The following is a 111,226-nucleotide window of genomic DNA, read 5'->3' on the forward strand; positions in this document are numbered from 1 at the left end:
GGCCCGCGCGGGCCCGCTCCGCCTCCGTGTGCAGCTTTCGGTAGCCGTCGACCGCCTGGGCGTGCCGGACGGACAGCGCCTCCAGCAACTGCTCCGGGGACTCGTGCGGATAACCGCGCTCGACCGCCAGCGTGGCGAGCAGCCGGTCGGCCTCCCGCACCGCGATCGCGGGCGACTCGACGAACCGCTCCTGCAGCCCCGACCAGCGGGCCGCGTACTGCTCCCGGGACTCCGGCGTCAGCGCCCGTATCGACAGTTCGCCGTAGCGTCGCAGCCGCTCGCTGAGCTCCCACTGCGCCGCCTTCGCGTCGCCGTCGTGACGTGCGACGGCCCGGTCGTACTCGGGGCCGAACCGGTTCATGAGGCCGTGCGGGCTGCTCTGCCGCACCGGCCGCGCGAACACCAGCGCCACCATGGCCACCAGCGCCGCTACCAGGATGATGAGCGTGACTGACATCGGATTGCCTTCCGCAGAGATGTTCCTCGCTCGAGGCTTGCCATCACCGAGTGTTACCGCCGTGGCCAGAGCCAAACGCAACGAACTCGCCGACCCACCCACTCAATTTACTTGCGGTGCGCAGGTAATGGCGAGGTCCCCGGCCTTGCTGAGGTAGGGCCGGACACCGTGGGTGACCGGGTGGAGGTCGGTCCTGTGCCGGTCGAGGATGTCCCCGATGACCCGGCCGATGCGGATCGCGGTGGTGGACTCCGGCGTCTTACGGAGGGTCAGATCCCAGTCGGCGGTGGACTTCTGGGCGCCGCGCGCCGCGTGTACCCGCTCGTACGGAACGGTGAAGCGGAACCGGGTCGCGTCCAGCGCGGTGACGCCCACGGTGAACGGGAGGGCCGTCCCGCGCGGGGTGGCGACCAGGCTCGGGGCGGCGTCGGCGGGGAAGCGGGCGCCGTGCAGGGTGCCCTCGACGGTGAGCCCGTCGGCCTCGGCGCGGATCACCCGGGCCTCGGCGTGCGCCGGGCGGCGCCAGGCGCGCAGCGCGAGATAGCCGTCGACGGTGGGGTACGGGATCCACCAGGAGAACGGGGAGCCGGGCAGCGGCTCGAGGCCGACCAGCCCGCGCCCCTCGGCGAACCGGCACCTCACCCGGCGGCGCGCCCCGTCCAGGGGGCGCACCACATGCATGTCCCAGCGGCCCTCGGCGAGGTCGATCGCGCCGCGGTCCAGCGTCGCGGTCCAGGGCGCGCCCGGGGCGACCGGCGGCCGCAGCGGCACCCGGACCGGGGCACCCCGGCCGCGACGGTGGGTGAGGGTCAGCGCGAGGCCGGTGCCGTGGACGTCCGCGGGCTCGACCAGCACGGTCATGGTGCCCTCGGCGTCGACGCGGCACGAGGCGACCGGCTGCAGCGTCCTGCGGATCAGCTGCTTGACCGTGGTCTTGAAGGACTTCCGGGGCATGGCCGGGCCCGCGGCGAGGGAGCCGAACGCGCGCACCGCGGCCGCGGGCCGGGCGCCGGTCCGGGGCGCTCGGCCGCGCCGGGCGAAGAGTTCGGCGAACAGCTCCTCGTACGCGGTGGCCATCCGCGGCGGCGCATACCGCTGCGCCGCGACCCGCGCCGCCTCGCCCATGGAGCGGCGCAGCGGGTCGTCCTCGATCAGGGTGAGCAGTCCTTTGGCGATGGCGTCGGCGTCGCCGACGGGGACCAGCAGCCCGTCCCGGCCGCTGGTGATGATCTCGCCGGGCCCGTGGGGGCAGTCGGTGGCGACGACGGGTACGCCGCAGTGCATCGCCTCGACGATCGTCATGCCGAACGACTCCTCGCGGGAGGTGACGGCGGCGATCGCGCCCTTGGCCCATTCGGTCTCGATGGGGGAGTGGGCGCCCATCATCGAGATGTGTCCGGCGAGCCCGAGTTCGTCGATCTGGCGGCGGAGGGCGGGCGCCTGGGGGCCGCGGCCGTAGATCCGCAGGTGCCAGTCGGGGTGTTTGGCGGCGACCGTGGCCCAGGCGCCGACCAGCAGATCGTAGCGCTTGACCGGGATGAGCCGGCCGGCGGCCACGACCAGCTTGGCGTTGCCGTCGGAGGGCTCGATGCCGGTGGCGGGCACGCAGTTGGGCAGCCCGGTCAGCAGGGTGGGGATGCCGGGCAGCCGGTCGCGGTGGGTCCGTGCGTCGGCCTCGGAGACCGAGGTGTTGGCGTCGAGCCGGGCGAGGGCGGCGTCGCAGGCGGTGCGGATCTCGGCGCGGTGGGTCTCGTACAGCCGGTGCTCCTGGCCGATTCGCAGATAGCGGCCCTCCTGCCCGAGCGCGGCGAGGCAGATCACCAGCCCGGGGCGGGTGGCGATGACGACATCGGCGTCGGTGTCGGCCAGATAGGCGGCGAGCCGCTGGTCGGTGAGCGCGTTGAAGTTGACGGTGCCTTTGGACTCCGCGTCCGGAACGTGGGCGCTGGGCTGCTTCAGCAGCGGGTTGCCGAGGTCGCTGGACTCGCGCGGGGCGCCCGGGCGTTGGTCGATCAGCGGTCTGATCCGCACGGCTCGGGGGAGGGGCAGGCCCGGGGTGTCGATGGTGCGTATCAGGGAGACGATCTCCACGCGGTGGCGGGCGGCCAGCGCCCCGGCCAGGTTGAACGTCGACCGGATGGTGCCGCCGATCCCATAGGCGTTGTGCAGCAGAAAAGCGATCTTCATGGTGATGTACGCGCGGCGCCCTCGACCGCCGCGACGCGCCCTCCCCTCCGGATGTGCGTTCCGCTCGCATTCCGACCGAGCCTGCGGTCGGCAGGTGTGCCGCCGGTGTGATGCCGGTATGGAGCGAGTAAGGAACGATCGGTCGGTAAGACAGACTGAGCGCCGAAAAGTTGCTTATGCATGGGGTGTTATGGGATGCACCACAATTCAGTGTGAGTTGTGCAACCTTCGGTCCGCTGGAGAGTCCGCGCCCGCAGAGCTTGTTCACGACCCCTTGGGTTCCGGCGGCCCCCGTTGTTGGATGGCCGGAAGGTATCCGCGGGGGCGTCAACAAAGGGCGGGCAGAGGTGTGATGACATCCGAGGCGCGGGGCGTGCTCACCGCGGCGGCGGTCCTGGCGGCACTGGGGCTGGTGACCGGATGCGGCGGCGCGGACCAGGGTGGGGAGAAGGCCGACCAGGACGAGGGCTCGGCGACGAAGCCGCTGTCGGCGTCCGCCCTGGAGCGGGCCGCGCTGGCCAAGACCGACCTCAAGGGCTACGGGATAGACAAGCTGACGGAGCGGGAGTTCAACGGCGGCAAGGACGCCAAGGCGCTGAGGCCCGAATGCCGGCCGCTGGCCGCGCTGATGGGCACCGGCGTCGACCCGGCGCCCCGGGCGTCCGTCTACCGGAGCTACGGCGCGGCCTCGGGGCGGGACGCGGGCGTCTCCGGCGTGGTCCGGCTCTCCTCGTACGGTCCCGGCGACGCCGAGCGGACGGTCGGGGACCTGCGGAAGGCGGTATCCGCCTGCGGGGGCGGATTCGCGGTCACCGACGGCTCGGGAAAGCGGGCGGACGTCGCCAAGGTGACCTCGCTCGCCGCGCCCGCGGCGGGCGACGAGGCGCTGGCGTACACCATGGTCGACGGCGGGAAGGGCAAGGCCGTCATCGCCTTCACCGTGGTGCGCTCCGGGCCCCGGCTCACCGTGGCCTTCGGCGTGAACCTCACGAATCCCACCCGGTCCGCGGTGCCCGAGGCGGTCGTGGACCGTCAGGTCCGAAAGATGGAGGCCGCGGACGGGTAGCCCCGGGCCCCTCAGCCGTCCTCGCCCTCATCCTCCATGGCGGCGTGATCGGGGTCGCGCTCCCAGGCCATCTTGATCTTGAGGTGGCCCTCCACCCCGGTTCGTCAGCCCGTGGAGCCGGCGGCCGCCGACGCCTGCGCGTTGCCGCGGGCCAGGATGCGGAGGAAGGTGTAGTCGGCCATGTCGCGCCCGGCCTGGAGCGCCTCGGTGTCCGACGTCGTCACCTTCTTCCCCGAGGTGTAGCCGGAGATCGTGAAGTACGCGTACCGCCCGATCGCGTTCGCCGAGGTGCGGCACGCGGTCTGGCGGCAGAACGACGGAACCCCGCTGCCCGGCAGCGACGCCACGTTCGGCTTGTATCCGTCCTTCGCCTTCTCCGCGTCCGCGCGCCCGTCGAAGACGGCGACGCCGACGGTGACCGCCACGCCGTCCCGGGAGAAGGTGGCGCGCAGCAGCTTGCGGCACCCGTTGCCGTTGAGCACCGACCCGAGGCCACCCTGCGTGCCCGCGGCGCAACTCGCCGTGGAGGCGGTGGCCCCCTTCGCGTACGAGCGGCCCTCCTTGGCGGCCTCCTCGTCCGGGAAGAGCGTCCTGGCGCTCAGCGGCGCCTTGTCCCGCTTCGCGTCGGAGATGATGTCCAGCGGCTTGGGCGGCGCCGGCGGCGCGACATTGGAGAACGACGGCTCGGGCGTCTCCGACTCGCGCGGCAGCGTCGGCTGCGAGGGCAGGTGGTTCGCCGAGTCGTCCGAGGACTTGCCCTTGTCGTTGCTGCTGACCACCGCGGTGGCCACCATCGCCCCGACGGCCGCCGTCGCGAGCACCGCGCCCCCGACGAAGAGCCATCGGCGGCGACGGCCGCGCGCGGCGGTGTGATCTGCCATGGCGGCCCAGTCCGGCGTCGACTGCCGAGATCCCCCGGGCCCGTACGGCCCCCCTTGCCCAAAGCTCATGGCGCGCATCCTAATAGGGGCAGGTGACACCGGGGACCCGTCAACCGCCGGGGAGGCGTTTTGACCCCCGTGGGGGCGGGCCGGTATTCTGCATGTTCGTTATGCGTATTGGCTTGCTCGTTCTCACGTGAGTGGCCGTTACGCCGGTTCACCGGGCCGATGACCAGCGGCAGGCACTCGGAATGCGTCACCGAGGTGCGGCCAGGGCTGTCGTGATCGTCCGGGTGGCCTTGTCAGGACACACTCACTGAAGAAGCGAAGGCTACGACCGTGCGTACGTACAGCCCCAAGCCCGGCGACGTGCAGCGTCAGTGGCACGTCATCGACGCCACCGATGTTGTCCTCGGCCGTCTGGCTACCCAGGCCGCCACCCTTCTGCGGGGTAAGCACAAGCCGGTGTACGCGCCGCATGTCGACGCGGGTGACTTCGTCATCATCATCAACGCCGACAAGGTGCACCTCTCCGGCAACAAGCGGACCCAGAAGATGGCGTACCGCCACTCGGGCTACCCCGGTGGTCTGCGCTCCGTCCGCTACGACGAGCTGCTGGAGAAGAACCCGGAGAAGGCCGTCGAAAAGGCCATCAAGGGCATGATCCCCAAGAACACCCTGGGCCGTCAGATGCTCTCGAAGCTGAAGGTGTACTCGGGTGACCAGCACCCGCACGCCGCTCAGCAGCCGGTCCCGTTCGAGATCACCCAGGTCGCGCAGTAAGTCCGGCCACCCCCTAAGACGAAGAGAAGCTGAGGAGCATCGTGGCCGAGACCACCGCCGAGACCCCCCTCGATGTCGAGGAGTACACCACCGAGAGCGTGGAGACGATCGAGTCGGAGTACACCTCCGAGTCGATGGCCTCCCGTTTCGGTGACCCGCAGCCGGCCGCCGGCACCGGGCGCCGCAAGAACGCGATCGCCCGCGTCCGCATCGTGCCGGGCAGCGGCCAGTGGAAGATCAACGGTCGCACCCTGGAGGGGTACTTCCCCAACAAGGTGCACCAGCAGGAGGTCAACGAGCCCTTCAAGGTGCTCGAGCTGGACGACCGCTACGACGTCATCGCCCGCATCTCGGGTGGCGGCGTCTCCGGGCAGGCCGGTGCGCTGCGCCTGGGCATCGCCCGCGCGCTGAACGAGGCGGACGTGGACAACAACCGCGGCCCGCTCAAGAAGGCCGGCTTCCTGACCCGTGACGACCGCGCCACCGAGCGTAAGAAGGCCGGTCTGAAGAAGGCCCGCAAGGCGCCGCAGTACAGCAAGCGCTAATCCGCTTCATCTCGCGGTTCGGCGGCTTCCGCCGCTCGCTCGAACGCCCCGGCGGCACCACTCGTGCCTCCGGGGCGTTCGGCTATCGCCACCAGGGGGCGTATACCTACAGGCAAGCGTCTATCAATCTCCACGCAAGCTTCTGCCCCCACAGCTCGTAATCTCGGAGGACACCAGTGGGACGACTCTTCGGTACAGATGGTGTGCGCGGCGTCGCGAACGCCGATCTGACGGCTGAGATGGCGCTCGGCCTGTCGGTCGCGGCGGCGCATGTGCTCGCCGAGGTGGGGACCTTCGAGGGCCATCGGCCGGTGGCGGTGGTCGGGCGGGACCCACGCGCGTCCGGAGAGTTCCTGGAGGCCGCCGTGGTGGCGGGGCTCGCCAGCGCGGGCGTGGACGTGCTGCGGGTGGGCGTGCTGCCGACGCCGGCGGTCGCCCATCTGACCGGGTCGCTGGGCGCGGACCTCGGCGTGATGCTCTCCGCCAGCCACAACCCGATGCCCGACAACGGCGTCAAGTTCTTCGCCCGCGGCGGGCACAAACTCGCCGACGAGCTGGAGGACCGCATCGAGACCACCTACCGCGCGCACGCCTCCGGCGAGCCGTGGGACCGGCCCACCGGCGCCGGGGTGGGCCGGGTGCGCGACTACGCGGAGGGCTTCGACAACTACGTCGCCCACCTCGTCGGCGTCCTCCCCAACCGCCTCGACGGCCTCAAGGTCGTCATCGACGGCGCGCACGGCGCCGCCTCCCGGGTGTCCCCGGAGGCGTTCGCCCGCGCCGGGGCCGAGGTCGTGACGATCGGTGCCGAGCCGGACGGCCTCAACATCAACGCCGGCTGCGGCTCCACCCACCTGGCGAAGCTCCAGGCCGCCGTCGTCGAGCACGGCGCCGCCCTCGGCGTCGCCCACGACGGCGACGCCGACCGCTGCCTGGCCGTGGACTCCGTGGGCCGCGAGGTCGACGGCGACCAGATCCTCGCCGTCCTCGCCCTCGCGATGCGCGAGGCGGGCACGCTGCGCGGGAACACGGTGGTCGGCACCGTGATGTCGAACCTCGGCTTCAAGCTCGCCATGCAGCGGGAGGGCGTCGAGCTGGTCCAGACGGCGGTCGGCGACCGCTATGTGCTGGAGGAGATGAAGGAGCACGGCTACGCCCTCGGCGGCGAGCAGTCCGGCCACGTCATCGTCCTCGACCACGCCACGACGGGTGACGGCACCCTCACCGGCCTCCTCCTCGCCGCCCGCGTCGCCGCCACCGGCCGCACCCTGACCGACCTCGCCGGGGCCATGGAGCGCCTGCCGCAGGTGCTGATCAACGTCCCCGACGTCGACAAGTCCCGCGTCGCCAGCAGCGCCGACGTGGCCGCGGCCGTGACCGAGGCCGAGCGCGAGCTGGGCGAGACGGGCCGCGTCCTGCTCCGCCCCTCGGGCACGGAGCCCCTGGTCCGCGTGATGGTGGAGGCCGCCGACATCGACCAGGCCCGCTCGGTGGCCGGCCGCCTGGCCGACGCCGTGAAGTCGGCCCTGGGCTGACCTTTCCCGCTGCGCCGGAGGGGCTGGAAATCCAGCCCCCCAGGGGGCACCTCCCAGCGGTAGCTGGGGGAGTTTGAGGAGCGGGGGTCCGGGGGCGGAGTCCCCGAACGGGGTCCGGGGTGGAGCCCCGGTTGGGGGGCTTACCCCCGGCGCGCCCACAGCCACCGCTGCGCCAGCAGCGTCACCGACCCCGCCACCACGATCCCGGCCAGATTCAGCAGCAGCTGCTCACTCGACCCCACCATCTGCTCGACCTCCCCGTACCCGAGCGCCACCGCCGCATTGGCCGCCGCCGGCACCGTCGTCACCGAGATCGCCACCCCCACCAGCGCGCCCGACTTCGCCGAGGTCAGCGACAGCGTCCCGGCGATGCCCGCCAGCACGGCGACCACGAACGAGAACATGTCCGGCTTCCAGATGAAGTCCGTGTTCGGGCGGTCCGCGTCCAGCATGTCCTTCGTGAACAGCCCGAACGCGTCCATCAGCACGCTGAAGCCCATCGTCAGCACCATCGCCACCGCGAACCCGACGATCAGCGCGAGCGCCGAGCGGGCGGCCAGCCGCGGGGCGCGCCGGACCAGGGCGGTGCACAGCCCGGCCAGCGGGCCGAACTCCGGGCCGACGGCCATCGCGCCGACGATCAGGACCGCGTTGTCCAGCACCACACCGCACGCCGCGATCATCGTCGCGATGGCGAGGAAGGCGAGGAAGGTCACCGACAGGGTGGACTCCTCGTGGGTGGCGTCCGTCAGGTGCTCCCACAGCACCGCGTCCGCACCTTCCCCAGGGGCGTCCGCCTCCGCCCGGTCGGCCCGCTTCGACAGCGACAGGTCGATGTCGTCGACCGCGATCGAACCGGTCTCGGCAAGACCGAGCGCCCGCAGCTCGCCCAGCAGACCGTCACCGGCCTCGCGTGCCACGTCGCACAGCACCACGTCCCCGGACGGGTTCCGCGCGGCGCCGGGCAGCACGATGAGGTGGGCGGTGCCCACGGTGTCCTCCAGGAGGCGTACCACCGCGTCCGTCCGGTCGGCCGGGACGATCAGCCGCAGATGCAGCACGAGGGGAACTCCTCAGAGCTTGCGCAGGGAGAGCCGCTGCACCTTGTGGTCAGGGCCCTTGCGGAGCACGAGCGTCGCCCGGCCCCGCGTGGGCTGCACATTCTGCCGGAGGTTCGGCTTGTTGATGGTCCGCCAGATCATGCGGCCGTAGTCCAGCGCCTCCTCCTCGGACACCTGGGTGTACTTGCGGAAGTACGAGGAGGGGTCCTGGAACGCCGTCTGGCGCAGCTTCCGGAAGCGGTCGAGGTACCAGCGCTCGATGTCCGCCGTACGGGCGTCCACGTACACGCTGAAGTCGAAGAAGTCCGCGAGCCCGACCCGGGTCAGCCCGTCCTTGCCGGGCAGGGCGGGCTGGAGGACGTTCAGCCCCTCGACGATGAGGATGTCGGGCCGGTGCACGGTCAGCCGCTCGCCCGGCACGATGTCGTAGATCAGGTGCGAGTAGACCGGGGCCGAGACCTCCGCCCGGCCCGCCTTCACATCGGCGACGAACCGGGTCAGGGCGCGGCGGTCGTACGACTCGGGGAACCCCTTGCGGGACATCAGCCCGCGCCGGTGCAGCTCGGCGTTGGGGTGGAGGAAGCCGTCGGTGGTGACCAGCTCCACCCGCGGATGCTCCGGCCAGCGGGCCAGCAGCGCCTGGAGCAGCCGGGCCGTGGTCGACTTGCCGACCGCGACGCTGCCCGCCACGCCGATGACGAACGGGGTGCCGGTCTGGGGGCCCTGGCCGTTCTTGGCGTCGCCGAGGAAGGTGTTCAGCGCGCCGCGCAGGCTGCCGGTGGCGGCCACGTACAGGTTGAGCAGCCGCGACAGCGGCAGGTAGACGTCCCGTACCTCGTCCAGGTCGATGACGTCGCCGAGACCGCGCAGCCGCTCGACCTCGTCGGCGCTCAGCGGCAGCGGGGTCTTCTCCCGCAGTGCACTCCACTCGGCGCGGGACAGGTCCACATACGGGGTCGCCTCGCCGCCCCGCCGCTGCGGAGCGCGCACGGGCCCGGTGCGCGCCTCGCGCGCGGTAGGCGTGATCATCCCCTTATTGTCGTGGCTGGGCCCGCCGGAGGGGCGGGCAGGGGGCGTGGGCTCTGTCACCCCCTGCCAGGTACGGCCCTGCGACAACCGGGCCGTTATGTCCGTAAATGCGGGGACCGGCGCGCGGCCGGTGGTCGGCCCCCGGACCGGTGGGTCGTACGCTGCACTCCATGTGCGGAATCGTTGGTTACGTGGGAGGGCAGTCCGCCCTCGATGTCGTCCTCGCCGGGCTCAAGCGGCTGGAGTACCGCGGCTATGACTCGGCCGGGGTCGCCGTCCTGGCCGACGGCGGGCTCGCCGCCGCCAAGAAGGCGGGCAAGCTCGCCAACCTGGAGAAGGAGCTGTCCGACCGGCCGCTGCCCAGCGGCGGCACCGGCATCGGCCACACCCGCTGGGCCACCCACGGCGGGCCGACCGACGCCAACGCCCATCCGCACCTGGACAACGCGGGCCGGGTGTCCGTCGTCCACAACGGCATCATCGAGAACTTCGCCGCCTTGCGCGCCGAGCTGGCCGACCGCGGCCACGAGCTGGCCTCCGAGACGGACACCGAGGTCGTCGCCCACCTGCTCGCCGAGTCCTTCTCCTCCTGCGGCGACCTCGCCGAGTCCATGCGCCAGGTGTGCCGCCGGCTGGAGGGCGCCTTCACCCTCGTCGCCGTGCACGCCGACGCGCCCGACGTGGTGGTCGGCGCGCGCCGCAACTCGCCGCTGGTCGTCGGCGTCGGTGAGGACGAGTCCTTCCTCGCCTCCGACGTGGCCGCGTTCATCGCCCACACCCGCGAGGCCATCGAACTGGGCCAGGACCAGGTCGTCGAGGCCCGCCGCGACGGCGTCGTCGTCACCGACTTCGACGGGGCCCCCGCCGAGGTCCGCCCGTACCACGTGGACTGGGACGCCTCCGCCGCCGAGAAGGGCGGCTACGACTACTTCATGCTCAAGGAGATCGCCGAGCAGCCGAAGGCGGTCGCCGACACCCTCCTCGGCCGCATCGACCTGGCCGGGAACCTCTGTCTGGACGAGGTCCGCATCCCCGCCACCGTGCTGCGCGAGGTCAGCAAGGTCGTCATCGTGGCGTGCGGTACGGCGTACCACGCCGGGATGATCGCCAAGTACGCCATCGAGCACTGGACCCGCATCCCCTGCGAAACGGAGCTGGCCAGCGAGTTCCGCTACCGGGACCCCATCCTCGACCAGCGCACCCTCGTCATCGCGATCTCGCAGTCCGGCGAGACCATGGACACCCTCATGGCGCTGCGGCACGCCCGCGAGCAGGGCGCCAAGGTGCTCGCCATCTGCAACACCAACGGCTCCACCATCCCGCGCGAGTCCGACGCCGTCCTCTACACCCACGCCGGGCCCGAGGTCGCCGTCGCCTCCACCAAGGCGTTCCTCACCCAGCTCGTCGCCTGCTACCTGGTCGCGCTGTACCTGGGCCAGGTGCGCGGCACCAAGTGGGGCGACGAGATCCTCTCCGTGATCCGCGAGCTGTCCGAGATCGCCACCCAGGTGGACGAGGTCCTGGAGACCATGGAGCCCGTGCGGGAGCTGGCCCGCACCCTCGCCTCCAAGAACACGGTCCTCTTCCTCGGCCGCCACGTCGGCTTCCCCGTGGCCCTGGAGGGCGCGCTCAAGCTCAAGGAACTGGCGTACATGCACGCCGAGGGCTTCGCGGCGGGCGAGCTGAAGCACGGCCCGATCGCGCTGATCGAGCAGGACGTACCGGTCGTGGTGGTCGTCCCGTCGCCGCGCGGGCGGTCGGTGTTGCACGACAAGATCGTCTCCAACATCCAGGAGATCCGGGCCCGTGGCGCCCGTACGATCGTGATCGCCGAGCGGGGCGACGAGGCGGTCGCCCCGTACGCCGACCACCTCATCGAGATCCCCGTCACCCCCACGCTGCTCCAGCCCCTGGTGGCCACCGTGCCGCTCCAGGTCTTCGCGTGCGAGCTGGCCACGGCCCGGGGCAACGAGGTCGACCAGCCGCGCAACCTGGCCAAGTCGGTGACCGTCGAGTGACCGCGTGATCGTCGGGGTCGGGATCGACGTCGCGGAGATCGACCGCTTCGCCGCCGCGTTGGACCGTACGCCGGGGATGGCCGACCGGCTGTTCGTGGCGGCCGAGCTGTGGTTGCCGGGCGGCGAGCGACGCGGCGTCGCGTCCCTCGCCGCCCGGTTCGCCGCCAAGGAGGCGGTCGCCAAGGCCCTGGGCACCCCGGGCGGCCTGCGCTGGACGGACGCCGAGGTGTGGACGGAACCCTCCGGCCGCCCCCGTCTGTCGGTCCACGGCACGGTCGCGGCACGCGCCGCCGAGCTGGGCGTACGGGCGTGGCACGTCTCGCTGAGCCACGACGCGGGGGTGGCGTCCGCTGTGGTGATCGCGGAGGCGTGAGGCCGGGAACGCGTGTCAGCCGAGCGTCACTTCTGACCTCTGCCTGCTCAACGGTCCGCACTGCCGGGCGGTACGACCCATTCGGTGGGTTGGCCGGTGAGGGAGGCGATCATGTCGAAGTCGCCGTCGTAGTGGAGGACTGTCCGCTGGTGCAGTTCTGCCGTGGCGGCGATCAGCAGGTCGGGGAGGGACAGCGCGCGGTGGAAGCCTGCGTTGAGTGCGTGGCGCTGGACTTCCAGGGCATGGCCGAAGGTGTGGTCGTCGGTGTGGAGGTAGTCGAAGGCGTGGAGCCAGGTACTGATCCGGGTCGCCTCTGAGCTGTCCCGTGCGGAGTGGATCATCTCGTACTCGGTGGGCTGGCACACGGCGAGGAGGTAGCGCTCGTGCAGGGGCTTGAGAACCTCCTTGACGCTTGGCTTCGCCCAGCGGGCCAGGGCGGACTTGTCGACCAGGTAGCGGTCCTGCATCAGGCGGCCCGGCCTCCGCCGTGGTCGCCGTTGTGCTTGAGGGAGCCGTCCGCGTTGCGGGGTCCGGTGTTCTCGACGATCTCACTGAAGTCGAGTTCACCGGCCTCGATGGCGTCGAAGCCTTCCTGGCGAAGGTGTCTCTTGACGGCATCCTCCATGGCGAGGCGGACAGCCTTGGCCTTGGTCTTGGTGCCGAAGATGCGCATGGCCTCGGCGACCATGTGTTCGTCGAGGTCGATGACGGTTCTTGCCATGCGGATGGTCCCTTCGCGAAGGCTTCTGCCATGAAAACGATAGCATCGAATCACGGAAGTAGATATCGTTTTGGTCGCCGGGTGGCACGGCGAGGGGTGAGTCCGGTGGTGGGGGCTCCGCCCCCACACCCCCGCCGGGGCTCCGCCCCGGGCCCTGCGTGATCGGGCGCACGGTTGGTGCGGGATGGGGATGCCGCTTTGTGGGTGGTGCGCGCTGCGCCGGTGGTGGGTGCGGGTGCGGCGCCTCCGGGGCAGGGCCCTGGACCGTATATTTACGGCGCCGCCACCCGGAAGCGTGAAGTGACCCTCGAACGATCGGCGCCACAAATACACGTCAGCGTCCAGGACCCCACCCCTGCGACCCCGCCCCCTCCGGCCGGCATGGCGGCTCCCCGCCGGTGGCTTCGGCTCAGCCGGCGTCCTTCTCGATCGCCTCGAAGATGTCCGCGTCCGTCTCCTGCTGCCAGCCGGGAAGCTCCGGCCAGTCGGCGACGTACCCGGGCTTCGGGTCCTCGAAGTGCCGGTACATCTGCGCCGTCCAGCACGTGGCGACGAAGCGACCCTTCTGCTCCCGCGTGAGCCGCCCCGCATGCCCCGCGCTCAGCTCAAGGAACTGCCGCACCTGCTCGTACACCGCCCCGGCCGCCGCCCGCTCCCACTCCGGGGTGTCCTCCCAGGGGGTCACATAACCCGGCTTGGGCTCCCCGGGAAAGTGCCGACGCACCCCCGCGATCCACGCCTCCCGGAACAGCCGGGCACCCTCGGTCTGCGACATTCCTGCCCCTTTCATCAGTTCACGCTCAGTGCCTTGATCTCGGCGTCCAGTTGGGCCTGGAGTCTACGAGCGACATACCCGACACCGTGCGTCGCGGACTCGTCTGTCGATCGGTTTTCGCTCATCAGGCGAGACCCTCGTCTTCGCTGGAAGCGGCAAGCCGTCCGCCTCTGCTCTCCGCCACCCGAAGCACGTCGCGTAGCGCCTCGCACAGCAGAGCCTCGATCTGGTCCGCGCGCCGGTTCAGGGGGCTGTTGCCGTTGTCTGACGACAGATAGCAGGGTCTGCCCTCGAGGTCGGACCACGACGTCGAGGAGGCGTGCGCCGAGATGGGAAGCGTGCTGGACGCCTACGAGGAGATCGACTCGGACCGTCTCGCGCAGCGCATCCACGCCTTCCACAACGCGGTCACCGGCGTTGACACCGCAGTGGCACGTGACACTTCCGTTCGCATCCGCGAGACCATACGAGGAGGCTGCTCATGACCGCGTCGGAGACGATCGCTGTCGAGCGCATGGATGGCCCGGCTGCCGCACAGGCGGAGGCGGAGTTCCGGTGCGTGTACGCGGAGGCATTCGCGGAGGAACCGTACGGGGAGACTCCGGACTCGGTCGAGGCGAACTTCCGGCGGTTCCGCTCGCAGGTCCGCAAGAAGACCTTCCGGGGAGCCCTCGCCCGGACGGGCGACGGTGAGCCGGTCGGCATCGCGTACGGCTATCCGCTCAGCCCCCGGACCGGCTGGTGGGACCGGCTCATCACACCGGTGAGTGACGAGCTGCGCCGCGAGGACGGGGGCCGGACGTTCGGGCTGATGGAGCTGGCCGTGCGCGCCCCCTGGCGTCGCCTGGGCGTGGCACGGCGGCTGCACGAGGCGGTTGTTGCGGGCGGCGCCGAGGAGCGCGTGCTGCTCAACGCCCGGCCGGATGTCGAGGCCGCGCAGGCCGCCTACCGGTCGTGGGGATACCGCAAGGTGGGCGAGGCGCACCCGTGGGACGGCGCCGACCTGCATGACGTGATGCTCCTCGATCGGGGCGGGCGTGCTCCCGCTGCCACCAGTCGCTGTTGACGTCACCCCGTCGCCGGTCCGGGCCAGATGGCCGAGGCGTCGTCGCGGCCGGGGTCGGGGAGGTGGAGCGGGCGGACGGGGATGGTGCGGGTGCGGCCTTCCGAGACCGCCGTCCATGGGGCGGGGAGGCCCGAGTAGCACAGGTTCGTCAGGACGAAGACGCCGTCGGCGTAGACCTCGACGTACTCGCCGACGGTGAGGATGCGCAGGGCCGAGGCGAGTTCGGTCAGCACGGTCTCGCCGATGCGGCTGCCGCCGGGGCCGGTGATCCAGAGGTTCTTGCCGTCGCATCCGACGGCGAGGGCGGGGCCGTCGTCGCCGGTGCGCAGAGTGACCTCGACGCGCCCGGAGACATCGAGATCACCTACCGCGTGCAGCGCCGGCTCCGTCGTCTCCTCCCGCAGCCAGGCGTCCAGGCCGGGCCACCACTCCAGGCGCGGTGCCGAACCCTCCCGTATGACGAGGGACTTGGGCTGGGCCAGCATGCCTCGGCAGCGATCACCGGAGTCCGTGAGGCCGACCCGGCGGGGGGCGGTGTGCAGGACGACGCGGGAGCCGTCGGGCGCGGCGATGACGCGAGGGGCGTACGAGCCGCTCGGGCCCAGCGGACCGCGCCGGGTCCACGGCCCCCGCAGCCGGGGCGCGGTCCACGCCTCGAACCCGCGCGTCGCGCCGATCGAGCCCATCAGCAGCCAGCTGCCGTCGTCGAGGCGTTCGAGGACCGGGCATTCCAGCTCGTCCACGTCACCGGGTGAGATGAGTGGCGGCTGGACCGTCCAGTGCTCCAAGTCGTCCGAGGTCGCCCATGCCACGCAGCCGCTGACCTCGACGGGCAGGGAGGCGTCGGCCGCGCAGACGACCATGACCCAGCCGTCCGACTCGTCGTCGCGCACGACGAACGGGTCGCGCCAGCCCATGCGTTCACCGGTGCGGTACCAGCGGGGGTCCGCCTCGGCGACGGGCCCGGTGCCGTGGCGGCGCCAGCCCGTGCCGTCGGTGCGGTCGGAGTACGCGAGGCCCACCGCCTGGAGCGGCGTGCCGTCCGGGGTGAGCCCGCTGACGCCGGTGTAGAACATCGCCATTCCGTCGCCGTGCGGGATGGGGTGCATGGTCCACACCGCCTGCTGGTCGAAGCGGCCGGGCAGCCCGTTGCCGAAGACGGGGCCCTCGGGCCGCCAGGACACCAGGTCGGTGGAGGTGGCCCTGCCGTACGAGGTCTCCATCCTCAGGTGATCGAACTCGCTCGTCCACGGGCCCTGCAGGTGCAGCACCGTATAGGTGCCGTCGCCGTCGCGGAGCAGGGCGAAGTCGTTCACGCAGAGGCCGGGCGGGGCGTATCGCATGCACAGTTCCTGTCGGCTCGCAGCGCTCAAACGCATGCGCTGACCAATGACCTCGAAGGTCTCGCTTGAGAATCGGGCCAAGTAAAACTGAACGCAAACGCTTGCGCAATAGCGAGGCCGGGCTTACGGTCTCGTCACCCCCAGATCACACCGATGTGAAATCGACGGGAGAAATGCGCTGTGACCGTCAGCATCACCGATGTCGCCCGCGCCGCCGGAGTCTCGGCGTCCACCGTGTCCCGCGCCCTGCGCGGTCGGCCGGGCGTGTCCGACGAGGTGCGGGAGCAGATCACGGCCGTCGCCGTGCGGCTCGGCTACACGGCGTCCCGTTCGGCGTCCAGCCTGGCCAGCGGGCGCACCTTCACCATCGGGGTCGTGGTCCCGCACGTGGGCCGCTGGTTCTTCGGCACCGTGCTGGACGCCGCCGAGCACGTGTTCAGCGCCGCCGGTTACGACGTCCTGCTCTACAACCTGGGCTCGCCGGAGACACGCAAGCGCTTCTTCACCAAGATGCCGGTCCGCAAGCGGGTGGACGCCGTGCTGTCGCTGCTCATCCCCGACGAGGAGGAGTCGGCCGCACTGCGTTCGCTCGGCGTACCGCTGGCGAGCACGGTCGGCGGCGCCCGTCCCGGCTTCACCGTCGTCGGCATCGACGACCGGGCCGGCGCGGAGAGCGCCGTACGGCATCTGGTGAACCTCGGCCACCGTCGGATCGGCATGATCAGCGGGTCGAGCGGGCCACAGCACTGGACCACGCCCATCGCGCGCCGCCAGGCGTACCTGGATGTGCTGGCCGAAGCCGGGATCGCGCACGATCCGGCGCTGGAGGCCGACGGCGACTACACCGTCGATGGCGGCGAGCGGGCCATGACCGAACTGCTGGCCGCCTCCCGGCCGCCGACCGCGGTGTTCGCCCAGTCCGACGAGATGGCGATGGGCGCGCTGCGCGCCCTGCGACGGCACCGGCTGAGGGTGCCGGACGACGTGTCGGTCGTCGGGTTCGACGACCACGAGCTGTCCGACGTCATCGGGCTGACCACCGTCGCCCAGCCGGTGGCCGGCCAAGGCGCCGAGGCCGCCCGGCTGCTGCTGAGCCGGCTGGACGAACCCGGCACCGAACCGCCGGGGAAGGTGCACATGCCCATCCGCCTCGTCCTGCGCGAGACCACCGCACCGCCGCGCCCGCGCGGACCCCAGTAACCCGCCCCCCCGACGCCGGAAAGCACCACCACCTCGCACCGCACGGAGGCACGACACCATGAGCCCGACCAGCAGAAGGTACCGCCGCACGGCCTGTACGGGCCTGTCCCTCGCCCTGCCCCTCGCCGCCCTGGCCGCCTGCGGCGGCGGCAGCGGTGGCGACACCTCCGCCTCGGCCGGCAGCGGCAAGGGCACCATCAGCGTCTGGGCCCACCAGGGCCAGAAGAGCGAGGACACGGCTCTGCAGAAGACCGTGAAGACCTTCAACTCCTCCCAGAGCAAGATCAAGGTCAAGCTGAAGCTGATACCCGGCAACGACTACACCAAGACCATCACCGCCACCGACGCCTCCAAGCTGCCGGACGTGATGGAGTTCGACGGCCCCACGATGGCGAACTTCGTCTACAACAAGAAGCTCGCCGCGATCGACTCCTACGTCTCGGCCAAGACCCTGGCCAACGCCACCGCCGCGAGCAAGGCGCAGGGCGCGATCGGCGGCAAGCACTACGGCCTGGGCATGTACGACTCCGGACTCGGCCTCTTCGGCAACAAGAAGCTGCTGGACGCGGCCGGGGTGAAGTACCCGACCAGCCTGTCCGACGCCGACGGCTGGACCGCGGACCGGTTCACCGCCGCGCTCAAGGTGCTCAAGGCCAAGGACGCGGGCGGCAAGGTGCTCGACCTCCAGGAGAGCACCGGATACGCCAACGAATGGGGCACCTACGGCTTCGCCCCGATCGTCTGGTCGGCCGGCGGCTCCCTGCTGAAGGACGGCAAGGCCGAGGGCGCGCTCGACAAGCCGGCCGTGGTGTCGGCGATGAAGACCTTCCAGTCCTGGAAGCCGTACGTCGACCCCAACACCGACGGCAACGCCTTCGCCAAGGGCCGCGTCGCGCTGAGCTGGGTCGGCCACTGGATGTACCCCGCCTACAGCAAGGCCCTCGGCAGCGACCTGGCCGTGCTGCCGCTGCCCGACTTCGGCAACGGCCCCAAGACCGGCCAGGGCTCCTGGGCCTGGGGCATCGGCGCGAACTCCAAGAACGGCAAGGCCGCCGGCGCCTTCCTCGACTACCTCCTGAACGACACCAACGTCACCGCGATGACGAAGGCCAACGGCGCCCCGCCCGCGACGAAGACCGCGCTCGCCGCGAGCCCCCTCTACAAGCGGGGCGGCCCGCTCCAGCTCTACGCCGACCAGCTCGCCAAGCCCTGCGGCGACAAGGACATCACCAAGTCCTGCGTCGCCGTGACCCGCCCGGTCACCGCCGGGTACCCCACGATCACCGCCAAGTTCAGCGACGCCCTCAGTTCCGTCTACGGCGGCGCCGACCCCAAGAGCGCCCTGGCCAAGGCCGCCCGCGCCATCGACCGGGACTTCTCCGACAACGCCGGCTACAAGATCCCGTAGGACGCATCGGCCGGGGCGGGCCCCCTACGGCGGCGCGCCCGCCCCGGCCGGGAACAGGACCTCTCCGTGAAGACCGTGGAATCCGCGCACACCGCGCCCCCAGGCGGGTCGGACGCCCCGCCCGTGACCTCCGCGCAGTCCGCGCGGTCGAAGCGGCCCGCGCGTTCAGGGCCCAGGAACCGCGACTGGCTGCACGGACTGCTCATGTCCACGCCCGCCGTCGCCGGCCTCATCGCCTTCGTCGGCATCCCCTTCGGCTACGCCCTCGTCCTCTCCTTCTACAACGTGCGCCTCGGCTCTCCGCTGCCGCCCACGTTCTTCGGCCTGGAGCAGTACCGGCGGCTGTTCACCGACCCCGACCTGTCCGGCCCGTTCCTGCGGGCCCTGCTGAACAACCTCACCTTCGCCGCCGTCGTCGTCCCCCTCCAGACGGCCCTGGCGCTCGCCCTCGCGATCCTCCTCAACCGCAAGCTGAAGGCGATCGGTCTGTTCCGGTCCCTGTTCTTCATGCCGGTCGTCTTTCCCATGACGCTGGTCGCCGTCATCTGGCGGCTCATCCTCGCCCGCAGCGACGAGGGCCTGCTCAACTCCGCGCTGCACGCGGTGAGTTTCGGCAACTGGGGCGCCTTCGACTGGCTCGGCGACAGCGCCACCGCCATGGCCTCGCTCATCGTGCTGTCCGTCTGGCAGGGCGTCGGCTTCCAGATGGTCATCCTGCTCGCCGGCCTCCAGCAGATCCCCGGAGAGCTCTACGAGGCGGCCGAACTGGACCGTGCCTCCCGATGGCAGCAGTTCCGAAACGTCACCCTGCCCGGCATCCGCGGCACCCTCGTCTTCGTCGCCATGCTCACCTCGGTGCTGTGCTTCCGCGTCTTCGACCAGGTCTACGTCCTCACCCATGGCGGCGGCCTCGACGAGGACGCCACCCGCACCGTGATGTACCAGGCCGTCACCACCGCCTTCGACCAGAACAACATCGGCCAGGCGTCCGCGATCACCGTCGTCTTCTTCCTGATCGTCGTCGTCCTGACCCTCATCCAGCGCCGCGTCGTCCGGCCCGACAACGAGGACTGAGAGCCATGGCCACGACCCACGCGCCGCGCCGCCGTCCGCGCCGACTGCGCCACCTCGCCGACTACGCCGTCCTCAGCGTCCTGGCGTTCGTCTTCATCCTGCCCGTCCTGTACCTGCTCCTGGGCAGCCTCAAGCCCTCCGACGAGGTACTGAACGGCCTGACCGGCTTCCTCCCCACCCACCTGACCCTCGACAACTACGCCCACGTGCTGACCGCCCTGAACTCCGACAGCACCGGCTACTTCTGGCGCTTCATGGGCATCTCGCTGCTCGTGTCGTTCGTGGTCGTGACCGGCGGCCTCTTCGTCAACTCGATGGCGGCGTACGGCATGTCACGGCTGAAGTGGCGCGGCCGGCAAGCCGTCTTCACCCTCGTCCTGCTGCTGATGCTGGTGCCGTTCGAGTCGGTGGCCGTGCCGCTCTTCTACATGTTCAACGACCAGCGCGACACCATCTACATCCAGGCGATCCCGTTCATCGCCAACGCCTTCTCGATCTACCAGTTCCACACGTTCTTCCGGAAGATCCCGCTCAGCATCGAAGAAGCCGCCCGACTGGACGGCGCGGGCCCCTGGCGCACCTTCTTCGCGATCATCATTCCGATGTCGAAGCCGGTGTTCGCCTCGGTCGCGATCCTCACCTTCCTCATGCAGTGGGGCTCGTTCCTGTGGCCGGTGCTGATGGTCTCCGACCCTTCCGTCCGCCCCCTGCCCCTGGAGATGAGCGTCTTCCAGGGCCAGCAGCCCCCGGACTGGGGCCAGATCCTCGCCTTCGGCGTCCTCCTCGTCCTGCCCGTCCTGATCGTCTTCGCCTTCTTCCAGCGCTGGTTCGTCCAGGGCGTCGCCAGCTCCGCGGTCAAGGGGTGAACCGGTCCGCCGTCATTGAAGCCAGAACGCCGCCCGCCTCCGCCACAGGCCGAGCAGCGCCGTGTCACCCACGGCCTCGACGCCGGGGGCGGGGCGCCCGTAGAGCAGGAGGAGCAGGTCCGTCAGGGTGCCGCTGACCTCGACGGCGGCCTGCCCACCGGTTTCGCGCAGGACGGGGGCGTCGCCGGTGAGGTCGACCAGCCACGCGGCGTCCGCGTCGGTGGCCTGGAGGCGAAACGTGCGGCCGGGGCCGAGGAGGGCGGGTTCGCCCTCGTACGCCTCGGGCAGCGTGCTGTACGTCAGCCACTCGTCGAGGGCGTCGCGGGCCACGTCCTCGTCCAAGTGGAACGCGGCACCGACCGTGAGCGCCGCGTCCGCCCGGTGCACCGCCGTCTCGTGCGTCATCCGGCGCGCCCAGAACATCGGGGTGCCGCCCGGCCCCGGGGTCCACACCGGCCGGTCGGGCCCGGTCTTGCGCAGAGCGTCGGCCAGGAGCCCGGCGCCGTCGCCGAGTCGGGCGCTCAGGGTGGCAAGGTCCTCGCCGGTGCGGCGGGGGATCTCGTTGACCGGGTCGTCCGGGACGGGCTCGGTCGACCGGGTCCGTACGACCATCTCGGCCCACCCGTGGGCACCGCCGAGGTGGCGCACGAGCTGGCCCAGGTTCCAGCCCGGGCAGGACGGCACCGGGGCCGTCGGGTCGGCGTCCCCCAGATAGGCCCTCAACAGGTCGGTCTGCTTGACGATTTCGGCTCGGTAGCGGTCGAAGGTCAGGAGGGTCATGGCCACAGCGTAGGCCGGGTGGGGAAGGGGCGCAGCGGTTGCCGTGCGGCGGCTTCGACCAGCTGGGGCGAGGATGGGCGGCGCTGGATGCGGGTCGCTCTCCAACTCGGTCAGCTTGGCCAGAATGTGAAGGGTCATGTCGCGCGGAACCTTGCGGAGCTCGGCCCGAGCCTCGGGCCGGAAGCCGGCGCGGTACTCACTCACTGCGCGCCAGCGTCTCCCTCATGATGTACTCGATCGGGGTGCCGGGCGAGGGATTGGCCATGCGCGCGTCGATGATCCGGTTGATCTCGCGCTCTTCCCACTCCTGGTACTTGCGCAGCACCTCGATGGACACGACGGCGGCGACCTGCTTGCCGCGCCGGGTAATGACGGTGGGTACGTCGTCCTTGTCGGCTCGCTCCACGACCTCGGCCAGGTGTGCCCGGACATTGCGGATGGACTCTGCGGGCAGTGGCTGCATCATGCGCCCAAGGGTGCCGAATGTCTCATGTGTACACAACGGCTCATGGTCTCTCGGGGGTGCTGGGGTGAACTGCGACCGTGCTGGATCAGTGCTGGACGCGAGACGAGGCAAGGCCTACGTCATCACCTGACCAGGCGCCTCGGTGAGCGGCCCACGCCTGTGCGGCTGTGGCCATGTCTTCGAGCCATGCCGCCTCGGGATACCGATCGGCCCGCGAGCGGTGCATGCGGCGGGTGGCGGCGGCGAACGCGTCGATCGCTGCGGGGTCCGCGTCCACCCACGCCCTGCACTCGGCCGCCCACCCCTCAGCCGCCTCGGGGGTGTGCCCGGCTGCGATGAGCTGGACGACAAGGCACGCGGGGTCGATGAAACCGGCGCCTCGGGTCGGCCACGCCCAGTCCACGATCCACCGGCCGCGCTCCCCGAGGATCACGTTGCTGGGGTTGATGTCCGTATGGAGCAGCGAGTCCCCCCGGAACAGTTCAGCTTCGACCTCGTCAACCGTGAACCGGTCCCAACGGCTCTCCGGCCAGTTCCGGGCAACCTCGGGCAGGTGTAGGTCGCCCAGTCGGTCAACGAGGCCGACCACGGCACGCAGATCGGGCGAGGCGGGTGTGAAGTCCGACCGACGAGCGTCCACGACGTCGAATCCCAGGGCCAGCCACTCGTCGTCTTCCGTATGCCAGAGCAGAGCCGGAGAAACCGATTGCACGGCCGGATTGATCAGTCTCTCTCGCATGAGTGAGGCCCGGCGTCCCCCGGGACGGTTGCGCATGACCTTGACGAAGAAGGGGCCCTTCTCGCACTCGATCACGGCTGTCAGGTCAGAGCCGTAACCCCGTGCGGTGGGCTGCGCCTCGGCCAGGACACCCGTGTGCGGGTGGATCAGTGCCCAGAACTCGGGTCCTGGCAGTTCACGCTTCATCGCCTTCAGTTCCTTGGTGCGCATTCGCTTCCCGGATATCCGGGCGAGCACTCGGCGTTGGGGTCGCAGGACGGGTCACAGGAGTCTTCGTCCTCGTCATTTCCGCCGCCCCTGACGACGACGCTCCGAATGGATGCGCGGGCTTCGGCCATGACGGGACTGCCGAGGATAGTGGCCAGTGGGGCGCTTCGAACGTTCCCGGCGCTCAGCAGGGCGGCGGAGAACACGCACGGGAACACGCTCCCGTCCGGGCCGACGGCTGCCCGGCCGGTGCCGCACCGGCCGCACAATCCTGAGACATCCGGGGCTCGCCCTTGCGCTCCCCGCCCGAAGGGACGGACGTGATCTACGTTGATGCGCTTCACCCCTAGCGCCTCAAGCTCCCGCCGCGCTTGAGCGACGCGCTGCGTCCCGGAGGTGGCGACAATCCCGACGCGCAGCGGGATACGGAGTTGCGCCGCCTTTTTGATGTTCGCCAGGGTGCGGGCGTGGCTGGGCCGGCCGGTGACTTTATTGTGCTCGTCCGGGGCATCGGAGTAGTACGACGTTGCCAGCGACATGCCTTCGCGTTGGAGGAGCGCCCACCAGGCTTCGGTGACGCGCACCAGATTGCTGTAGATCTCCACGCCGAAGCCGAGGGACAGCGCGCTGTCGGCCAGTACCAGGCTGTCCGGGTGCAGCGTCGGCTCGCCCCCGATGAGCTGGACGCGGCGCACACCACAGCCCGCGGCCTGATCGAGGACGCGTAACCAGTCCTCGCGCGTCATCGTGTCGTGGGTCCCCTCCGGCCCCGAGGCGTTGAAGCATGGAGTGCAGGAGAGCTGGCACTTCCGGGTCAGGTCCAGCCACAGGAATCGGGTGTCCTTGGCGTGCGTGGCAGCAACGATGGTCGTCACAGTCATGTCCCTTCTTGTTCGGTCGGTTTCACTTCGGGAGGTCGATGACCGTCACGTTGCGCAGCTCACGGATCATCCGGGAGGCGAGGACGGCGTTGAGGCCGACGTGGCCGTACGGGACCATTGCGTTCGACTCCCGCGCACGCCATCCGCGTGTCGTGAGCTGGTAGTTGGTCCCGGAGATGCCCCACAGCCGTGGAGTGCGGACCCTGAGCACCGCGTAGTCACCTCGGCCCAGGTGGGGGCACTGCTCGACGGATGTGCGGGCATGTGGCTCGCACAAGGGCGGCTGCTCCGTCAGCGAGCCCTCGGGCCATGTGGGTGGGTCCCAGGGTCTGCGCCAGTTGATGAACAGCCAGCCGTGCTTGTCGTGGCTCGCCGGGTGCCCGCAGATCTGGCATTTCATGGAGTACATGCAGATCCGCTGCCGAGCGACGTGCATGCTGTCGTAGATCGGCCTGCCCATGCCAGGGGAGTGGGCCATTCGAGCCCAGAGGGTTCCTGCGGAATCGCGATCCGTCGTGCGGGGCGCCTTGTAGCCGAGCCGCGGCTCGGGCGTTAGCAGGACGGCCAGGTCGGATTCCGGGCCGAGGTGTTCGCTGCTCCACGCGGTGACGAACGGAACGACGGTCGGGTGGGCGATGAGCGGGGGCATCAGGAGGTGCCCTTGGCGCGAAGCTCGGCCCAGACGATCTTTCCCCACGTGCGGTGCTCGGTGCCCCAGCGGTCCGCCATCGCTTCGACCAGTACCAGCCCGCGGCCGGACTCGTCGTCGCAGCACGGCTCCTGGGCGGTGGGCGCCTGGGTGCATTTGTCCGTGACGGCGAGACGTAAACGATCCCGATCGGGCAGCCGGACGCTGACGCGCAGGAGCCGGCACCCACTGTGGCGGGCGGCATTGCCGACCAGTTCGGAGATGATCAGCGTCCCGTCATCGATCATGTGGGTGAGGGCCCAGGTGTTCAGCGCTGCGCGCACCAGTCGGCGAGCGCGGCTCGCTGACGCCGGTTCGCACGGCATCGTTTCGCTGTAGCCCGGGACGCCGGTGGCGTTGGGACTCGTCATGGTCATGGACGGGGTCTTTCTTCCGGGGCGGTGGACCGCATCCTGTGATGGCTCGCGCCGGTTCTTGATGCTGACAACGTCAAGGGAACCGCTCCGAGCAGGTGCGCTCCACTGCATCCATGCGGCAGAGGTGATGCACAAGCGTGCAGGGGTTGCACACGTCGAGTGGCGGTCCGCGGAGCGGGGAAGGGGAGCCCCATGGGGTTAGCTGAGCGACGGAAAGCGCTGGGGTACAGCCAGGAGGGGCTCGCTCACGTCGTCGGTGTCGACCGCACAACGATCAGCCGTTGGGAGAGCAGGAAAACTGAGATCCAGCCCCAGCTGCGTCAACAGTACGCAGCGGCGCTGCAACTCGACCTAGTCGAACTGGATGCGTGGATTACCACGTCACAAGTCACCTTCCAGGAGCCCGTACTGTCGTCTTCACGCGACCACTACGGCTCGGGGGATACCGACGACATGATTCGACGTGAATTCCTACGCGTACTTGCCGTTGCCGGAGCGCTGACCGGTTTGTCGACCGAGGAGTCGGAGGCCCTCGCGGAAGGGGTGCACCGCCGAGCGCCCGGCGACTTCATGCGGATGAACAACCACCTGTGGCAGGTGTATCAACTCGCACGCGCCAAAGGGGCTGTCTACCCCATCGTCTCCGACCAGCTCGCTACCCTCGCCAAGGCTCTGGACGGAGGCTCCCGCAAGGACGGGCAAGCTCTGTGTGGTGCTGCGGCGGACCTCTTTCAGCTTGCCGGTGAGCTGGCCTTCGACGGCAACCGGTACTCCGACGCGGCGGCTTCGTACACGCTCGCCGCGTCAGCCGGTAAGGAGGCAGGCTCGTTCGATCTCTGGGCTTGCGCTCTTGTTCGGCATGCGTACGTCGACGTGTACGAGCGTCGCTACAGGGAGGCCGCTGACATCCTGTCGATCGCTGAGCGGATTGCTCGACGAGGGGATAGTTCCCTCTCGACACGTCACTGGGTCGCTGCGGTACAAGCCGAGGCGTTCGCGGGACTTGGCGATCTGACGGCGTGCGAACACGCACTTGAGCAGGCCGAGAAGGTCGCATTTATGACCGAGACGGCGCAGAATGGGGGCTGGCTCCGCTTCGACGGCTCCCGGCTCGCGGAAGAGCGAGGCGCGCGGTATGTCCAGCTGGGTCGGCTCGACCTTGCCGAGCAGGTGCTTCGGAGCGCCCTTCGGCAAGGTGCCCTGGCAGAGGGCCAGTCCTTTCGGCGTCGAGGTGCCGTGCTCGCGAATCTGGCCGCCATCGGCATCAAGCGCAAGGATCCGGAGCAGGTTGTCGATTACGCCCGCAAGGCGCTTCACCTGGCGCGAGAGTCCTCCTCCGGGTACGTCGCTCGTAGAGTCCAGGACCTGCGTACGGGCTTCGGCCCTCTCGCCCGCGATGTGCGCGTTGCCGAGTTGGACGCCGAGATCAAGGCACTGAGCGTGAACTGATGAAAGGGGCAGGAATGTCGCAGACCGAGGGTGCCCGGCTGTTCCGGGAGGCGTGGATCGCTGGGGTGCGTCGGCACTTTCCCGGGGAGCCCAAGCCGGGTTATGTGACCCCCTGGGAGGACACCCCGGAGTGGGAGCGGGCGGCGGCCGGGGCGGTGTATGAGCAGGTGCGGCAGTTCCTTGAGCTGAGCGCGGGGCATGCGGGGCGGCTCACGCGGGAGCAGAAGGGTCGCTTCGTCGCCACGTGCTGGACGGCGCAGATGTACCGGCACTTCGAGGACCCGAAGCCCGGGTACGTCGCCGACTGGCCGGAGCTTCCCGACTGGCAGCAGGAGACGGACGCGGACATCTTCGAGGCGATCGAGAAGGACGTCAGCTGAGCCGGAGCCATCGGCGGGTGGCCGCCTGCGAGGCGGGCGGGGGCGGGGTCGCATCCCACCCCCGCCCGGCGCCCGGCCGCCGGGGCCGGGGCCACCGGCGGGGGGCCGCCGTACCGGCGGGAGGGGGCGGGGTCGGAGGGGTGGGGTCCTGGACGCTGTCGTGTATTTGTGGCGCCGATCGGTCGACGTTCACGACACGTTCTACGTCAGCGGCGCCGTAAATATACGGTCCAGGGCCCTGCCCCGGAGGCGCCGCACCCGCACCCCGCACCCCAGCGACCGCGCACCCCGCGTCAGCCCAGCACGTCCCGCCACGCGTCCGGCACGGCCGTCGCCACGTCGTACGCCGCGATCGGGGCGCCCGATGGGGCGGTGGTGCGGCGGGCGGCCAGGCCGTGGAGGTAGGCACCGGCGGAGGCCGCGTCGCGGGCCGGGAGGCCGGTGGCGAGGAGGGAGCCGGTGAGGCCGGAGAGGACGTCGCCGCTGCCCGCGGTGGCGAGCCAGCCGGTGCCGGTGGGGTTGACGCGCACCGGGTGGCCGGAGGAGGCGGGGGAGGCGATCAGGGTGGTGGAGCCCTTGAGCAGCACAGTGGCGCCGTACTTGTCGGCCAGGGCCCGTACGGCGGCGAGCCGGCCGGACTCGACCTCCTCGCGGCTCGCCCCGAGCAGGGCGGCGGCCTCGCCCGCGTGCGGGGTGAGGAGGGTGGCGGCGGTGCGGCCGTGGAGGCCGCCGGAGGGGAGGAGGTGGAGGCCGTCGGCGTCGACGAGGACGGGGATGTCGGAGCCGAGGACGTCGTCCAGGGAGTGCCGGGCGGCGGCGCCGTCGCCGAGGCCGGGGCCGACGACCCAGGACTGGACGCGGCCCGCCTTGGCCGGGGGCCCGGTGTGGACGAGGGTTTCGGGGAAGCGGGCGATGACGGTGTCGGCGCCGGGGCCGACGTACCGTACGGCGCCGGCGCCGCCGCGCAGGGCGCCCGCGACGGCGAGGACGGCGGCGCCCGGGTAGCGGGCGGAGCCCGCGACGACGCCGACGACGCCGCGCCGGTACTTGTCGCTCTCGGCGCTGGGACGGGGGAGGAGGGCCGCTACATCGTCGTGCTGGAGGGCTTCCGCGTCGGGGACGGAGGGGAGATGGGCTCCGAGGCCGATGTCGACCAGGCGGAGGGCACCCGCGTGCCCGTGGGCGGGGTCGATGAGCAGCCCGGGCTTGTATGTACCGAAGGTGACGGTGGCGTCGGCGCGCACCGCCGCGCCGTGCACCTCGCCTGTGTCGGCGTCGACGCCACTGGGGAGGTCGACGGCGACGACGGTGCCGCGCACCAGCCCGATCAGCCGCTTGGCCTCCTCCCGCAGGCCGCCCTTGCCGCCGATGCCGACGATGCCGTCGAGGACGAGGTCGGCGTCGGCGAGGGCGGTCTCGGCGAGAGAGCGTTCGGCGCCGTCGGCGGACACCACGCGGCCGCCCGCCGCGCGCAGGGCGCGCAGGCCGTCGGGGTGGGCGCGGTCGGGGGCGAGCAGGACGGCGGTGACGCCGGCGCCGCGCCGGGCGAGCCGGGCCCCGGCGTAGAGCGCGTCGCCGCCGTTGTCGCCGCTGCCGGTCAGCAGGGCGACGCGGGCCCCGTAGACCCGGTGGAGCAGGTCGGCGCAGGCGGCGGCGAGCCCGGCTGCCGCGCGCTGCATGAGTGTTCCTTCGGGCAGCCGCGCCATCAGGTCCTGTTCAGCGGCTCGTACGGTCTCGACGCTGTAGGCGATCCTCATGGCCATAGTCTCCCGAACGGAGGGCACTTCGCGCTTGGCGGCGCATATTCCGGACGTACACCTTCCGGAAGTGCGCGTTCCGGAAACGCATCTTCCGGAAGCATGCATTCCGGTACCTCCTCCGGTGCACCTGTCGGCCTGAGACACTGACGGAGATGGACGAGACACCGATGCGCGCCCGCGCCGTGGTCGATCTGACCGCCCTGCGGGACAACGTTCGGGCGCTGCGTGCAGCAGCGCCCACCGCCGAGCTGATGGCCGTCGTGAAATCCGACGGCTACGGCCACGGCGCGGTCCCGTGCGCGCGCGCCGCCCGCGCGGCGGGCGCGGGCTGGCTGGGCGCGGCCACGCCCGAGGAGGCGCTGGCGCTGCGGGCGGCGGGCGACCAGGGCCGGCTGATGTGCTGGCTGTGGACGCCGGGCGGGCCGTGGCGGCAGGCGATCGAGGCCGACATCGACGTATCGGCCAGCGGGACGTGGGCGCTGCGCGAGGCCGTGGCCGCCGCCCGGACGGCAGGGCGCACCGCGCGCGTCCAGCTCAAGGCCGACACCGGGCTCGGCCGCAACGGCTGCCCGCCGGCCGACTGGCCCGAACTGGTCGCCGAGGCCCGGTCCGCGGAGGCGGAGGGCACGGTCCGGGTGACCGGGCTGTGGTCGCACTTCGCGTGCGCGGACGAGCCGGGCCACCCGTCGATCGCCGCCCAGCTGACCGTCTTCCGCGAGATGGTAGACCAGGCGGAGCGGGCGGGGCTGCGGCCGGAGGTACGGCACATCGCGAACTCTCCGGCGACCCTGACCCTGCCCGAGTCGCACTTCGACCTCGTACGCACCGGGATCGCCCTGTACGGCATCTCGCCCAGCCCGGAGGTGGGCGTGCCCGCCGACTTCGGGCTGCGCCCGGCGATGACGCTGAAGGCCGCGCTGGCCGCGGTGAAGCGGGTGCCGGGCGGGCACGGGGTCTCGTACGGGCACCGTTACGTCACCCCGGGGGAGACCACCCTCGCGCTGGTGCCGCTCGGCTATGGTGACGGGATTCCGCGGCACGCCTCGGGCACAGGACCGGTGCTGGTCGCGGGCAAGTGGCGGACCATCGCGGGCACCGTGGCCATGGACCAGTTCGTGGTCGACCTCGGTGGCGACAGCGCGCAGCCGGGGGACGAGGCGGTGCTGTTCGGCCCCGGCGACAATGGGGAGCCGACCGCGGAGGACTGGGCGCGTGCCGTGGGGTCGATCGCGTATGAGATCGTCACCCGGATCAGCGCGCGGGTCCCCCGCGTTTATGTAGGTGACCTCGGGGGCACAGGGATCTGACCATGGGCGAGGACAGCACGGTGGAGACGGCGGCGAAGGTCGCGGCGGGGGCCACGGCCGTGGGCTGGCGCCGGGGCGCCGGCTTCGCCGGAGCCGCGATCGGCGTGGTCGCGGCGGGCGCCGCGATGGGCGTCGCCCTGGAGCGGCTGACGGTCGGCCGCGGCGTACGGCGCAAGGCGCGGCTGGCGCTGGACGCGGAGGGCCCGTACGGCACCCTGCGCGGCACCCCGGGGCGGGCGATCGCCGATGACGGCACGGAGCTGTACTACGAGGTCGAGGAGATACGCGAACCGGCCGCACCCACCCGCCGCAAGCGCCGGTTCTCCCGCCGGGCGGCCCCCGCCCCGGTGACCGTGATCTTCAGCCATGGCTACTGCCTCGGCCAGGACTCCTGGCACTTCCAGCGGGCCGCGCTGCGCGATGTGGTCCGCACCGTCTACTGGGACCAGCGCTGCCACGGCCGCTCCGCGCGTGGCTGCTCCCAGACGGACGGCACCCAGGTCACGATCGACCAGCTGGGCCGCGATCTGAAGGCCGTGATCGACGCGGCGGCGCCCGAGGGCCCGCTGGTGCTGGTCGGGCATTCGATGGGCGGCATGACGATGATGGCGCTGGCCGCCCAGTTCCCGGAGCTGATCCGCGAGCGGGTGGTCGGCGCGGCCTTCGTCGGCACCTCGGCGGGGCGGCTCGGCGAGGTCAGCTTCGGCCTCCCGGTGGTCGGCATGAACGCGGTGCGGCGGGTGCTGCCCGGGCTGCTCAAGGCGCTCGGCTGGCAGGTGGAGCTGGTGGAGCGGGGCCGCCGGGCGACCGCGGACCTCTTCGCGGGGCTGATCAAGCGCTATTCGTTCGGGACGAAGGACGTGGACCCGGGGGTGGCCCGGTTCGCCGAGCGGCTGATCGAGGCGACGCCGATCGATGTGGTCGCCGAGTTCTACCCGGCGTTCATCGCCCACGACAAGGCGGAGGCGCTGCCGTTCTTCGACGGGGTGCCGGTGCTGGTGCTGGCCGGGGACAAGGACCTGATCACTCCGATGGAACACAGCGAGGCCATCGCGGAGCTGCTGCCCGGCGCGGAGCTGGTGATCGTGGAGGACGGCGGCCATCTGGTGATCCTGGAGCACCCCGAGGTGGTCAACGGGCATCTGGCCGAGCTGCTGACCCAGGTGGTGAGCGGAGCCGGGGGCGTCAACGGGGACGGCGCGGGCCGCCGCTCGGCCAGGGGGTAGCGAGGGGGTGGCGCCCGTTCGGCCGGGGGACCGAGGCGCACGTAGCGCGTTCCCGGGGCCCGTACCATCGCCGGTATGGACGTAGGCACGCGCATGACCGTCACCTCGCCCGAGCAGATGCGGGACCTGGGCCGCCGGCTCGCCAAGCTGCTGCGCCCCGGCGACCTGGTGCTCCTCACCGGGGAACTGGGCGCGGGCAAGACCACGCTGACCCGGGGCCTGGGCGAGGGCCTGGGCGTACGGGGCGCGGTCACCTCGCCCACGTTCGTGATCGCCCGCGTCCACCCCTCCCTGTCCGACGGCCCGCCGCTGGTCCACGTCGACGCCTACCGGCTGGGCGGGGGCCTGGAGGAGATGGAGGACCTGGACCTGGACGTCTCGCTGCCGGAGTCGGTGATCGCGGTGGAGTGGGGCGAGGGCAAGGTCGAGGGGCTGTCCGAGGATCGGCTGCATGTGGTGATCGAGCGGACCGTGGGGGCCGACGCGCAGGAGAGCGATGTCCGCGGCGTCGCGGTGACCGGTGTGGGGCCGCGCTGGGCGGACGAGGACCTGGCGTCGCTGGCGGGCTGAGTCCGGGCCGAGTCCGGGCCGAGTCCGGGCCGAGCCGTGGGGAGATTCGGGAAGAGTTTCCGACAGGCCGTCGGCATGATGTTGCGCTCTGGGCATCGGGCGTGGTCACATGGTAGAGGAAGCGCGGTTAGGCGTACCTAACCTCCTGCCCACCAGGACCCTCAGGAGGCATCCATGTCGGGTCAAGAGCCCACCGCCCTGGACGACCCCCGGCGCGATGGCCGGTCTCCGTCGATGAGGGACCTGCTGGCGGCCTGTGCGGCGGCGAACGCCGTCTCCACCCCACCGGCGGAGGCGCCGACGGAGGCACCCGCTACGGCGGAGATGCACCAGGACAAGCCGGAGCGCGACGCGGCGTAAGCCACGGCTCGTCCGCGGTCGGAAGGCGGCCTTACGCGATCACGACGACCTTCGTGCCCGGCTGCGCGAACTCCCACAGCGCCGTGCCGTCCGCCCGGGACTCCCGCACCGCACCCGTCTTCTTCTTCGCCCGCGGGTCCGGCATGGCCCCGTCCATGGCCGCACTGAAACCGAACGTCACTCCCCCGTCCTGGTGAAACACCACGACGTGCTCCACCTGAACCCCGTCCGAGCCGACGCCGCTCGGGTTGCGGGAGGTGACCTGGTACGTGCCCGGGTCGGGGCTCGCCGAACTGGCGCCCACCGGGAAGGTGCGGGTGGCCTTGCCGTCGGCGCCGACCAGCCACACCCGGCTGTCGCCGAGGGCGTAGACGACGCGCATGCCGGTGCCGGAGCCGCCGGGCAGCGCGGTGGACTTCTTCCGCGCCTTGTCCTTCGTCTTGCCCTTGGCGTCGCCTGCCTGTGAGCTGCGCCGCTCCTGGGTGCGGTGGTCGGGTGCGGTGGCCTTGGCCTGGTAGCCGAGATAGCCGACGACGCCCAGCGCGGCCGCGGTCAGAACGGCCACGGCGGGCCCGGTGCTGCTCTTCGGCACGGTGGCCACCCTCTCCTGCGGTCAGTACGTGCTTACCGCCCGTACGCACTTGTTCCGACGGTAGCACCGGTGGACGGCCGCAACCGGTCCACCGCGACCGCCTCCCGCGGCGCCGTAGGCTGTCCTCGTGCTGTTGCTCGCGCTTGATACCGCCACCCCCGCCGTCACCGTCGCTCTCCACGACGGCGCCGAAGTCCTCGCCGAGACCGCCGAGGTCGACGCCCGGCGCCACGGCGAGCTGCTGCTGCCCGCCGTCCACCGGACGCTGACGGCGGCCGGCGTGGAGCTGGGGGACGTGACGGAGATCGTCGTCGGCGTCGGCCCGGGCCCGTACACCGGGCTGAGGGTCGGCCTGGTGACGGCGGCCACCTTCGGGGCCGCGCTGGACGTGCCCGTCCACGGGCTGTGCACGCTGGACGGGATCGCGTACGCCGCCGGGCGGGCCGGGCTCACCGGCCCCTTCGTGGTGGCCACCGACGCCCGCCGTAAAGAGGTGTACTGGGCGCGGTACGACGATCCGACGACCCGCGTCACCGACCCCGCCGTCGACCACCCCGCCGACCTCACCGAGCGGGCCGACCTGGCCGGGCTCCCGGCCGTCGGCGCGGGCGCCCTGCTCTACCCCGCCGCCTTCGCGGACGTCCCGGCGGGCATGCCCGAGCACCAGTCGGCGGGCGCGCTGGCCTCCGTCGCCGCCGGGAAGCTGGCGCGCGGCGAGGAGCTGCTGCCCGACCGGCCGCTCTATCTGCGCCGCCCCGACGCCCAGGTGCCCGCCAACTACAAGGTGGTCACCCCCAAGTGACGGCGACGACGGATACCACCGGCCGGGCCCCCGCGCTGCGCGAGATGCGCTGGTGGGACATCGACCGGGTGCTGGCGCTGGAGGAGGACCTGTTCCCCGAGGACGCGTGGTCGCAGGGGATGTTCTGGTCCGAGCTGGCGCACGCCCGCGGCGGCGCCGCGACCCGCCACTACACGGTCGCCGAGGACGGCGAGGCCATAGTCGGCTACGCCGGGCTGGCCGTCTTCGACCGCACCGGCGACGTCCAGACCATCGCCACCGCCCGCGACCACTGGGGCACCGGCCTCGGCGCCCGCCTCCTCACCGATCTGCTGGGCGCCGCCACCGCCTTCGAATGCCGCGAAGTGCTCCTCGAAGTGCGCGTCGACAACACCCGCGCCCAGCGCCTCTACGAGCGCTTCGGCTTCGAGCCCATCGGCATCCGCAAGGGCTACTACCAGCCCGGCAACGTCGACGCGCTGGTCATGCGCCTCTCCGGCCCGGCGACGTCCCTCGCGACCCCCTCATCCGTACCAGGCGTACAAGGAACGAACACCCATGGCTGACGAACCGCTCGTCCTCGGCATCGAGACCTCCTGCGACGAGACCGGCGTCGGGATCGTCCGCGGCCACACCCTGCTCGCCGACGCGATCGCCTCCAGCGTCGACGAGCACGCCCGCTTCGGCGGCGTCGTCCCCGAGGTCGCCAGCCGCGCCCACCTGGAGGCGATGGTCCCGACCATCCAGCGCGCCCTGAAGGAGGCCGGAGTCGCCGCCTCCGACCTCGACGGCATCGCCGTCACCGCCGGCCCCGGCCTCGCGGGCGCCCTGCTCGTCGGCGTCTCGGCCGCCAAGGCGTACGCGTACGCCCTCGGCAAGCCGCTGTACGGCGTCAACCACCTCGCCTCCCACATCTGCGTCGACCAGCTCGAACACGGCGCGCTGCCCGAGCCGACCATGGCGCTGCTGGTCAGCGGCGGCCACTCGTCGCTGCTGCTGGCGCCCGACATCACCACGGACGTACGGCCGCTGGGCTCGACGATCGACGACGCGGCGGGCGAGGCGTTCGACAAGATCGCCCGGGTGCTGAACCTCGGCTTCCCCGGCGGCCCCGTCATCGACCGCATCGCGCGCGACGGCGACCCGGACGCGATCGCCTTCCCGCGCGGGCTGACCGGCCCGCGCGACGCCGCGTACGACTTCTCCTTCTCGGGCCTCAAGACGGCCGTCGCCCGCTGGATCGAGGCCAAGCGGGCCGCGGGCGAGGAGGTTCCGGTCGCCGACGTCTCCGCCTCCTTCCAGGAGGCGGTGGCCGACGTCCTGACCCGCAAGGCCGTCCGCGCCTGCAAGGACGAGGGCGTCGACCACCTGATGATCGGCGGAGGCGTCGCCGCCAACTCCCGGCTGCGCGCCATGGCCGAGCGCCGCTGCGAGGACGCGGGCATCACGCTGCGCGTGCCGCGCCCCAAGCTGTGCACGGACAACGGCGCGATGGTCGCCGCCCTCGGCGCGGAGATGGTCGCGCGCGGCCGGTCCGCGTCGGCCTGGGACCTGTCGGCGGACTCGTCCCTGCCCGTGACGGACCCCCACGTCCCGGCGCCCGCGTCCCACACTCACGACCACGTCCACGAGTTGAGCCGGAAGAACCTGTACGCATGACCGTCGCCCTGATGTGGGAAGCCCGGGCCGTCGAGGGCCGGGGCGCGGACCTGCTCGCCTGGGCCGCCGACCAGCCCCTCGACCCGGCCCCGCTGCGCCGCGAGACCTTCCGCGCGCCCGAGGACCGGGTGCTCGTGATCACGTGGTGGGACGGTACGTACGACGCCCCGGGCTTGCCCGAACTCCCGGAGCCGGGGCCGGAACTGGTGCGCCGGGCCGTCCACCGGTGGCGCTTCGAGTCGGTCGGATAGCTGGTTTCGCGACGACAGAGGGCATGTACCGGCCGGGTTCCTGTAAGCCACGGAGGAATGAAGGTCAAGCCTCCGGGAGAACTGAGAGACTGCGTTCCATGACCCCGCCCGACGCCCTGCCCCCGCCTCCGCCCGCCCCGGACCTGCGCCCGTGGCCCGATCACGCCGGGCTGCTCGCCGACCGGGCGCGCGCGATGGGGACGCTGGCTCGGTGGTACATGGCGCCGCACCGGGCGTTGCTGCTGTGGCTGCTGACGCTGGTGTTCGCGCTGGGGTGGACGCTGGCGGTCTCCGGGTTCCAGTTCCTGGTGACCGGCCAGATCGTCGAGCACATCCTCGGTGTGATCTTCCTCGGGCTGGCGCTGGGCGCCACCGTCCCGTCCGGCCTGGGCCTGGTCTCGGGCATCCGGCGGGACGTGTTCCTCGGCGCGCGGCTGCGCGACTGGGCGGAGCTGGGGCGGGACCCGCAGACGCTGCCGCACTGGCGGGTGTCGGGCAGCGCGCTGCTGTGGCTGCTGCCGTCGCTGGTGCTGTGCTGCCTCGGGCTGGTGCTGGGGGCGTCCACGGCGATGTCGGACCTCGGCGCGGAGACGTTCGGGGTGGCGATGGGGATCGCCGTCGTCTTCGCGGCGGCGGGGGGCCTGGGCCTGCTCAAGGCGATCGGCTACTACCGTCTGGTCAACCGCGAACTCAGCCCCGACGACGCCGAGGACTGAACCGGCGGGGACTGATCAGTCGGACGACCGCTGGAGCGACTGGAAGCGGTGCAGCAGCTCCAGATACCGCTCGCCCAGGCTCTCGCCGCGCCGCTTCGTCGCGTCCTCGACGTGCACCAGCATCTGCCGGACGCGCACCGCGTCCCGGTAGGCGTCCCGCTGGAGCTTCTTGTGCGCCGTCGCCGCGGGGCCCTTCCAGTCGTCGTCGACGGCCTTCGCCAACTGGTCGAGCCCTTCGACCGTTTCCTCCAGGTAACGAAGCATCTCCTCCAGATCCTGAAGGAGATCGGACAGCTCCTGATCCGATACCGGCTGCTTCTCGTCACTCATGTTCCATACCCCTGCCACCTTCCGGTCCGGCCCCTCAGCGGGATGATCGTGCCATGGCCCGAGCCGGTCCGCAGGGGCTACCCCGCAAGGTGGTCGAACTCGCCCGCTTTGATGGCGTGGAGAAGGGGCCGCAGCTTCGCGGGGGTGGTGGTCATCACGGTGCCGGGCTCGTCGCTCTCGCGCAGCGCTATGGCGTCGGGTCCTATGGAGGCGAGTTCTATGCAGGAATTGCCGTCCCCTGCGCTGGAATAGGAGGATTTCTGCCAGTGGACCTCGTGCATCTCCATGCCTTCACGTCAGTTGGGCGATGCCACGAATGAAATCACGTGACTCCTCCGGAGAGAGGGCCGCCTCGGTCGTACGGTCCAGGACTCCACGGTGGTTGGCGAGCTGGGACTGTGCGTCCAGGAAGACGGGACCGTGGGCGGCGTCGAGTTGCGCGGTGTCCAGCTGGGGCACCGCCCCCAGGGCGTAGGTGACCGACAGTCCGGGTACGTGGAACCCTCCGGCCTCGAAGGTGAGCACGCGCACGGTGACGTTCTTCCGCTCCGAAGACTCCAGCAGGCTGTCCAGTTGGGCGCGCAGGACACGGTTCGATCCGAACCGCATGCGCAGGGCGGCCTCGTGGATGACGAAGGTGCACTCCGGCGGGTCATCCCGGTCCAGGATGTCGCGACGCTTCATGCGGTGCGAGAGCCTGCGTCGCAGGTCGGTGTCGGACCACTGCGGGACGGTCGAATCGAGCACCGCCCGTGCGTACTCCTCCGTTTGCAGCAGGCCCGGAATATGCATGATTTCCAGTACGCGCAGGCTCGTGGCGTAGTACTCCAACTCTGCGAGGTCGAGCCCGCCGGTGGCGATATGGCCCCGGTACTCCTCCCACCAACCGCCCTTGCGCTCCCGGGTCATGGCGACGAGCGCGTCGACGTAGTCACTGTCAGGGCAGGTGTAGATGGCGGCGAGCGCTCGCACCCGCTCCTCGCTCACCCCGAAGCGGGCCAGCTCCAGGTTGGTGATGTGCGTGCGGTTGATGCCCAGCCGGTCGGCGGCCTCCTGGATGCTGAGTCCGGCGCCCTCGCGCATCCTCCTCAGTTCTGTGCCGAGCCGGACTTGACGCGCGGTCGGGACGCTCCTGGGTGGCATGGCCCTCCGTAACTCTCAAGGAGTAATTGTCGGGGAAATTCAACGGGTCCGTAGCAGTTGTTTGCATCGCTGCCCTACCTTGGGTGTCGTTGCCGCTACTGCGCGTTGATCGCCGTAACGGTACGCGCACTATCGGCCCCTTCGCCGGGAGTTGACCCATGGAGTCCGACTACGAGTCCGACGACCATCCACCGCGTCGCCCGCCCGTTCCCTCCAAGGACCCGTACGTCTACACGCTCCAGAGCAACCGGAACGCCACCTCCGCCAAGGTCTGCAGGGACTTCGTCGCCGTCGTGCTGGGCTCCGTGGGGCAGGAGGGCCTGGTCGAGGTGGCCACCCTGTGCACCTCCGAGCTGGCCACCAACGCCTTTCTGCACGCCGAGGGCGACTCCCTGACGCTGCGCGTGATGATCGAGCCTCCCCGCTACCGGGTCCTCGTGTACGACGCCTCCGCCCAACTCCCCACCGCCGCCCGCCTCCCCGAGGGCGACCGCCTCCACGGCCGCGGCCTCGGCCTGGTCGCGGCCCTCGCCGACGCCTGGGGCACGGCCGGCGCGGACCCGGCGGGGGTGTACGCGAAGGGGGTCTGGTTCGAACTCCTGGCGGAACGGAAGAGCTAAGAGGCCGGGTGTCCCAGCAGCATCGTGGGGGCGCCCGCCGCACGGGTGAGGAGGATCGTGCAGGCGTTCCCCCCTTCGAGCCGCAGCTTCTTGCGCAGATGCTCCGGCTCGATCGCGGAGCCGCGCTTCTTGATGGTCGCGACGCCCACCTCGCGCTCCCGCAGCAGCGCCCTGAGCTTCTTCAGGTTGAACGGCAGCACATCGGTGATCTCGTACGCGGTGGCGTACGGCGTCGGGCGCAGCTCGTCCGCCGTGATGTAGGCGATCGTCGGGTCGATGAGGCGGCCGCCGATCCGGGCCGCGACGTCCGCCACGAGGTGGGCGCGGATGACGGCGCCGTCCGGTTCGTACAGCCAGCGGCCGACCGGGCCGGTCTCGGGGTCCGGGAGCTGGGAGCCGAGCAGGGAGTGGCCGGAGGGCAGCAGCGTGGCGCGGCGCATGCCGGGGCGGGCGGTGCCGAACCACAGCACCGCCTCCTTCACGTTCCCCTGGTCCGAGATCCACTCGGCCTCCGCGTCCTCCGGCACCGCCTCGTGCGGAATCCCGGGCGCGATCTTGAGCGCGGCGCGCGGGGTCGTACGGGCGGCCTCGACGGCCCAGGACAGCGGCGGGGAGTACGCCTCGGGGTCGAAGACCCGGCCCCGGCCGCCGCGCCGGGCGGGGTCCACGAAGACCGCGTCGTAACGAGAGGTGTCGACCCCGGTGACATCGGCGCAGCGCACCTCGATCAGCCGCGACAGGCCCAGCGCGTCGGCGTTGGCCCGGGCGACCGCGCACGTCAGCGGGTCGCGGTCGACGGCCAGGACGGTGAGCCCGGCCCGCGCCATCGCGATCGCGTCGCCGCCGATGCCGCAGCACAGATCGGCCACGCCGCGCACCCCGAACTCGGCCAGCCGGTCGGCGCGGTGGGCGGCGACGGAGGTACGGGTGGACTGCTCGACGCCGTTCGGCGTGAAGTACATCCGATGGGCGTCATCGGCCCCGAATTTGGCGACCGCCCGCTGCCGCAGCTGGGCCTGCGTCAGGGCCGCCGAGACCAGGGGGGCGGGATGGTCGCGGCGCAGCCGGGTCGCGGTGGCCAGCTCCTGCGCCGGGTCGTAGTTCCGCAGCGCGGAGAGCAGCGCCTGCCCCTCGTCGCCGAGCAGTGAGTCGAAGGCATCAACGGCATCAACGTCCACATGGCCCATTCTCCCCGCTCCGGAGAGCCCATTCGCACCCTCGTGTCGCGCGTCCGCGCACAATAGAGATGAAGATCCCTTATGTGATGATGATCAATGCTGGTCTTTCCAGGTGTCTGGTTTTCGTCGCCGCGGCGGCCCTGCTCGCCGGGTGCGGGAGCGGCGGCACCGAGTCGCGCGCCAGGACGGGCAAGGCGGCCGGTTCCACGCGGTCGGCCCCGCCCTCCCCGTTCCCCCGGGGCTCCGGCACGCCATCGCCCGCGGGCGGGCGGGTGGACGGTCCGCATCCGCCGCCGGACGGGTACCGCCGCTGGGGGCTCGACCGCCCGCTGGCCCCGCCGCCCCCGCCCGCCGTCAAGCCGGCGCTCGCGCCGGTGTGGCCGCCGGTGTCCGGGCTGGCGACGGTCATCCGGCGGGTGGCCACCCCCGATCGGGTGGTCTTCCTGACGATCGACGACGGGATCGAGAAGGACCCGGCCTTCGTCGATCAGGCCCGGGACCTCGGTCTGCCGTTCACCCAGTTCCTGGAGGACGAGGTGATCGGCGACCACTACGACTACTTCCGGGCACTGCGCGAACTCGGCAACCGGATCGGCAACCACACGCTCACCCACCCCAGCCTGGCGGGCAAGGACTACGAGACCCAGCTCCACGAGATCTGCGGCCAGCAGGACGTCCTGCGCGAACGCCTCGGTCTCCAACCCCACCTCTTCCGCCCGCCGTACGGGGAGTACGACCGGGACACGCTGCGGGCGGCGGCGGAGTGCGGGCTGAACAAGGCGGTGCTGTGGCGCGCCGAGATGGAGCCCAAGGGGCTCGCGTACCGCTCCGGCAGCGGGCTCCGGCCCGGCGACATCATCCTCGCCCACTTCCGCGGCCCCGAGCAGCTGGACGGGCGCAGCATGACCGACATGATCACCGAGCTGGTGCGGGAGATCCAGGCGCAGGGATTCACCCTGGCGCGGCTGGAGGACTACATCTGAGCGACCGGACAAGGGGGCGCCCCGTGCGGTCCGCCGTCGGCTCGCTTGGCACTCTGGTTGACGGAGTGCTAACCGCGTCATAATGTCAGGGCTGGCACTCGGCACTGCGGAGTGCCAGCCACACAGCGACGGGCAGGTCCGGCACCCGCGACGACGGATCCACCTGGTCGCCACCTCAGACAGTTAACCCCGTGAGATCTCCGAAGGGGGAGGTCGGATCGTGACGACCGCCAGCTCCAAGGTTGCCATCAAGCCGCTTGAGGACCGCATCGTGGTCCAGGCCGTCGAGGCCGAGCAGACCACGGCCTCTGGCCTGGTCATCCCGGACACCGCCAAGGAGAAGCCCCAGGAGGGCGTCGTCCTGGCCGTCGGCCCGGGCCGTTTCGAGGACGGCAAGCGGCTTCCGCTCGACGTCTCCGTCGGCGACGTCGTGCTCTACAGCAAGTACGGCGGCACCGAGGTGAAGTACAGCGGCGAGGAGTACCTCGTCCTCTCGGCTCGCGACGTTCTCGCGATCGTCGAGAAGTAATCACCGAAGTTTTGCTTTGAGCCGCGCCCCGGTGCCCGTGTCACAGATACCCGGGGTCGGGGCGCGGTTCGTTTTTTTGACGCGACGGCGGCTGCCTCCGTACGGCGGCCGAGGATCGCAATGAGAGGACATACGCAACCATGGCGAAGATCCTGAAGTTCGACGAGGACGCCCGTCGCGCCCTTGAGCGCGGCGTCAACAAGCTTGCGGACACCGTCAAGGTGACGATCGGCCCCCGCGGCCGCAACGTCGTCATCGACAAGAAGTTCGGTGCTCCGACCATCACCAACGACGGTGTCACGATCGCCCGCGAGGTCGAGGTCGAGGACCCGTACGAGAACCTGGGCGCCCAGCTCGTCAAGGAGGTGGCGACCAAGACCAACGACATCGCGGGTGACGGCACCACCACCGCCACCGTGCTGGCCCAGGCGCTGGTCCGCGAGGGCCTGCGCAACGTGGCCGCCGGCGCCTCCCCGGCCGCCCTGAAGAAGGGCATCGACGCCGCCGTCAAGGCCGTCTCCGAGGACCTGCTGGCCACCGCCAGCCCGATCGACTCCAAGGCCGACATCGCCGCCGTGGCCGGACTGTCCGCCCAGGACAAGCAGGTCGGCGAGCTGATCGCCGAGGCCATGGACAAGGTCGGCAAGGACGGTGTCATCACCGTCGAGGAGTCCAACACCTTCGGTCTGGAGCTGGACTTCACCGAGGGCATGTCCTTCGACAAGGGCTACCTCTCGCCGTACATGGTGACCGACCAGGAGCGTATGGAGGCCGTCCTCGACGACCCGTACATCCTGATCCACCAGGGCAAGATCGGCTCGATCCAGGACCTGCTGCCGCTGCTGGAGAAGGTCATCCAGGCCGGCGCCAGCAAGCCGCTGCTGATCATCGCCGAGGACGTGGAGGGCGAGGCCCTGTCCACCCTCGTCGTCAACAAGATCCGCGGCACCTTCAACGCCGTCGCCGTGAAGGCCCCCGGCTTCGGTGACCGCCGCAAGGCCATGCTCGGCGACATCGCCACCCTCACCGGTGCCACCGTCATCGCCGAGGAGGTCGGCCTCAAGCTCGACCAGGCCGGTCTGGACGTGCTGGGCACCGCCCGCCGCGTGACCGTCACCAAGGACGACACCACCATCGTCGACGGCGGCGGCAACAGCGACGACGTCGCCGGCCGCATCAACCAGATCAAGGCCGAGATCGAGTCCACGGACTCCGACTGGGACCGCGAGAAGCTGCAGGAGCGGCTCGCGAAGCTGGCCGGCGGCGTGTGCGTGATCCGCGTGGGCGCGGCCACCGAGGTCGAGCTCAAGGAGAAGAAGCACCGTCTGGAGGACGCCATCTCCGCGACCCGCGCCGCGGTCGAGGAGGGCATCGTCTCCGGTGGTGGCTCCGCGCTGGTCCACGCCGCCAAGGTGCTGGAAGGCAGCCTGGGCAAGGAGGGCGACGAGGCCACCGGTGTCGCCGTCGTCCGCCGCGCCGTCGTCGAGCCGCTGCGCTGGATCGCGGAGAACGCGGGCCTCGAGGGCTACGTCATCACCTCGAAGGTCGCCGAGCTGGAGAAGGGCCACGGCTACAACGCCGCGACCGAGGAGTACGGCGACCTGGTGAAGGCCGGCGTCATCGACCCGGTCAAGGTCACCCGCTCCGCGCTGGAGAACGCCGCCTCCATCGCCTCGCTGCTGCTCACCACCGAGACCCTGGTGGTCGAGAAGCCGGCCGAGGAAGAGGCCGAGGCCGGTGGCCACGGCCACGGCCACGCGCACTGACGCGACGGCAGCGCCAACGCGAAGGCGCGGCCGCCCCACCCGGGGCGGCCGCGCCTTCGCGCGCTACAGCCGGGGGCCCGGCCCTGCGCCGGGGCCCGGTCCTCTGTCGGGGTCCGGCGCTACGCCGGGGTCGGGCCCTGCTCCGGGACCCGGCTCTACGTCGGGTCCGGCCCTACACCGGGACCTAGCCCTGAGTCGGGGCCCGGCCGGACGTCGGGGTCCGGTCCTCATGTCGGGGTCCGGCCCTGCTCCGGGACTCGGCACTAAGTCCGGACCTGGCCCCGCTTCGGGACCTGGCACTACGCCCGGACCTGGCCCTGCGCCGGGGCCCGGTCCTTGGTGGCCGGCTCGGCGGAGGCGGCCGGGGAGTCGGCCGCCAGGAGCCGGGCGGCGGCGGGCGCGGGGGCCGCCGGCACCGGGACCTGGCCCCACGCCGGGGTCCGGCGCTACGCCGGGGTGCGGCCCACCTTCGCGGAGACGCCCGCCATCGCCGACCGCGGCACCAGCTTCGACAGCCCCGCCACCGCCTTGTACCGCGGGTCCGGAATCGACAGCGACTTCCCCCGCGCGAAGTCCTTCAGGGCCGCCGCGACCAGCCGGTCCGCGTCCAGCCACATCCAGTCCGGCGCACGGTCCGGCTTGATCCCGGCCCGGGAGTGGAACTCCGTCCGCACTAGCCCCGGGCACAGCGCCATCAGCCGCACCCCCGACCGCGCCAGGTCCTTCGCCGCGCCCTGCGTGAACTGCACGACCCACGCCTTGCTCGCCCCGTACGTCCCGCGCGGGAAGAAGGCGGCCACCGAGGCCACATTGATCACCCCGCCGCGCCCCCGCTCCCGCATCGTCCGGGCCGCCGCACTGGTCAGCCGCAGCACCGCCTCGCAGTGCAGCTTCAGCATCCGCAGCTCATCGGCGAGCGGCGCCTCCAGATAGCGGCCGTTGTTGCCGAAACCGGCGTTGTTGACGAGCAGATCGACCGGATGCGTACGGTCCCCCAAGCGCTCCTCGACCGCGGCGATACCGGTGTCCTCGGACAGGTCGGCGCGCAGGACCTCCGCCTCGACCCCGTGCCGGTCGTGGAGGTCGGCGGCCTGGTTCCGCAGCCGCTTCTCGTCGCGGGACACCAGCACCAGGTTGTGCCCGTCCGCCGCGAGCCGGCTCGCGAAGGCGGAGCCGATGCCCGCCGTGGTTCCGGTAATCAATGCAGTCGTCATACGCGCACGTTATCGGCCGGGAGATCCCTCCGCGCCCGGGCGCCGGCCGTGGGTGGCCGGGCGTCGTCAAAGCGCCGGCGCGATATTCCGGTCCGCACCCAAGTGCCCCTTATGCTCGGAGGCATGATCGAGGCTCGTCATCTGAGGGTGCTGCGCGCGGTGGCCGCCACCGGCTCCTTCTCCGCCGCCGCCCGCGAGCTGGGCTGCACCCAGCCCGCCGTCAGCCAGCAGATGAAGGCCCTGGAGCAGTCCACGGGGACGCCGCTGCTGATCCGTACCGGCCGGGAGATGCGGCTGACCGAGGCGGGCGAGGCGCTCGTACGGCACGCGGCGGGCATCCTGGCCGGGCTGACCGCCGCCGAGGAGGAGGTCGCGGCGCTCGCCGGGCTGCGGGCCGGGCGGGTGCGGCTGGTGTCGTTCCCGAGTGGCAGTTCGACGCTGGTGCCGACCGCGCTCGCCGGGCTGCGCGCCGACCACCCGGGGACGCGGGTCTCCCTGGAGGAGGCCGAGCCGCCGCGTTCGGTGGAGATGCTGCGCGGGGGCGACTGCGAGATCGCGCTCGCCTTCCGTTATCCGCACGCCGTGCCCGACCCGGACCCGGCGGCGGGCTGGGACGACCTGGTGGTGCGGCCGCTGCTGCGGGACCGGCTGGTGGTCATGGTCCCGCACGATCACCGGCTGGCCGGGTCCGGGACGGTGGGGATCGGGGAGCTGGCCGAGGAGCCGTGGATCGCGGGCTGCCCGCGGTGCCGTCGCCATCTGGTGGAGGTGTGCGAGGGCGAGGGCTTCACCCCGCGGATCGACTTCGCGACCGACGACTACCCGGCGGTGGTCGGGCTGGTGGGGGCCGGGCTCGGGGTCGCGGTGCTGCCGGAGCTGGCGGTGGAGTGCGTACGGGCCAAGGGGACGGCGACGCTGGAGGTCAAGCCCGAGGTGCGGCGCGAGGTGGTGGCGCTGACGCTGCCGGATCTGGCGCGGGTGCCCGCGGTGGCGGCGACCCTGGACCGGCTGGAGCTGGCGGCACGGCGCTGACGTGCGGAAACCCGCCGATCGCCGGGGGGCACGGTCGGCGGTGGAGGGGCTGTAAGGGGTGATGGAACGTTTCTTCAGGGAGCGCGTGTGTCGGGGGCCCGGTCAGGTCCCGGGTGCTCCCGAGGAGGCGACCGTGCGATGGCGGGCCCGCCCCATCAGCTCCTCGCGCTCGTCCTCGGTCAGTCCGCCCCACACTCCGTAGGGCTCGCGCACGGCCAGGGCGTGCGCAGCGCACTGCGCGCGTACCGGGCAGCGCATGCACACCTCTTTCGCCGACATCTCGCGGGCGCTGCGGGCCGCGCCGCGCTCGCCTTCCGGGTGGAAGAAGAGCGAGCTGTCGACACCACGGCACGCGGCCAGGAGCTGCCAGTCCCACAGATCGGCGTTCGGACCGGGAAGACGGGAGAAATCTGCCATTGCCTTGTCTCCTCGAAGCGATCGGCTGCGGACGCTGTGTCCCGGGTCGTACACCTACTGTGTAAGTAGATGTAAATATGACTCATTGCGAATCTAGCCATACAGACCGGCAAATTGGAAGCAAGGTAGCCAAATGCCATCGAAGGGGATGACCTTTGGGGGAGACGTGACAGGGCGCGACCTGCGCGGGGAAGCAGCTCCGTGTCCGAGGGCTCACGTAGAGTGTCGAAGGTGGCCGCCGAACCCCGTAACTCTTTCGGGTGACCGTCGTTGAGAGTGCGGAGGCGGTTGATGGGTAAAGCTCTCGGACACATATCCGGGGCTGTCAATCGCTCAGGTGACGATATGTACCAGCCTGGAGGCTCAAGGTGACGCGCATCAGCTGCGGAGGGCGGCCATGACATCCGTCCTCGTCTGCGACGACTCCCCGCTCGCCCGAGAAGCGCTGCGCCGCGCGGTGGCGACGGTGCCCGGCGTCGAGCGGGTGACGACGGCGGCCAACGGCGAGGAAGTCCTCCGCCGATGGGGCGCCGACCGCTCGGATCTGATTCTGATGGACGTACGCATGCCCGGCCTCGGCGGAGTCGAGACCGTGCGCCGGCTGCTCTCCGCCGACCCCGGCGCCCGGATCATCATGCTCACGGTCGCCGAGGACCTCGACGGGGTCGCGCTGGCCGTGGCCGCCGGCGCCCGCGGCTATCTGCACAAGGACGCCTCGCGCGCCGAGCTGCGCGCGACCGTGACGCAGGCCCTCGCCGACCCGACCTGGCGGCTGGCCCCGCGCCGGCTGCGCTCCGCCGAGATGGGCGCCGCGCCCACGCTCACCGCGCGGGAGATCCAGGTGCTGGAGGGCATGAGCCACGGCCGGTCCAACGCGGAGATCGGCCGTGAGCTGTTCCTCTCCGAGGACACGGTCAAGACGCACGCCCGCCGGCTGTTCAAGAAGCTCGGCGCGTCCGACCGGGCCCATGCGGTGGCCCTCGGATTCCGCTGGGGCCTGGTCCGCTAGGCGGGCCGGTTCCGAGCGAGATTCCCAGCGAGAAAACATGCTGCGCAGCGGGGGCGCTACGGTCCCCGCCCGCCGAGTGGCGGGCGGGGCGGAAGCGTGCGCGGCACCTGCCGTGACGGCGGCTTGTACCGGTTCCCCGCGCGATGCCGCATCCTTGAAGGCGTGGAGTTCCTCGGGGACGAGTCGGCCGGGCGTGAGGGGAGAGCGCAGGACGTGACGACTACCGGCGCACCTGCTCATAACGCTTCAGCGCACAACTATGGACGCGATGCCACGGAGCCGCCGGGCCCAAGGCACCATGGACGGATGCGCGACGACGAGAGTCCAGGGCCTCCCCAGGGCGGCAGCCCTCGGGCGCCTGGGGTCATCGGCGCCCTCGTCGGGCGCGCGGTCGAGGGCGATGAGCAGGCCACCCACGATCTGCTGGCCCATGTCCATCCGCTGGCCCTGCGCTACTGCCGCACCCGGCTGTCCCGACTGCCGGGTGACGCTCGTCATTTCGTGGACGACCTGGCGCAAGAGGTCTGCCTCGCGGTGCTGTGCGCGCTACCGCGCTACCGCGACACCGGCAAGCCCTTCGAGGCGTTCGTGGTGGCCATCGCCTCCCACAAGGTCGCCGATCTGCAGCGGGCGGCCATGCGCCACCCCGGTCTGACGGCCGTCCCCTCGGACGAGATGCCGGAGCAGCCGGACGATTCGCTGGGCCCCGAGGAGCGGGCGCTGCTGAGCAGCGACGCGGAATGGGCCAAGAAGCTGCTCGCGAACCTTCCGGAGAACCAGCGCGAGCTGGTGCTGCTGCGGGTCGCCGTCGGGCTCACGGCGGAGGAGACGGGGCAGATGCTCGGCATGTCGCCGGGCGCCGTGCGGGTCGCCCAGCACCGGGCGCTGAGCCGCCTGCGCGCACTGGCCGAACAGTAGCGCGATCGGTCGCTCCGGGCTGCGTCACCAGCGGTATTCGTCGGTTGTCCACAGCGCGGAATGTGACACCGGGGATGGCCGTTAGCATGGGAGTCCGCGCTGAGGCAAGACCATTTGGAAGGGTGTCATGACTGACAACGTCGACGGAGTGCCTGAGAAGTTCGCGATGCTCGGGCTGACGTACGACGACGTGCTGCTGCTGCCGGGCGCCTCCGAGGTGCTGCCGAACGCGGTCGACACCTCGTCCAGGGTCTCGCGGAACGTCCGGGTGAACGTACCGCTGGTGTCGGCCGCCATGGACAAGGTCACCGAGGCCCGGATGGCCATCGCCATGGCCCGTCAGGGCGGCGTGGGAGTGCTGCACCGCAATCTGTCCATCGAGGACCAGGCCAACCAGGTCGACCTGGTCAAGCGGTCCGAGTCCGGCATGGTCACCGACCCGATCACGGTCCGGCCGGACGCCACGCTCCACGAGGCGGACGCGCTGTGCGCGAAGTTCCGCATCAGCGGCGTCCCCGTCACCGACACCGCGGGCAAGCTGCTGGGCATCGTCACCAACCGGGACATGGCGTTCGAGGTGGACCGGGGCCGTCAGGTCCGCGAGGTCATGACCCCGATGCCGCTGGTCACCGGCAAGGTCGGGATCTCCGGTGACGACGCGATGCAGCTGCTGCGCCGCCACAAGATCGAGAAGCTGCCCCTGGTCGACGACGCGGGCGTGCTCAAGGGCCTGATCACGGTCAAGGACTTCGTGAAGGCCGAGCAGTATCCGCACGCGGCGAAGGACGACGAGGGCCGGCTGGTCGTGGGAGCTGCCGTCGGCGTCGGCGACGAGGCGTTCGACCGGGCGCAGGCGCTGGTCGAGGCCGGGGCCGACTTCCTGGTGGTCGACAGCGCCCATGGGCACAGCCGGGGCATCCTCGACATGATCGCCAAGGTCAAGTCCAACGTCTCCGTCGACGTGGTCGGCGGCAACGTCGCCACCCGTGACGGCGCCCAGGCCCTGATCGACGCGGGTGTGGACGGGGTCAAGGTCGGCGTCGGCCCGGGCTCCATCTGCACCACCCGCGTGGTCGCGGGCATCGGCGTCCCGCAGGTCACCGCGATCTACGAGGCGGCCCGCGCGTGCCAGGCGGCCGATGTGCCGCTGATCGGCGACGGCGGTCTGCAGTTCTCCGGTGACATCGCCAAGGCCATCGCGGCCGGTGCGGACACGGTGATGCTGGGCAGCCTGCTGGCCGGATGCGAGGAGTCGCCGGGCGAGATGGTCTTCATCAACGGCAAGCAGTTCAAGTCCTACCGGGGCATGGGCTCGCTGGGCGCGATGCAGACCCGCGGCCAGGCCCGCTCGTTCTCCAAGGACCGCTACTTCCAGGACAACGTGCTCTCCGAGGACAAGCTCGTCCCCGAGGGCATCGAGGGCCAGGTGCCCTACCGCGGCCCGCTGGCCTCGGTCGCCCATCAGCTGGTCGGCGGCCTGCGCGCCTCCATGGGATACGTCGGCTCGGCGTCCGTGGCGGAGCTGAAGGAGAAGGGCCGCTTCGTGCGGATCACCGCCGCCGGCCTCAAGGAGAGCCACCCGCACGACGTCCAGATGGTCTCCGAGGCGCCGAACTACTCCGGGCGTTGACGCGCGCGACCCCCGCGCGACGGGCGCCGCGCGGGGGATGGCGATACTGGTACGGCAGAACAAGCCAGCGAAAGGCACCCCACGTGACTGAGATCGAGATCGGGCGCGGCAAGCGCGGCCGCAGGGCGTACGCGTTCGACGACATCGCCGTCGTGCCGAGTCGTCGTACCCGGGACCCGAAGGAGGTCTCGATCGCCTGGCAGATCGACGCCTACCGCTTCGAGCTGCCGTTCCTGGCCGCCCCGATGGACTCGGTGGTCTCCCCGCAGACCGCCATCCGCATCGGCGAGCTGGGCGGCCTCGGGGTGCTCAACCTCGAGGGCCTGTGGACCCGGTACGAGGACCCCGAGCCGCTGCTCGCCGAGATCGCCGAGCTGGACGAGCGCACCGCGACCCGCCGGCTCCAGGAGATCTACGCCGAGCCCATCAAGGAAGAGCTGATCGGGCAGCGTTTGAAGGAGGTGCGCGACTCGGGCGTGGTCACCGCCGCCGCCCTGTCGCCGCAGCGCACCGCCCAGTTCTCCAAGGCCGTGGTGGACGCCGGGGTCGACATCTTCGTCATCCGGGGCACCACCGTCTCGGCCGAGCACGTCTCGGGCGCGGCCGAGCCGCTGAACCTCAAGCAGTTCATCTACGAGCTGGACGTCCCGGTCATCGTGGGCGGCTGCGCGACGTACACCGCCGCGCTGCACCTGATGCGCACCGGCGCGGCCGGGGTGCTCGTCGGATTCGGTGGCGGCGCCGCCCACACCACCCGCAATGTGCTGGGCATTCAGGTGCCGATGGCCACGGCGGTGGCCGATGTCGCCGCCGCCCGCCGGGACTACATGGACGAGTCCGGCGGCCGCTATGTGCACGTGATCGCCGACGGCGGGGTCGGCTGGAGCGGCGATCTGCCGAAGGCGATCGCGTGCGGCGCCGACTCGGTGATGATCGGTTCGCCGCTGGCCCGGGCCACCGACTCGCCCGGCCGCGGCCACCACTGGGGCATGGAGGCCGTGCACGACGAGGTGCCGCGCGGCAAGCGCATGAACCTGGGCGTGGTCGGCACGACCGAGGAGGTCCTGCTCGGCCCCTCGCACACCCCGGACGGTTCGATGAACTTCTTCGGCGCGCTGCGCCGGGCGATGGCGACGACCGGCTACTCGGAGCTGAAGGAGTTCCAGCGCGTCGAGGTGACGGTGGCCCCGTCCAACGACAAGCGCTGAGCGCTCGCACACACAGGGGAAGGCCCCGACCCGCATCGCGGTCGGGGCCTTCCCCTGTGTGCCGTCCTGGGCGCTTGACGGTCAGCGGCTGTTGCCGACCCGGAAGGCGGTGCTGGCGGCGGCCAGCGGGGAGAGGATCAGGAAGATCCAGGTGATCGCGTCGGAGTCTTTCTTCCAGCTGTCGAACAGGTCGCCGAAGTGCTCGAAGAAGATCTCGTTCGCGGACGGGATCTTGGCTGAGGCCGCGGCGGCGCCACCGATCTTGTCCACGTAGTTGGCGGTCGCGTCGTGCAGGATCAGCGCGTAGCCGTACAGCTCGCCGATGAACACGCCGACGAGCGCCAGCACCGCGCCGACCACCCACAGCCCGACGTTGCGGCCACCGAGCTTGGCGACCACGAGGCCGACGAGCGCACCGAGCGCGACACCGGCGTACGCGAACTTCGTGATCTCCGGCGGGTTCGAGTCGGTGTCCGCGAGCGCGCTCAGCAGGAAGGCGTACGCCAGCGCGCCGACGAGCGCGGCCGCGACCGCGGCGCCGACCGCGGCGAGCGGGTTGCCCTGGCGGCCCACCTGCGGCGCGGGCGGCGGGAAGCCGCCGGCGAACTGCGGCTGGGGCGCGCCGGGCTGAGGCTGCTGGGGCGGCGCCTGCGGGTAGCCGTAGCCGGGCTGCGGCGGCGCGGGCTGCTGCGGGTAACCGGCCTGCTGCTGCGGGTAACCGCCTGGCTGCTGCGGCTGCTGCCAGTTCTGGCTCATGAAATCCCCCGGTATGAAGGTGACTTCGCGTTCGGGGACGGCCGTGGCCCAGGTGCGGCGACGGCAGGAACGCGAATGATTCGAGCCATAAAAGTAACAGGAGTGCATGACAACCAGACAAGTCGCTTCTGGCTCCGTGACACGCCTGGGACCGGACGGAGACATGGTGTCCGGGTAAAGAGGGATATTGAATCCGCTGTTCGGTGATGCGCCGCACGGCCGGATAACGACCGCACGGCAGTGGGGGATCCGCACGATGGAACGAATCTCGGCGGTGGCGGGACAGAATCCGGCATAAGCAATAATGTCAACTTATGGCGCAGAACAAGTCGTTCACTGGGCGAGACATGGGCATCGATCTCGGCACCGCGAATACGCTGGTGTACCTGCGGGGCAAGGGCATCGTGCTCAACGAACCGTCGGTCGTGGCGGTCAACACCGTCGACGGCAGTGTGCTGTCGGTGGGTTCGGCGGCAAAGGAGACCATGGGGCGGACCCCGACGAACATTGTCGCCGTTCGACCGCTCCGGGATGGGGTCATCGCCGATTTCGAGGTCGCCGAGCGCATGCTGCGGTACTTCATCAAGAAGGTGATGGGCAGTCGGCGGTTGGCCCGCCCCCGCGTCGTCGTCTGTGTGCCGTCGGGCATCACCGGGGTCGAGCGGCGCGCGGTGATGGAGGCCGCGACGCAGGCCGGGGCGCGGCAGGTGCATCTGGTCGAGGAGCCGATCGCGGCGGCGATCGGCGCGGGCCTGCCGGTGGGGGAGCCCACCGGCTCGATGGTCGTCGACATCGGCGGCGGTACGACGGAAGTCGCCGTCGTCTCGCTGGGCGGCATCGTCACCGCGCGCTCGGTGCGCACGGCGGGCGACGCGATGGACGTCGCGATCAGCACGTACGTCAAGAAGCAGTACGCGCTGGCCATCGGGGAGCGGACCGCCGAGGAGATCAAGGTGTCCATCGGGTCCGCCTCACCGACCGGCTCCTGGGCGGCGCCGCGCGCCGGAGCGTTCGCCCGGCTGACGGAGCGCAACGTCGAGGTGCCCGACAGCGGTGACAACGAGGACACCCAGGCCCTGCTGCCGCCCGACCGCTGCACCATCCGCGGCCGGGACCAGGCCACCGGACTGCCCAAGGTCCTCGAGCTCACCGCGGACGAGGTGCGGCACGCGCTCGCCGAGCCGGTGGACAGCATCGTCGCCGCCGTCCGGTCCACGCTGGACGAGACCCCGCCGGAGCTGGCGGGCGACATCATGGACCGCGGCATCGTGCTCACCGGCGGCGGCGCGCTGCTCAGCGGTCTTGACGTGCGGCTCGGCCGCGAGCTGGACATCCCGGTGCTGATCGCCGACGACCCGCTGGACTGCGTCGCTGTCGGCACCGGCCGCTGCGTCGAGGACTTCGCGTCGCTCCGGGCGGCGATGGACGCCAACCCGCGCCGCGCGGACACCGTGCGGGTCTGACGGAGCCGCACCCCACCATCGGGCCGCCCGGGCGTGCGGTCCGGGATCCGCCGTGATGCGCTGGACCGGAGCGGATGGATTCGGACCGGATCGGACCGGGTGGATCGGACCGGCCGGATCGTCAGGCGGGAGGTACGGCGGCGAGGTGACGGCAGGAGCACGGGCGTACGGGCGGACGATCGCCGTGGCGGTCGTGCTGCTCCTACCCGGCGGGCCCGCCACGGCTGCCACCCCGGCCGGCGCCACGGCCGCGCCCGCCCCGCGCCCTTACCCGCTCACCGTCGCACTGCGGTCGCTGGGCCCCGCCGTGATCCGCCACGACGGCGACATCAGGATCAGCGGCACCGTCACCAACACCTCCGGGCGCCGGATCACCGGCGCCCACATCGGGGTGCGCATCGGGGCGGCCGGATCCGCCGACACCCGCGGCGCCCTCGCCGAGCACGCCGCGCGCACCACCCTGACCCGCGCCGACGGCCCCGAACTCGCCGACCGCACCGCCCGCCTCGCCCCGCTCGACGCCCACGCCGGGCGCCGCTTCGACCTCACCCTGCCCGTCTCCGGCCTCGGACTGGACGGCGCGGGAGCGTATCCGCTCACCGTGACCGCGACCCGCGCGGACGGCCCGGTGCTCGGCCTGACCCGCGGCTATCTGCCCGTCTACCCCGACGGCACCGACCTGGAGCGGCTGCGCACCACCGTCCTGTGGCCCCTCACCGACGTTCCGCACATGGAGGCCCTGACCCGCCGCACCGGCGACGGCAGGGTGCTGCCGGTCTTCCGCGACGACGCGCTGACCGCCGCGTTCGGCCCCGGCGGGCGGCTGCGGAGGCTGGTCGAACTGGGCGCGGACCAGCCGGTGACCTGGGCCGTCGACCCCGATCTCATCGTCCAGGCGCAGGCCATGGCGCGCGGCTACCGGGTCGCCCGCACGCCCGGCAGCAGCGATCCGCAGGAGGCCGGTCCCGGCAAGGGCGGCAAGGCGGCGGCCGGCTGGCTGGCCGCGCTGCGCAAGGCGGTGCGCGGCCGGGACGTCATCGCCCTGCCGTACGCGGACCCCGATCTGGCCTCGCTCGCCCGCGGCGCCGACCCGGCACTGGCCGCGCTGCTGCGCCGTGCGTCCGCCACCGGCACCGCCGTGGTGAACCGGGGCTTGAGCGTCCGCGCCCGCGACGGGGTGGCCTGGCCCGCGGCCGGGATGCTGGACGCCGGGGTCGCCGGGTACGCCCACCGCCTCGGCCTGGACACGGTGCTCGCCTCCGGCGAGGGGCCCGGCCCGTACGGCGCGGCGCTCGTCGCCGGGGGCGCCACGGACGACGGGGCGGTCGCGCTCGGCCACGGCACCACCGCGCTGACGTACGACGCGACCCTCGCCTCCCTGCTGTTCCGGAGCCACCCGGCCGCGGGCGCCGCCGGGGAGCCCGCCCGGCTCGCGCTGCGACAGCGGCTGCTGGCCGAGACCCTGACGGCGGTACGGGAGCTGCCGTACGCGGCGCGCGACCTGGTCCTCGTACCGCCGCGCCGGATGCCCGTCGGGGTCGCGCGGACGCTGCTCTCGGCGCTGGCCGAGGGTCAGGAGGCGGGCTGGCTGGAGCCGTCGCGGTTCGAGGTCGGCCTGCGGGATCCGGAGGCGGGGGAGTTGCGGGACGCCGGCGGCCGTCCGGCCGGGCTGCGGGAATCCGAGCTGCCGCCGGAGCGGCTGGCGGCGGTGGCCCGGGACCGGCGGCGGCTGCGCGCGCTGGCGAAGGTGCTGTCCGACGCGCGGGCCACGGTGGCGTCGGTGCGCGCGGCGCTGGCGCGGTCGGTGTCGACGGGCTGGCGGGGCGACGCGGCGGGGGCGCGCGCGTACCAGGAGGGCGTGGCCCGCTATCTGACCGCCTCGATCGCCTCGGTGCGGCTGGTGCCCAAGTCGACGGTGGTGGTGGCCGGGGGCTCGGCGACCATCCCGGTCACGGTCGCCAACGGGCTCCAGCAGGACCTCACCGGGGTCGAGCTGCGGGTGCTCTCCAGCCGCCCGGAGCGGGCGCGCGCGGTCGACCGCGCCGTGGACGTGCGGGCGTCGCGGGCGGTGAGCCGCACGGTACGGGTCCGGGTGAGCGCGCACGCGAACGGGCCGGTGCGGCTCACCGCCCAGCTCTACACCAGCGCCGACGGGCGGCCGTGGGGAGCGCCGATGACCTTCACCGCCGATGTGCGCTCGGTGCCGTCGGGCGCGGTCGCGTTCGTGGCGGGCGGGGTGGGGCTGATCGCGCTGGCGGCGGCGCTGCGGCTGCGGAGCGCGCGACGGCGCGCGCCAGGCGGCTAGGGGGTGTCTTGTCGATCAGGCCGGCATGATCGGCGAGACACCCCCTAGAGCCGGTGGGCGGTGCCCGCCGGGCTCGCGCCGCGGGTGTCCAGCAGCAGCTGGGCCTTGACCGCCAGGCCCTGGAGGTCGTAGGTGCGGTGGTGCTGGAGCAGCACGGTCAGGTCCGCCTCGGCCGCCGCCTCGTACACCGCGTCCGCGCGCGGCACCGGGCGGCCGAGGACCCGCCAGCCCGGCACGTACGGGTCGTGGTAGCTCAGGCGGGCGCCCAGCTCCATCAGGCGGGCGGCGATCTCGCGCGCCGGGGAACCCTCCTCGTCCGCCACGTCCGGCTTGTAGCTGACGCCGAGCAGCAGGACATGGGCGCCGCGCGCCGACTTGCCGTGCTCGTTGAGGAGCGCGGTGCAGCGCTGGGTGACGTAGCCCGGCATCCGCCCGTTGACCTGCTGCGCCAGCTCGACCATGCGCAGCGGGAGGCCGAGCCCGCGCTGCGGGTGCGTCATCCGGTCGCAGGCGATCGGCGCGCCGTGGCCGCCGACGCCGGGGCCGGGGCGGAAGGACTGGAAGCCGAACGGTTTGCTCTCGGCGCAGCGCACCACGTCCCACAGGTCGACGCCGTTGTCGTGGCAGAACGCCGCCATCTCGTTGACCAGGGCGATGTTGACGTGCCGGTAGTTGGTCTCCAGGACCTTCACGGTCTCGGCCTCGCGCGGCCCGCGGGCGCGGACGACCTTTTCGGTGAGGCGGCCGTAGAACGCGGCGGCCGCCTCGGTGCAGGCGGCGGTGAGGCCGCCGATGACCTTGGGGGTGTTGGCGTAGCCGTAGACGCGGTTGCCGGGGTCGAGGCGGCCGGGGGAGTAGGCGAGGTGGAAGTCGCGCCCGGCCCGCAGCCCCGACCCCTCCTCCAGGAGCGGACGCAGGAATTCCTCGGTGGTGCCCGGGTACACGGTGGATTCCAGGAGAACAGTGGTGTGCGGGCGCAGCCACCCCGCCAGCGTGCGCCCCGCCTCGCCGACCGCGGACAGATCCAGCCGCCGGTCCTCACCGAGCGGGGTGGGGGAGCAGATGACGGCGGTGCGGACCCGGCCCAGCTCGGCCGGGTCGGTGGTGGTCCGGAAGCCGCCGGAGATCATCCGGCGCAGCTCGGCGGCGGTCAGCGAGCCGTCGCCCGCCCCGGTGGGCAGCCGCCCGGCGCGCAGCTCGTCGGTGGCCCGGGAGTCCGGGTCGTAGCCGATCGTACGGACACCGGCGGCGGTGGCGGCCTGGGCGAGCGGGAGGCCGAGATGGCCGAGTCCGATGACGGCGAGATCAGCGGGCATGACTTCGAGCAGTCCTTCCCGAGGCGATTCCGGATGGCGCAAAGGCAGACTAAGCGGAAATATGACTCGTATTCAGTATTGACGGAGGTTGGCGACGCGGTGTTGCGGTCACCGGCAGGGGAGGACCTGCGTGGCAGGGCCTCACGGGCCCGGACCCGGCATGGCACGGCGAGGAGAAGGCCAGGAAAATCGGCAGGCGAGCGTCGTGACGTCGATCACAACGGGAGGCAGCGGTGAAAACACCGGCACTGGGACCGGCCGAGCGCGGCGAGGCGCTGGCCCGGATGGCGGACCGTGAGCTGGACGTGCTGGTCGTGGGCGGCGGCGTGGTCGGCGCGGGCACCGCGCTCGACGCCGCGACCCGCGGCCTGGAGACCGGCCTCGTCGAGTCCAGGGACTGGGCCTCCGGCACCTCCAGCCGCTCCAGCAAGCTCGTCCACGGCGGCCTGCGCTACCTGGAGATGCTCGACTTCGCCCTCGTCAGAGAGGCACTGAAGGAGCGCGGACTGCTGCTGGAGCGGATCGCCCCGCACCTGGTCAAGCCCGTCCCGTTCCTCTACCCGCTCAAGCACCGGGGCTGGGAGCGGGCGTACGCGGGGGCGGGCGTCGCCCTCTACGACGCGATGTCGATCTCCTCCGGGCACGGCCGCGGGCTGCCCGTCCACCGCCATCTGACGCGGACCCGCGCGCTGCGCGTCGCCCCCTGCCTCCGCAAGGACGCCCTGGTCGGGGCGCTCCAGTACTACGACGCCCAGGTGGACGACGCCCGCTTCGTCACCTCCCTGGTGCGCACCGCCGCCCGGTACGGCGCACACGTCGCCAACCGGGCCAGGGTGGTCGGCTTCCTGCGCGAGGGAGCGCGCGTTGTCGGTGCCCGGGTGCATGATCTGGAGCAGGGGGGTGAGTTCGAGGTCCGGGCCCGCCAGGTGGTGAACGCCAGCGGGGTGTGGACGGACGAGACGCAGGCGCTGATCGGGGAGCGGGGCCAGTTCCACGTGCGCGCGTCCAAGGGCATCCACCTCGTCGTGCCCAGGGACCGCATCCACTCCACGACCGGGCTGATCCTGCGCACCGAGAAAAGCGTGCTGTTCGTGATCCCGTGGGGGAGGCACTGGATCATCGGCACCACCGACACCGGCTGGGACCTCGACAAGGCGCATCCGGCCGCCTCCAGCGCCGACATCGACTATCTGCTGGAGCACGTCAACGAGGTCCTCGCGGTGCCGCTGACCCGCGACGACGTCGAGGGCGTCTACGCGGGCTTGCGCCCGCTGCTGGCCGGGGAGTCGGACGCGACCAGCAAGCTCTCGCGCGAGCACACGGTCGCCCATCCGGTGCCGGGCCTGGTGGTGGTCGCGGGCGGCAAGTACACGACGTACCGGGTCATGGCCAAGGACGCCGTGGACGAGGCGGTGCACGGCCTCGACCGGCGGGTCGGGCCCTGCGTCACCGAGGACGTGCCGCTGGCCGGCGCCGTCGGCTACAACGCGCTGTGGAACGCCCGGGCCCGCATGGCCCGGCGCACCGGGCTGCACGTCGCCCGCGTCGAACACCTGCTGAACCGATACGGCGCGCTCACCGAGGAGGTGCTGGAGCTGATCGCCGCCGACCCGCGGCTCGGCGAACCGCTCACCGCCGCCGACGACTATCTGCGCGCCGAGGTCGTCTACGCCGCCTCCCACGAGGGCGCCCGCCACCTGGACGACGTCCTCACCCGGCGCACCCGCATCTCCATCGAGACCTTCGACCGGGGCACCCGCGGCGCCCGCGAGGCGGCCGAGCTGATGGCGCCGGTGCTGGGCTGGGGGCAGGAGCAGATCGACAAGGAGGTCGAGCACTACGAGAAGCGGGTGGAGGCGGAGCGCGAATCGCAGCGGCAGCCGGACGACCTGACGGCGGACGCGGCCCGGCTGGGCGCCCCGGACATCGTGCCGCTCTAGGGGGGTGTCTTGCCGATCATGCCGGGCTCCCGACGCCCGGCACGGCACCTCGCGGCCCCGCGCTCGTCGCACGCAGCGCCTCCCCCAGCTACCGCTGGGAGGTGCCCCCCGCGCTCTCCTCACGCGGGTTGCGATGTACCGCGCCCTCAGCTACCGCTGGGAGGTGCCCCCTGACGCCGTTCGCTGATCCGGCCTGATCGACAAGACACCCCCTAGGCGACGGGCCCCGGCCGGTGGACCCCGACCAGCGGGACCCGGCTGTCCGGCGAGTCCCGGCTGGCGGACCCCGGCGGTCGGGCCGGGCAGAACTCCGCCGTGAGCAGGGCGTTCTCGGCGTCCGGATCCGGCGGCCCGGCGCTGTTGAGGCGGTAGACGAGGGTGTGGCGGCCGTCGCGAGTGGCCACGGCCAGCGCGTACGAGCCGTTGACCTGGCCGTTGTGCCCCCACACCGTCCTGCCGCACGGCAGCTTCACCGGGAACAGGCCCATCCCGTACCGGCCGCCGGACGCCGAGGTGTCCTCCATCCGCCGCAGCTGGGCCTCCGGCACCGCCTTGCCGCGCAGCAGCGCGCCGAGGAAGCGGGACAGATCGTCCAGCGTGGAGATCATCTCGCCCGCGGCCCCGGCCGAGGACGGGTCGAGGTCGGTGACGTCGCGCCAAGCGCCGCCCCGGGAGTCGTACCCGATGCCGTGCGGGGCCGGGAGGGTGGTGCGGGCGCCGGGGAACGAGGTGTCGCGCAGCGCGAGCGGGCCGAGGACCCGGCGCTCGGCCTCGGTGGCGTACGAACGCCCGGTGACCTGCTCGACGACCATGCCCAGCAGGACGTAGTTGGTGTTGGAGTAACCCCACTTCGCCCCGGGCGCGAAGGCGGGGCGGTGGGCGAGCGCGGTCCGTACCAGGAAGGCGGGGTCGTAACGCTTGGTGTCGTCCGCGCTGTCCGCGCCGTCCGTGGCCGACAGCCGGCGCGCCAGCACCGGGTCGGCCGTGTAGTCGAACAGCCCGCTGGTGTGGGTGAGGAGCTGGCGGAGGGTGATTTTTCGGCCATTGTTGCCATGGCCGCGCACCAGTCCCGGCAGATGCTTCTCCACGGTGTCGGACAGGTCGAGCCTGCCCTCGCCGGACAGGCGCAGCGTCAGCGCCGCGATGACGGTCTTGGTGACGCTGCCCGCCCGGAAGTGATCGTCCCGCTGGATGCGCCGCCCGCTCCGGGTGTCCGCGACCCCCGCCGTGGTGAACCGGGTCACGCCCCCGTCCCGGACCAGCGCCGCGGCCCCGGGCGCCTCACCGTCGGTCACCAGCCGCCGCACGGCCGTCCGTACGGCCCCGCGGTCCTCCCGCGCGGCGGCCTTCCGGCCTCCGCCGCCCCCGCTCGCCCGGACGTCCGCCTCCGCCGTACAGCTCGTCAGCACGACGGCCATGGCCGCGACCAGCGCCACGACGGTCGGCATACGGTCTCGCCTGTGCCATCGTATGGCGGAGATGGGCATGACACGGGCCTTTCCGTTCCCTGCGGACCCTCCGATGTTCGCAGGTGCCGGGACGGCCGCCGCACCGTGCCCGCTCGACGCCCGGACCCCGGGATTTCCCGGGGGCGTGGATGAGAGACAATGGGGGCTCTCCCAGGGTGGGTTCAGGGTGGGTTGATTCGCAGAGGGGTCGCATGTCGGAGGCCGAGAAGACGCAGGGTTCGACTGGGCGCCTCCTCGCCGGGCGTTACCGGCTGGGGGAGATCCTCGGTCAGGGCGGCATGGGCACGGTCTGGCGCGCGAGCGACCAGACCCTCGGCCGTACGGTCGCGGTCAAGGAGCTGCGATTCCCGTCCAGCGTCGAAGAGGACGAGAAGAGACGGCTCATCACCCGCACGCTGCGCGAGGCGAAGGCGATCGCCCGGATCCGCAGCAACGGTGCCGTCACCGTCTACGACGTGGTCGACGAGGACGACCGCCCCTGGATCGTCATGGAGCTGATCGAGGGCCGCTCGCTCGCCGACGTCGTCCGGGACGACGGGCCGCTCACCCCGCGCCGTGCCGCCGAGGTCGGGCTCGCCGTCCTCGACGTGCTGCGCGCCGCCCACCAGGCGGGCATCCTGCACCGCGACGTGAAGCCGTCCAACGTGCTGATCTCGGACGACGGCCGCGTCGTCCTCACCGACTTCGGCATCGCCCAGGTCGAGGGCGACCCGTCCGTCACCTCCACCGGCATGCTCGTCGGCGCTCCCTCCTACATCTCCCCGGAGCGGGCCCGCGGGCACAAGCCCGGCCCGCCGTCCGACCTGTGGTCGCTGGGCGGCCTGCTGTACGCGGCGGTCGAGGGCGTGCCGCCGTACGACAAGAGCACGGCCATAGCGACCCTCACCGCGGTGATGACCGAGCCGGTCGAGCCGCCGAAGAACGCGGGCCCGCTGGAAGAGGTCATCTACGGTCTGCTGGTCAAGGACCCCGACCAGCGGCTGGACGACGCCGGTGCGCGGGCGCTGCTGGAGCACGCCCTGAGCGCCCCGGCGGACACCGCCTCGAAGACCCCGCCCGCCGACGCGACCCGCACGATGACCCTGCCGCCCGCCCCCTCGGCGGAGGACGAGGCGGCGGCGGAGGCCAAGTCCGCGGCGGTCGCGGAGCGCGCCCGGGGCGCGCTGAAGTCCGTACGGAACGCGAAGACCGAGCCGAAGGCGGACCCGGCGAAGAAGCCGGAGCCGTCGAAGAAGGCCGAGTCCGCGAAGCCGTCGACGTCCGCGGCGGCCTCGCGGAACGCGCAGACCTCGAAGAAGGCGGACCTCACGAAGAAGGGGGAGTCGGCCGCCGGTTCGGCCGCTTCCGCTTCGTCCGCTTCCTCTGGTTCCTCCTCCGCTTCCGGGAAGCCCGAGGGCGCGGCCGGCTCGTACCCCTCGGTGCCGCCCCGCGCCCCGATCACCGATGTGGTCTCCAAGCGGACGCTGATCATCATCGCGGTGGTCGTGGTCGTCATCGTGGGCACCGTGCTCGCCATCGTCTTCAGCGGCGACGACAGCGACAGCGCCAAGGGCAAGTCCGGCCCCAAGGCGTCGGCCTCGGCCAAAGCCTCGGATGACCGGCAGAGCGGCAAGGACTCCGGCGCGTCCGGCAAGGCGAACACCCAGGCCCCCGACGGCAAGACGTCCGGCGGATCGAAGGAGCAGGCCGGCTCGGACGCGTCCAAGGGCGACGACGCCGACGACAACGGCGGCAAGGACAAGGGCAAGGGCGGCAGCGGGGACGACGGCGGAAGCGGCGGCAAGGAGGAGGGCAAGGGCGCCTCCGTGCCGAGCGGTTACGAGACCGTCAACAGCTCCGACTTCCCCTTCACCATGGCGATGCCCAAGGGATGGTCGGTGCACCCCGGGAGCTACAGCGGCAGCCGAAAGTACTACGGCGGCCCCAGCATCCCGCGTATCCAGATCGACTTCACCTCCTCCCCGAAGCCCGACGCCGCGGCCGAGTGGCGCAAGGGCGAGGCCGCCGCGCGGAGCAGCATGTCCGGGTACAAGAGCCTCGGCATCAAGTCGGTGGACTGGCGGGGCTACCCGTCCGTCGCGGACTGGCGGTTCGAGCGTGACCAGGACGGCAAGCACGTACGGGTGCTCAACCGCGGCTTCAAGGCGGACAGCAGCCATGGCTTCTCCATCATGATCACTTGCGAGGCGAGCAAGTGGGACGAGAAGGAGTGCCGGACGCTCCGCGACACGGCGTTCAAAACCTTCGACATCACGGACTGAGCACTCCTGTCGGCGAAGCGTCGCGCGGGCCCGTATCGTGAGTGCCCGTAGACCGTGCGCAGTCGCATGAACCCGCCAAAACGACCATAATTGACGGCTTAGCGCTGTGCTGATCGCATAAGGGACGTTGATCGCGCTGATCATGCGCTAGGGGAGGCGTCGTGGACGAGTACGCGGGCCGGGTGCTGGCCGGCCGCTATCGCCTGCCCCTGCCGCCCGCCGACGAGTACGAGTTCGCCGAGACCCGCGCCTTCGACACCTACAGCGGCCAGCAGGTCCATCTGCGGCAGATACCGCTTCCGGAGGTCGTCGACGCCGAAGTCGTCGACGACGACGGCCACCCCGGCGGTGCGCCGAACGGGACGTCCCGTACCGCCCGGGGCGGCGGCGACCCCGCCGTACGGCGCGCCCTGGACGCGGCGACCGCCGCGGCGCAGGTCCCCGACCACCCCCGGCTCGGCCAGGTCTTCCACGTCTTCGCGGAGGCCGGAAGCCTGTGGATCGTCAGCGAACTCGTCGCCGGGCGCCCGCTCGCCGCGCTCCTCACCGAGCGGAACCTGTCCCCGCACCGCGCGGCCGAGGTCGCCAACGACGTCCTGACGGCGCTCCGCGCGCTCCACGCCCACGGCTGGACGCACCGCAACATCACCACCCGCACGGTGCTGTTGTGCGACGACGGCCGCGCGATGCTGACGGGCCTGGCGGCGGGCGCGGCGGAGGAGGCGCTGTGCGGCTACGACCCGGTGCCGAGGCCGCCGGTCGAGGGCGCGGACGGGCCCGGCGCCGGACCCGCGTCGCCGCAGCACAAGGCCGCGGAGGACGACGGCTACACCCCCACGCCGCCCGACGGCACTCCCATGGTCACGCCTCCACCGGCCCTTCCGCACGGCTACGAGAGCGCCGCCCCCGACCAGCGTCCCGCCGCGCAGGGCCCGATGTACCGCGACCAGGGCGCGGCGGGCGGCTTCCCCACCCCGCGCGGGGCGGACGACATCGGCCAGGGGCCCCGGGCGTACGGATATCCGGAGTCGGCAGGACCGCACGAACACCACGGCCACCGCCCGGACTTCACCGGTACGGACACCGGGCCGGCTCCCTGGGAGGGGCTGGAAGCGGAAGGCGAATGGGCCGCCGACGGGTCCGGGCACATTCCGGCGCAGGGCGCCCCGGACGACGCACAGGGCGCGGCCGCGCGCGCCGCGCGGGCCAGGGCCATCGCCGCGTACGCGGCGGGAGCCCGCGCGGCCGCCGCACGGGCCAACGCCGACGCCCCCCGGCACACCGCCCAGGAGGCGGACCCGCTCACGGGTGGCGGCGCACCCTGGCCTTCCGATTCCGCCGTCGGTTTCCCTTCCGCTTCCGAATCCGGTTCTGGTTCCGGTTCTCCCTCGCCGGACGGCATCACGGTGCCCCGGCAGCCGAACGGGGAGGACGGCGGCGGTTCCTGGGACGGCGGCGGTACGGCGGACGACGCCCCGCCGCGCGGCCCCGCCACCGCGCTCGCCGCCGAACGGGCCCGGCAGGCGCGCATCGTCGTGGTCGGCGCCGTCACCGAGCGCTGGGCGCCCGAGCAGGCCGGACCCGTACACGAGAACTGGCGGCTGGCACCGCCCGTCGGCCCCGCCGCCGACCTGTGGGCGCTCGGCGTGCTGCTCTTCCGCGCCGTCCAGGGCCACGCCCCGTACCCGGAGGAGAACGCCGCCGAGCTGGTGCAGATGGTGTGCGCGGAGGCGCCCGCCTACGCGGAGGAGTGCGGTCCGCTGCGGCCCGTCGTCGAGTCGCTGATGCGCCAGGACCCCACCGAGCGGCCCGACTTCGAGGAGCTGCGCGGCTGGCTGCGGTCGCTGATCAGATCGGCGCCGGAGCCGGACGTCGGCAGCAGCACGGTCACCGTTCCGTCCATCGGTCCGGGCGGCGCGTCCGACCCCAAGCGGCTGCCGATCGTGCGCCGCCGAGGCTGGCTGGTGCGCAAGGGCCGGGGCCGCCCGGACCAGGCGGCGGCCGCGCACGGGCGGCACAAGCGGGCGAGGCAGGCCGTGCGCGAACCGTCCCCGGCGCCGCGGCGCGAGCCTCCGCGCCGGGAGCAGACCCCCGGCCGCAAGCCGCGCAGGCTGGGGCGGGTGCTGCTCCTGCTGATACTGCTGGCCCTGGCGGCTGCCGTGCTGTACGCGACGATGTTCATGCCGCGTCACGAGGACACCGGCGGCCGGGACCGTACGGGATCGGCGGGCGTGGGCAGCCCGGCGCCCACCAGCGCCCACGACCCGGCGTCGCCGTCCGGCGAGGGCAAGGGCAAGGGCGACGGCTCGCCGGACTCGGGCTCCGACGAACCCCAGTCCACCGAACCGGCCGGTCTCGCGAAGGGCTTCGCGGTCCGCAAGGACCCCAAGGGCTTCTCCGTCGCCGTCCACGAGGGCTGGACCCGGCGCGGCGAGAACGCGCGCGGCCAGATCCGCTACATCGGCGGCGACATCGAGCTGGTGATCGTGGCAGGGCGGGACAAGGTGTCCGAGTTCGGCACCGACCCGATGGCGTACCAGCAGAACCGGGAGGCCGAACTGGCCGCCTTCCGCGACTCGGCGTGGGCGTCGTCGTCGGGACTGAAGCGAATAGACGTCGGGAAGACGGCGATGGCCGAGGGCCAGTTCAGCTGGCGCGACAGCAGCGGCCGCAATGTGTACGCGCGCAACCTGGCGATGCTCATCGGCGGCCGCTACCACGTGGTTCTGGTGATCGGCCCCGCCGACGAGCGCCGCGCGGTGAACAGCCACTTCGAGCAGGCGACGGCCACGTACAGCACGACGGGCTGACACGCGTCCGGCGGTCCGAACGGGCTCAGCGCGCGGCTGCGCCCCCGAACCGCTCCCGCAGCCGGTACTTCAGCACCTTCCGCAGCGTCTCGTTCCGCGGCAGCGCGTCCACCACCTCCACCCGCTCCGGCACCTTGTGCACCGAAAGACCCACCTCGCGCAGATAGGAGCCGACCCCCTCCAGGGTCAGCGGCGCCGCCCCGGCCGGCTGCTCCACCACGGCGCACACCACCTCCCCGCGCTCCGCGTCCGGTAGCCCGATCACCGCCACATCCCCCACATCCGGATGCCGGTACAGCAACTGCTCGATCTCCTTCGCGGAAATGTTCTCGCCCTTACGGATGATGATGTCCTTGGCGCGCCCGGTGAGCACAAGATGACCGCTTTCCGTCAGATGGCCGAGATCGCCGGTGCGGAAGAAGCCGTCGGCGTCGAACGCCTCCCGGGTCTGCGACTCGTCCAGATATCCGGCGCACACCGCCTCGCCCCGCAGCCGCACCTCTCCGTCCACGACGCGGATCTCCATCTCCGCGGGCGGACGCCCCTCCGTCGTCGCCAGCAGTTCGTCGGTGTCGTCCGGCGACCCCATGGTGATCATGGGGACTTCCGTCATCCCGTAGCCGTGCGTGAGGCGGCACCCCAACTCCCGCACCACCTCGTAGTACAGCTCGGGCGGCTTGGGGGCGCCGCCCCCGGCGAGCAGCCGCAGCGTCGGAATCAGCTTGTGCGCGGGGTCCTTGCGCTGCTCAGCCAGGAACATGGAGTAGAAAGCGGTGCTGCCGCCCGCGACCGTCACCCCGTGCCGCCGGTACGCGGCGAGGGAGTCCGGCAGCGCGAAGTGCTCCAGCAGCACGGCGGGGAAGCCGTACAGCAGCAGCATCACCGTGTAGTCGGGCCCGGCGACATGGGCGTACGGGAAGGCCATCGACCCGATGTCGTCGGGTCTCAGCCGCAGCGCGTGGGCGAGGCAGGAACCGGCGGCGATGAGGCTGCGGTCGGTATGCAGCACGCCCTTGGGGTCGGAGGTGGTGCCCGAGGTCCAGTAGATCCAGCGGACGGCGGTCCCGTCGGTGGGCGGGGGCGGCAGATGCGGCGGCGCCTTCGGGTCGGCGACCGGGAGGGTGTCGTACGCCTCGAAGACGTGCGGCGGCTGCGGCAGCCGGGCGGCCAGCCGGTGCGCCATCGCCGTATGGTCGAAGCCGCGCCAGGTCCCGGGGACGGCGAAGAACCGCGCGCCCGAGGCCCGTAGCGCGTACCCCACCTCGCGGTCGCGGTAGTACGAGATGAGCGGGGTCTGTACGGCGCCCAGCCGGGCCAGCGCCATGGTCAGCACGACCGTCTCCAGCCGGGTGGGCAGTTGCCAGGCGACCCGGCTGCCGGGGCCCACCCCCCTCGCGTACAGCCCGGCCGCCGTGCGCTCCGCGCGGGTGCGCAGCGCGCGGAAGGTCAGCCGCCGGTCGTGCCGGCCGCTGGCGGCGGCCTGGATCAGCGCGGGGGCGTCCGGGGTGAGCGCGGCGCGTCGCTCCAGCAGTTCCCACAGCGTCGCCGATGTGCCGAGGGCGTGTGCGGTGTCGGTCATCCCGGCCTCCCGTGAACCCCGCCGTAGATCTGACGAATAGTCAGATAATGGGGAGCGTAAGGCCACCCGTCTTGTCGGTCCAGGGGGCGCGGATTAGCCTTCCTCTGCCGTTCTGATCTGACGAGACATCAGAAAAACATCGGAAAGGGGAGGACGGCCGCCGATGGATCTCGCCTTCACGGAGGACGAGGAGGACTTCCGGCGCGGACTGCGCGCCTGGCTCGCGGACGTCCTCCCCACCCTGCCCGACCGCCCCGACCCCGCCGACTGGCCCGCCCGCCGCGCCTATGACTGCGGCTGGCAGCGCATGCTGTACGACGCCGGATACGCCGGACTGCACTGGCCCGAGGACGCCGGAGGGCAGGGCGCGACCCCCACCCAGCACCTGATCTTCCTGGAGGAGACCGAACGCGCGGGCGCGCCCTACGTCGGCGCCAACTTCGTCGGCCTGCTGCACGCGGGCCCCACCATCGCCGCCGAGGGCACCCCCGCCCAACGGGCCCGTTGGCTGCCGCCGATCCTCCGCGGCGACCAGGTCTGGTGCCAGGGTTTCTCCGAACCCGACGCCGGATCCGACCTCGCCTCCTTACGCACCCGTGCCGTACGGGACGGCGACCACTACGTCGTCAGCGGCAGCAAGATCTGGACCTCGCACGCCGAGATCGCCGACTGGTGCGAATTGTTGGTGCGCACCACGCCCGTGAACCCCGACACGCCGAAGCACCGGGGCATCACCTGGCTCGCGCTGCCGATGGACGCGCCGGGCGTGACCGTACGGCCGCTGCGCACGCTCGCCGGGACCGCCGAGTTCGCCGAGGTCTTCCTGGACGAGGTACGGGTGCCCGTCGACCACCGGATCGGGGCCGAGAACGACGGCTGGCGGGTGACCATGGTGACCCTCTCGTTCGAGCGCGGCACGGCCTTCGTCGGCGAGGTCGTCGCCTGCCGACGCGTACTGGAGTCCCTGGCCCGTACCGCCGAGGCCAACGGACGCTGGGACGACCCCGTCCTGCGGCGGCGGCTCGGGCGGCTCGCCGCCGAGTGCGCGGCGCTGTGGCGGCTCACCCAGTGGAACGTGAGCGAGGCGCAGCGCACCGGCGGGGTGCCGGGCGTCGGTGGCTCGGTCTTCAAGCTCCGCTTCTCGGAGGTGCGGCAGGAGCTGTACGACGCCGCCGCCGAGGTCCTGGGCCCGGACGCGCTGGACGCCGGGCACGAGTGGGTCGCGGACCGGCTGTCGTCCCTCTCGTACACCATCGCGGCCGGAACCTCGCAGATCCAGCGGAACATCGTCGCCGAGCGCATCCTCGGCCTGCCGAAGGGGCGGTGACCCGGAGCGTGGACTTCCAGCTCGACGACGACCAGCGGGCGCTGCGGGACGGGATGCGGGAACTGCTGGAACGGCGCTTCCCCCGCGCCCGGTTACGGACAGTGGTGGACGGCCACGGAGGTGCGGCTGCGCTGGACCGCACCCTGTGGCGTGAACTCGGCGCTGCCGGGTTCTTCGCGCTGCGGCTTCCCGAGGCGGCGGGCGGCGTGGGGCTCGGACTGCCGGAGGCGGTGCTGGCCATGGAGGAGGCGGGCGGGGCGCTGCTCCCGGGGCCGCTGGTCGCCACCCAGCTCGCGGCGGGCCTGAACGCCACGGACGCCACGGACGCCGCGTATGCCACGGCTGCCGCCGAGGGCGCGGCCGTGGTCACCGCGCTGGACCTCGACGCCGGGGCGGACGGGCTGGTGGAGCATCTGGCCTCGGCCGACGCCGTGCTGATGCTGAGCGGCGAGGACGCCGAGGTGCTTGCCGCCGCCGCGCTCGCGGACCCGGCGCGGCCGATACGCTCCGTCGACCCGGCCACCCCGCTGCACCGGGTGCGTCCACCGGCCGTGACCCCCGCAGGGGTTACCGATGCGGCCGGATTTCCCGGGGCCGCCGCCCGGCTGCGCCGCGAGGCGGCCCTGCTGACCGCCGCCCAACAGCTCGGCAGCGCCTCCCGTACGGTCCGGATGGCGGTCGATCACGCTACGGAGCGCACGCAGTTCGGCCGCCCGATCGGCGCCTTCCAGGCCGTACAGCATCTGTGCGCACAGATGCTCGTGCGCGCCGAATCAGCCAGAAGTGTGGTGTACGCCGCCGCGGTCACAGAAGAGGCGGGTGACATCGCCGCCGCCAAACTGCTCGCCGACGAGGCGGCCGTCCGTAATGCCCGCGACTGTCTTCAGGTGCACGGGGGGATGGGTTTCACCTGGGAGGCGGATGTCCATCTGCACCTCAAGCGGGCTTGGGTGCGCGCCGGACAGTGGCAGACGGCGGCCGGGGCCGAGGAGGAACTTGCCGCGGGACTCCTGTTGACCGGTGAAACAGGTTTGTAACCGGGCTCCATGGATACGCCTGAATTGTTGGGATGTCGCATTCTCTGGGGAGATCCCCGGAGGCTTTGAGGTGACCGAGCGTTGATATCGGGTTGTTTCCTAGGCGTGACTCGTCACAGGGGGGAGTCGGGCTCCGGCTCGGGTACTCTCCGTTGGGTGCGAGCGGTTATGGGGTGCAACGAACCCGGCGTGGCCCGTGAGGCGACTCCGGGCACGCCGATGTGCCCCGCTCGCACGGGGCGCGCTCCGGCAAATCCTCGCTGTTCGAGTCCTCGGGGCGTGCGTCGCACAGTATGCCCCACGCATACTCCTTGGCGCTGGAATATGACCGAAGCGCTTGTTGGGGTGACTGTACGTCAACCATGCTCTCTCACAAGGGGGTACCTCCCGGTGGAAGCCGGGGGAGCGTCACGTTCCGTGACCTCTTGGAGGACCTCTTGGAGGTATGAGGCGATGTGTCCGCCGGTTCGGATGGTGTGAGCGGTGCAGGTGCTTCAGATGCAGATGGAGGTCCGGCCCGACCCCGCGGAGGTGAGTCGTGCCCGTCGGTGGGCGCGCTCGCGGCTCGCCGGGTCCGGTATCGGGGCCGACGAGCCGCTCGCCGAGACATTGATCCTGCTCATCTCCGAACTCGTCACCAACGCCGTGGTGCACACCGGCTGTCCCGCCGTGCTGCGCATGCGCTTTCCCGCGCAGACCGGCACCACCGGCGGCGGTAGCGACGGTTCAGCGGAGCCCGCCACGGACAAGGGGCCCGCACTGGGCACGGTCCGGGTCGAGGTCGCGGACGCCAGCGCCCGCGCACCGCGTCAGCGCCGCGCCGACGAGGAGGCCACCAACGGCCGCGGGCTGGAGCTGGTCGACGGGCTCGCGGACCGCTGGGGCTGGCAGCCCGAGGGCGCGGGCAAGCGCATCTGGTGCGAAATCGACCGCAATCGGCGGGAAGAGTGCGCGGACGGGGCGGAGCGCGTCGAGCTGGGCGATCACGGGGCGCGTGAGAAGTCCCTTCTGACGGACCGTGGCGCCTCCCGTGCGCCCGCACATCTGGGGCGGACCCCACAAAGTCCAGACCAGGTGTTGACGTGACGTGGCCGAGTGATCACTCTAGGATCAGCGATTCGTCGTGAGGGGACGTCGAGGGCTATGGGGCCTGAGTGAACCGTGTGTTCACGGGACCGTTCCTCGGCGAGTGCGGGTCGCGGCCTGGCGCCTGATCAGGGCTCGGCGCCGGAGCCGGGTGGCGGTGCGCGATGCCGTGCTCGGGGTGTGCATGAGCGCACCGCCGCCCGATGGACCGCGCCCGCCCGTTCCCCCGCGCCCCTGATGTCTCCCCCGGTACCTCTCCTGCGTCAGAGGATGGCCACGGGCGCGACCGGGGCGCCGGTCCCGCCGGTGAACGGCTCGGGCGTGGCCGACAGCAGAAACGTGGAGCGCCCCTCCTCGGCGCAGGCCGCCGACAGCTCCTCCAGATTCCAGTTCTGGCCCTGCGGCATGCCCATTTCGACCAGGTCGAGGGCGTGGACGGGCAGCCACAGGTTCTCGATCTCCGGGGGGAAGATCTCGAAGGTGAGCGTGTCGTTGGCGACCGCGGCCACGTCACGGGCGCGGAACCACTCGGGCGTGCGGAGCGACAGCCCGGGCGACGGAAACGCGTACGCCTCCCTCTCGCCCGCCAGATACCGCTGGATCTGCCCGGTCCGTACGAGCACGATGTCGCCGGAACGGACCGTGACCCGGGCCAGCTCCTCGGCGGCGGCGAGGTCTTCGGGGGTGACGGCATGCCCCTCGGGCAGCCGGTCCGCGCCCCGGGCGCGCGCGACGTCGAGCAGCACCCCGCGCGAGACGATGTGCCGCGCCGTGTGGATGCCGCTGAAGGCCGCGCGGTCATGGGCGGTGACGGACGCGGCGGGGCGGCCGTTGTAGATCCGGCCGGAGTGCGAGGCATGGGCCAGCCCGTCCCAGTGGGTACCGGCCTGCAGCCCCATCGTCACGGCGTCGTCGCTGGTGGCGACCGTACCCGGGCCGAACATCTCGGCGTTCACGGCGACCATGGTGTGCAGCGGGTTGACCCTGCCCGGGACCATCCCGGTCTGGATGCCGTCCTGTCGCAGCGGAACCGCGAGCGGGACGCGGCGGCCGGTGCGCACCTCCGCGGCGGCGGCTCGGACGACCTCGTCGGTGATCAGGTTGAGCGTGCCGATCTCGTCGTCGGCGCCCCAGCGCCCCCAGTTGTTGACGCGCTCGGCTATGTCGTGGAACTCGGGCGGCAGCGACATGGCGCCTCCTTCGGTCGGTTCCGTTCCAGGGCTTGTACTCGGAGCGGGTCTGCTCAAAAATCTAACGGTCCGTCAGAAACTGCGGGAGGGGACGCGACGTGGGCAACTTCCTGGACGGCAAGGTCATCGCCGTCACCGGGGCCGGACGTGGCATCGGACGAGCCGTGGCCCTCGCCTGCGCGGCCGAGGGCGCGAAGGTCGTCGTCAACGACTACGGCGTCTCGATCGAAGGCGGCGAACCCACCAGCGAGATCGCCGAAGCGGCGGTCAAGGAGATCGTGGCGGCGGGCGGAGAGGCGGTAGCGGTCGCCGACGACGTCTCCACCATGGCCGGTGGCCGGCGGATCGTGGACACCGCCGTCGAACGGTGCGGACGGCTCGACGGCGTGGTGTGCGTGGCCGGAATCCTCCGCGAGCGGATGCTCTTCAACATGACCGAGGAGGAGTGGGACCCCGTGGTCGCCACCCACCTCAAGGGCACCTTCACCGTCTTCCGCGCCGCGTCCGCGGTGATGCGGCGGCAGCGCTCCGGCACCCTGATCGGCTTCACCAGCGGCAACCACCAGGGCAGCGTCGCGCAGGCCAACTACGCCTCGGCCAAGGGCGGCATCATCTCGCTGGTCCGCAGCGCGGCCCTCGGCCTGCACAAATACGGCGTCACCGCCAACTGCGTCGCCCCGGTCGCCCGTACCCGCATGTCCGCCAATGTGCCGATGGAGCTGAAGGAGATCGGCGAACCGGAGGACGTCGCGGCCCTGGTCGTCTACCTGCTGAGCGAACGGGCCCGCGAGGAGAAGATCACCGGACAGGTCTACACGATCGCGGGCCCCAAGATCGCGGTCTGGGCCCAGCCGAGGGAACTGCGCGCCGGATACGCCGAGGGCGCCTGGACCCCGGAGAAGATCGCCGACTTTCTGCCCGGAACGGTCGGCACCGACCCCATGCCGCTGCTGGCACAGCTCGAAGCCATGGCCCGGGCGGCCGCCGCCCAGCAGCGCCCCAACGCGTAGAAGGGGAGAAGCCGTGGACTTCGCATTCGGGCCGGAGGACGAACGTTTCCGCGGGGAGGCGCGCGCCTGGCTCGACGCCCATCTGGCCGCACGCCTCACCGGGCCCCAGGACGCCGACTCCCGGGACGCCGACTCCCAGGACGCCGCCGCGCAGCGCGCCTGGGAACGCGAACTGGGCGGCGGCGGCTGGATCGGCCTCGGCTGGGACCGCACCCACGGGACGTACGGCAACCGGGCCGCCACCCTCACCCAGCAGGTCGTCTGGGCCGAGGAATACGCCGGCGCCGGCGCCCCCGCCCGCCTCGGGCACATCGGCGAGAACCTCCTCGCCCCCACCCTGCTCAGCCACGGCGACCCCGCCCAGCGCGCCCGCTTCCTGCCCGCCATCGCCCGCGGCGAGGAACTGTGGTGCCAGGGCTACAGCGAACCCGACGCGGGCTCGGACCTCGCCGGAGTGCGCACCCGCGCCGACCGCGACCCGGGTGATGGGACGTACCGCGTCACCGGCCAGAAGATCTGGACCTCCCACGCCCGCGAAGCGGACTGGTGCTTCGTCCTGGCCCGCACCGAGGAGGGCTCACGGCGCCACCATGGTCTCTCCTTCCTGCTGGTGGCGATGGACCAGCCCGGACGCATCGAGGTCCGGCCGATCCGGCAGCTCACCGGCACCGCGGAGTTCAACGAGGTGTTCTTCGACGGGGCCGTGGCCCACGTCGGCCACCTCGTCGGCGGCGAGGGGCAGGGCTGGAGCGTGGCCATGAGCCTGCTCGCCGTGGAACGCGGAGTCTCCACCCTCGTCCAGCAGATCGGCTTCGCCCAGGAACTCGACCACGTCATACGGCAGGCCCTGGAGACGGGGGCCGCCCGCGACCCCGTACTGCGGGAGCGGCTGATACAGCAGTGGGCCGAGCTGAAGGTCATGCGCTGGAACGCCCTGCGCACCCTGGGCGCCGCCCGGAACCCCACCCCCGGGGGCCCCACCCCCACCCCCTCCCCTCCCTCCCCACCCACCTCCTCCGCCCTCACTCCCCATCGCCCCGATCCCCACGACGCCGGGGCGCCCAGTGTGGCCAAGCTGCTGTGGGGCGGCTGGCATCGGCGGCTGGGCGAGCTGGCCGTGCGGGTGCGGGGTGCCGCGGCCGCGCTCGGGCCGGTGTGCTGGAGCGAGAGCCGGCCGTATGAACTCGACGCCGCGCAGCGCCTCTTCCTCTTCTCCCGCGCCGACACCATCTACGGCGGCTCGGACGAGATCCAGCGCAACATCATCGCCGAGCGCGTACTCCACCTCCCCAAGGAGTCCCGATGAAGACGTACGGGCACTGGATCGGCGGCTCCTGGCGGGCGCCCGGGGCCGGGCACTACGCGGTCGTCAATCCGGCCACCGAGGAGACCGTGGGCCGGGCGCCCGAGGCCGACGAGGCGGATGCCGACGCGGCGGTGCGGGCCGCGCGGGCCGCGTACGACGGCTGGTCGCGCGCCGCCCCCCGGGAGCGCGCCGCCGTACTCGACCGCGCGGCCGACCTGCTCGCCGAGCGCGCCCCCGACCTGGTGCCCCTCGTCCAGGCCGAGACCGGCGCGACGCTGCGGGTCACCGCGGCCCTCCAAGTGCCCCCCGCGGCCGACCGCTTCCGCCGCTACGCGCGCGGCGCGATGGAACCGGACACCGTCCCGCTCGCCCCGCTGCCGGTCGCCGCCAGCCCGCTGGCGCCCGGCGGGCTGATCGGCGCGGCGGCGGTACGCCGTCCGATGGGTGTCGTCGCCTGCATCACCTCCTACAACTTTCCCCTCGCCAATCTCGCGGGCAAGGTCGCCCCGGCGCTCGCCATGGGCAATACGGTCGTCGCCAAACCGGCCCCGCAGGACCCGCTGGCCTGTCTCGAACTCGGCCCGCTGCTGACCGAGGCCGGGCTCCCTGACGGTGTCTTCAATGTCGTCACCGGCTCGCGCTCGGCCGCGGGCGAGGCGCTGGTCGCGCACCCCGGTGTCGACATGGTCAGCTTCACCGGATCCACCGCCGTGGGGAAGAAGATCGCCGAATCCGCAGGCAGGTCGATGAAGCGCACCCTGATGGAACTGGGGGGCAAGGGTGCTGCCATCGTCCTTGGGGACGCCGACAAGCGAGTGATCGCGTCGGCGGTCGGGGCGGTCGGTTCGACCTTCTCCTTCCACAGCGGGCAGATCTGCACGGCGCCGACACGGGTGCTCGTCCATCGATCGCTGTACGAGCGGGTGGTCGCCGCACTCACAGATTACGCAAAGTCACTGACCGTGGGGGACCCTGTGGATAACTCCACGATCGTGGGCCCGCTGATCTCCGCCGCGCAGCGCGACCGGGTCGAGGCGTACCTCGCCGGGGCCCGTGAGCAGGGCGCCCGCATCGTCACCGGCGGTGAACGTCCGGCCGTCAAGCCGGGCTTCTACGTCGCGCCGACCCTCGTCGCCGACGCCGACCCCGGCATGACCGTGGCCCGCGAGGAGCTGTTCGGCCCGGTCGTCGTGGCCCTGCCCTTCGACGACGAGGACGAGGCGGTGCGGATCGCCAACGGCACCTCGTACGGCCTCTACGACTACGTCTTCAGCGCCGACGCGGGCCGCGCCTGGGCGCTGGCGGCCCGGCTGCGCAGCGGCAACGTCGGCATCAACACGGTCCAGCGCCACCCCGAGACGCCGTTCGGCGGCTTCAAGCACAGCGGTGTCGGCCGCGACGGCGGCTCGTTCGGGCTGCACGCGTACAGCGAACTCCAGTCGGTGGTCTGGGCCTCCTGAAGGCCCGAAAGGTGGGGGAGGCAGGCATGAGAGGCGTCGTGTTCGACGGCAAGCGGCCTCGGGTGGTCGATGACCTGGAGGTACGCGACCCGGGGCCGGGCGAGGTGCTGGTGGCCGTGGCCGCCGCCGGGCTGTGCCACAGCGATCTGTCCGTCCTCGACGGCACCATTCCGTTTCCCGTGCCGGTGGTGCTCGGCCACGAGGGCGCGGGCGTGGTCGAGTCGGTGGGCCCCGGCGTCACCCATGTCGCCCCCGGCGACCATGTCGCCCTCTCCACCCTCGCCAACTGCGGGACCTGCGCCGACTGCGACCGCGGACGTCCCACCATGTGCCGCGCCGCGATCGGCAGACCGGGCCGCCCGTTCCGCCGCGAGAACGGCGAGCGGCTGTTCAACTTCGCCTCCAACTCGGCGTTCGCACAGCGCACGGTGGTCACGGCCGTTCAGGCGGTGAAGATCCCGGACGAGATCCCGCTCACCTCCGCCGCGCTCATCGGCTGCGGCGTCCTCACCGGCGTCGGCGCCGTTTTCCACCGCGCGCGGGTGGAACACGGCGAGTCGGTCGTCGTCATCGGCACCGGAGGCATCGGGCTCAACGTCCTCCAAGGGGCCCGGCTCGCCGGGGCGACCACCATCGTCGCCGTCGACAACAACCCGGCCAAGGAGCCGCCGGCCCGGCGCTTCGGCGCCACCCACTTCGCGGGCACGCCCGACGCCGTACGGGAGATCCTGCCCACCGGCGCCGACCACGTCTTCGAATGCGTCGGCTCCACCCGCCTCATCCGGCAGGCCGTCGACCTCCTCGACCGGCACGGTCAGGCGGTGCTGCTCGGGGTCCCGCCCGCGGACGCCGAGGCGGCCTTCCGGGTCTCCTCCCTCTATCTGGACAAGTCCATCCTGGGCTGCCGCTACGGATCATCGCGCCCGCAAGCCGACATCGCCCTGTACGCGGAGCTGTACCGACAGGGCCGACTGCTGCTGGACGAACTCGTCACCGCCGTCTACCCGGTGGAGGACTTCGCCACGGCCGTGGACGACGCCCGCGGCGGACGGGTGGCGCGGGCCGTGCTCACGTTCTGAACGGGCCCGCTGCCCGGGCGGAGGCCCGGAAGGTGCGCCGGTACGTGGTAGGAGAGACCCCGAGCGCGGCCTGCAGATGCTGCCGCATCGACGCGGGCGTGCCGAAGCCCGCGTCCCGCGCCACTTGGTCCACCGACAGATCCGTGTTTTCCAGCAGCTGCCTGGCCCGCTCCACCCGCTGCCGCGTCAGCCACTGACCGGGGACCGTCACCGGATTCCCGGACGATGCCCCGGGCTTCAGGCCGGCTCGTGGCGTTCGTCGCGGGACGGGTTCGGCAGTTACGACCTGGTCTGGTACGGCGCGGCCGGGCTGTGCGCGGTGGCGGCGCTGATGGCGCTGATGATCCGGCGCGGTGCCGCTACCGCCCCGGCGCCAGCCGTGTGAACGTGCCGCGGTGGAAGAGCAGGGGGCCGTCGGCCGCCGCCCGCTCGTCCGTGTCCAGGGCGCACACCCGGCCCACCACCACCAGATGGTCGCCGCCGGTGTGGACCGTGTGGACGGTGCAGTCGATCCAGGCGGGCGCGCCGGTGAGGCGGGGGGAGCCGGTGACGGGGCACGGGGTGTGGGCGACGCCGGCGAACTTGTCCGGGCGGTCGGCGGAGCTGATCGCGAAGGACCGGCACAGTTCGGCCTGGGACGCGCCCAGGACGCTGACGCAGAAGACGCCGCTCCGGGCGATGCGGGGCCAGGTCGTGGACGTACGGGCGACCATGAAGGCGATCAGCGGCGGGTCGAGGGACAGCGAGGTGAACGACTGGCAGGCGAAACCCGTCGGGCCCGCCTCGTCGGTGGTCGCGATCACGGTGACGCCGCTCGCGAAATGGCCCAGGACCCGGCGGAAATCCGCCGGGGAGAGGGGCGGGCGCTCATCCTCCTGTACGGCGCGCAGCGCGCGGTGCGCGCCGGGCGGAGGCGGGGGCGGTGGCCCGGCGGTGGTGGGCGAGCCGGCCGAGCGCAGATAGCGGACGGCGGTGGCGGCCATTCCGGCGTGTCCCATCATGGTTTTCGCATCTCCTCGTTGTTCCCGGGTTGTTCCCGGGTTGTTCCCGTTCCCGTCGTTGTTCCCGTTCCGGCGTTCCCGTTCCGGCGGTCCGCTCAGCGGCCCCGGTACACCGGGGCGCGGCGTTCGACGAAGGCCCGGACGCCCTCATTCGCGTCGGCCGTGGTCATGTTGGTCTCCTGGGCGGCCGCCTCGGCGGCGAAGGCGGCCGCACGGCCGGACTCCAGCGAGGCGTTGACCAGCGCCTTGGTGGCCGCGAGGGCGCGGGTGGGGCCCGCTGCCAGGCGTTCGGCCCAGGCGCGGGCGGTCCCCGCCAGTTCGCCGTCCGGTACGACGCGGTTGACCAGCCCCAGCCGTTCGGCCTCGGCGGCGGGCAGCGCGTCGCCGAAGAACAGCAGCTCCTTCGCCCGCTGGGGGCCGACCAGCCGGGGTAGGAGGTAGGCGCCGCCGCCGTCGGGGACGAGTCCGCGGCGTACGAAGACCTCGGTGAAGGTGGCCGATTCGGCGGCCAGGACCAGATCGCAGGCGAGCGCGAGATGGGCGCCGAGTCCGGCGGCGGTGCCGTTGACGGCGGCGATGACGGGTTTCTCGCAGTCGAGCACGGCGGTGATGAGCCGCTGCGCTCCGCCGCGGATCAGCCGGGCGACGTCGCCCGCGATCCGCTCGCCCGGAGCGGACGGGGTGCCGCGCAGGTCGGCGCCCGCGCAGAAGCCCTTACCGGTGGCGGTGAGCACGACGGCCCGCAACTCCGGGTCGGCGGAAGCCTGATCGAGCCGGAGAATCAGGCGTTCCCGCTGGTCAGGGGTGAGGGCGTTCAGGGCTGAGGGGCGGTCGAGGGTGATCCAGGCGACCCCGTTGTCAGTGGCGTGCCGTACAACGGAATCGAGCACTTCTTCGGGGGAGGGAGACGTCATGGGAAGGCTCCTCGGGCTGTGGGCGCGGTATGTGCGCCGCTCAGCGGCAGATCGCCAGCGCGTCGAGGGCCACCGCGCCTTGGCCGCGCGGCAGCACCATCAGGGGGTTGACGTCGAGTTCGGCGAGCTGGTCGCCGAGCTCCAGGGCCATCCGCTGCACCCGCAGCACGACCTCGACCAGGGCGTCCACGTCGGACGGGGGCGCGCCGCGGACGCCGTCGAGGAGGGCGTGGCCGCGCAGTTCGGCGAGCATGGCGCGGGCCTGGTCCTCGCCGAACGGGGGGACGCGGACGGCGGTGTCGTGCAGCACCTCGACGAGCACGCCGCCGATGCCGACGGTGACGGTGGGGCCGAAGAGGCTGTCGTGGGTGACGCCGACGACCATCTCGACGCCGCGCTCGACCATCTGGCACACCAGGACGCCGTCCAGTTCGACGCCTTCGTAGCGGGCGATGTCGGTGAGTTCGCGATAGGTGTCGCGGACCTGGCTGGCGGAGGTCAGGCCCAGCCGGACCAGGCCGAGTTCGGTCTTGTGGGCGAGCTGGGGTGCGGACGCCTTCATGACGACCGGGTAGCCGACGAGTCCGGCGGCGCGGACGGCCGCGGCGGCGCTGGTGACGAGCTGTTCGCGCGGCACGCGGATGCCGTAGGCGCGCAGCAGCTGCTTGGCGGCGTGTTCGCTCAGGCGCTGGCCGGGGCGCAGCAGTCCGCTCGCCTTGCGCATCGACGGGGAGGGGGTGCGCGGGGCGTCGTCGAAGGGGGAGCGGTAGGAGGCGGTGAAGCGGTGGTGGCCGAGATAGGCGCGGACGGCGGTGAGGCAGTTGCCGACGGTGCGGAAAGTGGCGACGCGGGAGGAGCCGAGCAGGGTGGTGCGGTAGGCGTCCTCGGTGCCGACGGGCGAGCCCCACACCACGCAGATGAGTTTGTCGGTGCGTTCCGCGGCGTCCACGAGGTCGGCCGCGAGCTTGTCGCTCATCGGCGGGAACGGGCCGGTGATGGGGCAGATCAGCACGCCGACGGCCGGGTCGGCGAGGATCGCGTCGATGATCTTACGTCCGCGCCAGTCGCCGACGGGGTGGCCGCCGTTGTCGACCGGGTTGGCGACGCGGAGGTCGCCGGGTATCCACTGATGGAGTTCGGCCTGTTTCTCGGCGGAGAGGACGGGCATCGGGAGCCCGGCCGCGGTGGCGAGGTCGGCGACGTGGGCTCCGGTGCCCCCGGAGATCGAATACACCACGACGCCCTCGGCGCGCGGGGGCCGGGCGCGGGCGAGGAGCGCGGCCGTGTCCTGGAGTTCGTCCAGGCCGTCCACCCGGATCACGCCGAACTGGCGCATGGCCGCGTCCACGACCGCGTCCGCACCGGTCAGTTTGCCGGTGTGGGAGGCGGCGGTGCGGGCGCCGGTCTCGGTGCGGCCGACCTTGACGGCGACGACGGGCACCTTGGCGCGGGCGGCCCGGTCGGCGGCGAGGAGGAAGCCGCGGCCGTCCTTGAGCCCTTCCGCGTACAGGGCGATGGCGCCGACCTCGGGGCGGGTCGTGAAGTACGAGAGGAAGTCGGCGCTCTCCAGGTCGGCCTCGTTGCCGGTGGGCGCCCAGTGGCTGAGCCGGATGCCCAGTTCCTGGAGGGTGTAGAGGGGGCGTCCCTGGTGGCCTGACTGGGTGATGAGGGCGATGGCGGGCCCTTCGAGGTCGTCGCGGAACTCCTCGAAGGCGTTGAGGTTGGTGTTGGGGCCCAGGAGCCGCAGCCCGGCGCGGCGTGCTGCGGCGGCCAGCCGGGCCTGGGCAGCGGCGCCCTCGGCGCCGGTCTCGGCGAAGCCGGAGGCGAAGACGACGGCGAACTTGACCTTGACCTGGGCCAGTTCCTCGATGACCGGGAGGGGGTCGCGGACGAGGAGGACGGCGAGATCGACGGGTTCGGGCAGTTCGGCGACGGACGGGACGCAGGGGAGGCCGAAGACGGAGGGGCGGGAGGGGTGGACGGGGTGCAGCCGGGCGCCGACGCGCTCGGCCCAGGCGAGGAGCTGCCGGGTGATGCCGGTGCCCGGGCGGCCTTCGGTGTCGGAGGCGCCGACCAGGGCCACCGATCGGGGGCGGAAGAAGCGGTCCAGGTCGGGGACGTCGGAGTGCAGCGGCCGGCCGCTGACGTCCAGGTCCTCGTCGTCGAGGGCCGAGGTGCGCTGGTGGACCTGGACGGAGGGGCCGGGGGGCCGCCCGCAGGCGACGGCGCGGGCGTGACGGGAGTTGGTGGTGAGAGTGCCGTGAGTCGATCCAAGCATTGGGTATCCGCCACTCCTGCTCGTTGGCCAATAACCAGGTAACTGACGCCCAGTCACATTACTGAGTAGTCAGGCTACAGAGCTGACGGGCTGTCAGGAATGCTCGGTGCGCGGAGAACACGCAGGGTGACGGCGCACCGTTACCGGCGGTACGGCGCGACGGCAACAAGAGAGTGCCCACGCGGCGGCGTGCTCACGCCGCCGCGCGGGCGGCGAAATCAAGCCGTCGTGCGGGACACCGTCGCGGCGATCTTCCTCGCGTCGAGGGCCAGCTCGCGCAGCATGCCGCTGATCGGGTTCGTGTAGCCCGTGAAGTACAGGCCCGGAGCGGTGCGCAGGGTGCGCCGGCCGTGGGTGAGCGGATGCCCGCGGTCGTCCAGCACGCCCAAGTGCCCGACCAGGTCCTCCAGCCCGCGGCGGTAGCCGGTCGCCGCGATCACCGCCTCGGGGCCGATGCGCGAGCCGTCGGCCAGCACCACCTTGTCCTGGTCCAGCGATTCGACCGCGGCGACCACCTCCACCCGCCCCGTCCGCACCGCGTCCACCAGCCCCACGTCCTGCACCGGGATCGCGCCCTGCCGCACCCGGGTGTAGAGCCCGGCCTCCGGCCACGGCAGCCCGTGCGCGGACAGATCCGGCATGCTCAACCGGCACATCACCCGCGCCGCCCGGTCCACCGCGCCCCGCGGCAGCCGCCGCACCAGGATGCCGGTGCGCTGCGCGGGCCAGCCCGCCGTCGAGCGGCGCAGGATGTGCGGTGCGGTACGGACCGCCAGCCGCACCCGCGCCGCGCCGCCCTCGACCAGGTCGACCGCGATCTCCGCGCCCGTGTTGCCGACCCCGACCACCAGCACGTCCCGGCCCTCGTACGGCCGGGCGTTGCGGTAGCGGTGGGCGTGCAGCAGCTCGCCGGTGAAGGTGTCCCGGCCCGGCCAGTCCGGCAGCCGCGGGGTGTGGTTGTAGCCGGTCGCGACGACGGCCACCGGCGAGGACAGTTCGCGTCCGCCACCGGCCCGCAGCACCCAGCCGGTGTCGTCGCCGGCCCGGTCGATCCGGGTCACCTCCACGCCCGTGGCGATCTCCAGCCGGTGGTGCTCCGCGTACCGCTCCAGGTAGCGCACCACGTCGTCCCGGGCGACCCACCGCCCGAACGCGCGCGGCATCGGCAGCCCGGGCAGCGCGGAGAGGCGGCGCGTGGTGTGCAGATGCAGCCGGTCGTAGTGGCCACGCCAGGAGGCGGCGACCGTGTCGGACTTCTCCAGGGCCACGGCGTGGATGCCGCGCTCGCCCAGTGCGGCGGCGGTGGCGAGCCCGCCCGGTCCGCCGCCGATCACATAGACGGGTGAAGGGGATCTCGCGGGGAGACTGTCGGCCATGGTGGCGAGGGTAGTCCCGCTGCTTGACGGGTTTCGGTCAAAGGAGTTCGGAATCGGTTGCGGATCGGTCACGGGCGCGCGTCCGCTCCTTGCGGCCCTCTGCTCCTTACGTACGTCCGCCCCTTGCGCCCCTGCGCCCCGGCGACTGAAACTGATGTGCCGTCAGAAAAGGTCGGCCGGAAGGAGCGTGCGCGCATGAGCGGACCCGACCCCTCCGGCGCCCCCGCGGCGCCCCGCTTCGACCTGCCCGAGCCCGACCCCTTCACCCGCCCCTACTGGGACGCCGCCGCCCGGGGCCGGCTGCTGATCCGGCGCTGCGCCGACTGCGGCCGGGCCCACCACTACCCCCGCGAGTTCTGCCCGCACTGCTGGAGCGAGGACGTCGCCTGGGAGGAGGCGAGCGGCGCCGCCACCCTCTACACCTGGTCGGAGGTGCACCGCAACGACCTCCCGCCCTTCGGCGCCCAGGTCCCGTACACCGCCGCCGTCGTGGATCTCGCCGAGGGGCCGCGGATGATGACCCGGATCGTCGACCACCCCGCGAGCGGGCTGCGCGCCGGGATGCGGCTGAGCGTCACCTTCCGCGTGCTCGGGGAGGGCGTCCCGGCCGTCCCCGTCTTCCGGCCCGTCGCCGCGGGGCCGACTGGATGATCGGAACCGAATTCTCATCTGCCATCGAAGAAATTCGATGATCAATCTTGAACAATCGCTCGGCCAGGTGCCTAGACTGACCGCCTAACTTCCGCCTTTTACCGAGGACTTACTCTTCCGAGCCAGCCCCAAGGCGCCCGGCGGCTGTTGCCTGCCTCACCCCCGGCCGCGAGGATTCGATGACTCCGATACTTCCCGATCAGCGTCAGTGGTCGCGCGCCGGCCGGGGGAACTCACCCGCCAAGCGGGCCCTCCTCGGCCTCCTGGTGACGGTCCCCGTGCTCGGCATCGCCGGGTGGGCGGCGGCGGCAGCCGCGTCCGATGCGGCGAGACCCGCGGTGATCCGGTGCGCGCTCGTGGCCGGGGCGCTGGTGGCCGCCGCCGTCGCGGCGGCGGCCCACCGGGGCGCGGCGCTCGCGCGCGCCGAATCGGCCGTACGGGCGCTGGAGATCCGGGCGGCGCAGGCCGAGGCCCGGGCCGCCGAGGCCGGGGCCATCGCCGAAACGAACCGGCTGGCCGCCGAGCGCGCCGACGCCGAGGTCGGTGAGCTGCGGGACCGGGCCGCCGCGTCCGAGCAGCGGGCCGTCGCCGCGGAGCAGCGGGCCGCCGCCTCCGAGCAGCGGACCGCCGCCGCGGAGCGGGACCTCGACCACGCCGTCGGCACCGCGCTGCCCGCCCTTGTCAACGAGCTGCGCGGCCGGGTCCCGGTGGACCAGGCCCTGGCCGGGATCGATCGGCCCGCCACCGGCCCGCTGCGCGGCCTGCTGGAGACCGTGGGCGGCGAGCTGTCCCGGGAGCGGCAGAAGCGCACCGAGATGGTGGCCGCGTTCCGCAGCATCGCAGGGCGCCTCCAGGCGCTGGTCGCCGGCAACCTCGCCCGGCTGCGGGAGATGCAGGACCGCTACGAATCCGACGCCCTGGACGACCTCTTCCAGCTCGACGGCACCAGCTCGCAGACCGGCCGGATGGCCGACCGCATCGCCATCCTCACCGGCGCGCTTTCGGGTAAGCACTGGCCCCGGCCCATCGTCATCTGGCGGGTGCTGCGCGCCGCCACCTCCCGCATCGAGGGGCTGGAGCGGGTGGAGATCCGCTGCTCCAGCGAACAGGCCGTGGTCGGCGCCGCGGCCGAAAAGGTGATCACGCTCCTCGCCGAGCTGATCGACAACGCGGTGAGCTTCTCGCCTCCCTCCACCGCCGTGAACGTCTATGTCCAGGAGGTCCCGCGCGGGCTCGCCGTCGAGATCGCGGACAGCGGCCTGGCGATGCAGCCCGACATGCTCGCCCGGGCGCAGCAGGCGGTCGCCGAGGATCCGTCGAGCATGCTGAAGCTGTCCGGCACCCGGCAGGGTCTGCTGGTGGTGGGCATGATCGCCCGTAAGTTCGGGCTGCGCGTCAGCTATCGGTCGTCCGCCACCGGCGGTACGGCGGTCACCGTGCTGATCCCGCAGCAACTGCTCACCGAGCCCCGCGCCGAACACCACGTCGCCGCCCCTCCGCTGCCCTCGCGCACCCCGCTGTCACGGTCGTGGCCGCCCTCCGGGGAGCGGGCCGGAGAGCGGTCGGGGGAGCGGGCCGGAGACCATCCGCTCACGCCCGAGGGACTGCCGAGGCGTCGGCGCAAGCAGGTCGAGACCGGCGCCGAGCGGGGCGCCGAGCCATCGGCACCGCCGCCTCCCGTACGCAAGAAGCCCGCGGAGGCGGGGAACCGGTTCGGCTCGTTCCACACCGCCGTCAAACAGGACCGCACCCGCACGACACCACGCCCGGAAGGCACGGCCTCATGAACCCGCATGATCTCGACTGGAAGCTCGACGCCCTGCTGGCGAAGACCCCGGGGGCGCGGCACGCCCTCGCGGTGTCCAACGACGGACTGGTGATCACCCACTCCTCCGATCTGTCCCGGTCGGAGGCGGAGACGCTGGCCGCCATCGCCTCCGGGATCCAGAGCCTGGCCAGGACGGTGTCGACCAAGTTCGGCGACGGCACCGGCAGCGTGGAGCACTCCCTGGTCGCGGTCGGCGGTGCGGTGCTGATGACCGTCGAGGCGGGCGAGGGCGCCCATCTCGCGGTGCTCGCCCGGGAGGACGCCGACCCCGGGATCGTCGGCAACAGCATGTCCCAACTGGTCGACGGCCTCCTCGCGTACCTCACCTCGCCGCAGCGTATGCCCGGGGAGGAGGGCGGCGCGACGGCATGATGCGCTGGGACGTCCATGAACAGCCGGACCGGCTGTTCGCCGCGACGGGGGGACGTAGCCGCGCGTATACGGAGTTCGATCTGGTGTCACTGGTCGTCAGCGAGTCCGAACCGGCCGCGGGGATGGCCCCGGAGGCGGTTCAGATCCTGCGGCTGTGCCGCCATCCGATGGCGCTGGTGGAGGTCTCCGCGCGGTTACGCATGCCCGTGGGTGTCGTCGCGATCCTGCTGTCCGATCTGCTCGCCGAGGGCCGGATCTCGGTCCGCCATCCCAGCAGCGCCGCCGTTGGTGGCGCCGGGCGGCCGGCCCCGCGGGGTGCGGAGCCCGCCCCGGCTCGGCTGCCCGATACCGGCCTGGTCCGAGAGGTTCTCGTTGCACTCAAAAATCTCTGAGGCCGTCGATGAGACGGTCGTCGATGAGACGGCCGACGACGCGGTCGGCGAAGCGGTCGGCGAAACGGCCGATGTCGAGGCCCCGTTGAGCGATACGGCCCGTGACGCGGTGAAGATCGTGATCTGCGGCGGCTTCGGCGTCGGCAAGACGACCTTCGTGCGGGCCGTCAGCGAGATCGACCCGCTGACGACCGAGGCCGTGATGACCGAGAAGGGCGTGGGGGTGGACGAGGTGGCCGGGGTGGAGGGCAAGTCGGCCACCACGGTCGCCTTCGACTTCGGCCGGATCAGCGTCACCGAGGGGATCGTGACGTATCTCTTCGGCGCCCCCGGGCAGACCCGCTTCCGGTTCCTGTGGGACAACCTGTTCCTGGGCGCCTGGGGCGCGGTGGTCCTGGTGGACACCCGGCGGCTGGAGGACTCGTTCCCCGTCATCGACCACCTGGAGCGCAAGGGGATGCCGTTCGTCGTCGCCCACAACCGCTTCGACGACAGTCCGGAGCACACCCTGGACGCCGTACGCGGCGCGCTCGACCTCGCGGACGGGATACCGCTGGTCGCCTGCGACGCCCGCTCCCCATCCTCGGGCAAGGACGTCCTGGTGGCGCTGCTCGACCATCTCCACACCCTGTCCGCCGCCCAGGAGGCCGCTTCGTGACCGAACCCGCCGATCAGGACGCCCCCGCGCCGCCCGCCATCGAGCGGCCCGCGTCCCACCAGGACGCCGTGGAGCTGTTCGGCCCGCGCTTCCAGGACACGCCCGCCGAGGTGTACCGGGAACTGCGGAACACCTACGGACCCGTCGCCCCCGTGCTGCTTCCCGGCGACGTCCCCGCCTGGCTGGTCATCGGCTACCGCGAACTGCTGCGCGTCACCGAGAACACCAAGGTGTACGGGCGCGGTTCGGCCCGCTGGAAGCTGTGGCCGCAGATCCCGCCGGACTGGTCGCTGCGCCCCATGGTCGAGGACAACGGGTCGCTGCTGTACCGGGAGGGCGACGATCACCGCAGACGCGCCGGAGCGGTCGGATCCGCCCTCGAAGCGGTCGATCTCAATCAGATACAGGACGCCACCCAGTCGTTCGCGCAGGATCTGATCGAGAAGCTGAGCGAGGGCAGCCGGGCCGATCTGATCCCGGACTACGCCCATCCGCTGCCCGTGCTCGCCCTCAGCCGCGTCCTCGGCCTGTCCGACGCCGAGGGCGTCGCCCTGGTGAAGGCGATCAACGACATGGTCGACGGCGGCCCCGACGCCCTGCGCGCGCAGATCGAGGTGCGCGGCACGATGGAGCGGCTGGTGGCCCGCAAACGCCGCGGCCCCGGACCGGACACCACCTCCCGGATGCTCGCCGATCCCGCCGGCCTCACCGACCAGGAGGTGGTCGAGGACCTGATGGTCCTCACCCTCGCCGGACACCAGCCCTGCACGGACTGGATCGGCATGACCCTGTGGCTGCTGCTCACCGACCACGACTACGCCGCCGACATGGGCGGCGGCCGCCGCTCGGTCCGCCAGGCCATGCACCAGGTGCTGCGCGACCACACCCCGGTGCAGATCTTCGCGGGCCGCTTCACCACCCAGGACACCGTCCTCGGCGCGACCCGTATCCCGGCCGGGGACCTGGTGCTGCTCGGGCTCGCGGGGGCCAACACCGACCCCTATATACGTCCGCACGCGGCCGGGGCGGAGGGCCACAACGCCTACATGTCGTACAGCCACGGCGAACACCGGTGCCCGTACGCGGGGCAGTGGATCGCCGAGGTCGTCGCCCACACCGCCGTCGAGACGCTGCTGGAGCACCTGCCGGACGTGGAGCTGGCCGTGCCCGCGGACGAGCTGCGATGGCGTCCCTCGCCCTGGCTGCGCGGCCTGACCTCGCTGCCCGTCACCTACACACCCGCCCACTCATACACCGGAGGCTTCGGTTGGGACTGACAGAGGATCTGGGACCGACAGAGGATCGACCCTTAACTCTCGACCCGACGATCCGCACGTCCGCGGAGGAGAGCGAACTCCTCCACGCAGCCGGGCCGGTGGTCCGGGTGGAGCTGCCCGGCGGGGTGGCCGCCTGGGCCGTCACCCATGACGCGCCCGCGCGGGAGGTGATGCGCGACAGCCGCTTCGTGAAGGACATCGGCCAGTGGGGTGCCTGGACGCGCGGTGAGATCCCTCCGGACTGGCCGCTGATCGGCCTGGTCGACCTGGGGACCTCCCTGGTGAGCACGGACGGCGCCGAGCACCGGCGGCTGCGCCGCCCGGTCGCCCGGGAGTTCACCCCGCAGCGGGTGGAGTCGCTGCGCGGCCGCGTCGAGGAGATCACCCGCGGGCTGCTCGACCGTACGGAGCAGGCCGCCGCGGCGAAAAGCTCCGGCGGGGTGGTGGACCTCAAGGACACCTTCGCGTTCCCGCTGCCCATCACCGTGGTCGGCGAGCTGTTCGGCATGCCGGTCGAGTGGCACCGGCCGCTGCGGGAGCTGTACGACAACTTCTTCGACGACAAGGCCGCCCCCGAGACCGTCCACGCCACCCTGCAGGGGCTGGCCGGCTACATCGCCGAACTGGTGCGGCTCAAGCGCGACGAGCCCGGCGCCGACCTCACCAGCGCGCTGCTGTCCGAACTCGGCGACGAGCCGTCGGAGGAGGCCGTCGAGGAGCTGATCGCCACCATCCAGGTCATGATCACGGCCGGGCACGAGACCAGCGTCCACGCCATCGTGAACGCCGTACGGTCGCTGCTGGGCGACCCGGCACAGCTCGAACTCGTCCACAGCGGCCGCTACGGCTGGGACGACGTGGTCGAGGAGAGCCTGCGGCTGGACTCCCCGACGCTGAACTTCCTGTTCCGCTTCGCCACCGAGGACATCGAGGTCGCCGGAACCCTCGTCCGTAAAGGGGAGGGCGTGGTCATCTCCTACGGCGGCATGGGCCGCGACCGCGTCCAGCACGGCGCGGACGCCGACCGCTTCGACATCACCCGCCGCCCCCGGCACACCTCCTTCGGTCACGGCCCGCACAGCTGCCCGGGCTCCGCGCTCGCCCGGCTGGAGACCACCATCGCGCTGCGGGAACTCTTCGCCCGCTTCCCGGATCTACGGCTCGCCGACCCGGACGTGCCGCCGGAACGCTTCCCGTCGGTCATCGTCAACGGCCACCGGGACCTGCCGGTGCGGCTGGCCTGACGGGGCCGACCGGGAGGGTCTACGGCCAGAGCAACTCGCGCCGCCAGCCGCCGCGTTCCCCCGGGGCGCGGCGGTAGCGGAGCCGGACGTGCCGGCGCCGCGCCTCCTCCTGGTAGAACTCCACCTCGTCCGGCTCCAGGACGTACAACGTCCAGGTGGGCGCGGTGGCGTCCGGTTCGCGCCCGGCGCGGTCGTACGCGTCCGCGAAGGCCCGCTCCAGCTCCTCGTACGAACCGAGCACCGCGCTCTGCCGTCCCGCCCCGGCCAGCGCCGCCGCCAGCGCGGCGGGGGAGCGGCCGCGCAGGTCCGCCGCGCTCTCCTCGGCCCCGGCCTCCGTGACGCGCCCGCCGATCCGGACCTGGCGTCCGGTGCGCATCCAGTGGAAGCCCAGCGACGCGTACGGGCGCTCCGCCAGCTCGCGGCCCTTGCGGCTGGTGCGGTGGGTGCCGAAGTGCCAGCCGCGGGCATCGGCGTCGTGCAGCATCACCGTGCGCAGGGACGGCCGGCCGTCCGCGCCCGCGGTGGCGAGCATCATCGTGTGCGGGCCCGGTTCGCCGCCTTCGGCGGCCTCGCGCAGCCACCGCCGGAACAGCGGAAGCGGTGCGTCCGGGGCCTGGGCGGGGTCGCATACGGGAAGCTCGCCCGCGTGCGGGACGCGCAGGCCCCGCAGCAGCTCCCGGAAGGCCCGGTCCTCGGCCGATTCCTCAGGTACGTCGCTCATCGGGACCCCATCCGACCACCCGGCGCCGGTCCGGGCAAGCGCAAGCGCCCACCCGTCAGCCGCGCCCGAGCACCACCGTGCCGGAGGAGCAGAACCAGCCTCCCGTCCCCGAGGCCACGGCCAGCTCCGGCAGCCGCCCGCCCGCCTTGCGCACCTGCCGCGCCCCCGCCTCGCCGCGCAGCTGCCGTACCGCCTCGACCAGCAGGAACAGCCCGCGCATCCCGGGGTGGCAGGCGGACAGGCCGCCGCCGTCGGTGTTGACCGGAAGCGCGCCGCCGAGCGTCAGCCGCCCGCCGGACGCGAACGCGCCGCCCTCGCCCTTGGCACAGAAGCCGAGGTCCTCGAGGGTCACCAGGGTCATGTAGGTGAACGCGTCGTACAGCTCCGCCACATCGATCTCCGACGGCCGCACCCCCGCCCGCGCGAAGGCGTCGCGCCCGGAGGCCGCCGCGGGCGAGACGGTGAAGTCGTCCCACTCCGACATGGCGGAGTGCGAGACGGCGGTGCCCGAGCCCAGCACCCACACCGGGGGCCGGGCCGTGTCCGCGACGAGGTCCTCGGCCGCCAGCAGCACCGCGCAGCCGCCGTCCGAGCGGATGCAGCAGTGCAGTTTGGTGAAGGGGTCGGCGATCATCGGGCCGCTCAGTACGTCGTCGACCGTGATCGGTTCCCGGTACATCGCGTCCGGGTTGTGCGTGGCGTTGGCGCGTGCCTGTACGGCGATGTCCGCGAGCTGTTCGAGGGTGGTGCCGTACTCGTGCATATGGCGGCGCGCGGCCATCGCGTACTTGGCGACGAGGGTGTGGCCGTAACCCACCTCGAACTGGAGCGGTCCGCGCGCCCCGAAGGAGAGGTTCGCGGTCCGGCGGCCCGCCCGGATGTCGGCGCGGGCGGTCGAGCCGTAGACGAGGAGGACGGCGCGGGCGTGCCCGGCGGCGATGGCGTCCGCCGCGTGCGCCGCCATGACCTCCCAGGTGGCCCCGCCGACGGCGGTCGAGTCGGTCCAGCCGGGCCGCAGCCCCAGGTACTCGGCCACCTCCACGGGCGCCAGGGTGCCGAGCCCGGCCGAGGCGAAGCCGTCCACCACGGACCGGTCGAGGCCGGAGTCGGCGAGCGCCCGGCGGGCGGCCTGGGCGTGCAGCGCGTAGGGGGTGGGGCCGTCGACGCGGCCGCAGTCGGCGAGGGCGACGCCGACGACGGCGACCTTGCGAGGAGCAGGCGTCATACATCTGACGGTACATCAGATCAGGGGCTAGTATGACTGGTCGTCAGGAACGGGAGGTGCTGGTGCCATGGATGCCGTGATCGGCGAGGAGCAGGAGGAGATCCGGCGCACCCTGCGCGAGCTGCTGCGGGGGCGGTGCGGCGGCGACGAGGTCAAGGCCGCGGTCCGCACCGCCGCCGGATACGACCAGGCGCTGTGGGCCCGTCTCGCCCGGCGCCTTGGCCTCCCCGGGCTCGCCCTGCCCACGGCGTACGGCGGCGTCGGCTGCGGGCCCGTCGAGCTGGCGCTCGCCTGCGAGGAGACCGGGCGCGCGCTGCTGCCCTCGCCGCTGCTGGCCACCGCCGTGCTCGCCGCGCCCCTGATCGCCGCGCTCGGGACGGACGCGCAGCGCGCCGAGCTGCTGCCGCGGATCGCGGGCGGCGAGCTGACGGCGGCGCTCGCGGTGCCGGGCCGGGTGTTGTCCCGGGCGTTGGGTCTCGACCAGGAGGGCGACGGCCGTGTCGCGGCGGACTGGGCGGGCGGCGGGCGCGCGGGCGGCGTCCAGGCCCGGGCAGGGGGCGGCGGCTGGCGGCTGTACGGGCAGGTGGAACAGGTGCTCGACGGGCACAGCGCGCAGCTGCTGCTGGTCGCCGCCCGCGCCGGGGGCTATGCGCGCGGCCGCACCCTGGTCTTCGCCGTGCCGGCGGGGGCGGCCGGGCTGGTCCGCACCCGGCTGACCGCGCTGGACGAGACCCGGCCGCAGGCCCGTATCGAGCTGCGGGACGTCCCGGCCGAGCTGCTGGGCGAGGACGGCGCGGACGTGGCGGGCGCGCTGGCCGCGCTGGGCGGCCCGGCGGCGGCCGTCCTCGCCGCCGAGGCGGTGGGCGCGGCGGACGCGGCCCTCACCCGTACGGTCGACCACGTACGGACGCGGGAGCAGTTCGGCCGCCCGATCGGCTCCTTCCAGGCGGTCAAGCACCGGCTGGCCGATGTGTACGTCGCGGTCCAGGCGGCCCGCTCGGCGGCGTACTACGCGGCGTGGGCGGCCGACGGTCCGGAGGGCCGGGTCGCGGGCCCGCTGGCGCTCGCGGCCGCCCTGGAGGCGCAGCGGGCGGCCGCGGGGGAGGCCGTGCAGCTGCACGGCGGCATCGGCATCACCTGGGAGCACGACGCGCATCTGTACCTCAAACGGGCCGCCTCCGACGAGCTGCTCTTCGGCCCCGCCCACCGGCTGCGGGCGCGGGCGGCCGACCGGGACGGGCTGTTCGCCGCGGCGGTGACGGTCTGATGCCGCCGGGGGCCCGGATGACGCGACTCGTCCAGAAGGTGTCCTCGGGGCGCGCCTTCGCCCGGCTCGCCCCACACGTCGTCCCGGCCCTCGACCGCGCCGTCCACCGGCTGACCCGGGGCCGGGTGCTGCCGAGCGCGCGGATGCTGCCGGGGGTGATCCTCACGGCGCGCGGCGCGCGGTCCGGGCTGCCTCGCCGTACGCCGCTGGCCTGCATGCCGGAGGAGGGTGGCGGCTGGATCCTGGTCGGCAGCAACTTCGGCCGCCCCGGCCATCCGGCCTGGACCGCCAACCTGCTGCGCCACCCGGAGGCGGAGATCAGCTGGCAGGGCCGCGACATCCGAGTCCGGGCCCGGCTGCTGGAGGGGCCGGAGCGGGAGCGGGTCTGGTCGGCGGTGGTGGCCTTCTGGCCGCCGTACGAGAGCTATCAGGCGCGGGTGGAGCGCCGGATCCGGCTCTTCCGGCTGGAGCCGGTGGCCGGGCCGGAGATGTAAAGGGCCGTTGCGGCGCGCGGCACGGAGGCGGCCCCATGGAGCGCGGCGCGCACGCGGCGGCCTTGGGCCCCGGCGCCCCGGACCGGCGAGGACCTGAGCCGCGGGCGTCTACGAGGCGCGCCTCGGCCCGGCCGTTGCGTCGTGGCGGAGCCGGGTCGCCGCCATGCGGCGGCACCACCCACCGGACCGCCCGCGCCCCCGCCCCGTTCCGGGTACGCAAAACCCAGCCCCTCCGGCGTTTGAGGAGCGGGGTTCGGGGCGGAGCCCCAGCCGGGTCCGGGGCGGAGCCCCGGCGGGGGTGTGGGGGCGGAGCCCCCACGGGAAAACGGCCACGGCGGACCACTCGGGTTGAGTGGTCCGCCGTGACATGACAGGACGTGCTGGCCCGCCCACCCGGGCCCGGCCGGCGTCGGCGCGCGGATGTGCGCGGGGGCGCGTACGAGCGCGCGGGCGCCGCGGTGAGCGCCGTAGCGCTACTTCGGCGGCTTGCGGCCCGTGATCCCCAGATGCACGAGCAGCGCCAGGCTCGGCTTCAGGTCGGCCTGCTTGACGCCCCAGGTCTGGAACCCCTTCTGATGGGAGGAGACCGCCGCCAGCATCGCGACGAGCGAGCCCGCCACGGCGGCCGGCTGGACGTCCTTGTCGTAACGCCCCTTGGACTGAAGCTCCTTGATGGCGTCCGTCAGGGAGTTGGTGACGGAGTTGAGGATCTTCATGCGGATCTTGTAGAACCGCTTGTCCCCCTCGGCCGCGCCGAGGTCGACCACGCGCAAAATGGCGTCGTGTTTGCGCCAGAAGGAGAGAAAGCCGTCGACCAGCTCGTCGGCCGCCGTGGCGCCGGACTTGCCGACCCAGGTGCGACCGGCGACCAGTTCGGTCAGGCCCGCGCCCTCCTTGGCCATCTCCTCGGCGATCTCGAGGACGGCGCCCTCCACATCGGGGAAGTACTGGTAGAAGGTCGCCGGTGAGGTGCCTGCCTTACGGGCGACATCGATGACTTTGACGTCTCGGTACGGGGATGTGCTGAGCATCTCGCCGAGGCAGTCGAGCAGCTTCTGCCGCGTCGCCTGCCCGCGACGACCGGCCACCCGACCGTCGACGGTGCGTACTTGTCCTGTCATGCCGTCAGCTTACCGAGGGGTGATCGAAGCGCGATTCGACTGCGTGCAAATGGGGTTCGTACGGGATGAGAGGGTTTGTGCGCCCTCCTCAGCCGCTCGGAATGGCTGATTCCAGCCCCCTCCGAAGGCCCCTCGCGCGTCGTCAAGCCCTCAACGACCGCTCAGCCAGGCGGGTGAATCGTGTTATCAACAGGCTGTGGATAAAAAGCGTGGATGACCCGGCAGGGGGCTGGTGACGCGAGCCAAGGATTGGCCAAATATTTCGACTTTCGGAGCGGGCATTCGGTGCGCTCCCCCGTTAGCGTGGCAAATGCGGTAAAGGCCGTGAACAGGAGGACGCGGGAGGACTCGGGTCATGGTCGCATGCGCGGAAGGCGTGCCCTGCTGGGTGGACGCGATGCTGCCCGACGTCGCGGCGGGCCGCCGCTTCTACGGCGAGCTGTTCGGCTGGACCTTCGCCGAGGGCAGCGCGGGCTACCGCCCGTACGTCTGGGCCCGGCTCGGCGGGAAGGACGTCGCGGCGCTGGTCCCCAAGTCCGACGGCCGGATGCCCACCGTCTGGAACGTCTACCTGGCCACCGGGGACGCCGCCGCGGCCACCGCCCGGATCCGCGAGGCGGGCGGCCGGGTGATCGTCGCGCCCCGGTGGATCGACGACCTGGGCGTCATGGCGACGGCCGCCGACCCGGGCGGCGCGGTCTTCGGCCTCTGGCAGACCGGCAGCCACCCCGGGTTCGCCCGCCGGGGCGAACCCGGCAGCTACGGCTGGACCGAGGTCCACACCCGGGAGCCGCGCGTGGTGGACGCCTTCTACCGGACGGTCTTCGGGTACGAGGCGCAGTTGGGCCCGGGCCTCCTGCTGTGGTCGCCGCGCGGCGAGCCCGCCGGCCCCGGCCACGCCGTCGCCGGGCGGGTCGTGATCGGTGAGGGGCCCCCGGCCGAACTGCCCGCGCACTTCCTGACGTACTTTGTGGTGGCAGACTGCGATCATGTGTCGCGTACGGCCCAACGGCTGGGCGGGCGGGTCCTCAATGGGCCCGAAGATACGCCGTACGGGCGTTTCGCGGTCCTTGCGGACAATCAGGGCGCGCATTTCGCGGTCATCGACACCTCGTCGGCGGTCTCCGGAACAGGGGAGAACGGGGCGGGGCGGGGCTGAGAGCGGTCCATCGGCCGGGCGGTCGAACGGGACGGGCTCCGGCTCCGTATCGCCCGATGACACGACGAATTGCCCCCGGGTTCGCAACCGCCGCCTTCGCCAGAGAGAATGCAGGATGCGTGCCGCCGGTTGGTTTGTCGGTGAGACGCTGCACGGGGCTGTATTTTTTCAAGCCCCCACGGGGAGGTGGCAGGCAAGTGGTGGAGCAGCTGACGCAGCACGATCCGAGGCGGATCGGTCCCTTCGAGGTGCTGGGCCGGCTTGGCGCGGGCGGCATGGGGCTCGTCTATCTGGCACGTTCGGCGTCCGGCCGACGGGTCGCGATCAAGACGGTCCGGACCGAGCTGGCCGAGGACCAGTTGTTCCGCGTCCGCTTCACCCGCGAGGTGGAGGCGGCCCGCGCGGTCAGCGGTTTCTACACGGCCGCGGTGGTGGACGCCGATCCGCGCGCCGCGGTGCCCTGGCTGGCCACGGCCTACGTCCCCGCGCCCTCCCTCGAGGAAATAGTCAATGAGTGCGGGCCGATGCCGGCCCAGGCGGTGCGCTGGCTGGCGGCCGGGGTCGCCGAGGCGCTGCAGTCCATCCACGGCGCGGGCCTGGTCCACCGGGATCTGAAGCCGTCGAACGTGCTGGTGGTCGAGGACGGACCGCGCGTGATCGACTTCGGTATCGCCTCGGGCGTCTCCAACACCCGGCTGACGATGACCAACGTCGCCGTGGGCACGCCCGCCTACATGTCGCCCGAGCAGGCGCGCGACTCGCGCAGCGTGACGGGCGCCAGCGACATCTTCTCGCTCGGCTCCACCCTGACCTTCGCGGCCACCGGACACGCCCCCTTCCACGGCGCGAACCCGGTCGAGACCGTGTTCATGCTGCTGCGCGAGGGACCGGACCTGACCGGGCTGCCGGACGAGCTGCGCCCCCTCATCGAGTCGTGCATGCAGATGGAGGCCGACCGGCGGCCGTCCCCGGCCGATTTGCAGTCGCAGCTGGCCCCGCACCTGTTCGCCTCCAACGCCGACGACAGCGGTACGGCTTCGGCGTGGCTGCCGGGCGGTGCGGTCGCGCTCATCGAGCGCAAGCGCAGCGGGCGCAACCAGGTGGCCCGCTCCTCGCGGCCCGCGTCCCGCCCCTCCGGGGGCGGCGGGAGCGGAAGCCCGGCGTCCGCGCCGCTGCCGCCCGAGCGGCCGCCCACACCGTCCTCGTACGCCCCCGCCGCGGGCGGCGGGCGGCACGGGGCGCCCGCCGGAGCGGGCGGCTGGGAGCCGGTCGGCGCGGGCGATCCGCGCGGCGGCCTGCGCGCGCCCGACGCGGGCGCGCCGTCGAACGCGCTCAGCGCCATCGGCCCCGGGCGGCACGCCGCGCCGTCCGCGTCGCCGCCCGCGCCCGCCCCCTCCGCGAGCGCCCCGGCCCCGGCCCCGGCACCCGCCCCGCTGACCACCGGGACCGACGGGCCGGTCCGGCTGCACAACTCCCAGGTGGCCATCGGCCCCGGGCTGCGCGCCGCCGACGCGCGCGACCAGCAGCCGCGGCACGACACCGGCCCCGCCACGGGCTGGGTGCGGCCGCCCGGCGGGATGACCACCGGCGGGGGCGAGGCCGCCGCCACGGGCGCCGTCCCGCCGCCCTCCCACTCCCCGGCCACCGACGCGACCGAGCCGCCGGGCCACGGCCGCTGGCGCCCCTGGCGGTTCCGTATGTCGAACGACGTCTGGGGCACCCCGGCCGTCGCCGGGGATCTGCTCTACGTGACCTCGTTCGAGGTGCACGCGCTGGATGTGGGCACCGGGCGGCGGCAGTTCAAGACCCGCGACGTGGCCTGGGCGATGGCGGTGGAGGGCGGCCGTATCCACGCCTCCGACGGCCCCACCCTCTACGCGCTGGACGCGACGGACGGCTCCGAGCGGTGGCGGCTGTCCACGGACGGCTGGGTCTACTCGCTCAAGGTCGATCGCGGCACGGTCGTCACCGGCACCCGCGGCGGCGGTGTCCAGGCGTGGGAGGCGGCCAGCGGCGAGCTGCTGTGGGAGATGCAGGGCGTCCAGACCGACTTCGAGACGCCCGAGTCCGGTCCGGCCGTGCACGAGGGCACGGTGTTCGTGTGGTCGGACGCCCGGCTGCGCGCCCTGGAGGCGCGTACGGGCGCGGAGCGCTGGTCCTACCCGGTCGGCGACACGGCCTCCTGCGGCGGTGTGCCGCTGCGGCTGCTCCCGGCGCCCGACGGGGTCGTGTACGTCTCGGCCGGCACCCGGGTGCTGGCCATCGACATCGCCCGCGGGGAGGTGCGGTGGCGTTTCGAGGCGCCCGCCGTCTTCCTGAGCGCCCCGGCGTACGCGCCGGGGCCCGCGGTGACCGGCGGCGGTGTCTACATCGCCGACTACCTGGGCACGGTCTACGCCCTCGACGCCGCAGGCGGCCGCGACCGCTGGCGCATCGCCACCGAGGCGCGCGGCTCGATCGAACCGGTCCTGGTGGCCGACGGCTCCGTCCACCTGGGCAGCGGCAGCGCGCTCTACACGCTCGACGCGGTCACGGGCACCCCCAAGTGGCGCTTCGCGGCGGGCGGCGAGGTCATCGGCTCCCCGGTCGTCGCCGACGGCCGCGTCCACTTCGGCTCGGCCGACCACTGCCTCTACACGGTCGACGCGGCGGGCGGCCAGCTCCGCTGGAAGCTGGCCACGGGCGGCGAGATCACCGGCTCGCCGGTGGCGGCGGGCGGTGTGGTGTACGCGTGCAGCAAGGACCGCTGTGTGTACGCGCTGGACGCGGTCAAGGGCACCGGCCAGTCCCGCCCCTCGGCCCGCGCGTGATGATCGTGTACCTGACAATCCCTGCTACGGTGCCGCGTGTTCACTGACCTCCCGGGCATACGGGAGGCCGATGCATCTACGGGGGATGTGTTTCATCATGCGAAGGGGTCTGCGGTTCAGCGCCGTGCTCATGGTGGTGCTGGTGGCTCTCACCGGGTTCAAGAGCAAGTCCCGCGGAAGCCATGGGCGCGACGGAGGCGGCTGCTCCAGCTCCGGCTCGCATCAGTCCGGTTCCGGGTCCGGGTCCGGTTCCACGGGCGCGTCGTCGAAGGAGCCGAAGGCAACCGTCGTCAGCTGCGCCGGCCGCGGCAACCCGGCCGCCAAGGTGAAGGTGCGCAACCGCGTGGGCTCGTCCGCGGAGTACGTCGTCCACATGAACTTCGAGGACAAGACCGGCCGTGCGGTGACCGTGGGGAGCGCGAAGGTACACGTCTCCGGGTGGGAGACCGCGACGGTCCAGGTGCCGATGGACGAACCCGGATCGGCCGCGGACGTCGCGCGATGTGAGGTCGTCTCCGTCCTCTGAGCGGCCGTCACCCGAGCCCGAGGTGACTTTGGGGTAGGTACCCCCGTTGGCTATGGTGGCGTGCACTTGTCAACCACTCAAGGTTGGCCTGATTGAGGCTTTTCCACGGGGGTAATTCCATGCAACGCCGTTCCTCGCGCCTGCTTGCCGTCTCGCTGGTCGGAGTCATCGCGCTCACCGGGTCGCTCACCGCATGCGGAAAGAAGAAGAGCCACGGTCTCGGAGGGGGCGACAGCGGATTCGTCTCCGGGGGTACCGGCGGCGGCGACGAGCCCGCGTCCGGCCCGAGCGGGCTGTCCAGCGACATTCCCACCGATCTGCCGAGCGGGCCCTCGGACCTGCCGTCGTACGGCTCCCCGACCACGTCGGACCCGTACTCCTACTCCGCGCCGCCCACCTACAACCCGGACGCGACCAGCGAGACGAGCGGCACCAACTGCCGCTACGACCAGTCGACCAGCCAGTTCAAGTACGACGTGACGGTCACCAACACCGACGCCACCCGCAGCTTCCGCTACTCGGTCAGCACCAAGTGGAACGACTACGCGGACGACGGGCTGCTCGGCTACGACAGCCAGGACGTGACCGTACTGCCCGGCCAGAGCGAGACGTTCACGGCCACCGCGAGCTACACGATCACCAAGCGCACGCAGTACACCTGCCAGATCAGCCTGTCCAGCAAGTCGCCCACCAGCAGCTGAGTCACCGCGTACGGAAGCCGGGCGTGCGGGCCGCGAAGAGCGCGGCCTGCGCGTCCGGCGGCCGGTTCCCCAGGGCGATCAGCTGCGGGGCCCGGGCGAGCGCCTGCGTCAGCGCCGCCTCCTTCGCCGCCCACACCGCCCGCACGGTCCCCTGGACCGCCTCCGTCGGGTACGACGCGATGACGGCGGCGGCCCGCACCGCGGCCGCGACCGCCTCGCCCCGCGGCACCACCTCGCTGACCAGCCCCGTCTCATACGCCCGCCGCGCGGAGACCCGCTCGGCCGTCCCCATCAGCGCCATCCGCGCGACCTCCCCGGCGGGCATGCGCTGCGCCATGTAGACGGCCTCGTACGCGCTCACCATCCCGTAGGAGGTGTGCGGGTCGAAGAAGGTCGCGGTCTCGTCGGCGACGATGAACTCGGCCTCGCCCAGCAGATAGAACGCCCCGCCGCACGCCATCCCGCCCACGGCCGCCACGACCGGCTTCCACAGGTCGTTCGCCTTGGGGCCGATGTCCCGCAGTGGATCGTCCATCGCGTACGGCGACGGTGGCTGCGGGACCGTGACCGAGCGGTCGATCCCGGTGCAGAACGCCCGCTCGCCCGCCCCGGTGAGCACCACGGCCCGCACCGACTCGTCCCCGCGCAGCCGCCGCCACACGGCGACCAGTTCGGCGGCCGCCGCCAGGTCGATGGCGTTGTGGCGCTCGGGCCGGTCCAGGGTGACGACCGCGACCCCATCGTCCTGGGCTTCGGTGCGGACCGTCATGGCCGCTCCAGCAGCCAGCGCACCACGGTGGGCCCGTCCGGCATCCGGTGGAAGACGGCCCGCACCGGCGCCCCGATCCGTATCCGCTCCGGGTCGACGGAGTCGAGCGCGGCGTCGGCGGACTCGACCAGGTTGCCCACGAGCCGGATCCGCGGGGCCTCGGCCAGTTCGACGAGGATGACGTTGTACGGGGCCTGCGCCGCGTAGGCGGGCAGCAGCGGCGGATGCGGCAGGACGTACGACCAGATCCGGCCACGCCCACTCGTCCTCGTCCACAGGCTGTCGAAGGACTGGCAGTGCGGGCAGCAGGGCCGGGGCGGGAAGCGCGGTTCGCGGCAGCCGGTGCAGGTCTGGACGCGCAGCTCGCCGCGGGCGGCGTAGTCGAAGAAGGGCGCGCCGTCCTCGTCGGGCACGGGCCGCAGCAGCTCGTTCAGTGTGCTCATCCGTGGGTCAACTCCTCAGCAGCAGGGCCGATGTGGGGACCCCCTCGCCCGCCGTGACCAGGCAGGTGCGGGCGTCGGGGACCTGGGCGGTGCTGGTTCCGCGCAGCTGTCTGACCCCCTCGGTGATGAGGTTGAAGCCGTGTACGTACGCCTCGCTCAGCCCGCCCCCGCCGGTGTTGAGCGGCAGCCGTCCGCCCAGTTCCAGCGCGCCGCCCTCGGTGAAGGCGGCGCCCTCGCCGCGCCCGCAGAAGCCGTAGCCCTCCAGGGACAGCGGGATCAGCGGGGTGAACGCGTCGTAGATCTGCGCCACGTCGACATCCTGCGGACCGAAGTCGGCGGTTTTCCACAGCCTGCGGGCGGCGGTCCAGGAGGGGCCGGTGAGCGGGTCGTCGTTCCAGTAGTTGACCATCCCGTGGTGCTGCGCGGGCAGCCCCTGGGCGGCGGAGTGGACGTACACGGGCCGGCGGGCGCAGTCGCGTGCCCGCTCGGCGGAGACGACGACGCAGGCCAGCGCGCCGTCCGTCTCCAGGCAGTTGTCGAACAGGCAGAGCGGTTCGCTGATCCAGCGGGCGGTCATGTACATCTCGCGGGTCAGCGGCCGTTCGTACATCATCGCGGCGGGGTTCTGGTTGGCGCGGTTGCGGCAGGCCAGCGCGACGTTGAAGAGGTGGTCGCGGGTGGCGCCGTACTCGTGCATGTAGCGGCGCGCCAGCAGCCCGATCTCGTCGGCGGGCCGCAGCAGCCCGTACGGCCGGGTCCACTGGGCGGGGGTGGGCAGCTGGACGCGGGTGTTGGTCCAGGGCCGGGGCCCGCTGCCGCGCTTGCGGGAGCGCCAGGCCACACCGACGCCGGCCTGCCCGGTGGCGATCGCGGCGGCCAGATGCGCGACGGTCGCGCAGGAACCGCCGCCCCCGTAGCCGACCTTGCTGAAGAAGGTGACGTCGCCCGCTCCGATCGCCTTGGCGACCTCGACCTCGTCGGTCTCCTCCATGGTGTACGAGGCGAAGGCGTCCACCTCGGAGGGGGCGATTCCGGCGTCGTCCAGCGCGGCCAGGATGGCGCGGCAGGCGAGGCTCTTCTCGGATTCGGGGAGGCGTTTGGCGAACGGGGTCTGGCCGATGCCGACGATCGCCGTCGCGTCCTTCAGGCCCATGGCCACCTCCGTACGTCGCGGTCACCGGTGCTGACAGCGGGGAAGGCTAGCGCTAATCTGACGCAGTGTCAGTTTTAGATACACGCGCAACTGAAATTTGGCGCCCGGCGGGAGACATCTCATGGCTCAGTGGCAGACCATCCCGGCGCTGATACGGTCCGCCGCCGAGCGCTACGGCGAGGCCATCGAGGCCGTGGTCGAGGGCCGCGCCCGGATCTCGTACGCCGAACTCGGCACCCGTATCGAACGCGCCGCGGCCGCGTGCGTCGCCTCCGGCGTCGAGCGGGGCGACCGGGTCGCGATCTGGGCGCCCAACACCACCGACTGGATCGTGGCGGCCCTCGGCGCGGTCACCGCGGGCGGGGTCCTCGTCCCGGTCAACACCCGCTTCAAGGGTGCGGAGGCGGCGTACGTCCTGCGGCGCACCCGGGCCACCCACCTGTTCATCACCGGCACCTTCCTGGGCGCCTCCTACGTGGCATCGCTGCGCCGGGCGGCGGAGCGGGGGCCCGGCCAGGGGGTTCCGCTGCCGGGGCTGCCCTATCTGCGCGAGGTGATCGTCCTCGCCGGGGACGCGCCCGAGGACTTCCGCACCTGGAAGGACTTCCTGGCGGCGGGCGAGTCCGTGCCGCCGGACGCCGTACGGGCCCGGGCCGACTCCGTGCGCCCGGGAGACCTCTCCGACATCACCTTCACCTCCGGCACCACGGGCGACCCCAAGGGCGTGGTGATCACCCACGCGCAGACCCTGCGGGTCTACGACACCTGGAGCGAGGTGACGGGGCTGAGGCACGGAGACCGCTATCTCATCGTCAACCCGTTCTTCCACACCTTCGGCTACAAGGCGGGGATCATCGCGTGCCTGATGCGCGGCGCGACGATGGTGCCGCAGCCGGTCTTCGACGTGGACACCGCGCTCACCCGCATCGCCGCCGAGCGCATCAGCGTGCTGCCCGGCCCGCCCACCCTGCATCAGGCGATCCTCGACCATCCGGCGCGCGACGCCCATGACCTGTCCACGCTGCGCCTGGTCGTCACCGGCGCCGCCGTCGTCCCGCTGGAGCTGGTGGAGCGGCTGCGTTCCGAACTGCGCGTCAACACCGTGCTGACGGCGTACGGCCTGACGGAGGCGTCCGGCACCGTCACCATGTGCCGCCGGGGCGATCCGCCGGAGACCATCGCCGCGACCTCGGGCCACGCCATCCCGGACACCGAGATCGCGGTCGTGAGCCCACAGGGCGACCCGCGCCCGCCGGGCACTCCCGGCGAGGTCCGGGTCCGCGGGTATCACGTGATGCGCGGCTACTTCGAGGACCCGGTCGCCACCGCCCGCGCCATCACCCCGGACGGCTGGCTGCGGACGGGCGACATCGGCGTCCTCGACGCGGACGGCAATCTGCGGATCACCGACCGCATCAAGGACATGTTCATCGTGGGCGGCTTCAACGCCTATCCCGCCGAGATTGAGCAACTCCTCGCCCGCCACCCCGACATCGCCGATGTCGCCGTCGTCGGCGTCCCGGACGCCCGCCTCGGCGAGGTCGCCAAGGCCTTCGTGGTCCGCCGCCCGTCGTCCCCCCTGACCGCCGACGACCTGATCGCCTGGTCCCGCCGCGAAATGGCCAACTACAAGGTGCCGCGGCACGTGGAGTTCCTGCCCGAACTGCCGCGCAACGCGAGCGGCAAGGTGCTCAAGCGCCACTTGCGGGGGCGCCGGGCCTGAAACGCCCGAAACGACGGCGTGGGGTCGAGCCGCAGCGGCTCGACCCCACGCCGGAGGTGTTCGGCGGCCCGTGGTCAGCCGGCGGCGTCGCTGCCCTGGAGGGCCCCGGAGACGGGCTGGGGACTGTCCGGGTGGGCGTCCTGCGTGGTGGCCGTCGTACGGTCCGGATGGGCGTCGGCCAGCGCGGGAGCCGCGGTGCCGGCGGCTATCGCTGCCGCGAAGGCGAAGGAGACGAGGGCCTTCTTCGAGTAGGTCATACCAACTCCTGAAGCTGCACGGGCGTTTGCTGAGTGAAACGCACGATTATTGATATGTGAATAAGTGTTCGATGAAAATGACTTGAAGTGTTCGGTAAATGGCGCAAGCGGCGACATGTGCGACTCACTACGGCAAGGGCCGGTGTTGGTGGCCTCCCCTCCGGTCCACCAACACCGGCCCCCCGCCTTGCCGTGCTCCGTCGGCGGTGGCCGACGGTCGTTACTTGGTGCCGCTGTCCGGGTGGCTGTCCGCCTGGAGCGGCTTCGCGCTGTCCGGGTGGCTGTCGAGCCTGCCGATCTCCGCCCCGTCCGGGTGGCTGTCGGCCTTGAACGGCGACGGGCTGTCCGGGTGGCTGTCGAGCGTGCCGATGCCCACGCCGTCCGGGTGGCTGTCGGCCTTGAGCGGTGACGGGCTGTCCGGGTGGCTGTCGAGCGGCCGGTAGGCGTCGGACGTGGGCTTCTTGTCCTCACTCACGAGGATCAACTCCATCGAACTCGGTCGGTTGGGGTGCACAACGCCCGTCCGGCGACTCCCCCGTGGGTCGCCGGACGGGCACACAAGGCCGCTCACCAACGAGGCAAGGAGTGGCCTCTACACCGACCCGTCTGCCCCCCGCGGGGACGGATCGACAGCAATAAGACTGCCGGTCCGCGATAAACGATTGATGAACGCCCTGCGGTAACCCTGCTACGCGGTCGCCATGGGCCCCATCAGGGCCCGTACTTCCTCGGCCTCCGCCGGGTTGTTCAGCTGCTCGTAGATGGTCAGGGCCTCCTGCCAGCAGGCCCGGGCCCGGTCCGTCTGGCCCATCAGGTCCAGCGCCTGGCCCAGCACCCTCAGCACGGTGCCGCGCCGGAACTCACCGCCCACGAAGCGCAGCGCGAGCGCCTGTTCAGCATGGGTGGCCGCCTCCGGCGGGCGGCCCGCCGCGAGGTGGACCTCGGCCAGCCGGGCGTGGGTGGAGCCTTCCCAGAGCCGCTGCCGGTTCTCGCGGAACAGCGTGAGCGCCTGCGTCAGCTGATCGAGCGCCTCGTCGTACCGCGCGGCCTGGTGGAGGGCGATGCCCAGGGCGAACCGCGCGTTGGCGACCCGCAGGGCGAGCCCCAGGCTGCTGTAGATCTCGACGCCCTCGGCGGCCAGTTCGATGGCGCTGTCGGTGCGGCCCATCGCCGAGTGCGCCCGGGAGATGTTGCACAGGGCGCCGGCGATGCCCGGCCGGTTGTCATCGGCGCGGAAGGCGTCGAGTGCCTGGCGGAAGTACGCCTCGGCCTCCTCGTACCGCTTCTGGTAGAGCGCGATGATGCCGCGCTCGTTGGGCACCTCGCAGCCGGGAACCGGGTCGTCGGCCGCCAGGGCGAGCTGCATGGCCTGCCGCCCCTCGTACTCGCCCTGTTCGTAGCGGCTGGTCATCCAGTGCAGATGGGACAGCGTGAAACGGGCGCGCCCCTCCGCGCGCGGGTCCCCGGCGAGTTCCCCCGCGTCGCGCACGGTCTGGGCCGCCGCCTCGTACTGCCGGGAGTTGGCGCCCGACTCGCCGAGGTCCTTCGCCGCCACCAGGAGGTCGGCCGCACGGCGCAGCGTGTCCCCGGTCGCCGACTGCTGGATGCAGGCCAGCAGGCAGTGCGCCTCGGCGAACATCCAGTCGAGCGCGGCGGCCGAGTCGGGGAAGTCAAGACCGGGATACCGCGTCGGCTCCAGGTGGTCCACCAGCCGGTCCCCTGGCCGGGCCAGGGCGAAGACCCGGGCGGCGGACGCCAGGTAGAAGTCCAGCAGCCGCGACAGCGCGGCATCGCGCTCGGCGGGCGGCATCTCGTCCCGCTCCGCGCATGCACGCGCGTAGAGGCGCACCAGGTCGTGGAAGCGGTAGCGGCCGGGGGAGGCGGACTCCAGGAGCGAGGTGTCGACCAGGCTCTCCAGCAGGTCCTCCGCGTCGTCGACGTCCATGTCCAGCACGGCCACGGCGGCGGCGAGCGAGATGTCGGGGCCGTCGGCCAGGCCCAGCAGGCGGAACGCGCGGGCCTGTTGCGGTTCGAGCTGGCCGTAGCCGAGTTCGAAGGTGGCCTTGACCGCCAGGTCACCGGCGCGCAGCTCGTCCAGCCGCCGCCGCTCGTCGCCGAGCTTGCGCGCCAGGGCGGAGACGGTCCAGGTGCGGCGGGAGGCGAGGCGGGAGGCGGCGATGCGGATGGCCAACGGCAGGAAGCCGCAGGCGGCGACGACGTCCATGGCGGCGTCGCGCTCGGAGCCGACCCGCTCCTCGCCGACGATGCGGGTGAACAGGACGAGCGCCTCGTCGGGGCTCATCACATCGAGGTCGACCAGATGGGCGCTCTCCAGGTCGACCATCCGGTGGCGGCTGGTGATCAGCGCCGCGCAGCCCGGGGTGCCGGGCAGCAGGGGCCGCACCTGGGCGGCGTCGCGGGCGTTGTCCAGCAGGGTCAGCACGCGGCGGCCGTCCAGCAGGGAGCGGAAGAGCGCGGCGCGCTCCTCGACGCCGTCGGGGATGGCGTTGTCGGCGGTGCCCAGGGCGCGCAGGAAGGAGCCCAGTACGGCGCCGGGGTCGGCGACCAGGGGGCCCGAACCCTGGAGGTCGATGTAGAGCTGGCCGTCCGGGAACTGGTGGCGCGCGGCGTGCGCGACGTGCACGGCCAGGGTGGTCTTGCCGACGCCGCCGATGCCCGCGACCGCTGACACGGCCATGACACGCCCTTCGGCGGTGGCGAGTTGGTCGCTCAGCTCCTTGATGAACGGCGCCCGCCCGGTGAAGTCCGAGACCGTCGCGGGCAGCTGCGCGGGGCGCACGAAGCTCGCCGTGCCGCCGCTCGGCTCCTCGGCGGCGTGCGCGGAGACCGCCAGCTCGGCGTCGGCCTCCAGGATCTTCTGGTGCAGCGCGGACAGCTCGGGGCGCGGGTCCACGCCCAGTTCGTCGGCGAGCAGCCGCCGGGTGTCGGCGTAGACGGCCAGCGCCTCCGCCTGTCGCCCGCTGCGGTACAGCGCCAGCATCAGCAGCTCCCGCAGCCGCTCGCGCAGCGGGTACGAGGCGGTCAGCGCGGTCAGTTCGGACACGGCCTCGGAGTGGTGGCCCAGCTCCAGGTCCAGGTCGAGCCGGGTCTCGATCAGGGAGCGGTACCACTCGTCCAGCCGGGTGCGCTGGGTCTCCGCGTACGGCCCCGGCACCCCGGCCAGCGGTTCGCCGTCCCACAGGTCGAGCACCTTGTTGAACAGGTCGCGCGCCCGGACGCGGTCCCCGGAGTGCTGCGCCTTCTCCGCCTCGGCCGTCAGCTGCTCGGCCACGTCGGTGTCCAGGGCGGACAGGCCGATCCGGATCGCGTAGCCGCCCGATTCGCTCACCAGTATTTCGGAGTCCGGCCCGAACGCCTTGCGCAGCCGCGAGGCGTACGTGCGCAGCGCGGCGATCGCCGCCTCCGGCGGCTCGGTGCCCCACAGGCCGTCGACCAGCTCGGGCGCGGTCGCGGTGCGCCCCCCGCGCAGCAGCAGCGCGGCGAGCAGCGCGCGCTGCTGCGGCGAACCCGTGCTGATCGCTTCCTCGCCCCGCCAAGCCCGGACGGGGCCCAGCACGGTGAAGTACAAGTGCTGTCCGGGCACTCGCTCCCTTTCGCCGTCCATGGATTCCCCCTCGCCTGTCCTCCCAGTCGCACGGGCCAGTTTGCCTTGTCAACGCCTTCCGCGTCAGTAGGGCCCCCCACGTCCTCCACAAGCCCGCTATCTTCGTCTTCGGAGGGAGTGGCCGATTTCAGGCGGGGAAGGAATCCGACCCTGAGCCTGGCGGCGCGGAGCGCCGCAGCATCACTGCGGAGTGTCCTGCCGACGGTCTGTCGTCGGGTTGGGGCGTTTCTGGTTCTCGATGTAGTCCTCGACCTGCTGGAGTGGTGCGCCGCCGCAGGACCCGGCGAAGTACGAACCGGACCAGAACCGGCCGTGCGTGATCGTGTGGTCCGCCCGGCAGTTGAACTCCTGACGCAACCGGCGCGAGGACACGCCCTTGAGGGAGTTGACCAGGTTGGACAGTCCGACCTTCGGCGGGTAGTGGACCAGCAGATGTACGTGGCTCTCTTCGCCGTTGAACTCGATCAGGTCGGCCTCGAAGTCCTCGCAGACCTTCCGCATGATCTCTTCACAGCGCGTCAGCATTTCGTCATCAAAGACGTTTGACCGGTGCGTGGTGACGAAAACCAAGTGCGCATGCAAGTCATGTACGACGTGACGGCCGCGTCTTACATGGGGATCTGTTTCCCAGCGAGGTGACATAAACCAACTGTAGAATCGTCACGGTCGACGCGCGCCCAAGGGGGTGGTCCGGATGATCCGTGCGTACAAGTTCCTCATGCGGCCCACCGTCCGTCAGAGCCAGGCCCTCTCCGAGATGCTGCGCGATCACTGCTCGCTCTACAACGGAGCCTTGCAGGAACGCCGTGACGCCTACCGGCACGTCTCGAGGACGACGGTGCGGTACGGGCAGCAGTCCGCGCAGCTCAAGGCTGTCCGCGCCTTCGACCCCGAGAGGCAGGGCCGCTGGTCGTTTTCCAGCCAGCAAGCCACGCTTCGACGCCTCGATAAGGCGTTCGCCGCGTTCTTCCGCCGGGGCAAGGCGGGTGAGAAGCCCGGATATCCCCGCTTCCGGTCAGTGGGCAGGTTCGACACGGTCGACTTCCCCAAGGACGGCGACGGTTGCCGCTGGAATGCCACCCCGCACGACCCCGTCACCCGCGTCCGCTTCCAAGGTGTCGGGCACGTCAGGGTGCACCAGCATCGTCCAGTGGTCGGCAAGGTCAAGACAGTCTCCGTCAAACGCGAGGGCAAGCGCTGGTACGTGGTCCTGGTCGCAGAGCGGGCCCAGCCGAAACCCATCCCGGCAACGGGTTCCGTGGTCGGTATCGACATGGGCTTAGCTCACTTCCTCGCTGACTCGGACGGCAGGTTCGTACCCAATCCGCGCCACGGACGAAAGGCGGCCACGAAGCTCAGTGCCGCCCAGCAGGCGCTGTCCCGGTGCAAGCGCGGTAGCAAGCGCCGCCGCGAGGCTGTTCAGGTCGTGGCACGGCTGCACCGCAAGGTGCGTCGACAGCGGCTCGACCACGCACACAAAACCGCGCTCGACCTGATCCGTGAGCACGACGTCATCGCGCACGAAGATCTCACGATCCGCAATATGAGCAAGACCCCCACGCCGAAGCCCGTCCCTGGCAAGCCGGGCGCTTTCTTGCCCAACGGGGCAGGCGCGAAAGCCGGGCTCAATCGCTCGATCGCTGATGCCGGATGGGGGGTGTTCCTCGCGATCCTGAACGCCAAGGCTGAAAGCGCCGGACGGGAAGTGATGGCCGTGGACCCCCGCAACACCTCCCGGCGGTGCCCTGAATGCGGGCACACCGCCAAGGAGAACCGGCCCACCCAGGAGAAGTTCCACTGCCAGGAGTGTGGCCACCAGGCGCACGCCGACACCGTGGGCGCCTTGAACGTTCTACGGGCCGGGCTGGCCCGTCGCGAAGCTCAAACGGCTTAGCGAGAAGCCACCCCTATGTACCGGGTGGAGGAGTCACAGTTGTCCGAAGTACGCATGTTGCATGGCGCGGTGCTTGCGTCGGGAGAGGCGTTCCGGAGGCGCGGGAGGGGCCGCGGCGAAGCGCGGTGAACCCGTGGCGAAGCGGGCTCCATAACTGACACTCCGTCAGATCAGCGCTACCGTGAACGACATGGAGAGCTTCCCGAAGATCATCTCGGTGGACGACCACACGGTTGAGCCCCCTCACGTCTGGCGGGACCGCCTCCCGTCGAAGTACCGCGACACCGGCCCGCGCATCGTCCGGGCGCCGCTGAAGGAGATGACCTTCGTCGGCGGCAAGTTCGCCCCGAAGATGGGCGCGCCCGGCGACGACGGGCCGATCGCCGACTGGTGGGTGTACGAGGACCTGCACCGGCCGCTGACCCGGCTCGACACCGCCGTCGGCTACGCCCGCGACGAGGTCCGGCTGGAGGCCATCACCTACGAGCAGATGCGGCCCGGGTCCTACGCGGTGCCCGACCGGCTCGCCGACATGGACGTCAACCACGTCCAGTCCGCGCTGTGCTTCCCGACCTTCCCCCGCTTCTGCGGGCAGACCTTCACCGAGGCGGGCGACCGCGAGCTGGGGCTGCTCGGGGTGCGCGCGTACAACGACTGGATGGTGGAGGAGTGGTGCGGCCCCGAGGCGCGCGGCCGCCTCATCCCGCTGATCATCATCCCGCTGTGGGACGCGGAGCTGGCCGCCGCCGAGGTGCGGCGCAACGCCGCGCGCGGGGTGCGCGCCGTCTGCTTCTCGGAGATCCCGCCGAACCTCGGGCTCCCCTCCGTCCACACCGACGCCTGGGACCCGTTCTTCGCGGCGTGCGACGAGACCGGCACGGTCATCGCCATGCACATCGGCTCGTCGTCCCGCATGCCCTCGACCTCCGCCGACGCGCCCCCGGCGGTCGGTTCCACCATCACCTTCGCCAACTGCTGCTTCTCGATGGTCGACTGGCTGATGAGCGGCACGTTCGAGCGCTTCCCCAACCTCAAGATCATGTACGCCGAGGGCCAGATCGGGTGGATCCCGTACATCCTGGAGCGCGCCGACGTGGTCTGGGAGGAGAACCGCGGCTGGGGCGGCGTCGCCGACAAGGTGCTGCGGCCGCCGTCCGAGCTGTTCGCCGAGCACGTCTACGGCTGCTTCTTCGACGACGCCTTCGGGCTGCGGAACCTCGACGCGATCGGGGTGGGCAACGTCCTGTACGAGACGGACTACCCGCACTCCGACTCGACCTGGCCGAAGTCCCGGGAGGTCGGCGAGGCCCAGATGGGGCACCTGGCGCCGGACGTGGTGGAGCGGATCGTACGGGGCAACGCGATCGAGCTGCTGGAGCTGACGCCCGAGGGGCTCTGGGCCGGGCCGTGAGCCCTTCGGGCCCCGCGTGCGCCGGTTCACTCAGGGGCAAGGAAGTGTCCACCGCCGGTCAATGACACCCGCCGGGCGCTGCGGCAGGCTGGGCGCATCGGTCCTGATCGCCTACGACGCCACGGGGGACGCGGGCGAGGCGAGGGGGCCGGGGCCCACGCCTGCCGGACGCCACGGGGGTGCGTCCGGTATGCGGGACCTGAGGGCCAGCTGCCGGTAGTCGCTCGGCGGCATGCCGTACGCGGCGCGGAACGCCCGGCTGAAGACGGCGGGGTGGGCGAGGCCCCGGCGCGCGGCGAGTTCATGGAGCGGCACGGCGGCCAGACCGGGATCGGCCAGGTCCCGCCGGATGCGATCCAGGCGCTGCCGCCGGATCCACGCCGAGACCGTGGTGTCCTGGTCCCGGAAGAGCCGGTGCAGATAGCTGACGGAGATGTGGTGGGCGGCGGCGACGGCGGCCGGTGTCAGCTGAGGGTCGTGCAGATTCCGCTGGATGAAGTTCTGCACGCGCAGGGTCAGGGTCCGTCGGCGGGACTCGGGAGGCACGGCGTTGTCGGCCTCCACGGCGTGCGCGAGCACCGCCGTGGCCAGGTCGATCAGCACGGACCCCAGCCGTGGCCCGTCGGACGGCAGGTACGCGTCGGTGTCCGCGGCCAGCCGGCTGAGGAAGCCGGTCAGCAGGGCGCCGACGCCCTCGCGCCCCGGGATGGGCCGGGCGAGCAGCCGGGCTATCCGGTCGTGGGGGACCGGAATCAGCGCCTTGGGAATCTCCAGGCCCACGCCCTGCGGCGGGCCGCCGAAGGCCACGCAGTCATAGGGGCGCGAGCTGTCGACGACGTACAGCCCGCCGGTGGCGTGCGCCGCCTCCCCACGGGCCTGGGAGACCTGGAGGTTCCCGCCCTCCAGGAAGGAGAAGTGGTACAGCTCCGGGTCCGACTGCCGGATGAGCTTCGGCGTCCGCCGGAAGCTCATCGGATGGAACTTCGTGGGCCAGACATGGGCCGCGCCGACCTCCAGGATGCGGACCCGCCCCCGGAAGTCACCGGTGTGGTCGCTGCTCATCTCCATGGGGGCGATCAGCTTCGACATCTGCTCGCGCCAGAAGTCGAACCGGTCGGCTCGGGGGAGTTCGTCGCACCGGAACACCGTCTCGATCATCACGTTCCCCTGGTTGGAACGGGCGCGGCAGGAGGGGCGCACATTCCTCGTACGCTAGCACCGGCCCTTGTCTGATGACTCGTCAGATACGACGATGGCGGTCCCACCGCTGTCGACCGCGGTCCACCGACAAGGAGGCCCGGCATGCGCGTCCTGCCCCGGGGCCGGCTGAGCTACGGCATGCAGCTGCCGATCCAGTCACAGAGCACCCTCTACGCCGAACCGTGGGAGGCGGCCGCCGGTCCGGACGACCTCGTGGCCGTCGCCCGCGCCGCCGACCGGTCCGGCTTCGCCTACGTCGCCGTCTGCGACCACGTGGCGATCCCGCGGCGGCTGGCCGACGCGATGGGCACCGTCTGGTACGACCCGGTCGCCACCCTCGGCTTCCTGGCCGCGGCCACCGAGCGGGTGCGGCTGCTCAGCCATGTCGCCGTCGCCGCGCTCCGGCACCCCCTGCTCACCGCCAAGCAGTACGCGACGCTCGACCACCTCTCCGGCGGGCGGCTGATCCTCGGGGTCGGCGCCGGTCACGTACGCGAGGAGTTCGACGCGCTCGGCGTCACCTTCGACGCGCGCGGGCCGCTGCTGGACGAGACGGTCGATGCGCTGAAGGCGGCGCTCGGGCCGGAGGAGTTCGCCGACTTCAGCGGTGAGCGCTTCACGTATCGGGACCTCGGCCAGGCCCCGCGGCCCGCCCAGACGCCGCGCCCCCCGCTGTGGGTGGGCGGCTCCTCGCCCGCCGCGCTGCGCCGGGCCGCCGTCCGCGGCGACGGCTGGCTGCCGCAGGGCGACCCGCGGGACCGGCTCCCCGCCCAGATCGCCCGGCTGCGCGCGCTGCGCGAGGCGGCGGGCGTCGAGGAGCCCGCCGAGATCGGTGCCATCGCCGAGCCGCTGTACGTGGGCGATCCGCCCTGGCGCGTGGGGCGGCGCACGCTCACCGGGAAGCCGGAGCGACTGGCCGAGTCCCTGCGCGCGTACGCGGCCATGGGCGTGGACCAGATACAGGTGCGGTTCCGCAGCCGGAGCCGCACCGAACTGACCGACCAGATGGCGGCCTTCGCGGCCGACGTCGCGCCGCAACTCAACCCTTGAGGAGAGCGCCATGGGCAAGCTGGACGGACGCGTCGTGATCATCACGGGTGCGGCCCGGGGGCAGGGCGAGCAGGAGGCGCGGCTGTTCGCCGCCGAGGGCGCGAAGGTGGTGCTCGCGGACGTGCTCGACGACCAGGGCGGGGCCGTCGCCAAGGAGCTGGGGGAGTCCGCGGCGTACGTCCATCTCGACGTGAGCCGCGAGGACGACTGGGCGGCGGCCGTGACGTTCGCGAAGGACGCCTTCGGCGCGGTGGACGGGCTGGTCAACAACGCGGGCATCCTCCGCTTCAACGAGCTGACCAGCACCCCCCTGGAGGAGTACCTGTCCGTGGTCCAGGTCAACCAGGTCGGCGCGTTCCTCGGCATGCGTGCGGTCGCCCCCGAGCTGGCGGCGGCCGGCGGCGGCACGATCGTCAACACCGCCTCGTACGTCGCCCTCTCCGGCATGGCCCTGCTGACCTCGTACGCCGCCACCAAGGCGGCCATCGTCGGGATGACCCGGGTGGCCGCGATGGAGCTGGCGGGCAAGGGGATCCGGGTCAACGCGGTGTGCCCCGGCGCGGTCGACACCCCCATGAGCAACCCCGCCCGGCTCGACCCGGCGGCGGCCACGGCGGACGTCGCCGAGGCGTCGGAGGCGGTGAACGGCCTCTACCGCAAGCTGGTCCCGATGGGCCGCATCGGCCGCCCCGAGGAGGTCGCCCGCCTGGCGCTCTTCCTCACCTCGGACGACTCCTC

General features: G+C 72.1%; 105 protein-coding genes and 1 pseudogene (2 of these 106 cut by a window edge). 62 read left to right on the forward strand and 44 right to left on the reverse strand.

Going from position 1 to position 111,226, the window contains the following annotated elements:
• Nucleotides 1–457, reverse strand: the 5' portion of a protein-coding gene (locus ACH4SI_RS25140) for a hypothetical protein (protein ID WP_398299196.1). It extends 182 nt beyond the left edge of the window; 457 of the gene's 639 nt are visible here — the first part of the coding sequence; it begins with the start codon at nt 455–457; the stop codon falls past the left edge of the window.
• Nucleotides 458–559: 102 nt separating this feature from the next.
• On the reverse strand, nt 560–2,644 hold the full coding sequence (locus ACH4SI_RS25145; RefSeq protein ID WP_398299198.1) for a glycosyltransferase family 4 protein: 2,085 nt from the start codon (nt 2,642–2,644) through the stop codon (nt 560–562).
• 352 nt (nt 2,645–2,996) lie between these two features.
• Between ACH4SI_RS25145 and ACH4SI_RS25150 the strand changes: the two genes are divergently transcribed.
• Nucleotides 2,997–3,710 (forward strand): hypothetical protein, encoded by a 714-nt coding sequence (locus ACH4SI_RS25150; RefSeq protein ID WP_398299200.1) that lies wholly within the window; start codon nt 2,997–2,999, stop codon nt 3,708–3,710.
• A 104-nt stretch (nt 3,711–3,814) separates the two neighbouring features.
• On the opposite strand, the gene ACH4SI_RS25155 is transcribed toward ACH4SI_RS25150, so the two are convergent.
• Nucleotides 3,815–4,660, reverse strand: a complete 846-nt coding sequence (locus tag ACH4SI_RS25155) for a hypothetical protein (RefSeq protein ID WP_398299202.1) — start codon at nt 4,658–4,660, stop codon at nt 3,815–3,817.
• 270 nt (nt 4,661–4,930) lie between these two features.
• Here ACH4SI_RS25155 and rplM point away from each other — a divergent pair, with 270 nt between their 5' ends.
• The 3 genes from rplM (at nt 4,931) to glmM (ending at nt 7,454) form a co-directional block, all read left to right on the forward strand.
• On the forward strand, nt 4,931–5,374 hold the full coding sequence (rplM, locus tag ACH4SI_RS25160; protein WP_009715840.1) for a 50S ribosomal protein L13: 444 nt from the start codon (nt 4,931–4,933) through the stop codon (nt 5,372–5,374).
• Between the two features lie 41 nt (nt 5,375–5,415).
• A complete protein-coding gene (gene rpsI, locus ACH4SI_RS25165; protein WP_398299204.1) occupies nt 5,416–5,919 on the forward strand; it encodes a 30S ribosomal protein S9 in 504 nt (167 codons plus the stop codon).
• A gap of 176 nt (nt 5,920–6,095) precedes the next feature.
• The gene (gene glmM / locus ACH4SI_RS25170) at nt 6,096–7,454 is read left to right on the forward strand and encodes a phosphoglucosamine mutase (protein WP_398299206.1); all 1,359 of its coding nucleotides are present in this window, start codon (nt 6,096–6,098) and stop codon (nt 7,452–7,454) included.
• 140 nt (nt 7,455–7,594) lie between these two features.
• Here the strand turns inward: glmM and ACH4SI_RS25175 are convergent, their stop codons facing one another.
• Both ACH4SI_RS25175 and coaA read right to left on the reverse strand, forming a co-directional pair.
• Nucleotides 7,595–8,515: a DUF389 domain-containing protein gene (locus ACH4SI_RS25175; RefSeq protein WP_398299208.1), complete on the reverse strand. Its 921-nt coding sequence runs from the start codon at nt 8,513–8,515 to the stop codon at nt 7,595–7,597.
• A gap of 12 nt (nt 8,516–8,527) precedes the next feature.
• Nucleotides 8,528–9,544, reverse strand: coding sequence for a type I pantothenate kinase (gene coaA / locus ACH4SI_RS25180; RefSeq protein ID WP_398299210.1), 1,017 nt, complete (start codon nt 9,542–9,544; stop codon nt 8,528–8,530).
• A 170-nt stretch (nt 9,545–9,714) separates the two neighbouring features.
• Here coaA and glmS point away from each other — a divergent pair, with 170 nt between their 5' ends.
• Both glmS and ACH4SI_RS25190 read left to right on the forward strand, forming a co-directional pair.
• Nucleotides 9,715–11,562, forward strand: a complete 1,848-nt coding sequence (gene glmS, locus ACH4SI_RS25185) for a glutamine--fructose-6-phosphate transaminase (isomerizing) (protein ID WP_398299213.1) — start codon at nt 9,715–9,717, stop codon at nt 11,560–11,562.
• 4 nt (nt 11,563–11,566) lie between these two features.
• The gene (locus tag ACH4SI_RS25190; protein WP_398299215.1) at nt 11,567–11,935 is read left to right on the forward strand and encodes a holo-ACP synthase; all 369 of its coding nucleotides are present in this window, start codon (nt 11,567–11,569) and stop codon (nt 11,933–11,935) included.
• Nucleotides 11,936–11,982: 47 nt separating this feature from the next.
• On the opposite strand, the gene ACH4SI_RS25195 is transcribed toward ACH4SI_RS25190, so the two are convergent.
• The 3 genes from ACH4SI_RS25195 to ACH4SI_RS25205 all read right to left on the reverse strand — a co-directional run bounded on the left by ACH4SI_RS25195 (nt 11,983) and on the right by ACH4SI_RS25205 (nt 13,431).
• On the reverse strand, nt 11,983–12,402 hold the full coding sequence (locus ACH4SI_RS25195) for a PIN domain nuclease (protein ID WP_398299217.1): 420 nt from the start codon (nt 12,400–12,402) through the stop codon (nt 11,983–11,985).
• The gene (locus ACH4SI_RS25200) at nt 12,402–12,656 is read right to left on the reverse strand and encodes a type II toxin-antitoxin system VapB family antitoxin (RefSeq protein ID WP_398299219.1); all 255 of its coding nucleotides are present in this window, start codon (nt 12,654–12,656) and stop codon (nt 12,402–12,404) included. The genes ACH4SI_RS25195 and ACH4SI_RS25200 overlap by 1 nt, the downstream gene beginning before the upstream one ends.
• A 409-nt stretch (nt 12,657–13,065) precedes the next feature.
• Nucleotides 13,066–13,431, reverse strand: coding sequence for a hypothetical protein (locus ACH4SI_RS25205; protein ID WP_398299220.1), 366 nt, complete (start codon nt 13,429–13,431; stop codon nt 13,066–13,068).
• 329 nt (nt 13,432–13,760) lie between these two features.
• On the opposite strand from ACH4SI_RS25205, the gene ACH4SI_RS25210 reads away from it, so the two are divergent.
• A complete protein-coding gene (locus ACH4SI_RS25210) occupies nt 13,761–13,916 on the forward strand; it encodes a hypothetical protein (RefSeq protein ID WP_398299222.1) in 156 nt (51 codons plus the stop codon).
• Nucleotides 13,913–14,497, forward strand: coding sequence for a GNAT family N-acetyltransferase (locus ACH4SI_RS25215; protein WP_398299224.1), 585 nt, complete (start codon nt 13,913–13,915; stop codon nt 14,495–14,497). The genes ACH4SI_RS25210 and ACH4SI_RS25215 overlap by 4 nt, the downstream gene beginning before the upstream one ends.
• 2 nt (nt 14,498–14,499) lie before the next feature.
• On the opposite strand, the gene ACH4SI_RS25220 is transcribed toward ACH4SI_RS25215, so the two are convergent.
• Nucleotides 14,500–15,840 (reverse strand): mucin-1, encoded by a 1,341-nt coding sequence (locus tag ACH4SI_RS25220; protein WP_398299226.1) that lies wholly within the window; start codon nt 15,838–15,840, stop codon nt 14,500–14,502.
• A 180-nt stretch (nt 15,841–16,020) separates the two neighbouring features.
• Between ACH4SI_RS25220 and ACH4SI_RS25225 the strand changes: the two genes are divergently transcribed.
• From ACH4SI_RS25225 to ACH4SI_RS25240, 4 genes are all read left to right on the forward strand, one after another.
• Nucleotides 16,021–17,040: a LacI family DNA-binding transcriptional regulator gene (locus ACH4SI_RS25225; protein WP_398299228.1), complete on the forward strand. Its 1,020-nt coding sequence runs from the start codon at nt 16,021–16,023 to the stop codon at nt 17,038–17,040.
• A 58-nt stretch (nt 17,041–17,098) separates the two neighbouring features.
• The gene (locus ACH4SI_RS25230) at nt 17,099–18,448 is read left to right on the forward strand and encodes an ABC transporter substrate-binding protein (protein ID WP_398299230.1); all 1,350 of its coding nucleotides are present in this window, start codon (nt 17,099–17,101) and stop codon (nt 18,446–18,448) included.
• A 66-nt stretch (nt 18,449–18,514) separates the two neighbouring features.
• Nucleotides 18,515–19,522 carry a carbohydrate ABC transporter permease gene (locus ACH4SI_RS25235; RefSeq protein WP_398299232.1) on the forward strand — a complete coding sequence of 336 codons (1,008 nt, stop codon included), beginning with the start codon at nt 18,515–18,517 and terminating at the stop codon, nt 19,520–19,522.
• A gap of 5 nt (nt 19,523–19,527) precedes the next feature.
• Entirely contained in the window at nt 19,528–20,388 is an 861-nt protein-coding gene (locus ACH4SI_RS25240) for a carbohydrate ABC transporter permease (protein ID WP_398299234.1), read from the forward strand.
• Nucleotides 20,389–20,400: 12 nt separating this feature from the next.
• On the opposite strand, the gene ACH4SI_RS25245 is transcribed toward ACH4SI_RS25240, so the two are convergent.
• The 6 genes from ACH4SI_RS25245 to ACH4SI_RS25270 all read right to left on the reverse strand — a co-directional run bounded on the left by ACH4SI_RS25245 (nt 20,401) and on the right by ACH4SI_RS25270 (nt 24,526).
• On the reverse strand, nt 20,401–21,168 hold the full coding sequence (locus ACH4SI_RS25245; RefSeq protein ID WP_398299236.1) for a maleylpyruvate isomerase N-terminal domain-containing protein: 768 nt from the start codon (nt 21,166–21,168) through the stop codon (nt 20,401–20,403).
• Between the two features lie 196 nt (nt 21,169–21,364).
• Nucleotides 21,365–21,634 carry a type II toxin-antitoxin system Phd/YefM family antitoxin gene (locus ACH4SI_RS25250; protein ID WP_398299238.1) on the reverse strand — a complete coding sequence of 90 codons (270 nt, stop codon included), beginning with the start codon at nt 21,632–21,634 and terminating at the stop codon, nt 21,365–21,367.
• Between the two features lie 85 nt (nt 21,635–21,719).
• Nucleotides 21,720–22,583, reverse strand: a complete 864-nt coding sequence (locus tag ACH4SI_RS25255; protein WP_398299240.1) for a phosphotransferase — start codon at nt 22,581–22,583, stop codon at nt 21,720–21,722.
• Nucleotides 22,565–23,461 (reverse strand): radical SAM/SPASM domain-containing protein, encoded by an 897-nt coding sequence (locus ACH4SI_RS25260; protein ID WP_398299242.1) that lies wholly within the window; start codon nt 23,459–23,461, stop codon nt 22,565–22,567. Before ACH4SI_RS25260 ends, ACH4SI_RS25255 begins: the two co-directional genes overlap by 19 nt.
• A gap of 22 nt (nt 23,462–23,483) precedes the next feature.
• Nucleotides 23,484–24,110, reverse strand: a complete 627-nt coding sequence (locus ACH4SI_RS25265; RefSeq protein WP_398299244.1) for a hypothetical protein — start codon at nt 24,108–24,110, stop codon at nt 23,484–23,486.
• The gene (locus ACH4SI_RS25270; RefSeq protein ID WP_398299246.1) at nt 24,110–24,526 is read right to left on the reverse strand and encodes an ATP-binding protein; all 417 of its coding nucleotides are present in this window, start codon (nt 24,524–24,526) and stop codon (nt 24,110–24,112) included. Before ACH4SI_RS25270 ends, ACH4SI_RS25265 begins: the two co-directional genes overlap by 1 nt.
• Before the next feature lie 192 nt (nt 24,527–24,718).
• Here ACH4SI_RS25270 and ACH4SI_RS25275 point away from each other — a divergent pair, with 192 nt between their 5' ends.
• A complete protein-coding gene (locus tag ACH4SI_RS25275; RefSeq protein WP_398299248.1) occupies nt 24,719–25,975 on the forward strand; it encodes a helix-turn-helix transcriptional regulator in 1,257 nt (418 codons plus the stop codon).
• Between the two features lie 14 nt (nt 25,976–25,989).
• A complete protein-coding gene (locus ACH4SI_RS25280) occupies nt 25,990–26,355 on the forward strand; it encodes a hypothetical protein (RefSeq protein ID WP_398299250.1) in 366 nt (121 codons plus the stop codon).
• Nucleotides 26,356–26,648: 293 nt separating this feature from the next.
• Here ACH4SI_RS25280 and ACH4SI_RS25285 read toward each other — a convergent pair whose 3' ends face one another.
• Nucleotides 26,649–28,112: an NAD(P)H-hydrate dehydratase gene (locus ACH4SI_RS25285; RefSeq protein WP_398299252.1), complete on the reverse strand. Its 1,464-nt coding sequence runs from the start codon at nt 28,110–28,112 to the stop codon at nt 26,649–26,651.
• A gap of 155 nt (nt 28,113–28,267) precedes the next feature.
• Here ACH4SI_RS25285 and alr point away from each other — a divergent pair, with 155 nt between their 5' ends.
• The 4 genes from alr to ACH4SI_RS25305 all read left to right on the forward strand — a co-directional run bounded on the left by alr (nt 28,268) and on the right by ACH4SI_RS25305 (nt 31,578).
• A complete protein-coding gene (alr, locus tag ACH4SI_RS25290; RefSeq protein ID WP_398299254.1) occupies nt 28,268–29,422 on the forward strand; it encodes an alanine racemase in 1,155 nt (384 codons plus the stop codon).
• 2 nt (nt 29,423–29,424) lie between these two features.
• Complete coding sequence (locus ACH4SI_RS25295) at nt 29,425–30,648, forward strand: alpha/beta fold hydrolase (protein ID WP_398299256.1); 1,224 nt, start codon at nt 29,425–29,427, stop codon at nt 30,646–30,648.
• A 75-nt stretch (nt 30,649–30,723) separates the two neighbouring features.
• Entirely contained in the window at nt 30,724–31,218 is a 495-nt protein-coding gene (gene tsaE, locus ACH4SI_RS25300; protein ID WP_398299258.1) for a tRNA (adenosine(37)-N6)-threonylcarbamoyltransferase complex ATPase subunit type 1 TsaE, read from the forward strand.
• Between the two features lie 174 nt (nt 31,219–31,392).
• Nucleotides 31,393–31,578 (forward strand): hypothetical protein, encoded by a 186-nt coding sequence (locus ACH4SI_RS25305; RefSeq protein ID WP_398299260.1) that lies wholly within the window; start codon nt 31,393–31,395, stop codon nt 31,576–31,578.
• Nucleotides 31,579–31,609: 31 nt separating this feature from the next.
• Here ACH4SI_RS25305 and ACH4SI_RS25310 read toward each other — a convergent pair whose 3' ends face one another.
• Complete coding sequence (locus ACH4SI_RS25310; RefSeq protein WP_398299262.1) at nt 31,610–32,170, reverse strand: hypothetical protein; 561 nt, start codon at nt 32,168–32,170, stop codon at nt 31,610–31,612.
• Nucleotides 32,171–32,297: 127 nt separating this feature from the next.
• Here ACH4SI_RS25310 and tsaB point away from each other — a divergent pair, with 127 nt between their 5' ends.
• The 5 genes from tsaB (at nt 32,298) to ACH4SI_RS25335 (ending at nt 35,577) form a co-directional block, all read left to right on the forward strand.
• On the forward strand, nt 32,298–32,972 hold the full coding sequence (gene tsaB / locus ACH4SI_RS25315; protein WP_398299264.1) for a tRNA (adenosine(37)-N6)-threonylcarbamoyltransferase complex dimerization subunit type 1 TsaB: 675 nt from the start codon (nt 32,298–32,300) through the stop codon (nt 32,970–32,972).
• Nucleotides 32,973–33,016: 44 nt separating this feature from the next.
• The gene (gene rimI, locus ACH4SI_RS25320; RefSeq protein ID WP_398299500.1) at nt 33,017–33,517 is read left to right on the forward strand and encodes a ribosomal protein S18-alanine N-acetyltransferase; all 501 of its coding nucleotides are present in this window, start codon (nt 33,017–33,019) and stop codon (nt 33,515–33,517) included.
• Nucleotides 33,510–34,610 carry a tRNA (adenosine(37)-N6)-threonylcarbamoyltransferase complex transferase subunit TsaD gene (gene tsaD, locus ACH4SI_RS25325; RefSeq protein WP_398299266.1) on the forward strand — a complete coding sequence of 367 codons (1,101 nt, stop codon included), beginning with the start codon at nt 33,510–33,512 and terminating at the stop codon, nt 34,608–34,610. The genes rimI and tsaD overlap by 8 nt, the downstream gene beginning before the upstream one ends.
• On the forward strand, nt 34,607–34,861 hold the full coding sequence (locus ACH4SI_RS25330) for a hypothetical protein (protein WP_398299268.1): 255 nt from the start codon (nt 34,607–34,609) through the stop codon (nt 34,859–34,861). Before tsaD ends, ACH4SI_RS25330 begins: the two co-directional genes overlap by 4 nt.
• 98 nt (nt 34,862–34,959) lie before the next feature.
• A complete protein-coding gene (locus ACH4SI_RS25335) occupies nt 34,960–35,577 on the forward strand; it encodes a hypothetical protein (protein WP_398299270.1) in 618 nt (205 codons plus the stop codon).
• A 15-nt stretch (nt 35,578–35,592) separates the two neighbouring features.
• On the opposite strand, the gene ACH4SI_RS25340 is transcribed toward ACH4SI_RS25335, so the two are convergent.
• From ACH4SI_RS25340 to ACH4SI_RS25350, 3 genes are all read right to left on the reverse strand, one after another.
• Nucleotides 35,593–35,907 carry a hypothetical protein gene (locus tag ACH4SI_RS25340; RefSeq protein WP_398299272.1) on the reverse strand — a complete coding sequence of 105 codons (315 nt, stop codon included), beginning with the start codon at nt 35,905–35,907 and terminating at the stop codon, nt 35,593–35,595.
• Between the two features lie 77 nt (nt 35,908–35,984).
• Nucleotides 35,985–36,194 carry a DUF397 domain-containing protein gene (locus tag ACH4SI_RS25345; RefSeq protein ID WP_398299274.1) on the reverse strand — a complete coding sequence of 70 codons (210 nt, stop codon included), beginning with the start codon at nt 36,192–36,194 and terminating at the stop codon, nt 35,985–35,987.
• A 4-nt stretch (nt 36,195–36,198) separates the two neighbouring features.
• Nucleotides 36,199–37,050, reverse strand: coding sequence for a helix-turn-helix domain-containing protein (locus ACH4SI_RS25350; protein ID WP_398299276.1), 852 nt, complete (start codon nt 37,048–37,050; stop codon nt 36,199–36,201).
• 158 nt (nt 37,051–37,208) lie between these two features.
• Between ACH4SI_RS25350 and ACH4SI_RS25355 the strand changes: the two genes are divergently transcribed.
• Nucleotides 37,209–37,670: an ATP-binding protein gene (locus ACH4SI_RS25355; protein ID WP_398299278.1), complete on the forward strand. Its 462-nt coding sequence runs from the start codon at nt 37,209–37,211 to the stop codon at nt 37,668–37,670.
• On the opposite strand, the gene ACH4SI_RS25360 is transcribed toward ACH4SI_RS25355, so the two are convergent.
• Nucleotides 37,667–38,857, reverse strand: coding sequence for a methyltransferase domain-containing protein (locus ACH4SI_RS25360; RefSeq protein ID WP_398299280.1), 1,191 nt, complete (start codon nt 38,855–38,857; stop codon nt 37,667–37,669). The two genes, ACH4SI_RS25355 and ACH4SI_RS25360, sit on opposite strands and share 4 nt — an antisense overlap.
• Before the next feature lie 59 nt (nt 38,858–38,916).
• On the opposite strand from ACH4SI_RS25360, the gene ACH4SI_RS25365 reads away from it, so the two are divergent.
• From ACH4SI_RS25365 to groL, 3 genes are all read left to right on the forward strand, one after another.
• Nucleotides 38,917–39,831: a polysaccharide deacetylase family protein gene (locus ACH4SI_RS25365; protein ID WP_398299282.1), complete on the forward strand. Its 915-nt coding sequence runs from the start codon at nt 38,917–38,919 to the stop codon at nt 39,829–39,831.
• A 220-nt stretch (nt 39,832–40,051) separates the two neighbouring features.
• Nucleotides 40,052–40,360, forward strand: a complete 309-nt coding sequence (gene groES / locus ACH4SI_RS25370) for a co-chaperone GroES (protein ID WP_009715799.1) — start codon at nt 40,052–40,054, stop codon at nt 40,358–40,360.
• Nucleotides 40,361–40,500: 140 nt separating this feature from the next.
• Entirely contained in the window at nt 40,501–42,126 is a 1,626-nt protein-coding gene (gene groL, locus ACH4SI_RS25375; protein WP_398299285.1) for a chaperonin GroEL, read from the forward strand.
• A gap of 446 nt (nt 42,127–42,572) precedes the next feature.
• Here the strand turns inward: groL and ACH4SI_RS25380 are convergent, their stop codons facing one another.
• Nucleotides 42,573–43,340, reverse strand: a complete 768-nt coding sequence (locus tag ACH4SI_RS25380) for an SDR family NAD(P)-dependent oxidoreductase (RefSeq protein ID WP_398299287.1) — start codon at nt 43,338–43,340, stop codon at nt 42,573–42,575.
• A gap of 123 nt (nt 43,341–43,463) precedes the next feature.
• Here ACH4SI_RS25380 and ACH4SI_RS25385 point away from each other — a divergent pair, with 123 nt between their 5' ends.
• Complete coding sequence (locus ACH4SI_RS25385) at nt 43,464–44,372, forward strand: LysR family transcriptional regulator (protein WP_398299289.1); 909 nt, start codon at nt 43,464–43,466, stop codon at nt 44,370–44,372.
• A gap of 102 nt (nt 44,373–44,474) precedes the next feature.
• On the opposite strand, the gene ACH4SI_RS25390 is transcribed toward ACH4SI_RS25385, so the two are convergent.
• A complete protein-coding gene (locus ACH4SI_RS25390) occupies nt 44,475–44,789 on the reverse strand; it encodes a WhiB family transcriptional regulator (RefSeq protein WP_398299291.1) in 315 nt (104 codons plus the stop codon).
• Nucleotides 44,790–45,186: 397 nt separating this feature from the next.
• Here ACH4SI_RS25390 and ACH4SI_RS25395 point away from each other — a divergent pair, with 397 nt between their 5' ends.
• From ACH4SI_RS25395 to ACH4SI_RS25410, 4 genes are all read left to right on the forward strand, one after another.
• The gene (locus ACH4SI_RS25395; RefSeq protein ID WP_003948568.1) at nt 45,187–45,798 is read left to right on the forward strand and encodes a response regulator transcription factor; all 612 of its coding nucleotides are present in this window, start codon (nt 45,187–45,189) and stop codon (nt 45,796–45,798) included.
• 306 nt (nt 45,799–46,104) lie between these two features.
• Nucleotides 46,105–46,716 (forward strand): sigma-70 family RNA polymerase sigma factor, encoded by a 612-nt coding sequence (locus tag ACH4SI_RS25400; protein WP_398299293.1) that lies wholly within the window; start codon nt 46,105–46,107, stop codon nt 46,714–46,716.
• A 127-nt stretch (nt 46,717–46,843) separates the two neighbouring features.
• A complete protein-coding gene (guaB, locus tag ACH4SI_RS25405) occupies nt 46,844–48,346 on the forward strand; it encodes an IMP dehydrogenase (RefSeq protein ID WP_398299295.1) in 1,503 nt (500 codons plus the stop codon).
• An 83-nt stretch (nt 48,347–48,429) separates the two neighbouring features.
• Nucleotides 48,430–49,554 carry a GuaB3 family IMP dehydrogenase-related protein gene (locus ACH4SI_RS25410; RefSeq protein ID WP_063736842.1) on the forward strand — a complete coding sequence of 375 codons (1,125 nt, stop codon included), beginning with the start codon at nt 48,430–48,432 and terminating at the stop codon, nt 49,552–49,554.
• An 81-nt stretch (nt 49,555–49,635) separates the two neighbouring features.
• On the opposite strand, the gene ACH4SI_RS25415 is transcribed toward ACH4SI_RS25410, so the two are convergent.
• The gene (locus tag ACH4SI_RS25415) at nt 49,636–50,310 is read right to left on the reverse strand and encodes a hypothetical protein (RefSeq protein WP_398299298.1); all 675 of its coding nucleotides are present in this window, start codon (nt 50,308–50,310) and stop codon (nt 49,636–49,638) included.
• Nucleotides 50,311–50,624: 314 nt separating this feature from the next.
• Here ACH4SI_RS25415 and ACH4SI_RS25420 point away from each other — a divergent pair, with 314 nt between their 5' ends.
• Nucleotides 50,625–51,773 carry a rod shape-determining protein gene (locus ACH4SI_RS25420; RefSeq protein WP_398299300.1) on the forward strand — a complete coding sequence of 383 codons (1,149 nt, stop codon included), beginning with the start codon at nt 50,625–50,627 and terminating at the stop codon, nt 51,771–51,773.
• Nucleotides 51,774–51,918: 145 nt separating this feature from the next.
• Nucleotides 51,919–54,078, forward strand: coding sequence for a DUF6049 family protein (locus ACH4SI_RS25425; RefSeq protein WP_398299302.1), 2,160 nt, complete (start codon nt 51,919–51,921; stop codon nt 54,076–54,078).
• 44 nt (nt 54,079–54,122) lie between these two features.
• On the opposite strand, the gene ACH4SI_RS25430 is transcribed toward ACH4SI_RS25425, so the two are convergent.
• Complete coding sequence (locus ACH4SI_RS25430; protein ID WP_398299304.1) at nt 54,123–55,394, reverse strand: nucleotide sugar dehydrogenase; 1,272 nt, start codon at nt 55,392–55,394, stop codon at nt 54,123–54,125.
• A gap of 233 nt (nt 55,395–55,627) precedes the next feature.
• Between ACH4SI_RS25430 and ACH4SI_RS25435 the strand changes: the two genes are divergently transcribed.
• Complete coding sequence (locus ACH4SI_RS25435) at nt 55,628–57,334, forward strand: glycerol-3-phosphate dehydrogenase/oxidase (protein WP_398299306.1); 1,707 nt, start codon at nt 55,628–55,630, stop codon at nt 57,332–57,334.
• A 212-nt stretch (nt 57,335–57,546) separates the two neighbouring features.
• Here ACH4SI_RS25435 and ACH4SI_RS25440 read toward each other — a convergent pair whose 3' ends face one another.
• Nucleotides 57,547–58,782 carry a serine hydrolase domain-containing protein gene (locus ACH4SI_RS25440; protein WP_398299308.1) on the reverse strand — a complete coding sequence of 412 codons (1,236 nt, stop codon included), beginning with the start codon at nt 58,780–58,782 and terminating at the stop codon, nt 57,547–57,549.
• Nucleotides 58,783–58,994: 212 nt separating this feature from the next.
• Between ACH4SI_RS25440 and ACH4SI_RS25445 the strand changes: the two genes are divergently transcribed.
• Nucleotides 58,995–61,064, forward strand: coding sequence for a serine/threonine-protein kinase (locus ACH4SI_RS25445; protein ID WP_398299310.1), 2,070 nt, complete (start codon nt 58,995–58,997; stop codon nt 61,062–61,064).
• Nucleotides 61,065–61,225: 161 nt separating this feature from the next.
• On the forward strand, nt 61,226–63,874 hold the full coding sequence (locus ACH4SI_RS25450; protein ID WP_398299312.1) for a protein kinase: 2,649 nt from the start codon (nt 61,226–61,228) through the stop codon (nt 63,872–63,874).
• Between the two features lie 25 nt (nt 63,875–63,899).
• Here the strand turns inward: ACH4SI_RS25450 and ACH4SI_RS25455 are convergent, their stop codons facing one another.
• Nucleotides 63,900–65,453: a class I adenylate-forming enzyme family protein gene (locus ACH4SI_RS25455; RefSeq protein ID WP_398299314.1), complete on the reverse strand. Its 1,554-nt coding sequence runs from the start codon at nt 65,451–65,453 to the stop codon at nt 63,900–63,902.
• 163 nt (nt 65,454–65,616) lie between these two features.
• Between ACH4SI_RS25455 and ACH4SI_RS25460 the strand changes: the two genes are divergently transcribed.
• From ACH4SI_RS25460 to ACH4SI_RS25470, 3 genes are all read left to right on the forward strand, one after another.
• Nucleotides 65,617–66,780 carry an acyl-CoA dehydrogenase family protein gene (locus ACH4SI_RS25460; RefSeq protein WP_398299316.1) on the forward strand — a complete coding sequence of 388 codons (1,164 nt, stop codon included), beginning with the start codon at nt 65,617–65,619 and terminating at the stop codon, nt 66,778–66,780.
• An 8-nt stretch (nt 66,781–66,788) separates the two neighbouring features.
• Nucleotides 66,789–67,817: an acyl-CoA dehydrogenase family protein gene (locus ACH4SI_RS25465; RefSeq protein WP_398299502.1), complete on the forward strand. Its 1,029-nt coding sequence runs from the start codon at nt 66,789–66,791 to the stop codon at nt 67,815–67,817.
• A gap of 483 nt (nt 67,818–68,300) precedes the next feature.
• The gene (locus ACH4SI_RS25470) at nt 68,301–68,903 is read left to right on the forward strand and encodes an ATP-binding protein (RefSeq protein ID WP_398299318.1); all 603 of its coding nucleotides are present in this window, start codon (nt 68,301–68,303) and stop codon (nt 68,901–68,903) included.
• Between the two features lie 263 nt (nt 68,904–69,166).
• On the opposite strand, the gene ACH4SI_RS25475 is transcribed toward ACH4SI_RS25470, so the two are convergent.
• Nucleotides 69,167–70,093 (reverse strand): cyclase family protein, encoded by a 927-nt coding sequence (locus ACH4SI_RS25475; protein ID WP_398299320.1) that lies wholly within the window; start codon nt 70,091–70,093, stop codon nt 69,167–69,169.
• A gap of 98 nt (nt 70,094–70,191) precedes the next feature.
• Here ACH4SI_RS25475 and ACH4SI_RS25480 point away from each other — a divergent pair, with 98 nt between their 5' ends.
• Genes ACH4SI_RS25480 through ACH4SI_RS25495 form a run of 4 tightly spaced genes read left to right on the forward strand, consistent with a single transcriptional unit; the run spans nt 70,192 to nt 74,948 of the window.
• Nucleotides 70,192–71,103 (forward strand): SDR family oxidoreductase, encoded by a 912-nt coding sequence (locus ACH4SI_RS25480; protein WP_398299322.1) that lies wholly within the window; start codon nt 70,192–70,194, stop codon nt 71,101–71,103.
• A gap of 13 nt (nt 71,104–71,116) precedes the next feature.
• Entirely contained in the window at nt 71,117–72,409 is a 1,293-nt protein-coding gene (locus tag ACH4SI_RS25485; RefSeq protein WP_398299324.1) for an acyl-CoA dehydrogenase family protein, read from the forward strand.
• Nucleotides 72,406–73,869, forward strand: coding sequence for an aldehyde dehydrogenase family protein (locus ACH4SI_RS25490; RefSeq protein WP_398299325.1), 1,464 nt, complete (start codon nt 72,406–72,408; stop codon nt 73,867–73,869). The genes ACH4SI_RS25485 and ACH4SI_RS25490 overlap by 4 nt, the downstream gene beginning before the upstream one ends.
• Nucleotides 73,870–73,895: 26 nt before the next feature.
• Nucleotides 73,896–74,948 (forward strand): Zn-dependent alcohol dehydrogenase, encoded by a 1,053-nt coding sequence (locus ACH4SI_RS25495; protein WP_398299326.1) that lies wholly within the window; start codon nt 73,896–73,898, stop codon nt 74,946–74,948.
• On the opposite strand, the pseudogene ACH4SI_RS25500 reads toward ACH4SI_RS25495, so the two are convergent.
• The 5 genes and pseudogenes from ACH4SI_RS25500 to ACH4SI_RS25520 form a co-directional block, all read right to left on the reverse strand.
• Nucleotides 74,938–75,150 (reverse strand): annotated as a pseudogene (locus ACH4SI_RS25500) (helix-turn-helix domain-containing protein); the annotation flags it as partial. The gene ACH4SI_RS25495 and the pseudogene ACH4SI_RS25500 overlap by 11 nt on opposite strands.
• Nucleotides 75,151–75,307: 157 nt before the next feature.
• A complete protein-coding gene (locus tag ACH4SI_RS25505) occupies nt 75,308–75,931 on the reverse strand; it encodes a flavin reductase family protein (protein WP_398299504.1) in 624 nt (207 codons plus the stop codon).
• A gap of 113 nt (nt 75,932–76,044) precedes the next feature.
• On the reverse strand, nt 76,045–76,863 hold the full coding sequence (locus ACH4SI_RS25510; protein WP_398299327.1) for an enoyl-CoA hydratase/isomerase family protein: 819 nt from the start codon (nt 76,861–76,863) through the stop codon (nt 76,045–76,047).
• 40 nt (nt 76,864–76,903) lie between these two features.
• Nucleotides 76,904–79,141: an acetate--CoA ligase family protein gene (locus tag ACH4SI_RS25515; RefSeq protein ID WP_398299329.1), complete on the reverse strand. Its 2,238-nt coding sequence runs from the start codon at nt 79,139–79,141 to the stop codon at nt 76,904–76,906.
• Nucleotides 79,142–79,359: 218 nt separating this feature from the next.
• Entirely contained in the window at nt 79,360–80,517 is a 1,158-nt protein-coding gene (locus tag ACH4SI_RS25520) for a flavin-containing monooxygenase (RefSeq protein WP_398299331.1), read from the reverse strand.
• A 195-nt stretch (nt 80,518–80,712) separates the two neighbouring features.
• On the opposite strand from ACH4SI_RS25520, the gene ACH4SI_RS25525 reads away from it, so the two are divergent.
• From ACH4SI_RS25525 to ACH4SI_RS25555, 7 genes are all read left to right on the forward strand, one after another.
• Nucleotides 80,713–81,168 carry a Zn-ribbon domain-containing OB-fold protein gene (locus ACH4SI_RS25525; RefSeq protein WP_398299333.1) on the forward strand — a complete coding sequence of 152 codons (456 nt, stop codon included), beginning with the start codon at nt 80,713–80,715 and terminating at the stop codon, nt 81,166–81,168.
• A 179-nt stretch (nt 81,169–81,347) separates the two neighbouring features.
• Nucleotides 81,348–82,955, forward strand: coding sequence for a sensor histidine kinase (locus ACH4SI_RS25530; protein WP_398299335.1), 1,608 nt, complete (start codon nt 81,348–81,350; stop codon nt 82,953–82,955).
• Entirely contained in the window at nt 82,952–83,368 is a 417-nt protein-coding gene (locus tag ACH4SI_RS25535; protein ID WP_398299337.1) for a roadblock/LC7 domain-containing protein, read from the forward strand. The genes ACH4SI_RS25530 and ACH4SI_RS25535 overlap by 4 nt, the downstream gene beginning before the upstream one ends.
• Nucleotides 83,365–83,760 carry a DUF742 domain-containing protein gene (locus ACH4SI_RS25540; RefSeq protein ID WP_398299339.1) on the forward strand — a complete coding sequence of 132 codons (396 nt, stop codon included), beginning with the start codon at nt 83,365–83,367 and terminating at the stop codon, nt 83,758–83,760. The genes ACH4SI_RS25535 and ACH4SI_RS25540 overlap by 4 nt, the downstream gene beginning before the upstream one ends.
• 85 nt (nt 83,761–83,845) lie before the next feature.
• Complete coding sequence (locus ACH4SI_RS25545; RefSeq protein WP_398299506.1) at nt 83,846–84,418, forward strand: GTP-binding protein; 573 nt, start codon at nt 83,846–83,848, stop codon at nt 84,416–84,418.
• Nucleotides 84,415–85,695: a cytochrome P450 gene (locus tag ACH4SI_RS25550; protein ID WP_398299341.1), complete on the forward strand. Its 1,281-nt coding sequence runs from the start codon at nt 84,415–84,417 to the stop codon at nt 85,693–85,695. The genes ACH4SI_RS25545 and ACH4SI_RS25550 overlap by 4 nt, the downstream gene beginning before the upstream one ends.
• A complete protein-coding gene (locus ACH4SI_RS25555; RefSeq protein ID WP_398299343.1) occupies nt 85,686–86,939 on the forward strand; it encodes a cytochrome P450 in 1,254 nt (417 codons plus the stop codon). Before ACH4SI_RS25550 ends, ACH4SI_RS25555 begins: the two co-directional genes overlap by 10 nt.
• A 19-nt stretch (nt 86,940–86,958) precedes the next feature.
• Here ACH4SI_RS25555 and ACH4SI_RS25560 read toward each other — a convergent pair whose 3' ends face one another.
• Both ACH4SI_RS25560 and ACH4SI_RS25565 read right to left on the reverse strand, forming a co-directional pair.
• Nucleotides 86,959–87,660 (reverse strand): pyridoxal 5'-phosphate synthase, encoded by a 702-nt coding sequence (locus tag ACH4SI_RS25560; RefSeq protein ID WP_398299345.1) that lies wholly within the window; start codon nt 87,658–87,660, stop codon nt 86,959–86,961.
• Between the two features lie 55 nt (nt 87,661–87,715).
• Nucleotides 87,716–88,885 carry a thiolase C-terminal domain-containing protein gene (locus ACH4SI_RS25565; protein WP_398299347.1) on the reverse strand — a complete coding sequence of 390 codons (1,170 nt, stop codon included), beginning with the start codon at nt 88,883–88,885 and terminating at the stop codon, nt 87,716–87,718.
• A 67-nt stretch (nt 88,886–88,952) separates the two neighbouring features.
• Between ACH4SI_RS25565 and ACH4SI_RS25570 the strand changes: the two genes are divergently transcribed.
• Together ACH4SI_RS25570 and ACH4SI_RS25575 are read left to right on the forward strand one after the other, a co-directional pair.
• Nucleotides 88,953–90,152 (forward strand): acyl-CoA dehydrogenase family protein, encoded by a 1,200-nt coding sequence (locus ACH4SI_RS25570; protein ID WP_398299349.1) that lies wholly within the window; start codon nt 88,953–88,955, stop codon nt 90,150–90,152.
• A 17-nt stretch (nt 90,153–90,169) separates the two neighbouring features.
• Nucleotides 90,170–90,646, forward strand: a complete 477-nt coding sequence (locus ACH4SI_RS25575; protein WP_398299351.1) for a nitroreductase/quinone reductase family protein — start codon at nt 90,170–90,172, stop codon at nt 90,644–90,646.
• A gap of 473 nt (nt 90,647–91,119) precedes the next feature.
• Here the strand turns inward: ACH4SI_RS25575 and ACH4SI_RS25580 are convergent, their stop codons facing one another.
• A complete protein-coding gene (locus tag ACH4SI_RS25580) occupies nt 91,120–91,767 on the reverse strand; it encodes a TetR family transcriptional regulator (RefSeq protein ID WP_398299353.1) in 648 nt (215 codons plus the stop codon).
• A gap of 355 nt (nt 91,768–92,122) precedes the next feature.
• Here ACH4SI_RS25580 and ACH4SI_RS25585 point away from each other — a divergent pair, with 355 nt between their 5' ends.
• The 4 genes from ACH4SI_RS25585 to ACH4SI_RS25600 all read left to right on the forward strand — a co-directional run bounded on the left by ACH4SI_RS25585 (nt 92,123) and on the right by ACH4SI_RS25600 (nt 96,963).
• Nucleotides 92,123–92,926: a VOC family protein gene (locus ACH4SI_RS25585; RefSeq protein WP_398299355.1), complete on the forward strand. Its 804-nt coding sequence runs from the start codon at nt 92,123–92,125 to the stop codon at nt 92,924–92,926.
• Between the two features lie 197 nt (nt 92,927–93,123).
• The gene (locus ACH4SI_RS25590; RefSeq protein ID WP_398299357.1) at nt 93,124–95,736 is read left to right on the forward strand and encodes a serine/threonine-protein kinase; all 2,613 of its coding nucleotides are present in this window, start codon (nt 93,124–93,126) and stop codon (nt 95,734–95,736) included.
• A gap of 97 nt (nt 95,737–95,833) precedes the next feature.
• On the forward strand, nt 95,834–96,262 hold the full coding sequence (locus tag ACH4SI_RS25595) for a hypothetical protein (RefSeq protein WP_398299359.1): 429 nt from the start codon (nt 95,834–95,836) through the stop codon (nt 96,260–96,262).
• A gap of 119 nt (nt 96,263–96,381) precedes the next feature.
• A complete protein-coding gene (locus ACH4SI_RS25600; protein WP_398299361.1) occupies nt 96,382–96,963 on the forward strand; it encodes a hypothetical protein in 582 nt (193 codons plus the stop codon).
• Nucleotide 96,964: 1 nt separating this feature from the next.
• Here ACH4SI_RS25600 and ACH4SI_RS25605 read toward each other — a convergent pair whose 3' ends face one another.
• Genes ACH4SI_RS25605 through ACH4SI_RS25615 form a run of 3 tightly spaced genes read right to left on the reverse strand, consistent with a single transcriptional unit; the run spans nt 96,965 to nt 99,328 of the window.
• Complete coding sequence (locus ACH4SI_RS25605; protein WP_398299363.1) at nt 96,965–97,732, reverse strand: enoyl-CoA hydratase/isomerase family protein; 768 nt, start codon at nt 97,730–97,732, stop codon at nt 96,965–96,967.
• Complete coding sequence (locus ACH4SI_RS25610) at nt 97,729–98,175, reverse strand: Zn-ribbon domain-containing OB-fold protein (protein ID WP_398299365.1); 447 nt, start codon at nt 98,173–98,175, stop codon at nt 97,729–97,731. The genes ACH4SI_RS25605 and ACH4SI_RS25610 overlap by 4 nt, the downstream gene beginning before the upstream one ends.
• A 7-nt stretch (nt 98,176–98,182) precedes the next feature.
• Entirely contained in the window at nt 98,183–99,328 is a 1,146-nt protein-coding gene (locus ACH4SI_RS25615; RefSeq protein ID WP_398299367.1) for a lipid-transfer protein, read from the reverse strand.
• A 121-nt stretch (nt 99,329–99,449) separates the two neighbouring features.
• On the opposite strand from ACH4SI_RS25615, the gene ACH4SI_RS25620 reads away from it, so the two are divergent.
• Nucleotides 99,450–101,051 carry a FadD3 family acyl-CoA ligase gene (locus ACH4SI_RS25620; protein WP_398299369.1) on the forward strand — a complete coding sequence of 534 codons (1,602 nt, stop codon included), beginning with the start codon at nt 99,450–99,452 and terminating at the stop codon, nt 101,049–101,051.
• 74 nt (nt 101,052–101,125) lie between these two features.
• On the opposite strand, the gene ACH4SI_RS25625 is transcribed toward ACH4SI_RS25620, so the two are convergent.
• The 4 genes from ACH4SI_RS25625 to tnpA form a co-directional block, all read right to left on the reverse strand.
• Nucleotides 101,126–101,308: a hypothetical protein gene (locus ACH4SI_RS25625; RefSeq protein ID WP_398299371.1), complete on the reverse strand. Its 183-nt coding sequence runs from the start codon at nt 101,306–101,308 to the stop codon at nt 101,126–101,128.
• Nucleotides 101,309–101,528: 220 nt separating this feature from the next.
• Nucleotides 101,529–101,783 carry a hypothetical protein gene (locus ACH4SI_RS25630; protein WP_398299373.1) on the reverse strand — a complete coding sequence of 85 codons (255 nt, stop codon included), beginning with the start codon at nt 101,781–101,783 and terminating at the stop codon, nt 101,529–101,531.
• A gap of 213 nt (nt 101,784–101,996) precedes the next feature.
• Entirely contained in the window at nt 101,997–104,933 is a 2,937-nt protein-coding gene (locus ACH4SI_RS25635; RefSeq protein ID WP_398299375.1) for an AfsR/SARP family transcriptional regulator, read from the reverse strand.
• 180 nt (nt 104,934–105,113) lie between these two features.
• Nucleotides 105,114–105,575, reverse strand: coding sequence for an IS200/IS605 family transposase (gene tnpA / locus ACH4SI_RS25640; RefSeq protein WP_398299377.1), 462 nt, complete (start codon nt 105,573–105,575; stop codon nt 105,114–105,116).
• Between the two features lie 52 nt (nt 105,576–105,627).
• Between tnpA and ACH4SI_RS25645 the strand changes: the two genes are divergently transcribed.
• On the forward strand, nt 105,628–106,827 hold the full coding sequence (locus ACH4SI_RS25645) for an RNA-guided endonuclease InsQ/TnpB family protein (protein ID WP_398299379.1): 1,200 nt from the start codon (nt 105,628–105,630) through the stop codon (nt 106,825–106,827).
• Nucleotides 106,828–107,017: 190 nt separating this feature from the next.
• The gene (locus ACH4SI_RS25650) at nt 107,018–108,238 is read left to right on the forward strand and encodes an amidohydrolase family protein (RefSeq protein WP_398299381.1); all 1,221 of its coding nucleotides are present in this window, start codon (nt 107,018–107,020) and stop codon (nt 108,236–108,238) included.
• A gap of 111 nt (nt 108,239–108,349) precedes the next feature.
• Here the strand turns inward: ACH4SI_RS25650 and ACH4SI_RS25655 are convergent, their stop codons facing one another.
• Nucleotides 108,350–109,396, reverse strand: coding sequence for a helix-turn-helix domain-containing protein (locus tag ACH4SI_RS25655; protein WP_398299383.1), 1,047 nt, complete (start codon nt 109,394–109,396; stop codon nt 108,350–108,352).
• 144 nt (nt 109,397–109,540) lie between these two features.
• On the opposite strand from ACH4SI_RS25655, the gene ACH4SI_RS25660 reads away from it, so the two are divergent.
• Nucleotides 109,541–110,488 carry an LLM class F420-dependent oxidoreductase gene (locus tag ACH4SI_RS25660; protein ID WP_398299385.1) on the forward strand — a complete coding sequence of 316 codons (948 nt, stop codon included), beginning with the start codon at nt 109,541–109,543 and terminating at the stop codon, nt 110,486–110,488.
• Nucleotides 110,489–110,498: 10 nt separating this feature from the next.
• A protein-coding gene (locus ACH4SI_RS25665; protein WP_398299387.1) for an SDR family NAD(P)-dependent oxidoreductase crosses the window boundary here: on the forward strand, nt 110,499–111,226 show its 5' portion. 64 nt of this gene lie beyond the right edge of the window; only the first 728 of its 792 coding nucleotides appear in the window; its start codon is at nt 110,499–110,501; the stop codon falls past the right edge of the window.

The organism is Streptomyces sp. NPDC021212, from assembly GCF_044332925.1.
Taxonomy (GTDB): domain Bacteria; phylum Actinomycetota; class Actinomycetes; order Streptomycetales; family Streptomycetaceae; genus Streptomyces.

Coding starts and splice junctions, on each gene's coding strand:
- ACH4SI_RS25355 (WP_398299278.1), top strand. CDS start 37,209: ATGGAGTCCGACTACGAGTCCGACGACCATCCACCGCGTCGCCCGCCC.
- tsaE (WP_398299258.1), top strand. CDS start 30,724: ATGGACGTAGGCACGCGCATGACCGTCACCTCGCCCGAGCAGATGCGG.
- ACH4SI_RS25265 (WP_398299244.1), bottom strand. CDS start 24,110: ATGCCCCCGCTCATCGCCCACCCGACCGTCGTTCCGTTCGTCACCGCG.
- ACH4SI_RS25460 (WP_398299316.1), top strand. CDS start 65,617: ATGGATCTCGCCTTCACGGAGGACGAGGAGGACTTCCGGCGCGGACTG.
- ACH4SI_RS25560 (WP_398299345.1), bottom strand. CDS start 87,660: ATGAGCGACGTACCTGAGGAATCGGCCGAGGACCGGGCCTTCCGGGAG.
- ACH4SI_RS25570 (WP_398299349.1), top strand. CDS start 88,953: ATGGATGCCGTGATCGGCGAGGAGCAGGAGGAGATCCGGCGCACCCTG.
- ACH4SI_RS25220 (WP_398299226.1), bottom strand. CDS start 15,840: ATGCGATACGCCCCGCCCGGCCTCTGCGTGAACGACTTCGCCCTGCTC.
- ACH4SI_RS25565 (WP_398299347.1), bottom strand. CDS start 88,885: ATGACGCCTGCTCCTCGCAAGGTCGCCGTCGTCGGCGTCGCCCTCGCC.
- ACH4SI_RS25245 (WP_398299236.1), bottom strand. CDS start 21,168: ATGACCCTCCTGACCTTCGACCGCTACCGAGCCGAAATCGTCAAGCAG.
- ACH4SI_RS25275 (WP_398299248.1), top strand. CDS start 24,719: ATGGGGTTAGCTGAGCGACGGAAAGCGCTGGGGTACAGCCAGGAGGGG.
- alr (WP_398299254.1), top strand. CDS start 28,268: ATGGACGAGACACCGATGCGCGCCCGCGCCGTGGTCGATCTGACCGCC.
- ACH4SI_RS25280 (WP_398299250.1), top strand. CDS start 25,990: ATGTCGCAGACCGAGGGTGCCCGGCTGTTCCGGGAGGCGTGGATCGCT.
- ACH4SI_RS25525 (WP_398299333.1), top strand. CDS start 80,713: ATGAGCGGACCCGACCCCTCCGGCGCCCCCGCGGCGCCCCGCTTCGAC.
- ACH4SI_RS25475 (WP_398299320.1), bottom strand. CDS start 70,093: ATGTCGCTGCCGCCCGAGTTCCACGACATAGCCGAGCGCGTCAACAAC.
- ACH4SI_RS25205 (WP_398299220.1), bottom strand. CDS start 13,431: ATGTCGCAGACCGAGGGTGCCCGGCTGTTCCGGGAGGCGTGGATCGCG.
- ACH4SI_RS25150 (WP_398299200.1), top strand. CDS start 2,997: ATGACATCCGAGGCGCGGGGCGTGCTCACCGCGGCGGCGGTCCTGGCG.
- ACH4SI_RS25415 (WP_398299298.1), bottom strand. CDS start 50,310: ATGAGCCAGAACTGGCAGCAGCCGCAGCAGCCAGGCGGTTACCCGCAG.
- ACH4SI_RS25260 (WP_398299242.1), bottom strand. CDS start 23,461: ATGACTGTGACGACCATCGTTGCTGCCACGCACGCCAAGGACACCCGA.
- ACH4SI_RS25240 (WP_398299234.1), top strand. CDS start 19,528: ATGGCCACGACCCACGCGCCGCGCCGCCGTCCGCGCCGACTGCGCCAC.
- rimI (WP_398299500.1), top strand. CDS start 33,017: ATGCGCTGGTGGGACATCGACCGGGTGCTGGCGCTGGAGGAGGACCTG.
- ACH4SI_RS25385 (WP_398299289.1), top strand. CDS start 43,464: ATGATCGAGGCTCGTCATCTGAGGGTGCTGCGCGCGGTGGCCGCCACC.
- ACH4SI_RS25440 (WP_398299308.1), bottom strand. CDS start 58,782: ATGCCGACCGTCGTGGCGCTGGTCGCGGCCATGGCCGTCGTGCTGACG.
- ACH4SI_RS25455 (WP_398299314.1), bottom strand. CDS start 65,453: ATGACCGACACCGCACACGCCCTCGGCACATCGGCGACGCTGTGGGAA.
- ACH4SI_RS25540 (WP_398299339.1), top strand. CDS start 83,365: ATGATGCGCTGGGACGTCCATGAACAGCCGGACCGGCTGTTCGCCGCG.
- ACH4SI_RS25420 (WP_398299300.1), top strand. CDS start 50,625: ATGGCGCAGAACAAGTCGTTCACTGGGCGAGACATGGGCATCGATCTC.
- ACH4SI_RS25340 (WP_398299272.1), bottom strand. CDS start 35,907: ATGAGTGACGAGAAGCAGCCGGTATCGGATCAGGAGCTGTCCGATCTC.
- ACH4SI_RS25230 (WP_398299230.1), top strand. CDS start 17,099: ATGAGCCCGACCAGCAGAAGGTACCGCCGCACGGCCTGTACGGGCCTG.
- ACH4SI_RS25270 (WP_398299246.1), bottom strand. CDS start 24,526: ATGACCATGACGAGTCCCAACGCCACCGGCGTCCCGGGCTACAGCGAA.
- tnpA (WP_398299377.1), bottom strand. CDS start 105,575: ATGTCACCTCGCTGGGAAACAGATCCCCATGTAAGACGCGGCCGTCAC.
- ACH4SI_RS25155 (WP_398299202.1), bottom strand. CDS start 4,660: ATGAGCTTTGGGCAAGGGGGGCCGTACGGGCCCGGGGGATCTCGGCAG.
- ACH4SI_RS25585 (WP_398299355.1), top strand. CDS start 92,123: ATGGTCGCATGCGCGGAAGGCGTGCCCTGCTGGGTGGACGCGATGCTG.
- ACH4SI_RS25210 (WP_398299222.1), top strand. CDS start 13,761: ATGGGAAGCGTGCTGGACGCCTACGAGGAGATCGACTCGGACCGTCTC.
- ACH4SI_RS25195 (WP_398299217.1), bottom strand. CDS start 12,402: ATGCAGGACCGCTACCTGGTCGACAAGTCCGCCCTGGCCCGCTGGGCG.
- ACH4SI_RS25575 (WP_398299351.1), top strand. CDS start 90,170: ATGACGCGACTCGTCCAGAAGGTGTCCTCGGGGCGCGCCTTCGCCCGG.
- ACH4SI_RS25495 (WP_398299326.1), top strand. CDS start 73,896: ATGAGAGGCGTCGTGTTCGACGGCAAGCGGCCTCGGGTGGTCGATGAC.
- ACH4SI_RS25285 (WP_398299252.1), bottom strand. CDS start 28,112: ATGAGGATCGCCTACAGCGTCGAGACCGTACGAGCCGCTGAACAGGAC.
- guaB (WP_398299295.1), top strand. CDS start 46,844: ATGACTGACAACGTCGACGGAGTGCCTGAGAAGTTCGCGATGCTCGGG.
- ACH4SI_RS25305 (WP_398299260.1), top strand. CDS start 31,393: ATGTCGGGTCAAGAGCCCACCGCCCTGGACGACCCCCGGCGCGATGGC.
- ACH4SI_RS25505 (WP_398299504.1), bottom strand. CDS start 75,931: ATGGCCGCCACCGCCGTCCGCTATCTGCGCTCGGCCGGCTCGCCCACC.
- ACH4SI_RS25345 (WP_398299274.1), bottom strand. CDS start 36,194: ATGGAGATGCACGAGGTCCACTGGCAGAAATCCTCCTATTCCAGCGCA.
- ACH4SI_RS25520 (WP_398299331.1), bottom strand. CDS start 80,517: ATGGCCGACAGTCTCCCCGCGAGATCCCCTTCACCCGTCTATGTGATC.
- ACH4SI_RS25390 (WP_398299291.1), bottom strand. CDS start 44,789: ATGGCAGATTTCTCCCGTCTTCCCGGTCCGAACGCCGATCTGTGGGAC.
- ACH4SI_RS25635 (WP_398299375.1), bottom strand. CDS start 104,933: ATGGACGGCGAAAGGGAGCGAGTGCCCGGACAGCACTTGTACTTCACC.
- ACH4SI_RS25595 (WP_398299359.1), top strand. CDS start 95,834: ATGCGAAGGGGTCTGCGGTTCAGCGCCGTGCTCATGGTGGTGCTGGTG.
- ACH4SI_RS25605 (WP_398299363.1), bottom strand. CDS start 97,732: ATGACGGTCCGCACCGAAGCCCAGGACGATGGGGTCGCGGTCGTCACC.
- ACH4SI_RS25530 (WP_398299335.1), top strand. CDS start 81,348: ATGACTCCGATACTTCCCGATCAGCGTCAGTGGTCGCGCGCCGGCCGG.
- glmS (WP_398299213.1), top strand. CDS start 9,715: ATGTGCGGAATCGTTGGTTACGTGGGAGGGCAGTCCGCCCTCGATGTC.
- ACH4SI_RS25655 (WP_398299383.1), bottom strand. CDS start 109,396: ATGATCGAGACGGTGTTCCGGTGCGACGAACTCCCCCGAGCCGACCGG.
- ACH4SI_RS25650 (WP_398299381.1), top strand. CDS start 107,018: ATGGAGAGCTTCCCGAAGATCATCTCGGTGGACGACCACACGGTTGAG.
- ACH4SI_RS25400 (WP_398299293.1), top strand. CDS start 46,105: ATGCGCGACGACGAGAGTCCAGGGCCTCCCCAGGGCGGCAGCCCTCGG.
- ACH4SI_RS25365 (WP_398299282.1), top strand. CDS start 38,917: ATGAAGATCCCTTATGTGATGATGATCAATGCTGGTCTTTCCAGGTGT.
- ACH4SI_RS25215 (WP_398299224.1), top strand. CDS start 13,913: ATGACCGCGTCGGAGACGATCGCTGTCGAGCGCATGGATGGCCCGGCT.
- ACH4SI_RS25295 (WP_398299256.1), top strand. CDS start 29,425: ATGGGCGAGGACAGCACGGTGGAGACGGCGGCGAAGGTCGCGGCGGGG.
- ACH4SI_RS25515 (WP_398299329.1), bottom strand. CDS start 79,141: ATGCTTGGATCGACTCACGGCACTCTCACCACCAACTCCCGTCACGCC.
- ACH4SI_RS25380 (WP_398299287.1), bottom strand. CDS start 43,340: ATGACGACTGCATTGATTACCGGAACCACGGCGGGCATCGGCTCCGCC.
- ACH4SI_RS25610 (WP_398299365.1), bottom strand. CDS start 98,175: ATGAGCACACTGAACGAGCTGCTGCGGCCCGTGCCCGACGAGGACGGC.
- ACH4SI_RS25200 (WP_398299219.1), bottom strand. CDS start 12,656: ATGGCAAGAACCGTCATCGACCTCGACGAACACATGGTCGCCGAGGCC.
- ACH4SI_RS25255 (WP_398299240.1), bottom strand. CDS start 22,583: ATGCGCACCAAGGAACTGAAGGCGATGAAGCGTGAACTGCCAGGACCC.
- ACH4SI_RS25620 (WP_398299369.1), top strand. CDS start 99,450: ATGGCTCAGTGGCAGACCATCCCGGCGCTGATACGGTCCGCCGCCGAG.
- coaA (WP_398299210.1), bottom strand. CDS start 9,544: ATGATCACGCCTACCGCGCGCGAGGCGCGCACCGGGCCCGTGCGCGCT.
- ACH4SI_RS25625 (WP_398299371.1), bottom strand. CDS start 101,308: ATGACCTACTCGAAGAAGGCCCTCGTCTCCTTCGCCTTCGCGGCAGCG.
- ACH4SI_RS25600 (WP_398299361.1), top strand. CDS start 96,382: ATGCAACGCCGTTCCTCGCGCCTGCTTGCCGTCTCGCTGGTCGGAGTC.
- ACH4SI_RS25250 (WP_398299238.1), bottom strand. CDS start 21,634: ATGATGCAGCCACTGCCCGCAGAGTCCATCCGCAATGTCCGGGCACAC.
- ACH4SI_RS25660 (WP_398299385.1), top strand. CDS start 109,541: ATGCGCGTCCTGCCCCGGGGCCGGCTGAGCTACGGCATGCAGCTGCCG.
- ACH4SI_RS25360 (WP_398299280.1), bottom strand. CDS start 38,857: ATGGGCCATGTGGACGTTGATGCCGTTGATGCCTTCGACTCACTGCTC.
- ACH4SI_RS25580 (WP_398299353.1), bottom strand. CDS start 91,767: ATGACAGGACAAGTACGCACCGTCGACGGTCGGGTGGCCGGTCGTCGC.
- ACH4SI_RS25615 (WP_398299367.1), bottom strand. CDS start 99,328: ATGGGCCTGAAGGACGCGACGGCGATCGTCGGCATCGGCCAGACCCCG.
- ACH4SI_RS25430 (WP_398299304.1), bottom strand. CDS start 55,394: ATGCCCGCTGATCTCGCCGTCATCGGACTCGGCCATCTCGGCCTCCCG.
- groL (WP_398299285.1), top strand. CDS start 40,501: ATGGCGAAGATCCTGAAGTTCGACGAGGACGCCCGTCGCGCCCTTGAG.
- ACH4SI_RS25445 (WP_398299310.1), top strand. CDS start 58,995: ATGTCGGAGGCCGAGAAGACGCAGGGTTCGACTGGGCGCCTCCTCGCC.
- ACH4SI_RS25350 (WP_398299276.1), bottom strand. CDS start 37,050: ATGCCACCCAGGAGCGTCCCGACCGCGCGTCAAGTCCGGCTCGGCACA.
- ACH4SI_RS25645 (WP_398299379.1), top strand. CDS start 105,628: ATGATCCGTGCGTACAAGTTCCTCATGCGGCCCACCGTCCGTCAGAGC.
- tsaD (WP_398299266.1), top strand. CDS start 33,510: ATGGCTGACGAACCGCTCGTCCTCGGCATCGAGACCTCCTGCGACGAG.
- ACH4SI_RS25490 (WP_398299325.1), top strand. CDS start 72,406: ATGAAGACGTACGGGCACTGGATCGGCGGCTCCTGGCGGGCGCCCGGG.
- ACH4SI_RS25535 (WP_398299337.1), top strand. CDS start 82,952: ATGAACCCGCATGATCTCGACTGGAAGCTCGACGCCCTGCTGGCGAAG.
- ACH4SI_RS25510 (WP_398299327.1), bottom strand. CDS start 76,863: ATGACGTCTCCCTCCCCCGAAGAAGTGCTCGATTCCGTTGTACGGCAC.
- ACH4SI_RS25335 (WP_398299270.1), top strand. CDS start 34,960: ATGACCCCGCCCGACGCCCTGCCCCCGCCTCCGCCCGCCCCGGACCTG.
- ACH4SI_RS25395 (WP_003948568.1), top strand. CDS start 45,187: ATGACATCCGTCCTCGTCTGCGACGACTCCCCGCTCGCCCGAGAAGCG.
- ACH4SI_RS25145 (WP_398299198.1), bottom strand. CDS start 2,644: ATGAAGATCGCTTTTCTGCTGCACAACGCCTATGGGATCGGCGGCACC.
- ACH4SI_RS25330 (WP_398299268.1), top strand. CDS start 34,607: ATGACCGTCGCCCTGATGTGGGAAGCCCGGGCCGTCGAGGGCCGGGGC.